At 54.9% G+C, this 115,343-nt stretch carries 106 protein-coding genes (2 of these 106 running past the window's edge); 62 read left to right on the top strand and 44 right to left on the bottom strand.

What is annotated here, in order from left to right; all coding sequences use genetic code 11:
• From TH30_RS05425 to TH30_RS05405, 5 genes are all read left to right on the top strand, one after another.
• Positions 1-98, top strand: partial view of an ABC transporter substrate-binding protein gene (locus tag TH30_RS05425; RefSeq protein ID WP_114097059.1) — the 3' end only. It extends 1,213 nt beyond the left edge of the window; 98 of the gene's 1,311 nt are visible here — the last part of the coding sequence; its start codon lies off the left edge, out of view; its stop codon occupies positions 96-98.
• 154 nt (positions 99-252) lie between these two features.
• On the top strand, positions 253-1,125 hold the full coding sequence (locus tag TH30_RS05420) for a carbohydrate ABC transporter permease (protein ID WP_114097058.1): 873 nt from the start codon (positions 253-255) through the stop codon (positions 1,123-1,125).
• A 10-nt stretch (positions 1,126-1,135) separates the two neighbouring features.
• A complete protein-coding gene (locus TH30_RS05415) occupies positions 1,136-1,966 on the top strand; it encodes a carbohydrate ABC transporter permease (protein ID WP_114097057.1) in 831 nt (276 codons plus the stop codon).
• A 39-nt stretch (positions 1,967-2,005) separates the two neighbouring features.
• Entirely contained in the window at positions 2,006-3,013 is a 1,008-nt protein-coding gene (locus tag TH30_RS05410) for an ABC transporter ATP-binding protein (RefSeq protein ID WP_114097056.1), read from the top strand.
• Positions 3,014-3,091: 78 nt separating this feature from the next.
• Positions 3,092-3,862: an SDR family NAD(P)-dependent oxidoreductase gene (locus TH30_RS05405; protein ID WP_068519864.1), complete on the top strand. Its 771-nt coding sequence runs from the start codon at positions 3,092-3,094 to the stop codon at positions 3,860-3,862.
• 106 nt (positions 3,863-3,968) lie between these two features.
• Here the strand turns inward: TH30_RS05405 and TH30_RS05400 are convergent, their stop codons facing one another.
• Positions 3,969-5,210: a winged helix-turn-helix domain-containing protein gene (locus TH30_RS05400; protein ID WP_114097055.1), complete on the bottom strand. Its 1,242-nt coding sequence runs from the start codon at positions 5,208-5,210 to the stop codon at positions 3,969-3,971.
• A 203-nt stretch (positions 5,211-5,413) separates the two neighbouring features.
• On the opposite strand from TH30_RS05400, the gene TH30_RS05395 reads away from it, so the two are divergent.
• On the top strand, positions 5,414-7,408 hold the full coding sequence (locus TH30_RS05395) for an SLC13 family permease (protein ID WP_114097201.1): 1,995 nt from the start codon (positions 5,414-5,416) through the stop codon (positions 7,406-7,408).
• Positions 7,409-7,419: 11 nt separating this feature from the next.
• On the opposite strand, the gene TH30_RS05390 is transcribed toward TH30_RS05395, so the two are convergent.
• From TH30_RS05390 to TH30_RS05375, 4 genes are read right to left on the bottom strand one after another with little or no spacing between them, the layout of a single operon-like run.
• Positions 7,420-7,971 carry a hypothetical protein gene (locus tag TH30_RS05390; protein ID WP_114097054.1) on the bottom strand — a complete coding sequence of 184 codons (552 nt, stop codon included), beginning with the start codon at positions 7,969-7,971 and terminating at the stop codon, positions 7,420-7,422.
• A gap of 60 nt (positions 7,972-8,031) precedes the next feature.
• A complete protein-coding gene (folD, locus tag TH30_RS05385) occupies positions 8,032-8,931 on the bottom strand; it encodes a bifunctional methylenetetrahydrofolate dehydrogenase/methenyltetrahydrofolate cyclohydrolase FolD (RefSeq protein WP_114097053.1) in 900 nt (299 codons plus the stop codon).
• Positions 8,924-9,259, bottom strand: coding sequence for a DUF167 family protein (locus TH30_RS05380; RefSeq protein WP_114097052.1), 336 nt, complete (start codon positions 9,257-9,259; stop codon positions 8,924-8,926). Before TH30_RS05380 ends, folD begins: the two co-directional genes overlap by 8 nt.
• A 16-nt stretch (positions 9,260-9,275) precedes the next feature.
• Positions 9,276-9,572, bottom strand: coding sequence for a YggT family protein (locus tag TH30_RS05375; protein ID WP_114097051.1), 297 nt, complete (start codon positions 9,570-9,572; stop codon positions 9,276-9,278).
• A gap of 327 nt (positions 9,573-9,899) precedes the next feature.
• Between TH30_RS05375 and TH30_RS05370 the strand changes: the two genes are divergently transcribed.
• The gene (locus TH30_RS05370; protein WP_114097050.1) at positions 9,900-10,487 is read left to right on the top strand and encodes a DNA-3-methyladenine glycosylase I; all 588 of its coding nucleotides are present in this window, start codon (positions 9,900-9,902) and stop codon (positions 10,485-10,487) included.
• 52 nt (positions 10,488-10,539) lie between these two features.
• On the top strand, positions 10,540-11,700 hold the full coding sequence (locus TH30_RS05365; RefSeq protein ID WP_181850156.1) for a glycosyltransferase: 1,161 nt from the start codon (positions 10,540-10,542) through the stop codon (positions 11,698-11,700).
• Positions 11,701-11,703: 3 nt separating this feature from the next.
• Here TH30_RS05365 and TH30_RS05360 read toward each other — a convergent pair whose 3' ends face one another.
• The 6 genes from TH30_RS05360 to TH30_RS05335 all read right to left on the bottom strand — a co-directional run bounded on the left by TH30_RS05360 (position 11,704) and on the right by TH30_RS05335 (position 21,846).
• The gene (locus tag TH30_RS05360; RefSeq protein ID WP_114097048.1) at positions 11,704-12,750 is read right to left on the bottom strand and encodes a LacI family DNA-binding transcriptional regulator; all 1,047 of its coding nucleotides are present in this window, start codon (positions 12,748-12,750) and stop codon (positions 11,704-11,706) included.
• A 110-nt stretch (positions 12,751-12,860) separates the two neighbouring features.
• Complete coding sequence (locus TH30_RS05355; protein ID WP_114097200.1) at positions 12,861-13,472, bottom strand: alpha-ketoglutarate-dependent dioxygenase AlkB family protein; 612 nt, start codon at positions 13,470-13,472, stop codon at positions 12,861-12,863.
• Positions 13,473-13,575: 103 nt separating this feature from the next.
• On the bottom strand, positions 13,576-15,027 hold the full coding sequence (locus TH30_RS05350; RefSeq protein WP_114097047.1) for an efflux transporter outer membrane subunit: 1,452 nt from the start codon (positions 15,025-15,027) through the stop codon (positions 13,576-13,578).
• A gap of 1 nt (position 15,028) precedes the next feature.
• The gene (locus TH30_RS05345) at positions 15,029-18,223 is read right to left on the bottom strand and encodes an efflux RND transporter permease subunit (RefSeq protein WP_114097046.1); all 3,195 of its coding nucleotides are present in this window, start codon (positions 18,221-18,223) and stop codon (positions 15,029-15,031) included.
• A 2-nt stretch (positions 18,224-18,225) separates the two neighbouring features.
• Positions 18,226-19,386 (bottom strand): efflux RND transporter periplasmic adaptor subunit, encoded by a 1,161-nt coding sequence (locus TH30_RS05340; protein ID WP_114097045.1) that lies wholly within the window; start codon positions 19,384-19,386, stop codon positions 18,226-18,228.
• Between the two features lie 339 nt (positions 19,387-19,725).
• A complete protein-coding gene (locus tag TH30_RS05335) occupies positions 19,726-21,846 on the bottom strand; it encodes a methyl-accepting chemotaxis protein (protein WP_114097044.1) in 2,121 nt (706 codons plus the stop codon).
• Between the two features lie 359 nt (positions 21,847-22,205).
• Here TH30_RS05335 and TH30_RS05330 point away from each other — a divergent pair, with 359 nt between their 5' ends.
• The gene (locus TH30_RS05330) at positions 22,206-23,099 is read left to right on the top strand and encodes an AraC family transcriptional regulator (protein WP_114097043.1); all 894 of its coding nucleotides are present in this window, start codon (positions 22,206-22,208) and stop codon (positions 23,097-23,099) included.
• A 71-nt stretch (positions 23,100-23,170) separates the two neighbouring features.
• Here the strand turns inward: TH30_RS05330 and speB are convergent, their stop codons facing one another.
• Positions 23,171-24,223 carry an agmatinase gene (speB, locus tag TH30_RS05325; RefSeq protein ID WP_114097042.1) on the bottom strand — a complete coding sequence of 351 codons (1,053 nt, stop codon included), beginning with the start codon at positions 24,221-24,223 and terminating at the stop codon, positions 23,171-23,173.
• A 288-nt stretch (positions 24,224-24,511) separates the two neighbouring features.
• On the opposite strand from speB, the gene TH30_RS05315 reads away from it, so the two are divergent.
• From TH30_RS05315 to TH30_RS05305, 3 genes are all read left to right on the top strand, one after another.
• Complete coding sequence (locus TH30_RS05315; protein WP_114097040.1) at positions 24,512-25,420, top strand: LysR family transcriptional regulator; 909 nt, start codon at positions 24,512-24,514, stop codon at positions 25,418-25,420.
• A 143-nt stretch (positions 25,421-25,563) separates the two neighbouring features.
• Positions 25,564-26,376, top strand: coding sequence for an AzlC family ABC transporter permease (locus tag TH30_RS05310; RefSeq protein ID WP_114097199.1), 813 nt, complete (start codon positions 25,564-25,566; stop codon positions 26,374-26,376).
• Positions 26,373-26,699, top strand: coding sequence for an AzlD family protein (locus TH30_RS05305; protein WP_114097039.1), 327 nt, complete (start codon positions 26,373-26,375; stop codon positions 26,697-26,699). The genes TH30_RS05310 and TH30_RS05305 overlap by 4 nt, the downstream gene beginning before the upstream one ends.
• Before the next feature lie 12 nt (positions 26,700-26,711).
• On the opposite strand, the gene TH30_RS05300 is transcribed toward TH30_RS05305, so the two are convergent.
• From TH30_RS05300 to TH30_RS05285, 4 genes are all read right to left on the bottom strand, one after another.
• A complete protein-coding gene (locus TH30_RS05300) occupies positions 26,712-27,749 on the bottom strand; it encodes an acyltransferase family protein (RefSeq protein ID WP_181850155.1) in 1,038 nt (345 codons plus the stop codon).
• An 8-nt stretch (positions 27,750-27,757) separates the two neighbouring features.
• Complete coding sequence (locus TH30_RS05295) at positions 27,758-29,353, bottom strand: peptide chain release factor 3 (protein WP_114097037.1); 1,596 nt, start codon at positions 29,351-29,353, stop codon at positions 27,758-27,760.
• 102 nt (positions 29,354-29,455) lie between these two features.
• The gene (locus TH30_RS05290) at positions 29,456-30,493 is read right to left on the bottom strand and encodes a permease (protein ID WP_114097036.1); all 1,038 of its coding nucleotides are present in this window, start codon (positions 30,491-30,493) and stop codon (positions 29,456-29,458) included.
• 77 nt (positions 30,494-30,570) lie between these two features.
• A complete protein-coding gene (locus tag TH30_RS05285) occupies positions 30,571-30,894 on the bottom strand; it encodes an ArsR/SmtB family transcription factor (protein ID WP_114097035.1) in 324 nt (107 codons plus the stop codon).
• Positions 30,895-31,054: 160 nt separating this feature from the next.
• Between TH30_RS05285 and TH30_RS05280 the strand changes: the two genes are divergently transcribed.
• The 6 genes from TH30_RS05280 (at position 31,055) to TH30_RS05255 (ending at position 36,383) form a co-directional block, all read left to right on the top strand.
• Positions 31,055-31,387 (top strand): ArsR/SmtB family transcription factor, encoded by a 333-nt coding sequence (locus TH30_RS05280; RefSeq protein WP_114097034.1) that lies wholly within the window; start codon positions 31,055-31,057, stop codon positions 31,385-31,387.
• A 29-nt stretch (positions 31,388-31,416) separates the two neighbouring features.
• Entirely contained in the window at positions 31,417-31,929 is a 513-nt protein-coding gene (locus TH30_RS05275) for an arsenate reductase ArsC (protein ID WP_114097033.1), read from the top strand.
• A gap of 23 nt (positions 31,930-31,952) precedes the next feature.
• The gene (arsB, locus tag TH30_RS05270; RefSeq protein WP_114097198.1) at positions 31,953-32,990 is read left to right on the top strand and encodes an ACR3 family arsenite efflux transporter; all 1,038 of its coding nucleotides are present in this window, start codon (positions 31,953-31,955) and stop codon (positions 32,988-32,990) included.
• Positions 32,991-33,028: 38 nt separating this feature from the next.
• A complete protein-coding gene (locus TH30_RS05265; RefSeq protein ID WP_114097032.1) occupies positions 33,029-34,045 on the top strand; it encodes an ArsJ-associated glyceraldehyde-3-phosphate dehydrogenase in 1,017 nt (338 codons plus the stop codon).
• An 11-nt stretch (positions 34,046-34,056) separates the two neighbouring features.
• The gene (gene arsJ / locus TH30_RS05260; RefSeq protein ID WP_114097031.1) at positions 34,057-35,283 is read left to right on the top strand and encodes an organoarsenical effux MFS transporter ArsJ; all 1,227 of its coding nucleotides are present in this window, start codon (positions 34,057-34,059) and stop codon (positions 35,281-35,283) included.
• A gap of 338 nt (positions 35,284-35,621) precedes the next feature.
• Positions 35,622-36,383: a PhoH family protein gene (locus tag TH30_RS05255; RefSeq protein ID WP_114097030.1), complete on the top strand. Its 762-nt coding sequence runs from the start codon at positions 35,622-35,624 to the stop codon at positions 36,381-36,383.
• Positions 36,384-36,490: 107 nt separating this feature from the next.
• Here the strand turns inward: TH30_RS05255 and TH30_RS05250 are convergent, their stop codons facing one another.
• Positions 36,491-37,510 (bottom strand): cation diffusion facilitator family transporter, encoded by a 1,020-nt coding sequence (locus TH30_RS05250; protein ID WP_114097029.1) that lies wholly within the window; start codon positions 37,508-37,510, stop codon positions 36,491-36,493.
• 196 nt (positions 37,511-37,706) lie between these two features.
• Here TH30_RS05250 and TH30_RS05245 point away from each other — a divergent pair, with 196 nt between their 5' ends.
• From TH30_RS05245 to TH30_RS05230, 4 genes are all read left to right on the top strand, one after another.
• The gene (locus tag TH30_RS05245; RefSeq protein ID WP_114097028.1) at positions 37,707-39,689 is read left to right on the top strand and encodes a heme lyase CcmF/NrfE family subunit; all 1,983 of its coding nucleotides are present in this window, start codon (positions 37,707-37,709) and stop codon (positions 39,687-39,689) included.
• A gap of 20 nt (positions 39,690-39,709) precedes the next feature.
• Positions 39,710-40,942, top strand: a complete 1,233-nt coding sequence (gene ccmI / locus TH30_RS05240; RefSeq protein ID WP_114097027.1) for a c-type cytochrome biogenesis protein CcmI — start codon at positions 39,710-39,712, stop codon at positions 40,940-40,942.
• 463 nt (positions 40,943-41,405) lie between these two features.
• The gene (locus TH30_RS05235; protein WP_114097197.1) at positions 41,406-41,852 is read left to right on the top strand and encodes a response regulator; all 447 of its coding nucleotides are present in this window, start codon (positions 41,406-41,408) and stop codon (positions 41,850-41,852) included.
• A 22-nt stretch (positions 41,853-41,874) separates the two neighbouring features.
• The gene (locus TH30_RS05230) at positions 41,875-44,478 is read left to right on the top strand and encodes an ABC transporter permease (protein ID WP_147251937.1); all 2,604 of its coding nucleotides are present in this window, start codon (positions 41,875-41,877) and stop codon (positions 44,476-44,478) included.
• 133 nt (positions 44,479-44,611) lie between these two features.
• On the opposite strand, the gene atpC is transcribed toward TH30_RS05230, so the two are convergent.
• The 6 genes from atpC to TH30_RS05200 form a co-directional block, all read right to left on the bottom strand.
• On the bottom strand, positions 44,612-45,016 hold the full coding sequence (atpC, locus tag TH30_RS05225) for an ATP synthase F1 subunit epsilon (RefSeq protein ID WP_114097025.1): 405 nt from the start codon (positions 45,014-45,016) through the stop codon (positions 44,612-44,614).
• A gap of 41 nt (positions 45,017-45,057) precedes the next feature.
• On the bottom strand, positions 45,058-46,476 hold the full coding sequence (gene atpD / locus TH30_RS05220; protein ID WP_114097024.1) for a F0F1 ATP synthase subunit beta: 1,419 nt from the start codon (positions 46,474-46,476) through the stop codon (positions 45,058-45,060).
• Between the two features lie 52 nt (positions 46,477-46,528).
• Positions 46,529-47,419, bottom strand: coding sequence for a F0F1 ATP synthase subunit gamma (locus TH30_RS05215; protein WP_114097023.1), 891 nt, complete (start codon positions 47,417-47,419; stop codon positions 46,529-46,531).
• 30 nt (positions 47,420-47,449) lie between these two features.
• Positions 47,450-48,982 carry a F0F1 ATP synthase subunit alpha gene (gene atpA / locus TH30_RS05210; protein ID WP_114097022.1) on the bottom strand — a complete coding sequence of 511 codons (1,533 nt, stop codon included), beginning with the start codon at positions 48,980-48,982 and terminating at the stop codon, positions 47,450-47,452.
• Positions 48,982-49,539 carry a F0F1 ATP synthase subunit delta gene (locus TH30_RS05205; RefSeq protein WP_114097021.1) on the bottom strand — a complete coding sequence of 186 codons (558 nt, stop codon included), beginning with the start codon at positions 49,537-49,539 and terminating at the stop codon, positions 48,982-48,984. The genes atpA and TH30_RS05205 overlap by 1 nt, the downstream gene beginning before the upstream one ends.
• 477 nt (positions 49,540-50,016) lie before the next feature.
• Complete coding sequence (locus TH30_RS05200; protein ID WP_114097196.1) at positions 50,017-50,289, bottom strand: MazG nucleotide pyrophosphohydrolase domain-containing protein; 273 nt, start codon at positions 50,287-50,289, stop codon at positions 50,017-50,019.
• A 114-nt stretch (positions 50,290-50,403) separates the two neighbouring features.
• On the opposite strand from TH30_RS05200, the gene TH30_RS05195 reads away from it, so the two are divergent.
• A complete protein-coding gene (locus tag TH30_RS05195) occupies positions 50,404-51,237 on the top strand; it encodes a substrate-binding periplasmic protein (protein WP_114097020.1) in 834 nt (277 codons plus the stop codon).
• A gap of 16 nt (positions 51,238-51,253) precedes the next feature.
• Here the strand turns inward: TH30_RS05195 and TH30_RS05190 are convergent, their stop codons facing one another.
• On the bottom strand, positions 51,254-53,485 hold the full coding sequence (locus TH30_RS05190) for a primosomal protein N' (protein WP_114097019.1): 2,232 nt from the start codon (positions 53,483-53,485) through the stop codon (positions 51,254-51,256).
• A 172-nt stretch (positions 53,486-53,657) separates the two neighbouring features.
• Between TH30_RS05190 and fsa the strand changes: the two genes are divergently transcribed.
• The 6 genes from fsa (at position 53,658) to TH30_RS05160 (ending at position 58,805) form a co-directional block, all read left to right on the top strand.
• A complete protein-coding gene (fsa, locus tag TH30_RS05185) occupies positions 53,658-54,314 on the top strand; it encodes a fructose-6-phosphate aldolase (protein WP_114097018.1) in 657 nt (218 codons plus the stop codon).
• 125 nt (positions 54,315-54,439) lie between these two features.
• A complete protein-coding gene (locus TH30_RS05180) occupies positions 54,440-55,129 on the top strand; it encodes a DUF484 family protein (protein ID WP_114097017.1) in 690 nt (229 codons plus the stop codon).
• Positions 55,108-56,058 carry a tyrosine recombinase XerC gene (locus TH30_RS05175; RefSeq protein ID WP_114097016.1) on the top strand — a complete coding sequence of 317 codons (951 nt, stop codon included), beginning with the start codon at positions 55,108-55,110 and terminating at the stop codon, positions 56,056-56,058. Before TH30_RS05180 ends, TH30_RS05175 begins: the two co-directional genes overlap by 22 nt.
• Before the next feature lie 119 nt (positions 56,059-56,177).
• Entirely contained in the window at positions 56,178-56,783 is a 606-nt protein-coding gene (locus TH30_RS05170) for a glutathione S-transferase (protein WP_114097015.1), read from the top strand.
• A 91-nt stretch (positions 56,784-56,874) separates the two neighbouring features.
• Positions 56,875-57,366 (top strand): class I SAM-dependent methyltransferase, encoded by a 492-nt coding sequence (locus TH30_RS05165; RefSeq protein ID WP_114097014.1) that lies wholly within the window; start codon positions 56,875-56,877, stop codon positions 57,364-57,366.
• A 50-nt stretch (positions 57,367-57,416) separates the two neighbouring features.
• A complete protein-coding gene (locus TH30_RS05160; RefSeq protein ID WP_114097013.1) occupies positions 57,417-58,805 on the top strand; it encodes a glutamine synthetase family protein in 1,389 nt (462 codons plus the stop codon).
• Positions 58,806-58,856: 51 nt separating this feature from the next.
• Here TH30_RS05160 and TH30_RS05155 read toward each other — a convergent pair whose 3' ends face one another.
• Complete coding sequence (locus tag TH30_RS05155) at positions 58,857-59,183, bottom strand: hypothetical protein (protein ID WP_114097195.1); 327 nt, start codon at positions 59,181-59,183, stop codon at positions 58,857-58,859.
• A 562-nt stretch (positions 59,184-59,745) separates the two neighbouring features.
• Entirely contained in the window at positions 59,746-59,970 is a 225-nt protein-coding gene (locus tag TH30_RS05150) for a hypothetical protein (protein ID WP_114097012.1), read from the bottom strand.
• 420 nt (positions 59,971-60,390) lie between these two features.
• Here TH30_RS05150 and nadA point away from each other — a divergent pair, with 420 nt between their 5' ends.
• The 3 genes from nadA to TH30_RS05135 all read left to right on the top strand — a co-directional run bounded on the left by nadA (position 60,391) and on the right by TH30_RS05135 (position 62,762).
• A complete protein-coding gene (nadA, locus tag TH30_RS05145) occupies positions 60,391-61,413 on the top strand; it encodes a quinolinate synthase NadA (protein ID WP_220150277.1) in 1,023 nt (340 codons plus the stop codon).
• A gap of 75 nt (positions 61,414-61,488) precedes the next feature.
• Positions 61,489-62,328, top strand: coding sequence for a carboxylating nicotinate-nucleotide diphosphorylase (gene nadC, locus TH30_RS05140; protein WP_114097011.1), 840 nt, complete (start codon positions 61,489-61,491; stop codon positions 62,326-62,328).
• 17 nt (positions 62,329-62,345) lie between these two features.
• Positions 62,346-62,762 carry an NUDIX hydrolase gene (locus TH30_RS05135; RefSeq protein ID WP_114097010.1) on the top strand — a complete coding sequence of 139 codons (417 nt, stop codon included), beginning with the start codon at positions 62,346-62,348 and terminating at the stop codon, positions 62,760-62,762.
• 12 nt (positions 62,763-62,774) lie between these two features.
• On the opposite strand, the gene TH30_RS05130 is transcribed toward TH30_RS05135, so the two are convergent.
• Positions 62,775-65,378 (bottom strand): mechanosensitive ion channel family protein, encoded by a 2,604-nt coding sequence (locus TH30_RS05130; protein WP_114097009.1) that lies wholly within the window; start codon positions 65,376-65,378, stop codon positions 62,775-62,777.
• 176 nt (positions 65,379-65,554) lie between these two features.
• On the opposite strand from TH30_RS05130, the gene TH30_RS05125 reads away from it, so the two are divergent.
• The 10 genes from TH30_RS05125 (at position 65,555) to TH30_RS05080 (ending at position 79,003) form a co-directional block, all read left to right on the top strand.
• A complete protein-coding gene (locus TH30_RS05125) occupies positions 65,555-66,544 on the top strand; it encodes a CorA family divalent cation transporter (RefSeq protein ID WP_114097008.1) in 990 nt (329 codons plus the stop codon).
• A gap of 130 nt (positions 66,545-66,674) precedes the next feature.
• Positions 66,675-67,802, top strand: coding sequence for a cell division protein ZapE (gene zapE, locus TH30_RS05120; protein ID WP_114097007.1), 1,128 nt, complete (start codon positions 66,675-66,677; stop codon positions 67,800-67,802).
• Between the two features lie 578 nt (positions 67,803-68,380).
• The gene (gene mdh / locus TH30_RS05115; RefSeq protein WP_114097006.1) at positions 68,381-69,331 is read left to right on the top strand and encodes a malate dehydrogenase; all 951 of its coding nucleotides are present in this window, start codon (positions 68,381-68,383) and stop codon (positions 69,329-69,331) included.
• A gap of 140 nt (positions 69,332-69,471) precedes the next feature.
• Positions 69,472-70,701, top strand: a complete 1,230-nt coding sequence (sucC, locus tag TH30_RS05110) for an ADP-forming succinate--CoA ligase subunit beta (protein WP_258548629.1) — start codon at positions 69,472-69,474, stop codon at positions 70,699-70,701.
• Positions 70,702-70,703: 2 nt separating this feature from the next.
• Entirely contained in the window at positions 70,704-71,579 is an 876-nt protein-coding gene (gene sucD / locus TH30_RS05105; protein ID WP_114097004.1) for a succinate--CoA ligase subunit alpha, read from the top strand.
• A gap of 69 nt (positions 71,580-71,648) precedes the next feature.
• A complete protein-coding gene (locus TH30_RS05100) occupies positions 71,649-74,561 on the top strand; it encodes a 2-oxoglutarate dehydrogenase E1 component (protein WP_114097003.1) in 2,913 nt (970 codons plus the stop codon).
• Positions 74,562-74,665: 104 nt separating this feature from the next.
• Positions 74,666-75,934, top strand: a complete 1,269-nt coding sequence (odhB, locus tag TH30_RS05095; protein WP_114097193.1) for a 2-oxoglutarate dehydrogenase complex dihydrolipoyllysine-residue succinyltransferase — start codon at positions 74,666-74,668, stop codon at positions 75,932-75,934.
• A gap of 24 nt (positions 75,935-75,958) precedes the next feature.
• Positions 75,959-77,365: a dihydrolipoyl dehydrogenase gene (gene lpdA / locus TH30_RS05090; RefSeq protein ID WP_114097002.1), complete on the top strand. Its 1,407-nt coding sequence runs from the start codon at positions 75,959-75,961 to the stop codon at positions 77,363-77,365.
• A gap of 204 nt (positions 77,366-77,569) precedes the next feature.
• The gene (locus TH30_RS05085) at positions 77,570-78,016 is read left to right on the top strand and encodes a methylglyoxal synthase (RefSeq protein WP_114097001.1); all 447 of its coding nucleotides are present in this window, start codon (positions 77,570-77,572) and stop codon (positions 78,014-78,016) included.
• Positions 78,017-78,076: 60 nt separating this feature from the next.
• Entirely contained in the window at positions 78,077-79,003 is a 927-nt protein-coding gene (locus TH30_RS05080) for an AEC family transporter (protein ID WP_114097000.1), read from the top strand.
• On the opposite strand, the gene TH30_RS05075 is transcribed toward TH30_RS05080, so the two are convergent.
• Complete coding sequence (locus TH30_RS05075) at positions 78,950-79,753, bottom strand: RluA family pseudouridine synthase (protein ID WP_114096999.1); 804 nt, start codon at positions 79,751-79,753, stop codon at positions 78,950-78,952. The genes TH30_RS05080 and TH30_RS05075 overlap by 54 nt on opposite strands.
• 136 nt (positions 79,754-79,889) lie before the next feature.
• On the opposite strand from TH30_RS05075, the gene TH30_RS05070 reads away from it, so the two are divergent.
• From TH30_RS05070 to TH30_RS05060, 3 genes are read left to right on the top strand one after another with little or no spacing between them, the layout of a single operon-like run.
• On the top strand, positions 79,890-80,738 hold the full coding sequence (locus TH30_RS05070) for a DUF6134 family protein (RefSeq protein ID WP_258548617.1): 849 nt from the start codon (positions 79,890-79,892) through the stop codon (positions 80,736-80,738).
• The gene (locus TH30_RS05065; protein ID WP_114096998.1) at positions 80,735-81,502 is read left to right on the top strand and encodes an SDR family NAD(P)-dependent oxidoreductase; all 768 of its coding nucleotides are present in this window, start codon (positions 80,735-80,737) and stop codon (positions 81,500-81,502) included. The genes TH30_RS05070 and TH30_RS05065 overlap by 4 nt, the downstream gene beginning before the upstream one ends.
• Positions 81,499-81,945: a nuclear transport factor 2 family protein gene (locus tag TH30_RS05060; protein ID WP_114096997.1), complete on the top strand. Its 447-nt coding sequence runs from the start codon at positions 81,499-81,501 to the stop codon at positions 81,943-81,945. Before TH30_RS05065 ends, TH30_RS05060 begins: the two co-directional genes overlap by 4 nt.
• Here TH30_RS05060 and TH30_RS05055 read toward each other — a convergent pair.
• The 5 genes from TH30_RS05055 to TH30_RS05035 form a co-directional block, all read right to left on the bottom strand.
• The gene (locus TH30_RS05055; RefSeq protein ID WP_258548616.1) at positions 81,908-82,399 is read right to left on the bottom strand and encodes a DUF3833 domain-containing protein; all 492 of its coding nucleotides are present in this window, start codon (positions 82,397-82,399) and stop codon (positions 81,908-81,910) included. The two genes, TH30_RS05060 and TH30_RS05055, sit on opposite strands and share 38 nt — an antisense overlap.
• 87 nt (positions 82,400-82,486) lie before the next feature.
• Positions 82,487-83,821 (bottom strand): MFS transporter, encoded by a 1,335-nt coding sequence (locus tag TH30_RS05050; RefSeq protein WP_114096995.1) that lies wholly within the window; start codon positions 83,819-83,821, stop codon positions 82,487-82,489.
• Complete coding sequence (locus TH30_RS05045; protein ID WP_258548615.1) at positions 83,808-85,043, bottom strand: SAM-dependent methyltransferase; 1,236 nt, start codon at positions 85,041-85,043, stop codon at positions 83,808-83,810. Before TH30_RS05045 ends, TH30_RS05050 begins: the two co-directional genes overlap by 14 nt.
• 47 nt (positions 85,044-85,090) lie before the next feature.
• The gene (locus TH30_RS05040) at positions 85,091-85,927 is read right to left on the bottom strand and encodes a DUF1365 domain-containing protein (RefSeq protein ID WP_114096993.1); all 837 of its coding nucleotides are present in this window, start codon (positions 85,925-85,927) and stop codon (positions 85,091-85,093) included.
• Positions 85,924-87,267: an NAD(P)/FAD-dependent oxidoreductase gene (locus TH30_RS05035; protein WP_114096992.1), complete on the bottom strand. Its 1,344-nt coding sequence runs from the start codon at positions 87,265-87,267 to the stop codon at positions 85,924-85,926. The genes TH30_RS05040 and TH30_RS05035 overlap by 4 nt, the downstream gene beginning before the upstream one ends.
• A 213-nt stretch (positions 87,268-87,480) precedes the next feature.
• Here TH30_RS05035 and TH30_RS05030 point away from each other — a divergent pair, with 213 nt between their 5' ends.
• Together TH30_RS05030 and TH30_RS05025 are read left to right on the top strand one after the other, a co-directional pair.
• Positions 87,481-88,071 carry a sigma-70 family RNA polymerase sigma factor gene (locus TH30_RS05030; RefSeq protein WP_258548614.1) on the top strand — a complete coding sequence of 197 codons (591 nt, stop codon included), beginning with the start codon at positions 87,481-87,483 and terminating at the stop codon, positions 88,069-88,071.
• Complete coding sequence (locus TH30_RS05025; protein ID WP_114096991.1) at positions 88,068-88,772, top strand: ChrR family anti-sigma-E factor; 705 nt, start codon at positions 88,068-88,070, stop codon at positions 88,770-88,772. Before TH30_RS05030 ends, TH30_RS05025 begins: the two co-directional genes overlap by 4 nt.
• A gap of 71 nt (positions 88,773-88,843) precedes the next feature.
• Here TH30_RS05025 and TH30_RS05020 read toward each other — a convergent pair whose 3' ends face one another.
• The 3 genes from TH30_RS05020 to TH30_RS05010 are packed head-to-tail and all read right to left on the bottom strand — an operon-like array spanning position 88,844 to position 91,471.
• Positions 88,844-89,731, bottom strand: a complete 888-nt coding sequence (locus tag TH30_RS05020; protein ID WP_114096990.1) for a 23S rRNA (adenine(2030)-N(6))-methyltransferase RlmJ — start codon at positions 89,729-89,731, stop codon at positions 88,844-88,846.
• Positions 89,732-89,737: 6 nt separating this feature from the next.
• Complete coding sequence (locus tag TH30_RS22620; protein WP_309471197.1) at positions 89,738-90,709, bottom strand: rRNA large subunit pseudouridine synthase E; 972 nt, start codon at positions 90,707-90,709, stop codon at positions 89,738-89,740.
• 27 nt (positions 90,710-90,736) lie between these two features.
• Positions 90,737-91,471, bottom strand: a complete 735-nt coding sequence (locus TH30_RS05010; protein WP_114096989.1) for an SIMPL domain-containing protein — start codon at positions 91,469-91,471, stop codon at positions 90,737-90,739.
• Positions 91,472-91,742: 271 nt separating this feature from the next.
• Here TH30_RS05010 and TH30_RS05005 point away from each other — a divergent pair, with 271 nt between their 5' ends.
• Positions 91,743-92,420, top strand: coding sequence for a D-lyxose/D-mannose family sugar isomerase (locus TH30_RS05005; protein ID WP_114096988.1), 678 nt, complete (start codon positions 91,743-91,745; stop codon positions 92,418-92,420).
• Positions 92,421-92,520: 100 nt separating this feature from the next.
• Here the strand turns inward: TH30_RS05005 and TH30_RS05000 are convergent, their stop codons facing one another.
• Positions 92,521-93,477, bottom strand: coding sequence for a TPR end-of-group domain-containing protein (locus TH30_RS05000; RefSeq protein ID WP_258548613.1), 957 nt, complete (start codon positions 93,475-93,477; stop codon positions 92,521-92,523).
• 177 nt (positions 93,478-93,654) lie between these two features.
• Here TH30_RS05000 and TH30_RS04995 point away from each other — a divergent pair, with 177 nt between their 5' ends.
• The 3 genes from TH30_RS04995 to TH30_RS04985 all read left to right on the top strand — a co-directional run bounded on the left by TH30_RS04995 (position 93,655) and on the right by TH30_RS04985 (position 96,350).
• Entirely contained in the window at positions 93,655-94,767 is a 1,113-nt protein-coding gene (locus TH30_RS04995) for a GGDEF domain-containing protein (protein ID WP_258548628.1), read from the top strand.
• A 72-nt stretch (positions 94,768-94,839) separates the two neighbouring features.
• Positions 94,840-96,024: a BaiN/RdsA family NAD(P)/FAD-dependent oxidoreductase gene (locus TH30_RS04990; RefSeq protein WP_114096987.1), complete on the top strand. Its 1,185-nt coding sequence runs from the start codon at positions 94,840-94,842 to the stop codon at positions 96,022-96,024.
• A 134-nt stretch (positions 96,025-96,158) separates the two neighbouring features.
• Positions 96,159-96,350, top strand: a complete 192-nt coding sequence (locus TH30_RS04985; protein WP_114096986.1) for a PLD nuclease N-terminal domain-containing protein — start codon at positions 96,159-96,161, stop codon at positions 96,348-96,350.
• Positions 96,351-96,416: 66 nt separating this feature from the next.
• Here TH30_RS04985 and TH30_RS04980 read toward each other — a convergent pair whose 3' ends face one another.
• Together TH30_RS04980 and TH30_RS04975 are read right to left on the bottom strand one after the other, a co-directional pair.
• Positions 96,417-98,183, bottom strand: coding sequence for a TRAP transporter permease (locus tag TH30_RS04980; RefSeq protein WP_114096985.1), 1,767 nt, complete (start codon positions 98,181-98,183; stop codon positions 96,417-96,419).
• A 73-nt stretch (positions 98,184-98,256) separates the two neighbouring features.
• Entirely contained in the window at positions 98,257-99,213 is a 957-nt protein-coding gene (locus TH30_RS04975) for a TAXI family TRAP transporter solute-binding subunit (protein ID WP_114097189.1), read from the bottom strand.
• 437 nt (positions 99,214-99,650) lie between these two features.
• On the opposite strand from TH30_RS04975, the gene TH30_RS04970 reads away from it, so the two are divergent.
• A complete protein-coding gene (locus TH30_RS04970) occupies positions 99,651-101,087 on the top strand; it encodes an MFS transporter (protein ID WP_258548612.1) in 1,437 nt (478 codons plus the stop codon).
• Positions 101,088-101,317: 230 nt separating this feature from the next.
• Positions 101,318-103,510, top strand: a complete 2,193-nt coding sequence (locus tag TH30_RS04965) for a malate synthase G (protein ID WP_114096984.1) — start codon at positions 101,318-101,320, stop codon at positions 103,508-103,510.
• 107 nt (positions 103,511-103,617) lie between these two features.
• Here the strand turns inward: TH30_RS04965 and map are convergent, their stop codons facing one another.
• The 4 genes from map to pcaH form a co-directional block, all read right to left on the bottom strand.
• Entirely contained in the window at positions 103,618-104,367 is a 750-nt protein-coding gene (gene map, locus TH30_RS04960) for a type I methionyl aminopeptidase (protein WP_114096983.1), read from the bottom strand.
• A gap of 98 nt (positions 104,368-104,465) precedes the next feature.
• Entirely contained in the window at positions 104,466-106,136 is a 1,671-nt protein-coding gene (locus tag TH30_RS04955; RefSeq protein ID WP_114096982.1) for a GGDEF domain-containing protein, read from the bottom strand.
• Positions 106,137-106,342: 206 nt separating this feature from the next.
• Positions 106,343-106,972 (bottom strand): protocatechuate 3,4-dioxygenase subunit alpha, encoded by a 630-nt coding sequence (gene pcaG, locus TH30_RS04950; protein ID WP_114096981.1) that lies wholly within the window; start codon positions 106,970-106,972, stop codon positions 106,343-106,345.
• Positions 106,973-106,975: 3 nt separating this feature from the next.
• Positions 106,976-107,689 carry a protocatechuate 3,4-dioxygenase subunit beta gene (gene pcaH / locus TH30_RS04945; RefSeq protein ID WP_114096980.1) on the bottom strand — a complete coding sequence of 238 codons (714 nt, stop codon included), beginning with the start codon at positions 107,687-107,689 and terminating at the stop codon, positions 106,976-106,978.
• Between the two features lie 101 nt (positions 107,690-107,790).
• Here pcaH and TH30_RS04940 point away from each other — a divergent pair, with 101 nt between their 5' ends.
• Complete coding sequence (locus tag TH30_RS04940) at positions 107,791-108,744, top strand: LysR family transcriptional regulator (protein WP_114096979.1); 954 nt, start codon at positions 107,791-107,793, stop codon at positions 108,742-108,744.
• A gap of 10 nt (positions 108,745-108,754) precedes the next feature.
• Positions 108,755-109,390 carry a trimeric intracellular cation channel family protein gene (locus TH30_RS04935; RefSeq protein ID WP_114096978.1) on the top strand — a complete coding sequence of 212 codons (636 nt, stop codon included), beginning with the start codon at positions 108,755-108,757 and terminating at the stop codon, positions 109,388-109,390.
• 104 nt (positions 109,391-109,494) lie between these two features.
• Here TH30_RS04935 and phnF read toward each other — a convergent pair whose 3' ends face one another.
• A complete protein-coding gene (phnF, locus tag TH30_RS04930) occupies positions 109,495-110,208 on the bottom strand; it encodes a phosphonate metabolism transcriptional regulator PhnF (RefSeq protein WP_258548611.1) in 714 nt (237 codons plus the stop codon).
• 132 nt (positions 110,209-110,340) lie between these two features.
• Here phnF and phnG point away from each other — a divergent pair, with 132 nt between their 5' ends.
• The 7 genes in view from phnG to TH30_RS04895 are tightly spaced (at most 13 nt apart) and all read left to right on the top strand, a layout consistent with a single transcriptional unit that may run on beyond the window.
• Positions 110,341-110,856, top strand: a complete 516-nt coding sequence (gene phnG / locus TH30_RS04925; RefSeq protein ID WP_114096976.1) for a phosphonate C-P lyase system protein PhnG — start codon at positions 110,341-110,343, stop codon at positions 110,854-110,856.
• Entirely contained in the window at positions 110,853-111,461 is a 609-nt protein-coding gene (gene phnH, locus TH30_RS04920; protein ID WP_114096975.1) for a phosphonate C-P lyase system protein PhnH, read from the top strand. Before phnG ends, phnH begins: the two co-directional genes overlap by 4 nt.
• A 2-nt stretch (positions 111,462-111,463) precedes the next feature.
• Positions 111,464-112,597: a carbon-phosphorus lyase complex subunit gene (locus TH30_RS04915; RefSeq protein WP_114096974.1), complete on the top strand. Its 1,134-nt coding sequence runs from the start codon at positions 111,464-111,466 to the stop codon at positions 112,595-112,597.
• Between the two features lie 4 nt (positions 112,598-112,601).
• Positions 112,602-113,528, top strand: a complete 927-nt coding sequence (locus TH30_RS04910) for an alpha-D-ribose 1-methylphosphonate 5-phosphate C-P-lyase PhnJ (RefSeq protein ID WP_114096973.1) — start codon at positions 112,602-112,604, stop codon at positions 113,526-113,528.
• Positions 113,528-114,310 (top strand): phosphonate C-P lyase system protein PhnK, encoded by a 783-nt coding sequence (gene phnK, locus TH30_RS04905; RefSeq protein WP_462096338.1) that lies wholly within the window; start codon positions 113,528-113,530, stop codon positions 114,308-114,310. Before TH30_RS04910 ends, phnK begins: the two co-directional genes overlap by 1 nt.
• A gap of 13 nt (positions 114,311-114,323) precedes the next feature.
• Entirely contained in the window at positions 114,324-115,028 is a 705-nt protein-coding gene (gene phnL / locus TH30_RS04900; RefSeq protein WP_220150275.1) for a phosphonate C-P lyase system protein PhnL, read from the top strand.
• Positions 115,021-115,343: the start of an alpha-D-ribose 1-methylphosphonate 5-triphosphate diphosphatase gene (locus TH30_RS04895; protein WP_114096972.1), read on the top strand. Its footprint extends 820 nt past the window's final position; 323 of the gene's 1,143 nt are visible here — the first part of the coding sequence; it begins with the start codon at positions 115,021-115,023; the stop codon falls past the right edge of the window. The genes phnL and TH30_RS04895 overlap by 8 nt, the downstream gene beginning before the upstream one ends.

The following is a 115,343-nucleotide window of genomic DNA, read 5'->3' as shown; positions in this document are numbered from 1 at the left end:
TCTCTGCTGCTCTTGCCGGTCAGATGACTGTCGAACAGGCTCTTGCCGCTGCACAGTCCGGTACCGACCGCACCATGCGTAAGGCTGGTTACTACTGATGCACCTCAGGCCGGATTTCATTTCATCGCACATCTGAAATGATTTCTGGCCTGCGCCTCCTTGACCTGATGAACTTGGGGCGGTGGTTGCAAAACGCACCGCCCTCTTTCCATCTGGAATAGGATCAGCAACATCAATCTCGGGGAGCACATCATGTCGACACGGGCCTCGACCCTTACCGGGCGTATCATGTCCGCGCCGTCGATCATTGTCCTGTTTTTGTGGATGGCCGTCCCGCTGGGCATGACGATTTACTTCTCCTTCCTGCGCTACAATCTTTTGTCGCCAGGAATGGAAGAATGGATCGGTACACTTAATTACGAATTTTTCCTGACAGATCCGGCTTTCTTTGCATCGCTTGCTAACACCCTTTTGCTGGTGGGCTCTGTTCTTGTCATCACCGTGGTTGGCGGCATCCTGCTTGGCCTGATGCTTGATCAGCCGATCTTCGGACGCGGTATTCTGCGTCTGCTGGTGATCGCACCGTTCTTTATTATGCCGACCGTGAATGCACTGGTCTGGAAAAACCTTTTGATGGACCCGGTTTCGGGGATGTTTGCCTGGATCGCCAGTTTGCTTGGCCTGCCCGCGATTGACTGGTTCACCAATGCACCGCTGACCTCGATCATCATCATGGTGTCATGGCAATGGTTGCCTTTTGCGGTTCTGATTTTGCTCACAGCACTGCAATCGCTTGACCGTGACCAGAAAGAAGCCGCCCAGATGGATGGTGCCGGTCCTGTCGCGATCTTTTTCTATATTACCCTGCCCCATCTCAGCCGCGCGATCACAGTTGTAATCTTGATCGAAACCATCTTCCTGCTGACCGTCTTTGCCGAAATCTTTGTGACCACCGGGGGTGGCCCGGGTCTGGCAACGACCAACATCGCCTTCCTCGTCTATACGCAGGCGCTGTTGCAGTTTGATGTTGGTGGTGCTTCGGCTGGCGGCATTGTCGCGGTCATTCTGGCCAATATCGTGGCGATCTTCCTGATCCGCCTTATCGGCAAAAACCTGGACAAGTAAGGGGCGCGACATGGAACATAAACAATCTCCCCTTGGCTATATCAGCTTTTCGGTATTTGCTTGGATCGTCGGGCTTCTGATCTTCTTCCCGATCTTCTGGATGGTCCTGACCAGCTTCAAATCCGAACTCGAAGCGGTTTCGATCCCGCCCAGCTTCATTTCCTTTGACTGGACGCTGGAAAACTACGCCGAAGTTCAGGAACGCTCGAACTATTTCAAGTTCGCCCTGAACTCGATCATCCTGTCTGTCGGGTCGACACTGGTTGGTCTGGTCTTTGCCGTGACCTGCGCATGGGCAATGGCCTTTAACCCGACCAAGCGGACCAAGGACGCGCTTCTGTGGATGCTGTCGACCAAGATGATGCCACCGGTTGGCGTGCTTGTGCCGATCTATCTGGTCTTCCGCGACTGGGGCCTGCTTGATACGCGCTTTGGTCTGATCATGGTGCTGTTCCTGATCAACCTGCCGATCATGGTCTGGATGCTCTACACCTATTTCAAGGAAATCCCGACCGACATTCTGGAAGCCGCGCGGATGGATGGCGCAACCCTGCCCAAGGAAATCATCTTTGTGCTGTTGCCCATGGCTGTTCCCGGCATTGCTTCGACCATGCTGCTCAACATCATCCTGGCCTGGAATGAAGCGTTCTGGACGCTCAATCTCACAACGTCTGATGCCGCCCCGCTGACGGCTTTCATCGCATCCTATTCCAGCCCCGAAGGGCTGTTCTGGGCCAAGCTTTCAGCCGCATCAACCTTGGCGGTTGCCCCAATTCTGGTCATCGGCTGGTTCTCTCAGAAACAGCTGGTACGTGGTCTGACATTCGGCGCGGTCAAGTAACCGCAAGCCCGTGAAAATAGAGAAAGAAGGAACACCAAAATGGGTGCTATCCGACTGGAAAAAGTCAAGAAAAGCTTCGGAACGCTGGATGTTATTCCCGGTGTTGATCTTGATATCAATGATGGTGAATTCGTTGTTTTTGTCGGTCCGTCAGGCTGCGGGAAATCAACCCTGCTGCGTCTGATTGCCGGTCTGGAAGATGTCACAGATGGCAAAATCCTGATCGACGGAACCGATGTTGCCAACGAGGCACCGGCCAAACGCGGCCTGTCGATGGTCTTTCAGTCCTATGCGCTCTATCCGCATATGACGGTCTATAACAATATTGCTTTTGGTCTGAAAATGGCGGGCGAAAGCAAGGATGTCATAGACCAGAAAGTCCAGTCTGCGGCCAAGATCCTCAACCTGACCGACTATCTCGAACGGCGTCCCGGCGCCCTTTCCGGTGGTCAGCGTCAACGTGTCGCCATCGGTCGTGCAATCGTGCGCAACCCGGCGGCTTTCCTGTTTGACGAACCGCTTTCAAACCTTGATGCCGCCCTTCGCGTCAATATGCGTCTTGAAATCACCGGGCTGCATCAGGAACTCAAAACCACCATGATCTATGTGACCCACGATCAGGTCGAAGCCATGACCATGGCCGACAAGATTGTGGTTCTTCAGGCTGGCCGTGTCGAACAGGTCGGCAAGCCGATGGAACTCTATAACAACCCCGCTAATAAATTTGTCGCCGGTTTCATCGGCTCGCCAAAAATGAACTTCCTGGGCGGGGAGCTTGCAGCAAAACACAATTGTCATGAAATCGGCATTCGTCCCGAACATCTCGCGGTCAGCACTGAAAGTGGCGTCATCGCTGCAACAGTCAAAATCGCCGAACATCTCGGAGCCGAGACATATCTCCATGTCGAAGCCGATGGCCTTGGTCCGATGACGGTCCGTGCCACCGGCGAAATGCCGCTTGGTGAACATGACAAGATCTTCCTGACACCTGAACAGGATCGCATCCACCGCTTTGACGCCCATGGTCTGGCGCTTGGCGCATCCTGATACGTGAACAAACCGGATCGCAAAGCCCTTGGCGGCTTGCGATCCCGCCTTACCAATCAAGCTAACTGTGAGTCCAAAATGTATCTTAAAAAGTTCGATCTTTCCGGGCGTCGTGCCTATGTCACCGGTGGCGGTCGCGCCATCGGCCTGTCCTGCTGCGAAGCACTGGCCGAGGCCGGTGCCCATGTCGTCATCGGCGATATCAGCGAAGCTGTTGCCGAAGAAGGCCGTGATTACCTGAAATCCAAAGGGTACACCGCCGATATCGACATCATGGATGTCACCAATACCGATCAGGTCCGTGCCAGTGCTGAAAAAATGGCCAAGCAAGGCGGCATTGATATTCTGGTTAACAATGCCGGTATTGCGCGTTCGGAAACCCCGGCAGAAACCGTGACCGATGAACATTGGCTTAATGTCATTGACGTCAATCTGAACGGGACGTTCTGGTGCTGCCGCGAGTTCGGCAAACAGATGCTGGCCAAGAAAAACGGCGTCATCGTCAATGTCGGCTCGATGTCGGGCTTCATCGTCAACAAGCCGCAGGAACAGGCCTATTACAATGCCTCCAAGGCAGCGGTCCATCACCTGACCAAATCACTGGCTGCTGAATGGGGCGGGCGCGGTGTGCGCGTCAACGCGGTTGCACCGACCTATATTGCGACCCCGCTCAATGAATTCGTGAAATCCAAGCCGGAAATGTACGACGCCTGGATCAATGGCACCCCGATGGCCCGCCTTGGCCTGACCGAAGAAATCGGATCGGTTGTGCTGTTCCTGGCATCCGATGCTTCCAGCCTGATGACCGGATCCATTGTTCTGGCTGATGGGGGTTACACCTGCTGGTAAGGCCAGGTGCAACTGTTGACCATAATGTCCTGAAGCTTTTTATGGTCAAAGTCGGAACAGTGGTAAAACGGGGCGCAGATGTGGGACCTGCGCCCCGTTTACCCTTTCAGGAAACCGGCACACTCGCCAGATAGCGCGAAAACGCATTATTCCCCACGACCTCAACACCATTTTCAAGGCCAAGGAACGTTGCAAGACGCTGCAAATGCGCCATCAACGGGCCTGCAACATTACCTTGGGCAAGCCCGTCTTCAAGATGCGCGCCTTGCACCAGAAGAACGCCTTTCTTGCGCTCGGACTTCAAATCGACACGCGCAACAAATTCGCCATTGAGCATGAATGGCAGGACGTAATAGCCGTATTGGCGTTTTTCGGCCGGAACATATATCTCGATCCGGTAGTTAAACCCGAATATCCGCTCGACCCGGTCACGTTCCCACATCACCGGATCAAATGGCACCATCAGACAGGTCGGCTTTGCCCGCGCACGCGGATTGACGTTCGGGCACAGATATCCTGCCTGTTTCCAGCCTTCGACATCCGCGCGCAGCAACCGTCCCTCTTCGACCAGTTTGACCAGACAGTCCTTCACATCAGCCGTCGGCAAGCGGAAATATTTGCGCAAATCGGCTTCGGTGGCGATACCCATCGCCGCAATCCCCTTGCAGATCAGGTCTGATTGCGCCTCCAACCGGTCCGGTGCCGGATCATGGGCCGCATCCCCGATGATCCGGTGTGGCAAATCGTAAATCCGCTCGAAACTTGACCGGCGCTTTTGCGCCATCACCTGCCCGCTCCAGAACAGATATTCCATGGCGATCTTGGTTTTCGACCATCCCCACCATTGCGAACTGCTTGCACCCTTTTCTTCAAGGTCACTTGAACCGACCGGGCCGTTGCGTTCGATGTGATCAAGGATGCCGGTGACCAGTTCGGGTTTCTCATGCCGGATGCGGGCAATCTGCCCCCAGGTGCCCTTGCCCTGCTCGGCATCCTCCATCCGCCAACGATAGAGCGGATAATCCTCAACCGGGATCATCGATGCTTCATGGCCCCAATATTCGAACAGTTTCCGGTCGCGCGATTTGCCCCAGACAATGTCATCAAGCATCGCCGGGTCATAGACACCCAACCGGCTAAAGATCGGCATGTAATGGGCACGGGTCAGAACATTGACGCTATCGACCTGCAACATATTGGTCTGGCGGATCGCCTTCATGATCCGGCGTTTGGTCACAGGCTTGCTGTCATTCTGATCAAATCCCTGCCCGCAAAGCGCAAGGTTGCGCGCCTGCTTTATCGAAATCGCGACCGGGGCATCGGGCATGGAAATACTGTCAACTGGCATGATCACACGAACAAATTGGTAAATAAAAACAGCGTGATGCTAACACATCCTCCTGACAAATGTGGCAGGAGCCTGCAACAACGTGAAATTCTGTTGATCGGACCCTTTTCAACCCTGACCCCGCGCGACTTCGCTTGACCGATCAGGCCGCCTCCCCCTACGCTTTGGAACAGAAAACCCGTCACAAAACAGGACCGGCACATATGGACAGCCCGCAAATCATGATCCTGACGGTTCTTGTTGGTACAGTCGCCCTGTTTCTGTGGGGGCGTTGGCGTCATGACATGGTTGCGATGGCGTCCCTTCTGGTCTGTGTGGTGCTGGGACTTGTCCCGACCGATGCGGCCTTTGTCGGCTTTGGCCATCCTGCGGTGATCACGGTTGCCTGCATCCTGATCCTGTCATCGGCCCTGCAACAATCGGGCGCGGTCGATACGCTGACCCGCACCGTTCTTCCACAATCGGCGGGACCCTTCATTACGCTTGCCGCACTCAGCCTTTTGGCGGCCCTTCTGTCGGCCTTCATGAACAATGTCGGGGCCTTGGCACTTTTGATGCCGGTTGCCCTTCAGATCGCCAACAAACAGGGCGTGCCACCGGGCAAGATCCTGATGCCGCTTGCCTTTGGGTCTATCCTTGGCGGCATGACGACCCTGATCGGGACGCCCCCCAACCTGATCGTATCGGGGTTCCGTGCCGGACTGACCGGCGATGGCTTTTCGATGTTTGATTACAGTCCCGTCGGCCTTGCCATCGCATTATCGGGTTTGGCCTTTGTCATTATTTTCGGGCGGTTTCTGGTACCGGCCCGCGAACGCGCCGGGGCCGAAGGATTTGAAACCGGCTCCTACCTGACCGAGGCCCGCATCACCGAGGGCAGCAAATCGGTTGGCATGTTGCTGCGCGATCTTAATACCGAGCTCGAAAAATCCGACGCACAGGTTATCGGCCTGATCCGCCATGAACGGCGAATTCCCGCCCCAAGCCCCTATCGCGAACTTCATCAGAACGACATTCTTCTGATCGAAGCCGAACCTGAAAGTCTGGCCTCTGTCCTTTCCGCCCTTGATCTGACCCTTGAGGCCGAATGGCGAAGTGCTGAGGCCGAACGCAAGGCTCAAGAGGCCCTCGAAGCTCAGAAGGAGGCTCAAAAAGAAGCCCAGAAGGAAGCAAAGAAGGAACCTGGCAAGGAAACCGCCAAAGCCCAGAAGGCCAATAATGCCGAGAAGAAAGTTGATCTTCCCGACGACGTAAAAGCCGACAGTAAAAGCACTGCCAAAACAGATCGCAAGAATGACGGATCAGATCAGGATGCAGAACATAAAAAGGCCCTGCAATCTGATGATGTGTCCCTGATCGAAGTTGTCGTTTTGCCCAATGCCGCCTTCATCGGACGGTCTGCTGCCGATATTCGCATCCGAAGCCGCTTTGGCATCAACCTGCTTGCCCTGTCACGTCAGGGACAGCGATCCATGACCCGGCTGCGCACCATGAAGATGCAGGCAGGCGACGTGCTTTTGATGCAAGGTTCGCCTGCCGCCATTGGCGAGTTTGGCAGCCGGATGGGCTGCGCCCCGCTTGCCGAACGTTCCCTGCATCTTGCCGACAAATCCCAGGCATTCCGGGCCAGCGCCATTATGGGGATTGCCATTCTGCTCGCGGCCTTTGGCATCCTGCCTGCCGCCATATCCTTTGCGCTGGGCGTCCTTGCCGCCATGCTGCTCGGGGTAGTGTCACCGCGCACGCTTTATGACGCGGTCGACTGGCCTGTCGTGGTGCTTCTCGCCGCCCTGATACCGGTTGCCAATGCGATGGAAAGTACCGGCAGTGCCGATCTGATTGCGCGCTTCCTGCTTGAAACAATCGCACAGGGCAATGCCGTCATTGCGGTCGGGCTGATCCTTGTCGTCACCATGACGCTATCGGATTTCATGAACAATGCCGCTACCGCGGCTGTCATGTGTCCGATTGCCATTGGCAGTGCCGCCCAGCTCGGTGCCAGCTCCGACCCGTTCCTGATGGCAGTCGCCATCGGCGCATCCTGCGCCTTCCTGACCCCCATCGGCCATCAAAACAACACGCTCATCCTCGGCCCCGGCGGCTTCCGCTTTGGCGACTACTGGAAACTCGGCCTGCCGATTGAATTCATCGTGGTGGCGGTTGGGGTGCCGATGTTGCTGTGGGTTTGGCCGTTATGAGGTTGCAAGAACTAGTTCTTCACCGAAACTTCCGGATCGTCATAGGCACGTTGGCGCATGTACAATTCTGGCGTCATGATGTGTAAGAAATCAGCGTGGCTACCCTCTACCAGATTGATGATTGCACTGCTGTCCTTTATCCGAAGGATCGCTCGACGATGTCCATTGATGTTTTTTTCGTCTCTGAGAAACAGAGTATCATCGGCACTCGCAACGGCATCAACAATATCCATAGCTTCCTTTCCACCGACGAATATTTGGCAATAGCTGCCGTCTTCTGAAGTTTTCAGACGGCCTCCTGATGGAATGCGATAGTCCCGAGTTTGCAGAATAACAGGCCCGCGCATGACATGCCTTGTCAGAGGGGGCCTGTCATACATTTTGTAGCGCCAAAGCACCGCGCTTACAGCATCTTCCATCTCTTCTCCATCACCGATGGCATCAAGACAAACCTGCTGAAAGATTTGATATACGCTTTTGCTTGCGCGAGAATCATAAATTGTCAGACCAACCAGAATGCCTGCAAAAGCAACCCAGCAAACAATTTTCACCCACCGCGACATTGCGCCCCCAAAACAAAAAAAGGCGGCTTAAAGCCGCCTTTTAGTAGATATGATCGAGGCTTAGCTGTCAAAACCAAGGTTCGGCGCTTCAAGGCCGTTGGCGCGGCAGGCCGAAATCAGGGTGTTGTTGAGCAGGCAGGCAATGGTCATCGGGCCGACACCGCCCGGAACCGGGGTGATGGCACCGGCAACCTTGACCGCACTTTCAAACTCGACATCGCCGACCAGCTTCATTTTGCCCTCGGCCCCTTCAACGCGGTTGATACCGACGTCAATCACCGTGGCACCCGGAGCAATCCAGTCACCCTTGACCATTTCCGGGCGGCCAACGGCGGCAACGACGATATCGGCACGACGGACTTCTTCGGGCAAATCGCGGGTACGCGAATGCGCAATGGTAACCGTGCAGCTTTCCTTCAGCAAAAGCTGCGCCATCGGCTTGCCAACGATGTTGGAACGCCCGACAACCACCGCACGTTTGCCCGACAGATCACCAAGGGTATCTTTCAGAAGCATCAGGCAGCCATAGGGGGTGCAAGGGGCAAAGCCCTCTCCGCCCGTGGCCAGCGCGCCGGCATTGACGACATGGAAGCCGTCCACATCCTTGGCCGGGTCAATCGCAGCAAGGATCGCCTGTTCGTCGATATGTTTGGGCACCGGAAGCTGGCAGAGGATGCCATGAACGTTTTCGTCGGCATTGAGCTTGGCGATCAGGGCCAGAAGGTCTTCCTGGCTGGTATCGGCCGAGAGCTTGTGCTCATAGGAATTCATGCCGCATTCAAGGGTCTGTTTACCCTTGTTGCGCACATAGACCTGACTGGCCGGGTCTTCGCCCACCAGAATGACGGCAAGACCGGGGGTCACACCGTGGTCCGCTTTCAGCTTGGAAACTTCTGCGGTGATGTCTTCGCGCAGTTTGGCAGCGAATGCCTTGCCATCGATGATTTTTGCGTCACTCATGTGTCTGTCCGCCCGTAAGTTGGGTAATTTGCGCCGTCAGCTCTTCGGGATTGCCGGAAATCACCAGCACCTTGTTGCGGTCTGTATGCCCGGCAACGATCCCGACCGAGGATTTAGGCCATTTGGCCGCTTTTGCCAAAAGTTTTATCAGGGCCTGATTGGCTTTGCCGTTTTCCGGCACTGCGGTGACCGACACTTTAAGCTGTGTGCGGCCAGTCGCATCATTCAACAGACCATTGATCGCATTGCGCGAGGCTTTTGGCGTTAAACGCACAAACAGACGGATCCCGGTTTGGTCAGAGAGTATCTCGCAAACGGGATCAGTCATTGTCTAAATGAGACATCTAGTAACCTAAAAGAGCCATCCGCACATCGGTCTGGATCAGCATATTGGCAAATTGCAGAACCAGGATCAGAACAATCGGCGAAAGATCAATGCCGCCAAGGTCCGGCATGACGCGCCGGATCGGGCGCAGGGCCGGTTCGGTCACACGATAGAGGAAATCACCGACCATATAGACGAATCGGTTGCTGGTATTGATGACGTTGAATGCCACAAGCCATGACAGGATTGCAGAAGCAATCAGCATGAAAATGTAGATACCAACTACAGTATCAATAAGCCAAAAAATCGCCAGCATCGCCGCTCCTTACTATCGCCGGGGCATATTCGATTTTTGCCCGGTAAGATGTTTGCACGCTGCAAAACCTAGTCGGCAATGGCCGGTAACGCAAGCGCAGAGCGTTGATTTCACCCGTTACCGGGCCAAGTTTTCATCGTTTTGTGATCCCTGTCACCTGACAAGGTGGCGCGATTGACATCACCATACGCCGCCTGGTTGCATTGTGCCCTTGCCAGAAACTGTCAGGAGATGTCAGTCAGATCTGCTTATCGACTTGCGGGCATGATCGCTTCTTGCCAACAATGCGCCTCGCGCCAACACGCCGAGCCATTGAAAGGAACCAGCATGTCCCACCACGATCATCCGCGCTGCGGCTGGGCAAACATCCATCTCGACAAGCCGTTTTACATTGATTACCACGACACGGAATGGGGTGTTCCGGTCCATGATGACCGGCTGTTCTTCGAGATGCTGATCCTTGAAGGGGCGCAGGCGGGGTTAAGCTGGCTGACGGTTCTGGCACGGCGCGATACCTATCGCGCGGCATTTGACAATTTCGATGTCCACAAGGTCGCGGCCTATGACGAAGCCAGGCAGGAAGCGCTGATGGCCGATCCCGGGATTATTAGAAATAAATTAAAAATCGCCGCGACTATTAAAAACGCCCAAACATTCATCGCCATCCAGAATGAGTTCGGAAGCTTTGATGCCTATATCTGGAACTTCGTTGATGGCAAGCCGGTGATCAATCACTGGAAAACCATGGGTGACTGCCCGGTTTCGACCGACCTTTCCGACCGGATTTCCAAGGATCTGAAAAGGCGCGGCATGAAGTTTGTCGGCACCACCATCATCTATGCCTTCCTTCAGGCCACCGGCCTTGTGATGGATCACACCACCGATTGTTACCGCTACCCGCAGCTGGCAAAATAGCCATCTGTTCTGATGGGCAAAGGCCTGCTATAGCCTTGGTATGGCAACCGTAATGCATATCATCAACGAACTCGACGCCGGGGGCGCTGAACGCGTCCTGACCCGGATTGCGTGTCATAACGCGCAAAATCCGGGGCCTGATATCCCGCGCCAGATCGTTGTTTCACTGATGGATAAAGGGGTATACGGCCCCGACCTGATGGCGGCCGGTGTTGAATTGCATTGCCTTGGCATGGCATCGGGCATGCGCGATTTGCCCGGCGCAATCATCCGGCTTTCACGGCTGATGCGCCGCACGCAGCCCGACACCATCATGTCATGGCTGTATCATTCCGATTTCATCTCCACCCTTGCTGCCATCCTGTCAGGACGCGGGACCAAAAGGCTGGTCTGGAATATCCGCTGTGCGGAAATGGATCTTGCACAATACGGACGTTCGACCCGCATTGTTCTGGGATTGCTGGCGAAACTGTCCGGTCGTCCAGCCGTGATTGCCGCGAATTCGCATGCCGGTCAGCGTCATCACATCAAATGCGGCTATCACCCCAAAAGATGGGCCTATCTGCCCAACGGTTTTGACACCGATGAATGGCACCCCGATCCCGGTGCTCGGAAAAGACTGTGCGCCGAACTTGGCATTGAACCGGCCAAACATTTGATTGGCATGGTCGCGCGCAAGGACCCGGCCAAGGATCACGATACCCTGTTTGAAGCGATCAGGCTGCTTCGCGCCAAAACCCATGATGCGCATCTGATCCTGATTGGTCACGATACCGAAAGCCTTGCCGTACCCGCGGAGCTCGCCCCACATGTTTCAGCCCTTGGACTAAGGCGCGATGTTGCCAAGATCGTGCCTGCCCTCGACATTGCGGTTCTGTCGTCAAGCTTTGGCGAAGGGTTTCCCAATGTCATCGGCGAGGCCATGGCATGTGGTGTACCGGCAATCGGCAATGATGTTGGTGATGTTGCAGAAATTCTGGGCGGTACCGGCAAGACAGTCCCGCTGCGTGCACCAGATAAACTTGCCAACGCCATCGAGGAACTTCTGACCGAAGATCGCGATAGCCGGACCTGTCGCAAGACCGCTGCGCGCAAACGGATCATTGATCATTACAGTCTGACAGCAATGAATGATCGTTATCTTGCCCTTTGGAACGGACTGGCAGGCAATCGCGCAATGCCGGATTTCGATTTCCCGAAGGATGGGAACTAGACGCTAGGCGGGTTTACTGGAACCGCGCAGCAACAGGGTGGTTTCAAGGGTGATGATTTTACCACCGCCGTCTGACAGGGCCATTTCTGCAGCCAGACGTCCCTTTTCAACTGAGTCCTGATACATGGTGGTTAGGGGCGGGTCGGTGCGTTCACCCGCAGCAATACCGTCAATCCCGATCACCTTGAGATCGTCGGGCACCTTGCGGCCAGACGTGCGCGCGGCATCAATCGCCCCGATCGCAATCACATCCGACATGCCGAGAATGCCGTCGATTTCCGGATGCTGTGCCAGCAATTCCGTGGTCATTTTTGCGCTATGGCCTGACTGGTTGTCGCATTCGACATGGATAATGTCGGAGGCAGAAATCCCGGCTGCCTGCAGGGCATCGTGGTAGCCCGCCAGACGTTCACGGACGACCCGGTGGCTGGCCGCCCCGATCCGGTTGGCATTCATCGGGCCGAAATGATCATGCTCGGTCGCCTGAAGCGACAGGATGCCAAAACGTTTTGCCCCGCAATCAAGAAGATGCCGGGCGGCATTTCTGGCCGCCCCGAAATCATCAAGCACCACAGATCCAGCTGCACCGGTAATGTCGGTATCGATGCTGATCAGCGGCTGGTTACGGCGCTGAATGGCGGCGATGATGTCATTATTGTCGGAATAGCAATGGACCAGAAAGGCATCAACAGCGGCATTATTGACCGCCTCGATTGCCTGTTGCTGATTTTGCGCAGAAATGATCATGACATTGACGCCATGCTGCGCACATTCGCGCCCGATCCCGCGCAACAACTCAATCGCTGCCGGATCGCTAAAGGCATATTCAAGGTTATCGGGAAACACCACACCAAGCGCACCGGCCTTGCCCGTGCGCAGCATCCGGGCCATGACATGCGGCCCGCGATAGCCAAGTTCCCTGGCGGCAGCAAAAATGCGCTCGCGTACTTCGGGGCGGACCAGATCGGGTTTGCCAAAGGCATTTGACGCTGTTCCTTGCGAAACCCCGGCCGCCTTTGCGACATCCAGAAGTTTTACGCGTTTTGCCATGCGCCTGTTTTCCCCGAGCCCGTGTGTTTCACACTGATAGTGATTTGAAGCGGTTACACTATAGCCAAAAGCAATGTTTCGCTACCAGAAGACATTGAAGTTCATAAGCCTTATCTGGTTTCCGGCTGGGTATGGCGGAACGTCAGATTGATCCGCTCATTTACCTGACGGGCGGTTTTGGGAATTTGATGCAACCAGAAATGCTGGGTTTGCCCGGCCATGATCAGGGCCGAGTTATGCGGCAAATCGATGCTGATACGATCACCGGTTTTTTTATGCCGTAAATGAAAGCGCCGTTCCTCGCCAAAGGACAGGCTGGCAATGACCGGATTTTCACCCAGCACGTCTTCGTCATCGGCATGCCAGGAAACACTGTCACGACCATCCCGGTAATAGTTCAGAAGAACAGTATTAAACGATGCACCGGAAAGGTCTTCGGCAAGTTTGCGCAAGGGTGCAATTACGGATGGAAACGGTGCAGCCGGATGATAGACGCCGCTATAGCGATAGGCGACCTCGCCATACCATGCGGTCAATCGGGGAACGGGGATTTCCTTGCCATGGATTTTGGCGATTTCCTGCTGCCAGACGATCCCGCTTTTCAGGCGCGAGAATGTCCGGTCTGCAACATCCGGGTCCATGATCTCGCGCAGCAGCAAAACTTCCCCGTCAAAGGGCAAAAGATTGCGTGGTGGTTCATTGGCAAACAGATCGCCGGTCATGATCATCCCCGGAAGTCATTCTGCCAAACACCTATGACGAACGGTTGCGAAACTCAAGCCACAGTTCGCTGATATATTTGTTTTCACAGAAAACCCGGGCCCGTTAGCCATTCACCAGAGTGACACCTTCCTGGGATGCATATCGTTCGACATCCTCGACACTTAGTCCCGCAGCGCTATAGAGATTGATGGTTTCAAGTTCGAGATCGGTTTCGGCATCGGCAAGCGATTGCAGGGAACCGGTCAGGCTGCGCTGGGAATCAAGCACGTCGAGAAAATCCGAAAGCCCCTGCACATAGCGGACCCTGGATTGTTCAAACGCATCACGGTGATATTGCACCGATGCAATCAGGGAGTCCCGTTGCTGCATGGCACCGACATAGCCGTAAATCGCACTTTCGACTTCTTCAATCGCCGCGAGCAGGGTCTGGCGATAGGTCAGGAAAGCCTGTTCGGCCTCTTCTTCGGCCACGGTGATGTTCGCACGACGTTCACCACCATCATACAGCGTCGCGTCCAGAAGTGCTCCGATGGCCGCCATGGCTGTGCGGACAATCGGCCCGGTGCCATATCCGGTCGCCCCCAGGGCCAAAGACCCCCTGAGCGTCAGTTCCGGATAAAGTGTGGCGGTTTCCACCCCGATCTGCGAGGTCGCAGAAATCAGTGCCAGTTCCGCCGCGCGGACATCCGGTCTGCGACGGAGCAAGTCAGCAGGAATGCCAATCGGCGGACTGCTTTGGAATTCCGGCAAGGGCGAGACGTCAAGCAACAGGTCGCGATGGGAGCCGGGCTGTGCACCGACAAGGATCGAGATTGCATTGATCGACCGGTCGATACTTGTCTGCAAGGTCGGGACGGTGGCCTCAAGATCGGCGACCTCGGCCCGCGCACGCGAAAGATCAAGCTCCGATCCCAGACCGGTCTGAAGCCGAACCTGCACGATGTTGCTGGTCTGGCGTTGCAGATCAAGGGAGTCCTGCAACAGGGCCAGCCGTTTCTGCGCGCCGCGCAGTTCGATATAGTTGCCGATAATGTCGGCTATCATGGTGCGATAGACATCTTCGCGCAGATAGACCTGACGCAGATAATCGGCCTTGGCGACTTCTTCCTCGCGGGTCTGTCCGCCCCAAAGATCCGCTGTCCATGACAGGTCAATCCCCGCACCAAAGCCAAGATCATCGACATGATCGCCACTGGCCCGGCTTGAGGTTGACCGATCCGCCGAACTGTCCAGGGTTGCACCAATCGTCGGACCATTGGCCCCTTCGACACCGCGTGCGGTTGCAGCGGCGGCACGAATACGGCTGATCGCAATTCTGAGATCAATATTGTTGGTGACACCCTCGTTGATCAGTCCCTGCAAGACCGGATCGGTTGTGCTTTCCCACCAGCGGCCGTGATCGGCCTGTGATGCGGTGATTACGGGGATTTCAGGGGTGTAGGCCCCCACCAGGTCAAAACTCGGTGCCGTGTAATCAGGTCCGACAGACTGGCAGCCGCCAAGTGCGCCGAGCAAAGCGATTCCCGAAACTGCAAAAAGACGACGCGTATTCATGTTATTTCGCACTTCCTTCAATACCGCCCTTGGCATCTGATCCATGGGGGAGTTCGTCGGGAATCTCGCCCGTGTCGGGAATGGATTCTGCGGCACGCAACTGGGTTTGCAGTTTCAAACTACCATCGGCACGTGCCGATACCAGTGGTGCCAGCAACAGATACAGTACCGGGGTCAGGAACAATGTAAATACGGTGGCAAAGCCAAGCCCGCCAAACACAACCCAACCGATTGCAGCACGGGCCTCTGCCCCGGCGCCGGAACCAAGCACCAGCGGCAAACCGCCCAGCACCGTCGAGATCATTGTCATCATGATCGGACGCAAACGCACCATCGCCGCATCATGAACGGCCTCACGCACGGATCGGCCGGCATCGCGCAGCTGGTCGGCGAATTCGACAACCAGAATGCCGTTTTTGGCCATAAGCCCCACCAGCATCACAAGCCCGATCTGGCTATATATATTGATCGAGGTACCACTGAGACTAAGTGCAAAGATCGCTGCAGCCAGACCAAATGGCACGGTCAGCACCACCACAAGGGCGGACATGAAGCTTTCGAACTGGGCTGCCAGAACAAGAAGCACGACCAGAACCGCAATCAGGAAAGTGATCTGAACATCGTTTGATGTTTCACCCAAGGCCGCGGCATCGCCCAGGAACAAGACACCGACACCCGGCGGCAGGACCTTGTCGGCCGCAGCCGTGACGTCATTAACCGCATCGTCAAGCGTGTAGCCCGGCGCAAGGTTGGCAGAAATACCCACCGCACGTTGCTGACCTTCGCGTTCGAGTTCGGAAGCAACGGCTTCTTCGCTGAGCGTGATGACCGATGACAGTGGAAGAATGCGGCCATTGGTTCCGGTGACAAACAGGTTCTCAAGATCGGACGGGTCATTGATGCTGCCAACTGCACTGCGCAGTTTGACCGGGATGCTTTGGTCATCGACATTGATGTCGGTGACTTCATATCCCTCGATCATCGCACGCAGCGTCGTATCAAGTTCGTCAATCTCGATGCCAAGATCAAAGGCGCGCTTGCGGTCGATATTGACCAGAAGCTGTGGCTGGGTGGTCTGGTAGGACACCCGGATACCGGTCAGTTTCGGATTGTTTGCTTCAAGCTCGGCCTGAAGGGCACGTGCATTGGCCGCAAGATTGCGATAGTTCGTTCCTGTCAGGGCAAATTGCAACCCTTCGCCGGTTCCGCCACGCAGACCAAGGCTGTTCGGCTGCCAGACAAAGGCCTGTACGCCCGGCAAGGCATTCAGCTTTCCCCGGATGCTGTTGGTGATTTCCTGCTGGCTGCGATCACGTTCATCCCACGGCACCAGCGGTGCGATCACCAATGCACGGTTGGGGTCCCAAAGACCAACGATGGTATAGATGTTATAGGCATCCCCGGCATCGACCACCGGTCGCAGAATGTTTTCGACCGCTTCGACCTGACGGTCCATATAATCGATACCAACCCCGTCCGGACCACGCAGGGATACCAGGATGCGTCCGCGATCCTCGTTGGGCAGCAATTCCTTGGTCACCGCGTTATAGGCACCGAACGCCAGACCACCGGCAACAATACAGATCATCAATGTGACGACCGGGTTGCGCAGCACCCATTCCAGAATGACGCGGTAAATCCCCGCAAAGAAAATGCCGACCCGTTCAAGCATATTGGGTTCGACATTTACATCACCGTCATGGGGATCAATATGTTTGAGACGCGATGCCAGCATCGGACACAATGTCAGTGCAACAAAGGATGACACCGCCACCGAGAAGGCCAGAACAAAACCGAATTCACGGAACAGACGACCGGCCGTACTGGGCAGGAAAGAAATCGGCACGAACACCGAAATCAGGGTCAGCGTGGTCGCAATTACGGCAAAGAACACCTGCCGGGTACCAAGCACCGCAGCCGCCATTGAGCCAAGCCCCTGATGACGGCGACGCTGAATGTTTTCAAGCACCACAATCGCATCATCAACGATCATCCCGGTCGCCAGAACCAGCGCCAGCAAGGTCAGGATATTGATCGAGAACCCCATCGCCCAGACAGCAGCAACTGTGCCGATCAGGGCAATCGGAATGGTTACCGTCGGGATCAGGGTTGCAGTAAAGGAGCGCAGGAAAAGATACAGCACACCAATCACGATGATGATCGCAAGTGCGAGGCTAAAGATCACTTCCCACAATGCACCTTCGATAAATACCGCATCGTCGGAGTTAACAAAGATTTCGATGCCATCGAACTGTTTGTTCAGACGGTCGACCGCTTCGCGCACACCATTGGAAATCGCAATGGTGTTTGATTGGGCCTGTCGCACAACGCCAAGCCCGATTACGGCCCGGCCATCAAGGCGAACATAGGACGTCGCATCATCGGGGCCGTAATAGATATCGGCAACATCGCCAAGCAGAATACCGTCACGTACCAGCATCTGATTGAGCTTTTCGACTTCCCAAACCGATGCATCGGCACGCACAAACAGTTTCTGATCGGCTGATTCAAAGCTGCCTGCCGGGATGTCGAACTGTGCTGTTCGCAAAACATCGGCAATATCCTTTACCGACAGTCCGTAACTTGCGATACGCAGCGGATCAACGCGGACATGAAGAACCTTTTCGCGATCACCGTTGACCGTGATTTCCGCAACACCCGGAACGGCAAGCAAGGCCGGGGTGATCTGGTCATCGACAATATTGGCGAGTTCTTCCTCGGTCAGGCGGGTGGTGACAACCGCCATGCGCATGATCGCACTGGCATCTGCATCGGCCTTGACCACACGGACTTCCTCGACCTCGTCCGGAAGACTTCTGGTCGCGCGGCTGACGGCTTCGCGGATGTCACTGGCAGCATCATTGATTTCAACATCCGGATAGAATTCGATGCGAACCCGCGAGCTGCCTTCCTCGCTTTGGGAATTGATATTCTTGACGCCACTGACGCGCGAAGCAGCACTTTCAAGAACCGAGGTGACTTCGGCGTCAACGGTTTCCGGAGATGCGCCGCGATAGGTTGCGCTGATCGTCACAGTCGGCCGATCCACGTTCGGCAATTCGCGGATTTCCACGCCAAGCATCGCAGCCAGACCGGCCAGAATGATCAGCAGGGCGACAACACAGACCAGCACCGGGCGACGGATACTAAGGGATGCAAGATCATTCTGATCCTGATTGCCGGAATGATCGGTCATGGTCAGGATCCCTCACCTGTACCCTCGCGGGCGGCGACACCGGGTTCGTCAATGGTGTTACGAATGGTTGCGTCAACCTTGCGGCCCGGACGCAGGCGCAAGACACCCTCGACAACAATAAGATCCCCCTTGGCGACCGGACCATCAATCAGGATACGACCGTTGGTGCGTTTGACGACACGAACGGGAACACGCGATACCTCTTCATCGGCGATCCGCCAGACATAGGTGCCACCATCCCCCCAAAGGACGGAAATCTCGGGAACGGAGGGATATTGTTTACCTTCAATATCGACGTAAACGGCAAAGGACATCCCGGCAAGCAAGCGACCATTCGGGTTGGGCACGCGCGCACGCACATTAAAGGTCCGGCTTTCCGGATCAATGCGGCTTCCGATTGATTCAACAACCCCGGTGAAAAGTTCGCCCGGAAGGCTCCATGTTTCAACGCGCAGCGACTGTCCGGGTTTGACATTGTCAAACCGGGTTTCGGCAACTTCGAAATCGACCAGAATGCTGTCGATATTATCAAGGGTCACAAGCATGGTGGAGCTGTCTACACGGTCACCGGCCTCGATCTGGGGAATGCCGATGATGCCGTCAAATGGCGCAAGAATGGTCCGATCCGCCAGATCAACCTCGGCCTGATCGAGTTGAATTCTTGCTTCGGCCAGCGCGGTCCGGGCGCTGTCGACCTCGCTTTCCGCAACCGCACCAAGCGGGCGGGCCTGCTCATAGCGGGCAAGAAGCTGTTCGGCATCCTTGACCTGAACGGCTGCAAGATTGCGGGCAAGGCGTTCGCGTTCGGAATTGAGAATGACAAGAACCTGACCCTTGGTGACCTTGTCGCCAGCACGGACCAGAACGTCTGCAACTTCGCCGGAAACTGCGGGATAAATCGAAACTCCAAGGGCGGATTTGCCCGTCCCCACGGACTCAACGACGGTTGTTTCATCCATCAGGCTGGCATATTCGGCAATCACCGGAAGCGCACGATCACTACCCCCGCCTGAGCCACCACCGCCACTGCGTTGCTGGCCCTGTTCGGATTGACCGCCCGACGATACGAGCGCGACAATTTCGTCTTTGGCAAAGATATAGGCAGATGCGGCGACTGCAATGAGTGCGACACCTGCGATCAGAAGCGTTGATTTACGCGCCATCACATTGATACTTCCAAGTCGGGCAGATCACGTGACCTGCCCCAAGAGAGCCCTGTTCCCTACCGGGAGAATTTCTGTATTTCAGTTTCTTGCCCGCATCGGGAGATTGTTGTTTTTTGAAACACTTATACCGGGAAAGATATTGCAACCGGTTGGTCAGAACCACAGAAAAAGTGTATCAGAAACGTCGCAGTTTGTATCTTGATCCCGACAAGAACCGTGGTTTTATACGCACCCGGATCAGAAACAGACCGGCCCGCACATCTGTCATGATGCACGGGCCAGCAGAATGGCTATCGGGTCTGGTTGAAAAGCAGTCCTGCCGTCTGGTATCCCAGATCAGGCTGCCCCCAACATCGTGTTTTGCGGAAAGGCGACAAGATTATCCTTGCGCCAGTCTTCGATGACTTCCTCTGCGCCCGGCTCATCGGACAGGTCAGCCTTTTCGCCATCATCCGCAGCCGAGGCCACCGCACGATCAAGTGATGCCGTCAGTTCGGTAACATTGCGTTCAACCTCGTCCGCACGACGGTTCAGATCAAGGCTAAGCTTGCGGGTGACTTCGATATCGTTGGAAACCTCGACAATCGCCACACCGACATGGCGGACCGCATCACCCGCGAGCGAGATGGCGCCGGTGATTTCCTCGGTCTCGCGGCGCTGGTGTTCGACGTCACCGGCGACCTCGTCAGAAATCGACATCATGGAACGAACCGTCACACCGACTTCCTCCATCGAGGCGACACAACGATCGGTTACAGCCCCCATCGCATTGACATGCTCGGTGATCTGTTCGGTTGCACGTTCAGTCTGACCGGCAAGGTTTTTGACCTCGGCAGCGACCACTGCAAAGCCCTTGCCGGCTTCGCCTGCACGCGCGGCCTCGATCGTGGCATTCAGGGCCAGAAGGTTGGTTTGACCGGCAATACCACGGATCAGATCAACAATCTGTTCGATGCTTTGAGCGACTTCGCGCAGATCATCAACCGCCTTGGCCGACTGTTCGGTCGAGCCGACGGCATTCTGGGCGATTTCGCGCTGATGTTCGACGCGGTTGGCAATCGAACCGATGGCATCCGTCAGGCGGATGGCGGCATCGCTGATGGCATTTGAATGTGACTGGCTGTCATGGGCGGCACTGGTTGCAGCCTGTGTCTGGGTGGTGACACGTTCGGCGGCGGCGGCAACTTCGACCACAGCTTCACGCATGCGGGTAACCTGATGATTGACCGATTTGACAAGCCCCGTGGTCTCGCCTTCGATGGTTTCGGCCATGGCTCCAAGGGATGCGCGGCGTTTTTCTTCCTCGATCCGCTGCAGGGTGATGCGTTCCTCGGCCATTTGTTCGATCTTCAGCGCATTTTCGCGGAAGATCGCAACCGTGCGTGCCATCGCACCAAATTCGTCGCGGCGATCAGTATCGACCAGATCAATCTCGGTGTCATTTTCGCTCAGTCGCGTCATGTCACCATTCACCCGTCCGAGCGGACGCAGGATGCTCATGGCGATCCCCAATGCCAGGGCAAGGGCGACCACAACACCAATGGCGGCAACCAGAATATTGGTCAGTGCCGAGCTTTCAGATTCTGCATGTGCAGCATCCACCAGAAGGGTCTGGTTTTCCATGGCCTCGGCGCGGATATTCTGTGTGATGGTCTGGACTTCGCGGACGGCCGCCTTGAAGTCATCCATCGACTGACGGAAACCGCCAATCGATCCTTCAAGCTGGTTTGCCCCCTGTTTCAACAGATCATTGTCGCGCACGGCATAGGCAAACAGCTTTTTGTCATTACGCGACAATTTGCCAACCGCGTTTTTGATTTCATCTTGCAGATCGGTCAGCGCAGATGTGTTGGAGCGCGCCTGATCAAGGGATTCCGGTGTGCGCAGGATTGAATATTGCAGGCTGTTGACGATGGCGGCCAGATTGGCCTCGCCCAGCTTGTCTGCATATTTGCTGGCGATCCCGGGATCGCGCTTGCCGATGAATTGTTCAAGCTTTGCAGCAGACTGGCCAAGCTGATTGGCACCAAGCAACATGGTATCGGATGCGGCAGTCAGGTTTTCCGCACGCAAGACAAGCGGTTCCAGCGTTGCGATATAATCGGCACTCAGGCTTTCGAGGGTATCAGCACGACCGGCATCACCCGATGCGCGCAGCGCCTCGACCAGGGTGGCACCGCTTTGCTCGGCCGACGCACGAATGGTTGCAATACCCTCGCGATCAAGCGGATCGACGGTTTGTGCAAACAACAGCACCTGATTTGAAAGACGTTCAAGCTTAAGCGCATAGTCATTGGCAAGCCCGACAAGGCCGGTACTTTTGGCGATGCGATCAGCATGCGCGCCAAAACCAAGCAGATAGGTCGAAGACAATGCGCTAAGCCCGACCAGCAGGACAACCAGCACAAAGAAGCCTGAGAAAATGCGCGAACCGATGCGAATTCGATCAAGAAACATGTAAGTTCCAAACAGAAAATGGGACGTTTGGCGCGATCCTTACAGCAGCGCAGGGCTCAGTTTTGTAACACTTAGATGAAATCCGCATTTGTCTAGATAAGCGTGACCGTTCCTTTTAATTTGCGCGCTCGAAACAACAACAATGACAGGATTAAATGTTCATATGAACATCAACCTATACATCTGTTGAGGATGATCTATGCCATCTGGAAAGACGTCTTTTCCGCGATTTTCAGCCAGGCGCCGTCGAATCGTCTGTTTCTGTCACTTCTGACGTCACAGCTGTTGCAGCCATCGCGAAAATGTCACCATGACAATATTGTACAAGCCGGGTGCATTTTTGGCGCTATACTTGGGTTATGGGATCAGCATCGCCTCATAACACTGCGCCACGGCACCGAACATCTGCGGTCCGGCGCCCCCGCGAGATTGCCCGCCACTGGCGCGCAGCCGACGGGATTGATCTGTTTGAAGCCGATTACAAGAATTTCAGCTTTCCCAAGCACAGCCACGACTATTACGCGTTTGGCACCATCCTGAACGGCGCCGAACAATTCATGACGCGTGGCACCAATTATGTCGCCGCACGCGGACAAATTTTGATGATGAACCCGATGCAGGTTCATGACGGTCGTTCGGCATCCGATGATGGCTATCACTACCAGATCATGTTCATTGCGCCGGAAATCTTTGGCAATCTGGTCACCGAGCTGTCGCCCAACAGCACCGGTCTGCCATTCTTTGGCAATTGCGTGGTTGATGATCGGGCATTGCATCTGCAATTACAGCAGCTTCACCACATGTTCCGGCCCGATTGTGCGGCCTCTACCAGCTTGCTCGAACGCGACAGTACACTGCTTTACAGTGCGGCCCGTCTGGCCTTGCGCCATGCGGATGCCCCGCCCTTTATCTATCGTCCGGGGTCAGAGGACAAACGCGTGCAAGCCGTGATTGATTACATGGCGGCCCATCTGGACGAAAATATCGCGCTTGAAGATCTTGCGACGATTACCGGGCTTAGCCGGTTTCACTTGCTGCGCGTGTTTCGCGAGGCCACCGGTCTACCCCCGCATACCTATTTCAACCATATGCGGCTGCGCCGGGCCAAACGCATGCTGTTTGACGGGGCCAGTATTGCCGATGCGGCAGCCGCCACCGGCTTTGCCGATCAAAGCCACCTGCACCGGCATTTCAAAGCCATGTGGGGTGTCAGCCCCGGTGCCTTTATCGCAAGCCTTGATCACAAAGCCTGATCGAAACCAAGAAGACAGCCAGCCTGTCAGGAACAGATATTTCTCCCGCCCCGACAGGCCGGCAGTTCGTCCTATGCGGCCCCTTTGCGACGTTTAAGCGCGTCGGTCACCAGGCACAATTCTTCAAACAGTATCTGTGCGCCAACATGGGCAGTATTGGTTGTTGCGTCATATTGCGGAGCAACTTCGACGACATCCGCCCCCACAAAGTCCAGCCCCTTAAGCCCGCGCAAAATAGCCAGTGCCTCGCGCGAGGTCAGGCCACCGATTTCCGGCGTGCCAGTTCCCGGCGCAAAGGACGGATCAAGGCAATCAACATCAAAGGACAGATAGACCGGACCATCGCCAACCACTTCGCGGGCTTTGGCGATTACGGCTTCAACACCAATCTGCGGGACTTCTTCGGCATGAATAACGGTCATGCCGCTGTCATAGGAAAATTCCCACAAATATTCAGCCCCCCCGCGAATGCCGATCTGAATGGTGCGTTCCGGATCCAGAACCCCATCCATCACCGCTTGGCGGAACGGACCACCATGATGGAATTTGGCCCCTTCATATTCACCACTGGTATCGCAATGGGCATCAAGATGGATCATGCCGACCGGGCGATCCTTGCCAACCGCGCGCTGGATCGAATAGCTGATCGAGTGATCCCCACCAACAGCAATCGGGATGACACCGGCATCAACGATTTTGGTGAAGTAGTCGACGATATCTTCGTGACAGCTTTCAAGCGAGAAGCGACTGCGGAACGGAACATCCCCGATATCGGCAACATTGCAATGGGCACCGGGCACCATGCGCAGGACATGTTCATAGGGACCGATACGTTCAATATTGCGTACAGCGCGCGGTCCAAGGCGCGCCCCGGCCCGGTTGGTCACACCCAGATCCATCGGCACACCGACAAGGGCAACATCAAGGCCGTCAAAATTGGTTTTTGCAGCATCCGGCGCAAATGGTGCATCAAGGAATGTCGGCACCCCGGCAAATGGCCATTTGCGTTCACCACTTGATGAAAACTGGGTTTCGGCCACTTCCCTGAAATGCGGATCGAACATATCGCCGCCTTTGGCGTTGCCGTATTTTTCGCGCAGTTTTGCAAGCTTTTCACTATTCACGATGCTGGCCTCCTTGGACCCTTTTGGATATCGCTGATATCGGGGACGTCCGTGACGTTTCTGATTATTTGAACTATCGGGTTCAGGATGCTGTATCTGTCCACATGGCAGGTGTGAAAGCAGGAAACTGCCCCAAACCCGGCCAATCCAGTCACAAATCTGCTGCCATGATACATGCAGGCCTGAAACCACCTGCACAGCAGATCAAATTGCACGGGCTGGAAAAATCACGTAATGCTGAACTTTACTTTGGCATTTTCCAAAGTAAACAATACGGACCCCCGTGACATGGCGATTGAACAAACCGATCTGAAGCTTTTGCGCATCTTCCTGACCATTGTCGAAGCTGGCGGATTTGCTGCGGCACAAAGCGATCTCAACCTGTCACTTTCCACGATTTCAAGTTATGTCACCGCCCTTGAGACAAGACTTGGATTTAGCCTGTGCAAACGCGGGCGCAGCGGATTTTCCCTTACCCGTGAAGGACAGGTCGTCTTTGAAGAAGCCCACCGCCTTTTTAAATCGGTCGCGCATTACGAGACCAAAATGCGGTCGCTTCGCGATAAGCTCAATGGCACATTGACCATTGGCCTGACCGACAACACCATCACCGATCCCGGCGCACGCCAGATCGAACGAACCATCGCGCGCTTTGTCCAAAAGGCCCCGGATGTAACATTGAATGTTGTCACCTATCCGCCCAATGATTTGCTGCGCGAAGTCGTGACCGGCGCCATTCAGGTCGGTATCTGTGCCTTTCCCAAAACGGTACTGGGGCTGAGCTACATTTCGCTTTATCCGGAAATGCACCGGTTTTATTGCGGGGTTGATCATCCGCTTTACACCCAGCCTGACAGCGAGATCGATATTGACGAAATCCGCCGGTTCCGGATTGTCGGACGGAAATTCTGGCTTGGTCGTGACCTTAAGGATTTCGCGATTGCCCGGCCCCATGCCATGGTTTCGGATATGGAAGCCGAAGCACGGCTGATCCTTTCGGGCGCCTTTTTGGGCTATTTGCCCGAACATTATGCAAAGCAGTTTGTCGAGGCCGGTCGCATGCGCCCGATCCGTCCCGATCAGTTTTTTGTCGAGGCACTGTTTCAGGCAAGCTTTGATTCCAACAAGCAGCTTGATCCGGTCGCAGAGCTGTTTCTTGATCTTTTGATCGAGGATTTTGGCGCCAAACGCGACTAGGAAATCACCAATAGCAATATCGTCCAATACGCCCTATTTCCTGTGCACCATATTGGAGCCTGTATGATCTGGCTCCTCGCCCACCACCAAAATTGCCGGTCGCCCCGAATGAACCGGCAAACAACCAACAGGAAACGTCGGAAATGTCACGCCCCGGACCTGCCCAAATCGGGCATTTCGACTCTGATACCATCAGACGCGGCGCACTTGCCTGTCTGCCGCTTTTGCCCAGCACCATCATCTTTGGTGCGGTGCTTGGTGTTCTTGCGTCCCAGCGCGGCCTGTCGCTGGGCGAACTTTTATTCATGAGCCTGACGGTCTTTGCCGGATCAGCGCAATTTGTGTCGGTTGATCTGTGGCGCGAAACCATCCCGGCCGCGACCATCATCGTCGCAACCGCCGTGATCAATATGCGCTATATCCTGATTGGCGCATCGCTTCGTCCGGTTTTTAAAGGCCGTCCGCTTTGGGTCAAGATTTGCGGCATGCATATGGTTGCCGATGAAAACTGGGCCGTCTCCATGACCCAGGAAAATCTCGCCAATCCGGGATTTCTGCTCGGTGGCGGTATCTTCCTTGGTGTGGTCTGGGCAGCAGGCAACATGATCGGATATCTTCTGGGTGGCGGCATTCCCGATCCGGAAGTCTATGCACTTGATTTCGCCTTTACCGCTGTTTTCGCGGCCCTGACCATTGGCATGTGGAAGGGCAAGGTTGACCTTCTGCCATGGGTGGCTGCCGCCATCGGATCGATCATCGGACATTACACCTTGCCCGGCACCTGGTCGATTTTGGCCGGTGCCGGTGCCGGTGTTGTCACCGCCGCCCTGACCTGGCGTCCGGATATGGATGACGACAGCCTTGAAGCCGAGATTGCGGTTGAAGGTCGCGATGCCTATGGCGCGCCAGAAGGTACTGGCACCACAGCTACGCTCAGCCCGGAGGCCGGCAAATGAACCAGTTCCCTGATCTGACAAGTTTCAGCCTTGAAGCCGTTCTGACCATCCTTGGCATGGCCGCCGTGACCTATGGCATGCGCCTTGGCGGGCTTTTGATGGCGGATCGTTTGCCGCAACATGGTCGCTGGGCGCATGTGCTTGAACGTCTTCCCGGTGCGGTTCTGATTTCGGTCTGGGTGCCAAGTGCGCTTTCGGCCGGTGCCATCGGTATTGCCGGGGCAGCAGCCACAGTCATCACAATGGCCCTTGCACGTAACCTGTTTGCCGCAATGGCAGTCGGGATGGTTCTGGTGGGACTTGGCCGATATTTCATCAGTTGATGGTCGTAGCCGTTACGCAGGCTGTTTGGCCAACCGGTTTAGCTTGAGGATAGAGAATATCTTTTCAAACAGCTGGTTGGCCCGTTTGCGCATGGTGCGATTTTCAAAGACGAAATACAGCATCATCGACAGAGCAAGCGTTCCGGTCACGGCACTGGCAACGGCAAGTGCATCGCCAAACCCCGCATTGGTCGCCGCACGAATGATCAGCAGACCAATATTCTGATGAAGCAGATACCAGCTGTAAGAAATCAGACCAACCGGCCACAAGATGCTCAAAACCGGTAACCGTCGCGTTGCAATGACGATGATACCGACCAGCAACGTCACGGCGGCATATGGCACCACAGCGTCATAAGCCCCGGTCGTAAAACTTGCGAGATACGCACAAACGGCAAGCAGGTAATAGGGGCGTTGTTGCGCACCTGAATTCTGCGTATGGGCAAAGAACAGCGCCGCCCCAATCAGGAACAGGATGATATGTTCCGGCCGGATAATCCGGTCGAAATGATCAATCCCGACCAAGCGCAATCCAAGTCCAAGCAAGAACAAGCCAACCATTCCGCCCAGAATGATCGATGGACGACGGCTGATGCAAAGCAGGAAGCCATAGATAAAGTAGAATTTGAGTTCGACGATCAGGCTCCAATAGACACCATCGACTGGTGGCATGGCGACAGCATTGAGAAAGAGCAGATTTCCCAAGGCCTGAAGAACGGTTACTTCCTTGCCGGGCAGACCGAAATAGCTGACCAGTGCAAAGGTCAGAAATACACCGGCGACATATGCCGGGTACAACCGCCCGAAACGCCGCCCCCAGAATGTCGCAAGTGATCCGGTCCGTTCGGCGGTCATGGCAATGCAATAGCCGCTGATCACAAAAAACAAATCAACGCCGAGCCAACCAAACTCGAACATCGGCGCGAATGACAATCCGGTATAGTCATTGGGCCAGCGACCCAGATAGTGGAATGCGACGACCATCAAAACAGCGATGGCGCGCAACCCGTCGATTGCCGCCATCCTGTTTTGGTGTGTCTGAACCGGCATGTTCATGCCTAGGCAGCGACCATATTCTGTTCGCGGGTGGCTTCGAATTTCAGGTTCGGCCAGTCGCGTTGCGTGGTTTCAAGATGCCAGGCGTTCCGCGCGATGAAGACAAGCGTCTGATCATGATCTTCAAAAAGGGCCGACTGGTTTGAATCGCGGAACTTTTTGATTTCAAGGGGATCATCACCGACGACCCAGCGTGCCGCATAGGCCGGGGTCTGTTCGAAATGCACCTTGATGCCATATTCGGCCGAGATGCGTTCTTTCAGAACTTCAAACTGAAGCTGACCGACCACGCCGACGATCCAGTCTGCCCCCATCATCGGTTTAAAGACCTGTGAGGCGCCTTCTTCGGCAAGCTGTTCAAGCGCGCGCTGAAGATGCTTGCCCTTGAGTGGATCATCAAGACGGACTTTCTGCAGCAATTCCGGGGCAAAGGCCGGAACACCGCGGAAGCGAAGATCTTCGCCCTCGGTCAGGGTATCGCCGATACGAAGCGTCCCGTGGTTTGGGATGCCGATAATGTCACCCGGCCATGCTTCTTCGGCAATGTCACGTTCATTGGCAAAGAACAGCATCGGGTTATGCACCGCCATCTGTTTGCCTGCACGCACATGTTTAAGCTTCATGCCGCGCTTGAAATGACCGGAACACAGACGAATGAAGGCAATGCGGTCGCGATGGTTCGGGTCAATATTTGCCTGCACCTTGAACACAAAGCCCGCAACCTTTGGCTCGACCGCGTCAACCAGACGCGTTGCCGCTTCCTGCGGGCGCGGTGTCGGTGCGATTTCGCCAATGCCGCGCAACAGTTCACGCACGCCAAAGTTATTGACAGCCGAACCAAAGAAGACCGGCGTCAGATGCCCCTCGCGATAGCTTTGCAAATCAAATGGCGGGCAAATTTCGCGCACCATTTCGACTTCTTCGCGCAGCTTTTCCAGAAGGTAATCCGGGATCAGTTCATCAAGCTTCGGATCATCAAGCCCCTTGATCGGAATGGCTTCCTTGACGACATTGCCGCCTTTTTCCATGAACAGAAGCTGATCATTGACCAGATCGTAACAGCCATGGAAATCACGGCCCGAGCCAATCGGCCAGGTCACCGGCGACACATCAAGTGCCAGATCCTGTTCGATCTGGTCAATCAGTTCGAACGAATCACGGGCTTCACGGTCAAGCTTGTTTACAAATGTCGTGATCGGCACGTCACGCAGACGGCAGACCTCAAACAGCTTGCGCGTCTGGGCCTCGATGCCCTTCGCACCGTCAATCACCATGACGGCAGAATCAACTGCGGTCAGAACGCGATAGGTATCTTCGGAAAAGTCTTCGTGGCCCGGCGTATCAAGCAGGTTGAAGATGTTTTTTTCAAACTCGAAGGTCATCACAGCCGAAGACACGGAAATACCGCGATCCTGTTCGATCTTCATGAAGTCCGAACGTGCGCCACGCTGTTCCTTTTTCGCCTTCACCGCACCGGCCATCTGAATGGCACCCCCGAACAGCAACAGCTTTTCGGTCAGGGTGGTTTTACCCGCATCCGGATGGGCAATGATGGCGAAGGTACGGCGACGCGATACCTGCTGGTCAATCATCGACATGGTTATCAACTTTAATCCGATATGAAATCTTGGCGCGCAATGTAGCGATTTTTACCGCTATTGCCACCGTGAATTCGTCATATCGGGCATGTATTGCCATGTTCAGGCCAGCCAAACCTGCGAAACAACCCCGATTGCAAACGATCCAGCCAGCGCATATGCCAGATAAAGGGCGAAAACCGGCTTCTTGACCAGTGCAAAGACCGCAATCGCCGCCGGGATCGACGAAACCCCGCCCGCCACCAGAAAGGCCATTGCGGCCCCTGATTGCATACCCTGTGAAATCAGGCCCTGCATCACCGGAAGGGCGGCATAACCATTCAAATAGGCAGGAACACCAACAAGGGTTGCAATGGCAATCGGCCCGACACCTTCGCCACCAAGCAAACCGCTGACGCTTTCTGCCGGGATATAGGCAACCATCATGCTTTCAAGCAAAAAGGCAAAGGCCATCCATTTCCCCAGAAAGATTACATTGGCGATGGCCGATTTGCGGAACTTCATCACCCGTTCGCCATCCTGCCAGAATTTCCAGACGACATCCCTGGGGGCACGGACCTTCGCCCCGCCGCATCCGCCATTACCGACCCCGTCACGCAAGGGATCAGACAGGAAACCGCGCCCGACCAGCCACATGGTGACAAAGCCCCCCATCAGACCAAGGAAAATGGCAGAAACCAGTTTGATCACCGCAAAGTCGGTGCCCAATGTACCAGCGGTCAGAACGAACATCGCCGGGTCGATCACAGGCGACGCCAGCCAGAACGCCATCACCGGAGCAAGCGGAACCCCCATGGCCAACAGGGCAGCAATCAGCGGGATCACACCACACGAACAGAATGGCGACAAAGCCCCGAAGGCCGCAGCGGTAAAGACCATCCGCACCGGATGCCCGGCAAAGGCGCGCGAAATCAGGTTATCCGCCCCGCTTGCCGTCGCATAGGCGGCGATCCCGATGGACAGCAGCAAATAGGGCGCGGTCCCGATAAAGGCATCAAGGGTAAAGGTGATACTGGGCACAAGCCGGGCGGGATCAAACAAATAGACCGCCAGCAATATGGCCAAGGCCGCCAACAGAACCCGGTCAATTTGACGGGCCGATACACCAATTCGGCGAAGTTGCATGGTCAGGGCAGTCATATCTATATCCCTAGAAAATTGGTTATATTATCGCAAATGAAAGACCCGCGTCTGCAAGCCCCTGAATTACTGCTGGTTTATTCCGCCTCAGCGGCGGATGTCAGAACGGAAAGATCAACACCACTGCAACATTCATCAGCAATGAAGCCGACAATATTTTGCATCACATCAAAATCGGCGCGGTTGCGGGTTTCGCGGCCCTGCTTTTCCTGTGTCACCAGACCGGCCTGAACCAGCGTGCCCAGATGATGGGCCAAGGTCGATGCCGGAAGTCCGAGCAAACGACCGATTTCGCCAATATTCAATCCATCCCGCCCGGCCTTGACCAGTTGACGATAGATTTTCAGTCGGGCTTCATGACCCAGTGCGGCAAAGGCAGGTGCGATGTCTTTTTCTTTCATGCATTCATTATAACTATATTTCTAGTTATTTAAAGATATTTTCCAACATCCCTTAATGCACTGTACATATTGAATAATCTCCATACCTGTCTGTCGAGGACGGCGGATGACACAGAATTGTCACTTGTCTTTTCCCAGATATGTCGATATTTCCCGACATATGGACACAAATAACGCAATTACCGCGCTTGCCGCCTTGGCACAGGAACACAGACTGGCTGCTTTTCGACTGCTTGCCACGACCGGAGACACCGGCATGGCAGCAGGTGAACTGGCGCGCCAGATCGGTATCCCGCACAACACAATGTCTTCGCATCTGGCGACATTGAGCAATGCCGGGCTGATCAGGGCGACACGTGACGGACGATCAATGATTTACCGGATCGTGCCCGAAGAAATGCGCGATCTGCTTGGTTTTCTGACAGATGACTGCTGTCAGGGGCGACCTGAACTGTGTGGGCTTTCTCCTGCGACCAAGGGCGATTGCTGTTAATCCAACCTGTCTTTGCAAAGGACGGAAACATGTCTGGCGGTACCTATAATGTGCTTTTCCTGTGCCGGGCCAATTCGGCACGCAGCATTCTGGCCGAAGCCATCCTGAAGAAGGAAGGGCACGACCACTTCTTTGGCTATAGCGCCGGATCCTATCCGCGTGGCGAGGTGCATCCCTATGCAAAGGAACTGCTGACAAGTCTTGGCCATGACACGAATGCCTTTTCCTCCAAGGCGATGGAGGTCTATTCCGAACAGGACATCATCAAGTTTGATTTCGTGTTCACGGTCTGTGACGCCACCGCCAATGAGGATTGCCCGATCTTTCCGGGATCACCGATGACAGCCCATTGGGGCGTGCCCGACCCGGCCGACGCCACCGGCAGCGAAGCCGAAAAACGTCTGGCCTTTGCCGATACCTATCGCATGCTGCGCAACCGGATTTCGGTCTTTACCAACCTGCCATTCAAATCACTGGACCGGATGTCCTTGCAGCAGGAAATCGATAAAATTGGCCAGATATCAGATCATGAGGACGCATGAACAGCGCATCAGAGAAAAGCACCATGGGATTATTTGAACGCTATCTGACGGTCTGGGTCGCGGCCAGCATTGTGGTTGGCATTATTCTGGGTCAGCTTTTGCCAGATCAGTTTCAGGCGATTGGTAATCTGACAGCCTATGAGATCAACCTTCCCGTCACGATCCTGATCTGGTTGATGATCGTGCCAATGTTGATGAAGGTTGATTTCGGCGCCCTGCACGAAGTCCGCCAGCAATGGCGCGGCATTGGTGTGACGCTTGGCGTGAACTGGCTGATCAAGCCGTTCACGATGGCCGCTCTTGGCTGGTTGTTCATCGGGTTTCTGTTCCGCCCGCTTTTGCCCGAAGCCCAGATTGAAAGCTATATCGCAGGATTGATCTTGCTTGGTGCAGCACCCTGTACGGCAATGGTGTTTGTCTGGTCGCATCTGACCAAGGGGGATGCCAATTTCACCCTGACGCAGGTGGCATTGAATGACACGATCATGATCTTTGCCTTTGCCCCGATTGTTGCGCTTTTGCTGGGCATCTCGGCGATTACCATTCCGTGGGAAACACTTACGATATCGGTCATCGCCTTTATCGTAATCCCTGTGATTTTCGGGCAGGCAATTCGCCGTCATCTGATGAAGGGCGGGATTGATCACTTCAACGCCTTTGATGCAAAGCTCAAACCGCTTTCGATGATTGCGCTGCTCAGCACGCTGGTCCTGCTGTTTGCCTTTCAGGGCCAGCAGATCATTGCACAGCCGATGATCATTGCCCTTCTGGCCGTGCCGATCATTTTGCAGACCTATTTCATTGCCGCAATCGCCTATGTCGCCAACAAGTTTCTGGGCGTTGAACACAGGATCGCCGCCCCGTCTGCGATGATTGGTGCATCGAACTTCTTTGAACTTGCTGTTGCCACCGCCATTGGACTTTTCGGGTTTTCATCGGGTGCGGCCCTTGCGACCGTGGTTGGTGTTCTGGTCGAGGTGCCGGTGATGCTGTCACTTGTCGCCATTGCCAACCGGTCACGTGGCTGGTTCGCCCCGGCCAACCAGACCCCGAACATGTAACGGGCCATCAACAGCCTTGGAAATTTCAGGATAGTGATATGACCAGAAAAATTCGCGTTGGCATTAACGGTTTCGGGCGCATGGGACGGCTGGTTCTGCGTGCCGGATGGGGACACCCGAACCTTGATTTCGTTCATATCAATGAAATCAAGGGCGGCGCCAAAACGGCGGCCCATCTTATGGAATTTGATTCCGTTCACGGGCGCTGGACCAACCGGGTTGATTGTATCGATGATCAGGTGGTGATTGACCAGACCCACAGAATTTCATTTAGCGACAATCCGACACCGGGTAATACCGACTGGGCCGGAATGGGCTGCGATATCGTTCTGGAATGCAGCGGCAAGTTCAAAACACCCGAAACACTTCAGCCCTATTTTGATCAGGGAGTGAAGAAGGTGATTGTCGCCGCCCCGGTCAAGGAAGGCGCACTTAATATCGTCTATGGGATCAATGATGATCTTTATGATCCGGCGACCCATCATCTTTTGACGGCGGCAAGCTGCACGACCAACTGTCTGGCACCTGTCGTCAAGGTCATGCATGAAAAGCTTGGCATCGTGCATGGATCGATTACCACCATTCATGATGTGACCAACACCCAGACCATTGTCGATTTGCCACATAATGACCTGCGCCGGGCGCGCTCATGCCTGCAATCGCTGATCCCGACCAGCACCGGTTCAGCCACCGCAATCACCATGATCTATCCGGAGCTTGCGGGCAAACTGAACGGGATTGCCGTGCGTGTGCCGCTTTTGAACGCATCGCTGACCGATTGCGTGTTCGAGGTTGCGCGCGATACCGATGTTGAAACCGTCAATCGCCTGATGCGCGAGGCATCTGAAACCTATCTGGCCGGGATCCTTGGTTACGAGGAACGCCCGCTGGTCAGTGTTGATTACCTGAACGATTCCCGCTCATCGATCATTGATGCCGGATCAACCATGGTGATCGACAAACGGCAGGTCAAAATACTGGCCTGGTATGACAATGAGTGGGGATATGTCTGCCGGATGGCTGATCTCGCTGCCAAAGTCGCACAACGCCTGTAAGGGGACAATTGATGTCGGCTGCAATCCGCAATTACGCGCTGGTGACCGGGGCCTATTGGGGCTTTACCCTGACCGACGGGGCGCTTCGGATGCTTGTCCTGCTGCATTTCCATGCGCTGGGCTATTCCGCGTTCGAGATCGCGCTTTTATTCATTCTTTATGAAGTCGCCGGGGTCGTTACCAATCTGGTCGGCGGTTGGGTAGCACAGGCACGCGGATTGCGCTTTACGCTTTATTGCGGTCTGGTTCTTCAGATCGCATCGCTTGCAGCCCTGTCACTGACCAGTCCGGACTGGCTTCCGGCAGTTTCGGTCGCCTATGTCATGGGGCTTCAGGCCGCATCAGGTGTCGCCAAGGACCTGACAAAGATGTCGAGCAAATCGGCAATCAAGGTTCTGGTGCCTGCCAATGCCGAGGGGGCACTTTTCAAATGGGTTGCGCTTCTGACCGGATCGAAAAATGCCCTTAAGGGTGTCGGGTTTTTCATGGGTGGCGCCCTTTTATCCGGGCTTGGCTTTTCCGGTGCATTACTTGCCATGGCCGGTGGCCTTGCCATTACACTGATCGCGGTTGCGCTTTCGCTTGGCGATGCGATGGCAGGTCCGGCAGGCAAGATAAAGCCCAAATTCCGCGATGTTTTTTCCCGCGACCGCAAGATCAATGTCCTGTCAGCGGCACGGCTGTTCCTGTTCGGGTCACGCGATATCTGGTTTGTGGTCGGCCTTCCGGTCTTTCTGGCAGCCGAACTTGGCTGGAGCCACATCGAAGTCGGCAGTTACATGGCGCTTTGGGTTATCGGATATGGCTTCATTCAGGCCATCGCCCCAAAGATGCTGCGCGCGCAATCCCATGAACCCGATGGCAGAACCGCCCGGTTCTGGATTGCCGCCCTGATCGCGGTGACAACCGCAATTGCCGCCGCCATCGTTCAGGACTTCGCCCCGGAACTTGCCGTTCTTGGCGGCTTGCTGGTGTTCGGGATTGTCTTTGCGGTCAATTCGTCACTGCATTCCTATCTGATCCTTGCCTATGCCGAGGGGGACAAGGTCGCGATGAATGTCGGCTTCTATTATATGTCCAACGCCATCGGACGCCTGAGCGGCACCATTCTTTCGGGTATTGCCTATTACTATGGCGGGCTGGTCGGGTGTCTTGTGACATCGATTGCGTTTTTGACCATCAGCTGGATCATCAGCGCGGCTCTTCCGACCAGAATGACCGCCACACCGCAGAGTTGAACAAAAAAGTTCCTTCGCATATGCGGGATAAATATATGAAAAGACTCATTTTCCAGATTCACGAAAATTTAATCGCGCAAAAAATCGTGACAAGACACTGCATATAGGGGTACGATTCCAATTAACGGTCAATCACTGGACCGCAGGAGGAGTTCCCGAGTGCCGCGAAAAAGCGTCTTACAACGAGAATTTTCGCCCCCCGGATCGCACATGCAACATGCTGTGACCGGCGGAAACTCCTACCGCCACTTCCATCGCAAGATGAAAATTGAATGCGCGCCTTTCCATGACGGAATGGCGCGTTTTGCTTTTTTGGCACATTTGATGAGGTGATCGTCATGGGTAAGCGCGCAGCACGCCGTCGTAACCGTCCGCAACAGTCCGACAACAATGTCCATGAACTGTTCGATGAAAAGAACGCTGACTGGCACCCGCTTCAGGGGGAAGCCGCAGAACCGAAAGGACAACGCGATCAAAGCTACCGCCGCAACATCCGCCCGAAAAGTGAAAACCAGGCCGCACTGATGGAGGCCATTGATGCCTTCAACCTTGTTCTTGCCCTTGGCCCGGCCGGAACAGGTAAAACCTATATCGCAGTCTCCAAAGCTGTCGAAGCCCTTGATAAAGGCGATATCGGCCGCATCGTTCTGGCCCGCCCGGCTGTTGAAGCAGGTGAAAATATCGGCTTCCTGCCCGGTGACGTCGAAGCCAAGATGGCCCCGTATCTTCGCCCGCTTTATGACGCACTTAATGATCGCCTCGGAACCAAACGTCTGCGCACCTATCTTTCCGATGGCACCATCGAAATTGCACCAATCGGATATATGCGCGGCCGTACTCTTAACAATGCCTTCGTCGTCATCGACGAAGCCCAGAACTGCACATACGGACAGCTCAAGATGCTGGTCACGCGTCTTGGCTGGAATTCAACCATGATCCTGACCGGTGATCCCGATCAGACCGACCTTCTGCCGGAAATGTCGGGTCTTTCGGAAATGTCCGAACGACTTGAAAATGTTGAAGATGTCGCCTGCGTCCAGTTGCGTGACAAAGACATTGTTCGCCATCCGCTGGTTGCAAGCATGCTTACGGTTCTCTGAGTTCCGACACAGCAAACCAAAGAAGAAAAGGCGGGCCCGAAAGGGTCCGCCACTTTTTTGCGCCAGTGAAACTGCTATCGCCAACAAGGCAAACTCTTTGGCGCGTCCTAGCGCCCCATCGCGGCAATCTCGCCGCCCGAATTGGAAACGGGTATGTCATGCTGACCGGCACGCTTGGCGCGCCCGGTATGCCAGAATTCCGGATCCTCGGTATAGCCGCTGAATTCATCAAGATGGATGTCTTCGGGCGGTTCCGGGTGGATGGTGATATCAAGGTCAGGATATTCGGAACGGATGCTGTCCATCACCTGATGACAAATGGTGTGGGCTTCGCGCATCAACATGCCGCCATCCATGATCAGTTCGATCTCGGCAAAGCGATGCACGCCTGATGAACGGGTCCGCAGACGATGAATGCCAATCACCGATGCATTTTTCATGGTCAGCTCAATGATGCGCTGGCTGTCGGAATCGGGCAATTCGGCATCCATCAGGACCTTGACCGAATTCCTCCCGACCTTGATCGCAGCATAAAGCAGGAAACTTGCCACCAGCGCGCCAATCGCCGGATCGGCCCAGGCAAAGCCCGATACTCCGGCAAAAAGTGCAATAATGACCGCAAGGTTTGCCAATATATCACTGCTATAATGCATGGAATCGGCATCGACCGCGACGGAGCCCGACATACGGACAGCCTTGCGCTGCAACAGCACCAGACCGACGGTCATCACCAGTGAAACCGCCATGATCCACATGCCTTCAACGGCAAAGGAAATCGGTTTTGGCGCGCTCAGACGCGATGCAGCTTCGGCCAGAACCAGAACAGCCGCCCCGATCATGAAGGCAGACTGGAAAAGACCGGCAAGCGGTTCGGCCTTGCCATGCCCGAAACGATGGTCATGATCGGCAGGACGCCATGCAGAACGTACGGCCATGAAGTTGATCACAGACGTACCAACATCAAGCATACTATCAATCATGGACGAAAGGAGGCTTACTGAGTCGGTCAGGAACCAGCCAACAGCCTTGATCAGGATCAGAGTCGCAGCAATGACAATGGAAGCCGTCGTCGCGCGACGCGCCCAGGTTTCCTTCTGCGCTATGTCAATGACAGGACATTGACTCATACGTTGTTGACCTCTGGCCTACCAATCTGCCACCTGACAGCGGTTTTATAGCCTGTTTGAGCATAATATGTAATGACTATTGCCACATTTTTGCCCTGCGTTGTGCAGCAAATAGCGCATATTTGATATTCCGCAAGGTTTCAAAGCCTGTTTTCAGAGATTATATCTCGCAATCGGGCGCATGAGAGAGAACCTAATGATTGTAGAAATCGGACATTACGCATTGATCTTGTCACTGGTCATCGGACTTGCTCAGGCGACCTTGCCATTTTTGGCCGCCTCGCGCCGGGACCCTGTGCTTCTTGCGGTTGCGCCACGTTTGGCCATCACCTGTTTTGCTTTGGTCGCCACAAGTTTTCTGGCGCTGACCTATGCCTATGTCGCATCCGATTTCTCGGTTCTCAATGTGCTGTCAAACAGCCACACATCCAAGCCGATGATCTACAAGATCACCGGTGTCTGGGCCAATCACGAAGGGTCCATGCTGCTTTGGGTGCTGATCCTGACCCTGTTTGGCGGGGCGGTTGCCGCCTTTGGGCGGAATCTTCCGCCGCCGCTTCTGGCGCGTGTGATTGGTGTCATGGGACTGATCGGGGTTGGCTTTATCCTGTTCATCGTTCTGACATCCAACCCGTTTGAACGGGTGATCAACCCGCCCCTTGATGGCGAAGGGATGAACCCGTTGCTTCAGGATCCGGGCATCGCCATTCATCCGCCCTTCCTGTATCTGGGCTATGTCGGCTTTTCGGTTGCCTTTGCCTTTGCAGTCGCTGCCCTGATTGAGGGCCGGGTTGATCCGGCATGGGCACGCTGGGTACGTCCATGGACGCTGGCGGCGTGGGTCTTTTTGACTGCGGGGATCGGGCTGGGGTCCTGGTGGGCCTATTATGAACTCGGCTGGGGCGGCTGGTGGTTCTGGGATCCGGTTGAGAACGCATCCTTCATGCCCTGGCTTGCCGGCACAGCGTTGCTGCATTCGGCCATCGTGGTTGAAAAGCGCGATGCGCTGAAAAGCTGGACCATCTTCCTGGCCATCCTTGCCTTTTCCTTCTCGCTTTTGGGAACCTTCCTTGTGCGGTCGGGCGCGCTGACATCTGTGCATGCCTTTGCCACCGATCCGACCCGCGGGGTCTTTATCCTGTTCCTGTTGTTCATTACGGTTGGCGGGTCGCTTTGCCTTTATGCATGGCGTGCACCCAGCCTTAAGGGCGGCGGATTGTTCCAGCCGATTTCGCGCGAAGGCGCGCTTGTTTTCAACAATGTGCTTCTGTCGATTGCCGCAGCCATGGTGTTGCTCGGAACGCTTTATCCGCTGTTGCTTGAAACCCTGAATGGCGAAAAGATTTCTGTTGGCGCACCATTCTTTAATTCGACCTTTGTGCCGATCATGACCCCGGTCATCATTGCCATGGCCTTTGGTCCGTTGATGCCATGGAAACGCGCCGACCTTCTGGGCGTTTTCAACAAGCTCAAAATCGCATTGGCTGCCACAGTGGTCATCGTCCTGATTACGATGTGGCTGTCAGGCGGTCCGGCCTTTGCCCTGTTCGGGATGGGGCTTGCAGCATGGCTGTTTGTCGGATCAATCCTTGAATGGGCCGGACGGATCAAGCTTATGCGTGAGCCGCTTGGTGTCAGTTTGCGCCGGATGCGCAATCTTCCGCGCTCGGCGCATGGTACGATGCTGGCCCATGCCGGTGTTGCCATTGTGGTTGCCGGGATTACCGGGTCACAGGCGTGGACAAACGAAGCCGTTCAGTCCCTTGCCGTGGGTGAAAGTGCGCATGTCGCAGACCATACCTTTACCCTTTCTGATATCCGTGAATATCAGGGACCAAACTTTGTTGCCCGTCAGGCAACCGTCACCATTACCACCCCGGGCGAACGCACCCTTGTCCTGACACCTGAAAAACGTGTCTATACGGTCGAAGGGATGCCCACCACGGAGGCAGGCATTCATTCAAGTTTCACCGGCGATATCTATGCCGTGATTGGTGATCAGGATGAAAGCGGCAAATGGATCACGCGTTTCTATGTCAAACCGATGATCCCCTGGATGTGGGCAGGCGGACTTATCATGGTGTTTGGTGGCCTGATGTCACTGTCTGACCGACGCTACCGGATTGGCGCCCCCACCAGTTCCCCCAAAGCAGCGGCCAAGGCCGTTCCTGCAGAATAAGCGATACGACAGGAAACCTTATGACCATCTGGATTGTTCTTGCCGCCATTACGCTTCTTGTTGCGGGTTTTGTTCTCTGGCCTGTCTTGCGACAGCACCAATCAGCAACCGGGACTTCTGGTTCCGAAGAAACCGGCAACATCGAGCTTGATCACGACCTTGCAGTCTATCGCGATCAGCTGGCCGAAATTGACCGCGATATCGAACGCGGTGTTTTAAGTACCGAGCAGGCCAATGCTGCGCGCATCGAAGTACAGCGCCGCATCCTCAATGCCGATCAGCGCATCAAGACCAGAACCGAAAATGTAACGTCGGGACTGGTCGGGTCACCAATCCGGATTGTTTCCGTCATTGCCATTCTGGTGTTCCTGACCGGCGGTTTGGGAATTTATCTTGATCTTGGTCGGCCTGACCTGCCCGATCGCCCGATTGCCAGTCGTGCCGATGAAATCGACGCCATTCGTCATGCACAGGCAACCAACAGCGAACGCACCGATGTCCTGAACCGCGCGGTCAGCGACCTTTCGCAGAAGCTGATCAATGATCCGAAAAACCTTAAGGGCTGGGAACTTCTGGGGGCCAGCCTGATGGCGCTTGGGCGCCCGGTTGAAGCCCAGACCGCCTTCCTTGAAACCGTCAAGCTTTCGGATCGGGATGGCGATTATCTTGCCATGTATGCCGAAAGCCTGATCCGCGGGGACAATGGCCAGATCAATGCCACAGCACGTGGTGTTCTGAAAGAAGCTGCCACCACCGACAGCCGGGACCCACGCATCGGATATTATCTGGGCCTTGCCGATGCACAGGATGGCAACATCGCCCTTGCCGTTGATCGCTGGATTGAACTGGTCAATGCTGCACCTGGCGATGCCAACTGGGTTCCGATGGTGGTTGAGCGCATCAATGATGCAGCCCTCGCGCAGGGTATTGATATCGAGGGCCGTCTGAAAGTTGCCACAGCCCCGCAAATGGCTGGTCCCAGTCAGGACGACGTGGCAGCTGCCCAGGAAATGACCCCCGAAGATCGGCAGGAAATGATTAACGGGATGGTTGACCGTCTTGCCGAACGCCTCGAAAGCGAACCAAATGACCCGGATGGCTGGGCGCGTCTGATGCAGGCCTATATGGTTCTGGGCAAGACAGACGAAGCACAAACCACCTATCACAAGGCTGCCGAATTCTTTGCCGACCAGCCTGAAATGGTTTTACGGTTTGATACTCTTGCCAGGGAAATCGGAATCGCAACCAACTAGTCGCCAGGCGGGACCAGACAACAGTCTTGCTTGTTGAAGATCCCTGCACATATCCTGTTGCACGGCAAATCTCCTGTGATGGCTGCGTCAAAATGACGCAGCCATTGCCATATCCGGACTTTATCGCGAACCGTTTGCACGTAAAAACCCGGAATCATCCCCTTTTTGCATGAAAATTTTCTACCATTTACCCTTTCACCACCCCTTATGAGACATTATGTTTCATACGTAAGGATAATGATTTCTACTTTAATACGGCCTTATTGCATTGATTTTCGTGCCAAAGTATGAGAACCAGTCTTAAGGGTAGCTAAATTAGAAAAATGCTATTCGTTAATATGGGGTGTTAGCGGTGGTTGGGGAACCACTTCTATATTTTCTTATTATAATTCAAGCGTCTCACAAAGCAGGGAACAGGGACAGGGTATAAGATAAATGCCCACCCGATTGGATAATGGGTGCAATGTCGGCTCACGCAAATGGCATAACGAATAATCTGTTGTTGATTGAAGACAATCCGGGTGACGCACGCCTTGTGCGCGAAGCATTGCGGGAATTCAAACGCCCCGTCGAGCTTCACCATGTCAAGGATGCCATGTCAGCATTACAGTTCCTTCAACAGGATGGTCCATATCGCAACGCGCCACGACCGCGTCTGATCCTTCTGGATCTGAACATGCCGCGTAAGGATGGCCGCGAAATGCTGCGCGATATTCGCAACGATCCCAATTCGGCTTCAATCCCGGTTATCGTCCTGACTACTTCGGGGGCGGATCACGATGTCGATCTTTGCTATGCCGCCGGGGCAAACTGTTATTTGCGCAAGCCCGTGGATGTGACAGAATTCATCGACCTGATGAAAATGATCGAATCCTTCTGGCTGGGGTTGGCACTTACCCCGACGCCGTAACCCACCTGCCCGCGAGACTGCCGTGTCCCGCCTGACATCACCCTCTTTCCAAATCCGGCTTTATGCTGCGGGATTGTATTTCGCGCTTCGTCAATTGCGACGCCCGGGTATTGGCATTGGTGCGTTATTTGGTACCCTGATCTTCGCAATCACCACGCTGTCGCTGACAGTCAATCTGACCCATTCTGTACGCGATGCAATGCGTCAGTCTGCCCAGCAGACCATTGGTGGCGATATTTCACTGCGTCTGTTTCATCGCCCACCAACCGATCAGGAAAAAGTCTTTCTGACAAAGTTTGGCACAGTTGCCATCACGGCCGAACAGCGCGTCATGATCCGGTCTTCGTCACAATCACCCGCTATTCTTTCGGAATTAAAGGCCATTGACCGGTCATATCCGCTTTATGGTGACCTTCTGCTATCCCCCGGCATCACAGCACAGAACGCGCTGGAAATCCGCGACGGAGTCAGCGGCGCGATTGTTGATCCGGGCTTTCTGGAACAATCCGGCCTGGCATTGAATGATGAAATCACTATCGGTGATCAGACCTATCAGATCCGCGCGACCTTGCTGGCAGAACCCGAACGCAAGTTTCGTCTTTTTTCGCTGGGGCCGCGTGTTCTGGTGTCTCTTGATGCCTATGGGTTAAACGAACTTCTGTCATCAGATAAACAGATTTACTGGTATAGCCGCCTGAAACGGGCGCCCGACAGCAGCATGTCTAATGCCCGGATCATTACCGAAATCGAAGAGCAGTTTCCCGACAGCGGCTGGCGTATTGTGAATGCCGATGACGGTATTCCCGGCATTGAGCGTATTGGCGATTTTGCCTCTGCCTTTGCCAGCCTGATCGGAATTGCGATTTTTGCCATCACAATGACGGCAATCGGCAATGCCCTTCGCGCGGACCTGAGCGCGCGCAGCAGTGAATTTACCCTGATGCGCGCCGTTGGTGTCAGGCCCTCTCAGCTGATTTTTGCCATCGGCTGCATGGTGGGCCTTGTCACCGTTGCCGCCGTGATCACGGCATTTGCCCTTAGCCATGTCGTCACCATCGCCCTTGCCCCGATGGTCGCAACCCGGTTCGGGATTGTCATTGCACCGGGCCCCGGAAATGCACTGCTGATCTTTGGTTTTGTGGTCTGTTTTGTCACCCTGATCGCACTTGGGCCGATCCGCAAGGCATGTCAGGTCAATGCCGCATCGCTGTTTCGCGACCAGTCCTCACAATCTGCGCCTTCCTTTGCGATATCGGGTCCACTTCGTTCGCCGCACTTCCTTTTGCCGGCACTGCTGATACTTGCGACAACCGGCTTTGCGGTTCGGCTGATTGATCTTGGATGGTTTTCCGTTCTTTTGATCGCAGTACTTGGTTTGTGTCTGGCATGTTTTGTTGGATTGGGCTGGCTGGTGCGCAAAGGGTCCTCCATATTGGCCCGTGGAACCAATGGTTCAGCGGCATGGCGACTTGCCTTGCGCAATATTGCCCGCCCGTCGGCGCCGACCATCACCATTGCCGCATCTTTCGGACTGGCTGTCACATGCCTGCTTGCGGTGGTCCTGTTTGGAACCATTGCCGGTCATCACCTTAAATCCGTTTTGCCAGGTCAAACACCCGATCTGGTCTTCTTTGATCTGCCACCAGAGCAAAGCGATGCTTTCCGCGCCGTCGCATCCGGTGATCCGGCGATTTCATCCCTTGCCCGGATGCCATTCCTGCACGGTCGGGTTACCCGTATTAACGGACGTCCGGTCAGTCTGTCCGAGATACCCAGACGCTATCACTGGTTCATACGCGGTGATCGCGGATTGTCCTGGACCAATGCGCCAACATCATCGATGGCGCAAAGCCGGCTAATCGCCGGGGACTGGTGGACGCGCGATAGTGTGAATGAAAGACTGGCATCGCTTGATGCCGACATCGCCGCTGCCCTTGGCATTACTATCGGCGATCAGATTACGGTAAATATCCTGGGCGAACCGATCACAGTCAAAATCGCCAATCTGCGCAAGATTGACTGGACCCGGCTTGCGCTTGATTTTCCGATTGTCCTGTCCCCCATGGACCCGCCACCCCCGCATGGTGTGATCGCGGCCCTGAGCCTGCATGAACCCGACCTTATGGCCCACCAAACGGTCACAAAGGTCGCAGACCGTTTGCAGGGTCAGTTCCCCCATGTTCCGATGATCCGGGTGGCAGGGGTCCTTGAACGATTATCCGGAATGTTTGATCAGGTGCGCGCCATCCTGATTGCCCAGACCGTGCTTGCCACGGTTGGTGCGGTGCTGGTGATTGTGACCGGCCTGATCGCCTTGCGCCAGCACGCGGCGGGGGAACTTGCGATGTTGCGCGCCCTTGGCATCCAGCCCCGACAGATCATCCAGACCGGCGCACTTGAAACCGGCATCTTGGTAACGGTCAGCGGGATGCTTGGCATCGTCATGGGAACCGGCATTGCACTTGCCGCAAGCTTTGCGATTGGCTCTATCAATATCAGTCAGGTTGCGCCGCTTTTTACGTCAACGGGACTGGTTGCACTTGGCGTGATTGCGCTGCTTGGCTTTGGCGGCGGCTGGATCTTGCAAATGGCATCCTTGCGGTCCCAACCCGGCTGGCGCGGATAATCTCGAGATCAAACAGGAAGGCCCCGGCACAATGGTGGCAGAATCCGGTTACACCCCAATCTGTCCGCCGCGTGAGCAGACAACGAAAAAGGCCGCCCCGAAGGACGGCCTTTTTAAAATTTCCAACTGACGATTAGTTGGTCAGGGCAGCAATCTGTGCACGGGCAATGTCAAGCGCGCGCTCGGCATTTGCCTTGTCGTGGGCAGTGCTGGCTTCCTTGAGATCGGCAGTTGCCTTCTCAAGACGTGCCTGTGCTTCGTCAGCTTTCAGATCGGCAACCGGTACCGCTTCTTCTGCCAGAATGGTGCAACGTTCGGGATTAACCTCTGCAACACCGCCAGCAACGAAGATACGTTCGGAAACCTTACCACCTGCATAGATGTCGATGACACCCGGACGAATGGTCGAGATCATCGGCGAATGCTTGGGCAGCACACCAAAATTCCCGTCCGTGCCCGGAACAACGACCATCTCGACCGGCTCGGATTTGAGCAGGGCAGACGGCGAAACAAGTTCCAGTACAGTCGTATCAGTCATGACAATCCTCGCTCCTTAGCCGGAGGGGGACCGAAACTGCCTTAGGCAGCTTCGGCCATCTTCTTGGCTTTTTCGATGGCTTCTTCGATGGTGCCGACCATGTAGAATGCCTGTTCCGGCATGTGGTCATATTCACCAGCGCAGATCGCTTTGAAAGCCTTGATGGTGTCTTCGAGCTGAACGAACACGCCCGGAGTACCGGTGAAGACTTCTGCAACGTGGAACGGCTGCGAAAGGAAACGCTGGATCTTACGGGCACGTGCCACAACCAGTTTGTCGTCTTCCGAAAGCTCGTCCATGCCGAGGATGGCGATGATGTCCTGAAGACCTTTGTAGGTCTGAAGGATACGCTGAACTTCACGAGCGGTCTCGTAGTGTTCCTTGCCAATCACGCCCGGATCGAGAGCACGCGAGGTGGAATCGAGCGGGTCAACTGCCGGATAGATGCCGAGCTCGGCGATCTGACGGTTCAGCGTGGTGGTTGCATCAAGGTGAGCAAACGAGGTTGCCGGTGCCGGGTCAGTCAAGTCATCGGCCGGGACGTAAATTGCCTGAACCGAGGTAATGGAACCTTTTTTGGTCGAGGTAATACGTTCCTGCAGCGCACCCATGTCGGTTGCCAGCGTCGGCTGATAACCCACAGCAGACGGGATACGACCGAGAAGTGCGGACACTTCCGAACCAGCCTGGGTGAAGCGGAAGATGTTATCGACGAAGAACAGAACGTCCTGGCCTTCTTCATCACGGAAGTATTCCGCAAGGGTCAGACCGGTCAGAGCAACACGTGCACGTGCTCCCGGGGGTTCGTTCATCTGGCCATAGACCAGTGCGGCTTTGGATTCGCCTTCCGGATTGATAACGCCCGATTCCATCATCTCGTGATAGAGGTCGTTACCTTCACGGGTACGTTCACCAACACCAGCGAAAACAGAGTAACCGCCGTGGCCTTTGGCAACGTTGTTGATCAGTTCCATGATCAGAACGGTTTTACCAACGCCGGCACCACCGAACAGACCAATTTTACCACCTTTGGTGTACGGAGCGATAAGGTCGATAACCTTAATGCCGGTAACCAGAATTTCGGTGTCGGTTGCCTGATCGATGAAGTCAGGTGCTTCACGGTGGATCGGAGCGGTTCTGGTTGCGTTAACCGGACCACGTTCGTCAACCGGCTCACCGATAACGTTCAGAATACGACCAAGGGTTTCCGGACCAACCGGAACCGAGATCGCATCACCGGTATCGAGAACTTCCTGACCACGCTGCAGACCTTCGGTGGTGTCCATTGCGATCGTACGGACCGCATTTTCACCAAGGTGCTGTGCAACTTCGAGAACCAGACGCTGACCGTTGTTGTCAACATGCAGCGCGTTCAGAATGGGAGGCAGTTCGCCGTCGAATTTAACGTCGACGACGGCGCCCATTACCTGGGAAATTTTCCCCGCCTTCTTGTTCGCCATAGGTATTGTCTCCTGCTCGGACAAAGCTATCCGTTAACTTCCTGCGACCCGCTTACAAAGCCTCGGCGCCGGAAATGATTTCAATCAGTTCATTGGTGATCTGAGCCTGACGTGAGCGGTTGTACTGGATGCTCAGTCGGTCGATCATGTCGCCGGCATTGCGGGTTGCGTTATCCATTGCGGACATACGCGCACCGTGCTCGGATGCGCTGCTTTCAAGCATCGCACCGAAAATCTGGACACCAACGTTACGCGGCAGCAAATCAGCCAGAATGGCTTCTTCGGACGGTTCGTAATCATAAACCGCAGAAGTAGCAGCAGCTTCTTCCTGTTCAGCAGCTTCTTCACCGACAAACGGGATCAGCTGCTGTGCCGTTGCAACCTGCGAAATCGCGGACACGAACTTGTTATAGAAGATCGTGCAGACGTCGAATTCGCCTTCTTCATACAGTGCCAGAACTTTATCGCCAACGTCGGAAGCAGAAGAGAAATCAATGCCCTTCTTGCCTTCGATGCCGGTATACCGGGCGACAATATTGTCACCAAATTCACGCTTGAGCGCATCTGCGCCTTTGCGGCCAACACAGATCAGCTTCACCGTCTTACCTTCGGCAACAAGTGCCTTGGCTTTCAGACGGGTTGCTTTAACGATCGACGCGTTGAAACCACCGCAAAGGCCACGGTCTGCGGTGAAGACGACGAGCAGATGCACGTTGTCCTTACCGGTACCGGCCAGAAGCTTTGGAGCGCCTTCATTGCTACCGACGGCAGTTGCAAGACGACCGAGCATCGTCCCCATGCGTTCAGCATAGGGACGGGCTGCTTCGGCTGCATCCTGTGCACGACGGAGCTTGGAGGCTGCCACCATCTTCATCGCCGAGGTAATCTTCCTCGTCGATTTGACGCTGGCAATGCGCGAGCGCAGATCCTTCAAACTAGCCATTGCGTTTCCTCCTTCGCCTAAGTTTCAGTCTTACGCGAAGGTTTTCGCGAACTTGTCGAGGAACGCTTTAAGCTTGGTTTCGCTGTCATCCGACAGAACCTTCTCGGTGCGGATCGCATCGAGGATGTCAGCACCAGCGGAACGAATTTCCGACAGGAACTGATCTTCGAAGGCGCGAACTTTGTTCACTGCGATAGCGTCGAGATAACCTTTAACACCAGCATAAATCACAACGACCTGCTCTTCGACTTTGAGCGGCGAGTACTGCGGCTGCTTGAGCAGCTCGGTCAGACGTGCGCCACGTGCCAGAAGTTTCTGGGTCGCCGGATCAAGATCCGATGCGAACTGTGCGAATGCTTCCATCTCACGATACTGAGCGAGTTCCAGCTTGATCGAGCCGGCAACCTGCTTCATCGCTTTGATCTGTGCGGCAGAACCAACACGCGAAACCGACAGACCAACGTTCACAGCCGGGCGTACGCCTTTGTAGAACAGGTCGGTTTCAAGGAAGATCTGGCCGTCGGTGATCGAGATCACGTTGGTCGGAATAAACGCGGAAACGTCGTTACCCTGGGTTTCGATAACCGGCAGAGCGGTCAGCGAGCCAGCGCCGTTTTCGTCATTCATCTTCGCAGCGCGTTCCAGCAGACGGGAGTGCAGATAGAAAACGTCACCCGGGAATGCTTCACGTCCCGGCGGGCGGCGAAGCAGAAGGGACATCTGACGATATGCAACTGCCTGCTTGGACAGATCATCATAGAAGATGGTTGCGTGCATGCCGTTGTCACGGAAGTACTCGCCCATTGCGCAAGCAACGAACGGAGCCAGGAACTGCATCGGCGCCGGGTCGGACGCAGTAGCTGCAACGACGATGGTGTTTTCCATCGCGCCGCGCTCTTCGAGAACCTTAACAACCTGAGCAACGGTTGAACGTTTCTGACCAACTGCAACATAGATGGAGAACATCTTGTCGCTGTCGGTTTTCGCTGCGTCGTTCACCGGCTTCTGGTTCAGAATGGTGTCAACGATGATAGCGGTTTTACCGGTCTGACGGTCACCAATGATCAGCTCGCGCTGGCCACGGCCAATCGGGATCAGGGAGTCGATCGACTTGATACCGGTCTGTACCGGCTCATGAACCGATTTACGCGGGATGATGCCCGGAGCCTTGACGTCAGCAAGGCGACGTTCTTTGGCACCAAGGTCGCCTTTGCCGTCGATCGGGTTACCCAGCGCGTCGACAACGCGACCGAGAAGTTCTTTACCAACCGGAACGTCAACGATGGAGCCAGTACGTTTAACCTGGTCACCTTCCTTGATCGAACGGTCAGAACCGAAGATCACGACACCAACGTTGTCTTCTTCGAGGTTAAGGGCCATGCCCTTAATACCACCCGGGAAGTCAACGAGTTCACCAGCCTGAACATTGTCCAGACCGTAAACACGGGCAATACCATCACCGACGGACAGAACCTGACCGACTTCGGCAACTTCGGCTTCAGCGCCAAAATTGGCAATCTGATCCTTAAGAATAGCGGAGATTTCCGCGGCGCGGATTTCCATCACGCAACCCCTTTCATAGCGAGCTCGAGCTTCTGAAGTTTGGTACGAAGCGAGGCATCAAAAACCCGGGAACCGACCTTGACGACAAGACCGCCAAGAACCGCCGGATCAACTTTAAGGTCCACTTTGACAGTGGCGCCAACAACTTCTTTGAGAGCGCCGGTAACGGCTTCGATTTGCTCTTGTTTCAGCTCGGATGCCGAGGTGACCTGTGCGGTTACTTCGCCATTGTGAGCCGAGAGCATGGAAAGGTAGGAATCGATAACACCCGGCAGGGCAAACAGACGACGCTTCTGAGACAGAAGTCCAACGGTCTTCTTGGTCAACTCGGAAACGCCAAGCTTGTCCAGAAGAGCCGCCATCGCCTTGGCCTGCACGTCCCGGGAAATCACGGGACTGCGGAGTACATTCCGGAGGTCATCGCTGGTTGCGATGGCCTGGTCGAGCAATTCAAGATCGCTTTTGACAACATCAAGCTGCTTGGCCGATTTGGCCAAGTCAAACAGTGCTGTGGCGTAGCGCCCTTGGAGCCCGGTCGCGGCAGTATTTTGGGACACCGGTGAAAGCCCTCAATTCTGGTTATGAGAACGACTCGGATACGTATAAAAAAATGGTCTCCCGAAAGGGTCTCCTTCCGGGAAGCGAGCGTTTGGTATCACATGTCCATGGCATGGGCAACCCCCGCGCAAGCGCATTTGGGTGCTCTTTTTCATTCTTTGGCAAAGAAGGGCCAAAACACCGCAAAAACACCCTGTTTTCAGGAGGTCGTACGACTATTTTATAAGTCGCCCTTTATCAGCAGCCGGGTTCAGATCTGCCCGGTCACGGTATTTTTGCTACGAATCCCCCGATTTCGGCAGACATTCTTTTCACCCTTCCAACCGAAATCAGACAAAAAACCCGTAAAAATGTAATCAAGTTCACAGCAGATTGTTTTTTCAGGACGCCTCTGCGACAGACGCATCCCCATTCGACACATCTTTTTTTTTCAGTGGCAATTCGCACCCGGGTGTTTGTGACACCCTATATATATGTCAAATGTGTGATCCCGTTCCGTCCCCTTTTGAAGACCATGTCCGGGACCGGTTGATCGCCATTTTCGCATCAAGCTCGGCATCAAGATCGAGATCAAACTGACTCGCCAGACGATACAGCAGGATCATGACGTCGGCGGCTTCCTTGCCGATTTCTGAAAGATCTTGGTGGTCTACAGCTTCGCCAAGCTCCTGCATTTCGAGCAAGGCCCGGTTCCAAAGCGCCTTTGGATCTTGCACCGGACCAAAAGTTGCCTCTGCCCAGTCAGACATTGTTTGCTGGGTTTCCACTCTGACGTTATTGTTTTCGCAACGGTTTTTCACTTTAAATCCCTGAAGACATCAAGTTGATTGCCGAGACTGACGCCCCACAACCGGACGGCAGAAATGATTAAGCCGAACGACACAAGCCTGCAAAGACATGCCATTTATCAAATGGGCGGCGTCTTTTTTGCGCTTTGTGTCCTGCTATTTTCCTATCACACGGCTGCGGCAAGGACACTCATCATAGAATGCCTGAACGAACCGCCCCTGAAATGGTCTTCGAACAACAAGCCGCTTGGCATTGATGTCGACATCATGACCGAAGTCCTTCGCGAGATGGGTATTACGGACTTCACATTCCGCTTCGTCGATACGGGCCGCCGGTTGCTGCACAACGCCAAACAGGGCGATTCCGATATTGTCCTTACCCTGTCACTGAATGACGAACGGGCGCGCTACCTTCTTTATCCCGACGAAGCGCATTTGTTGCTCGACTGGCGTTTTGCCATTCGCAAGGAAGACAAGAATCACATCCGTTTTTCCGATTTTTCCGACCTTGCCAATCTCAGAATCGGGGCGGCTGCCGGTTATTCCTACACGCAGGCCTTCTGGAATTCCGGACTTGATATTGAAACCGTTGCGCGGAACGACCTTTTGATCCCGATGCTGTTGCAACAACGCTTTGACGCCGTTCCGGTCAATTATCTCAGCACCGTCTTTGAAACCATCCAGTCCGGCGAGCGTTCCAGAATAGCGTTTCTGTATCCACCCCTGCGCCGGGCTGCCTATTACAACCCGTTTTCAAAAGCGTCCGACTACCCGGACAAAAAGCAGTTCCTGAACGAATATGACAGGGTCATTCGCGAAATGCGTTCTGATGGTCGGTTGCTTGCTATTTTTGAACGCTACCTTGGCCCGGATGGTCTGGACTGGTGGCAATCCCAATACTCCCAATAGGCATTCGGTAACAGGTCTACATGAAGCTGTAGGGATCAATGTCGACCTGGATCCGGACACTGCCCGGTGTCTTGACCTTGGACAGCCAGTCATGGATCAGGGCCTGCATCTTTACCCCCTTGTCCGCACGGATCAGAAAACGACGGCGATAGCGCCCGCGCAGCAATGAAAGAGGGGCCGGGGCCGGTCCCAAAACCATCAATCCGTCACCCCGTGGGGCCACGCGACCGATCCGCCATGCGGCTTCATCGACTTCGTTTTCCTTTTTGCCACTTATTATAAGTGCAGCAAGTCGACCATGCGGCGGCATCCCGTGCGTCATACGCTGGGACAGTTCCACCTCGTTAAAGGCATCCCGATCCCCCGCCGCAATTGCCTTGATAACCCGGTTTGCCGGATCCGCCGTTTGCAGGATCACCGTGCCCGGTCGATCTCCACGCCCGGCACGCCCGGCAACCTGGGTCAGCAACTGATAGCTGCGCTCTGCTGCCCGCAAATCACCACCTGCCAGACCAAGATCGGCATCAACCACCCCGACAAGGGTCAGCATGGGAAAGTGATACCCCTTGGCGAGAATCTGGGTACCGATCAGAAGATCGACTTCATGATTATGAACGCGCCTGACCAATTCGGTTGCGGCCTTGGGTCCCATGATGTTGTCAGATGTCGCCACCTCGATCCGGATATCGGGAAAAGTTTCCACCGCCTCTTCAAACAGCCGCTCGACTCCCGGCCCGCACGGGGCAAGTTTGCCCTCTGCCCCGCATTCCGGGCAGGTATCAGGTGCCTTGGCCTGATATCCGCAATGGTGACATTGAAGCTTGCCCCAGGCGCGATGTTCCACCAGCCAGGCCGTGCAGTTCGGGCACTGGAACCGGTGCCCGCAGGCCCGACACAACGTTAGCGGCGCATAACCGCGCCGGTTCAGGAACAGCATCGCCTGTTCGCCATTGGCAAAGGTTTCCACCAGCCGCTTTTTCAGGGTCGGTGTGATCCAGCGATTGCGTTCGGGTTTGTCCGAACGGATGTCGATGATTTCGACACTTGGCAGAACAGCCACGCCATGACGATTGCCAAGTTCCACGCGCTGATAGCGGCCTGCCTCGACATTGGCCAGTGTTTCAAGAGACGGGGTCGCCGATGCCAGCACCACCGGAATGCCGCCAAGATGGGCCCGCGTCACTGCCATGTCACGCGCATGATAAATCACGCCATCTTCCTGTTTGAAAGCATGTTCATGTTCCTCATCAACCACGATCAGACCAAGATCATGATAGGGCAGGAACAAGGCTGATCGCGCCCCGACCACAAGGCGTGCCGAACCATCCGCCACCGCACGCCAGGTATCACGACGGCGCGCCTGTCCGACTTCGGAATGCCACAAGGCGGGCTCCACACCGAACCGGTCACGGAAACGCTGCAGCCATTGCGCGGAAAGGGCAATCTCGGGCAACAGAACCACCACCTGTTTGCCTTGCGCAAGTGCGGCACGGATCGGTTCAAAGTAAACCTCCGTCTTGCCCGATCCGGTAATACCATCAAGAAGCGTGCAGGAAAAACTGCCCTCCTCGACCCGCGCGCACAGCGCATCGGCGGCTTCGGTCTGTTCATCAGACAGATCGGGACGCGGGATCGAAAGATCGGGCAAGTCAAACGGGGATGGCGGCGTCACCATCAGGCGCTGCACCGCACCGGCTTCGACCAGTCCCTTGACCACGCTGGCCCCGGCCCCGGTTTCACGCAGGATATCGCCCTGTTCCATCGGGGGATGGGTGCCCAAGAATTCCAGAACGCGTTTGCGCGGCGGCGTCATGCGCAGCGACGCTGCGTCAAAATCTCGGTTCAGGGTGAATCTGAAAATCGGTTTTGGGGCTTCGAGTGCGTCGGGGACGCTCATCGCCATGCGTAACACCGCGCCTTGCGGGGCCATGGTATAGGCCGACACCCAGTCGACGAACCGGCGCGTGACATCGGCCATCGGTTCGGTCGGCAGGACACCATAAATCTCGCGCAGCTTCGACGACTCGACATCGCCCTTTGCCTGTCCCCAGACCACACCGCGCTGTGTTTGACGCCCCAAAGGGATTTCAACGAAATCTCCGGGAGCAACAGACAGACCTTCGGGCACCAGATAATCATACGGCCCCGCCAAAGGCAGAGGCGGCAGCACGGAAATGGTCTGTGCAGTTACCTGAAAGGCCGGATCATCAGCAAACAGATTTCCAGATGTGGCCTTTGCGGCACTCATATATTATAAACCCCGTGAGATTGCCTGTTGCGCCGAACCGGAATTGCCGGTTTCGAGCCGTCAGGCAAAGACAAAACGGTCCCACAGCAAAGGGTCTGGTCCCGTCATCAGATGGCTCTGACCCTAGCAGCTAACCGCATCATTGAACAACAGGTCCTAAACAGGAAATCCAATGAAGTTTTTCATCGATACCGCTGACATCGACGCAATCCGCGAACTCGCCATGTCCGGCCTCGTGGACGGTGTCACCACCAACCCGTCGCTGGTAGCAAAGTCTGGCCGACCGTTTCTCGAACTGATCAAGGAAATTTGTGACGTCGTCGACGGCCCGGTCAGCGCAGAAGTTGCAGCGACCGACTACGAGACCATGGTCGCAGAAGGCCGCAAGCTGGCAAAGATTGCTGACAATGTCGTCGTCAAGCTGCCGCTGACCGCCGATGGCCTCAAGGCTTGCCGCACCTTCACCGACGAAGGCATCCAGACCAACGTCACCCTTTGCTTCTCGGTTGGTCAGGCGATCCTCGCTGCCAAGGCCGGTGCGACTTATGTTTCGCCGTTCGTTGGCCGTCTTGATGACATTTCGTCTGATGGCATGCAGCTGATTGCCGACATCGTTGAGGTTTACAACAACTATCCGAACTGGACGACCGAGATCCTCGTTGCTTCGGCACGTGGTCCGCAGCACGTTGTCGATTCGGCCCGCCTGGGTGCAGATGTTGTCACCATCCCGCCGCAGGTTCTTGGCCAGCTGACCAAACATCCGCTGACCGACAAGGGTCTTGAGACCTTCCTTGCTGACTGGGAAAAAACCGGCCAGTCCATTCTGTAATCAGGCCCAAAGCCCGAGAAACAGATAAAAACCGGACACAGCGCCGGTTTTTAACATGCATTTAACCCGGCTGCCCGCATTGTGGCAGCCGGGTTTTTTGTTTCTCATTTTTCAAGCCGGAACCGATGGAAAAGACAGCTTTGCGCGCCGACGATGTGATGGCCTACCTTACCGAACATCCTGATTTCTTCACAACGCGCCCCGACTTGCTTGAAAGTCTTGAATTGCCGGTTCGTGAACTGGGCAATGGTGTTGCCGACATGCAGCAATACGTCGTTGCCCGTCTGCGCGACGAACGCGAAAAGCTGCGCGGTGCGACCAGCGAGCTGATCAATATTTCGAAATCCAACCTCGAAACCCAAAGCCGTATTCACCGTGCGGTGCTGGCCTTGCTCAATGCACGCGGCTTTGAAACCTTTGTCGAGGCCTTGCAGGATCTTGTGCCGGAATTGCTTGATCTTGATGCGATTGCACTGTGCTTTGAAGAATGTGACGAGGCCCCGGTGCCAAGCTGTGACGGGCGTGTGCGCCGTCTGGTCGTTGGTGCGGTTGATCAGGTTCTGGGTGAAGAACAGGATGTCTGGCTGTTGCCCGATGATGCTGGTGACGAGGCCATTTTTGGCCCGCGCGCCGAAGATATCCGCTCAGCCGCCATCGTCCGGCTTGCACCATTTTATGGCGATCCGGTCGGACTTGTGGCCTTTGGCGTCAAGGAACCGGGTTATTTCAGCCCGGCACAGGCCAATGACCTGATCATGTTCCTGGCATCAGTGATCGAATTTGGTGTGCGCAGATGGCTGACCCAAACGGTCTGACCGCCCTTACATTGCCCAATGACCTGCGCGAAGCCATTGCCGACTGGCGGGGATGGCTTTGCAACGAACGACGGGCATCGGATCACACCACGGAAAACTATCAGGCCGACCTTTATGCCTTTCTGGGTTTTGTCACAGGCCACCTTGGCGCAGTTCCCGATCTGAAAGATTTGCTGCGCCTGAACCCGCGCGATTTTCGAAGCTGGCTGGCCCGGCGCAGCATGGATGGCATGGCCAAAACCTCGACGGCGCGCGCCTTATCGTCGCTACGCAATTTTTACCGTTTTCTCGAACGATCCGGGCGCGGGCAAAATGCCGCTGTGCAGTCGATCCGCAACCCGCGTCTGCCACAATCAACGCCAAAACCACTGGCACCCGATGATGCGATGGCGGTGCTTGATAATGCCGGTGTCTGGCAAGATGAACCGTGGCTCGCCAAGCGCAATCTGGCCCTTTTCACCCTGCTTTATGGTTGTGGACTTCGTATTTCCGAGGCACTCGACCTTAACGCCAATCAGCGCCCGAGCGGCGATTCAATGGTAATTACGGGCAAAGGCAACAAGCAGCGACTTGTGCCGGTTCTCCCCATCGTGCGTGACGCGATCGAGGACTATGTGCGCGCGTGCCCCTTTGCCCCGGATGGCAAGGAACCGCTTTTTGTCGGCGCACGCGGCAAGCGGCTGGTTGCCCAGGTTGCACAACGCGAAATGCGCAAGGTACGTGAACTGCTGAACCTTCCCGATACCGCCACCCCGCATGCGCTGCGCCATTCCTTTGCGACCCATCTTCTGGCAGGTGGCGGGGATTTGCGCACCATTCAGGACTTGCTGGGGCACGCGTCTCTTTCGACCACCCAGCGCTATACCGCCGTCGATACGGAACAATTGATGGCGGTTTATAATGGCACCCACCCGCGGGCCCGACGCTAGGGCCCTGTTACGCCGGGTGGTTTTGCTCCCGGATCGGTCATTTGAGAAAATTTCAGTTCCTCCGGCTTGCAGTTCCCCCTTACACTGCGCGCAACCAGTTGCCCCCATGGAGGAAAATCATGATTCTGCGTTCCAGTGCCCCATCGCCGTTTGGCCGGAAAGTCAAAATCGCTGCCAAGATTCTCGGTGTCTATGATCTGCTGACCGTCGAGATGTCCAACACCAATGATCCGGCTGATACCCTGCGTCAGCAAAATCCTCTGGGCAAAATCCCGATCCTGATCCTTGATGATGGTCGCAAGATTTTTGATTCGCGCGTGATCTGTGAATATCTTGATGCACAGGCTGATGGCGTATCCCTGCATCCGACCGAAAGCGATGCCCGCTGGGAAGCCCTGACCCTTCAGGCACTGGGCGATGGCATCGTCGATGCTTCGATCCTTCAGGTATATGAAGCCCGGATGCGCCCGGAAGACAAACGCCACGATGACTGGCTGTCCTACCAGTCCGACAAGGTCAAACGATCCCTTGATCATCTGAGTGCAAACGCACCGTCGCTTGAGGGTGACCTTACCATCGGTCATGTCGCGATTGCCTGTGCGCTTGGTTATCTTGATCTGCGCTTTGACGGTAAATGGCGCGAAACGTACCCGACGCTGGTCAGCTGGCTTGATGCGTTCCGTGCGCGTGTTCCGGCCTTTGATGAAACCAAGTTTGAAGGCTGATTTTCAGCGCCTTGCGCATGATGACGTGTGCAAGACGTCAATCCGATCCAAATAGCATTCCAGATTTTCAAAACCCGGAGCTTCACCCGTTATGTCACGTCTGAACAGCGTTATCCGCCGCCTGCAAGCCCAACGCGACTGCCTGAATGCCGCCGCCGACATGATCAAGGATTACGACGGTATCGTACTTGAAGTCGGGCTTGGCAATGGCCGGACGTTCGACCACCTGCGTGAAATCATGCCGGATCGCGAAATCTTTGTGTTTGACCGCCAGATCGCCGCCCATCCGAAATGCATTCCCGATGACGATCATCTTTTCCTTGGTGATATTTTCGAAACCCTGCCGATGGCCGTTGAACGGTTCAAGGGCAAGGTTGCCCTTGTGCATTCCGATGTCGGCACCGGGGATGAAGCCCTGAATGCCAGGATCGCAACCTTCATCGGTCAAACCCTGCCACCGGCCCTGATGAAGGGCGCAATCGTCGCATCGGATCAGAAAATTGACGTGCCCGGCACCATTGCCGAACCGTTGCCCGAAGGCGTTCCGCAAGATCGTTATTTCTTCCGGCGCTATCAGGGGTAATAATCCCCCCGTAATTGACCAACGCCATACCACCATCAGGATGCCAAGTCGTGACCACCCATAACGCCACCTCGCCCAGCGGATCGCAGCTTTCCGAAGCACAGGAATTCCTGGCCAAATATCCGGATGTCGAGGCCATCGACATTATCCTGACCGATTTCCACGGCATTGGTCGCGGCAAGATGATCCGCCGTCACGAACTCGAAGGCGTTTATAAATCCGGGCGTGGCTTGCCAAGTTCCCTGTTCGGACAGGATGTGACAGGCGAGGATGTCGATGATTGCGGTCTGGTCCAAACCGGCGGCGGCGGCGATTGCCGGTGTTGGCCGGTTCCCGGCACGCTGGGCTATCTGCCCCATACCGGACGCGGGCAGCTTCTGATTTCCATGTATGAAGAAGACGGCACGCCCCATGACGTCGACCCGCGCAATGTCTTTGGCGCACAGGTCAAGCGCGCCGAAAAGCTTGGCTACCATCCGATGGGCGCGTTCGAGCTGGAATTTTATCTGGTGGATCGCACACCGGATGCATCAGGCCTTTATCAGCCTGCATCCTATGCGATGACCAAGCGTCGTAGTGCGCTTCGCAATACCATGTCGGTTGACGAGATTGACGAAATGTCGCCGCTGTTTGATGCGGTTTATGAAGGGGCCAAGCATCTTGATCTGACGCTTGAAACCCTGATTTCGGAATATGGTCCGGGCCAATATGAAATGACCATCCGCTATCGCGATCTGATGCGTGCTGCCGACGATGTGATTATTGCCAAACGCCTGATCCGCACCTGCGCCCGGCGCTTCGGGATGGAGGCCGTGTTTATGCCAAAACCATTCGGCAACGAAGCCGGATCAGGGATGCATTTGCACCTGTCGCTTGCCGACCCGAATGGCAATAACCTGTTTGCCGATCAGGCGGACGGATCGCTCAGCCCGCTGATGCTTCATGCCATTGGCGGCATTCGTGGCACGATTGGCGAAACCATGTTGTTGCTGGCCCCGTTCATGAATTCATGGCGTCGCTTTGCCTCGGCCATGTATTCACCGGCCTCGGATGACTGGGGTGTTGAAAATCGCACTGTGGCGCTGCGCGTTCCGGGCACACCGGGTAAAACCCGACATTTCGAACACCGTATTGCCGGCGTTGACGCCAACCCGTATCTGGTCGCAGCCGTCACCCTGGGTGCTGCCCTTGACGGAATTGAGGGCAAAATTGATCCGGGCAAGCCCAGCGAAGATGAAATCGGCCACGCCAAGACCCCGAATGACCTTCCGCGTCACTGGCTTGAAGCCATCGACCGGTTCGGGGCATCGGATTTCAACAAACGTACCCTAGGTGCCCGGTTCCACACCGCATTCACCAAAATCAAGCAGGCCGAATACGAGCATATGGCACTTAAGGTCAGCGCCGCCGAGTGGGAATATTACGGATTTTCGGTTTAAGGTGCCGTCCGGTCAGATCGCACTGACCGGAGTCACTTCAAGAGCGGGAATCTAGAAAACCCGCTTGGCACGATTGTTCGATTTGCGCGCCGAAAACGCGACTTGCGGGCGTGCATCCATTGTTTTCTGATCGCGCAGATATGCGACTTCAAGATCGCGCGGATCGACGCTCAGCACGCGTGAGGATTCCGGGCGGTCCGAATTCGTATAAAGGTGAATCTGCGTCGACACCCATTGCCAGGTGGGATAGGTCAGTTTTTCATCCTGCGTTTCCTCGGTAATGACCTTGTAAGAGCCAGCAGGAAGAACTTCTGCAAGGCCGCGCATACTGAACGGGCGTGCAAAATTCAGAACTTTCGAAGTGGTACGATTTGTCAAAAAAGGCTCCTTGCGCGGAAACGCACGTTGGGCAGGCCAAACGAGCAGGAACATTCCCGCTGTCAAACACTTGGCTTGGATTACAGACACGTCAGAGGTCTCGAATTAACAACGGCCACATGAATTCAGGCCGTCGAAACCTCGAATTATCGAATAAATTTTTAGAATAATTCCGGATATTTTTGAAAAATCAAAAAACACATCCAGTTTTCACTGTATGAATATTTTTCATAAATTTACAAGTTCGTTATTTTTTATTTATTTAGGGAAAATAACTACCGGGTAATTCCCAATATTAAAAAATCATTATTCGGATATTTCTTGATTCTAACACACGAGAGGAAAGGTAAAGTTACATTCCAATCCCACTTTACTGCCTAAAAATCAGTATAGATCCGCATTTCGGCGCCATATTTGCCAGAGTTCAACTATCCGAATACGAACAACGGCCGCTGAATGCTTCAACGGCCGTGAGACGATCTAAAGTTTTACGGTCTGCCCCTGCGAAGCTTTCCGGTTCGTCATTTCAGTCAAACAGGCAATCTCAACGCCGGTTTCAGTTTCAGTAGCTCAAGTCCAGACCGAGCATCCTGCTAAGAACCAGAACGAGGAGCCCCACGCCCGTCAACGCGAAAACGAAGCCTGCTGTAATCTTGATTCCGGCACGCAGTACCGCCTGCCGACCCAGCTTCTCCCCTTGATCGTAATGCCACTTGATGGCGAAGAACATGGCCGTGACCAAGGCAACAACCTTAAATGTACCAAAGGCTATAGGAACCCAATCCATATCTAAAGACTCTCATGTGCATTCGTTACGGGTGTTATGATCGCATCTTGGGCAGACGCACACTTCTGATTGTGCAACGCTGATATGTAAAAGCTGATAGCGGTTTTTCACCCCGTGAATGGGCCAGCACATCAGCACCCGATCAGACCAAAATACCGCTAAAGCATTTTGGCCCTTAAAGGACGTCATGCCCCGCCCATTTTAATAAACTGCCCCCGACATAGAATGGCACAGCCACCCCTTCACTGAGATTTATCAATCAGCTGTATCATTTCTGATGCATGGCCGCTCTTTCTTGCCGCCCTATTCCTTGCCATCCCGGTCTAATGGCGATATTCAGGTTCCAAACTGTCATTAACTTGCAATGCCGGGCCCCGCGACTTATCTCCGGCTTGCAAACAGGCGAGATGAGACGACGCCATGAATGAAATGATCACCATTGCCGAAGCCTCGGCTGACGCAATGTCGGAAATGCAGATTGATCCGACCCTTGATCTGGAAGCTGAGATTCAGCGTCTGAAAAAGGAAAAGAACGCGATCATTCTGGCCCATTATTATCAGGATGGGGAAATTCAGGACCTTGCCGACTTTGTTGGCGATAGTCTGGACCTGTCGCGCAAGGCTGCCGAAACCGATGCCGATGTTATCGTGTTCTGCGGCGTGCGTTTCATGGCCGAGGTTGCCAAAATCCTCAGCCCGAACAAAACCGTTCTGCTGCCGGATTCGAAAGCGGGTTGCTCGCTCGAGGATTCGTGCCAGCCAGAACCGTTCCGCAAATTCCGCGAACAGCATCCTGATCACGTATCCATCACCTATATCAACTGCTCCGCAGAGGTGAAGGCCGCGTCCGATATTATTGTGACCTCGTCCAATGCGGCCGAGATCATTGACCAGATCCCGGCAGACAAACCGATCCTGTGGGCCCCTGACCGCCATCTTGGCACCTATCTTGCCAAGAAAACCGGTCGTGACATGACGCTTTGGAACGGCTCGTGCATCGTGCATGAACAGTTTTCCGAACGCGAACTGATCCGTCTGAAGACCCAGAACCCGGATGCCAAGATCGCAGCTCACCCGGAATGTCATGACGGTATTCTGAAACATGCCGATCATATCGGTTCGACCCGCGCGATCCTGGAATATGTGATCAATGGCCCGGATCAGAAATACCTGATCGCGACCGAACCTCACATCATCCACCAGATGGAAAAGGCCGCCCCGCACAAGGAATTCATTCCGGTGCCCGGTGCCGACGGATCATGCGCATGCAACAACTGCCCGTTCATGGAGCTCAATACGCTTGAGAAGCTCTATCTGTGTCTGGTCAATAACGGTCCGCAGATCGTGATGCCCGAAGACCTGCGTGTTGCAGCGGTCAAACCGCTTGAACGCATGCTCGAAATGTCAAAAAACATTCCGGTCAAAAAAGACACGGCAGCCTAGGCCAACTCACCTCACAGCCCCGCAAGATTTGCGGGGCTGTTTGCCATTCCCAACGCATTGAAAACGGCCCCCACCATGACCGTCCTGACCCAGGCTGAAATTTCCGAATTCATCGACCGCGCCTTTGCCGAAGACATCGGAACCGGCGACATCACATCTGATAACGTCGTACCCGCCGATGCGCGCCTTCGTGTCGCGCTTGAAACCCGCGAAGACATCGTGGTTGCGGGACTTGATATTGCGCTGGAATGTTTCCGCAAGCTGGTTCCTGATGCCAAAATCGAAAAGCATTGCGAAGATGGCGACGCTATTGCGGCCAAGGACGTTCTGGCCGTGGTCGAGGGTAATGCACGCGGCATCCTGACCGCCGAACGCACAGCCCTTAACACCCTTCAGCATCTTTCGGGCATCGCCACCACTACGCGGACCTATGTAGCGGCCATGGGCGAAACATCGGCAAAGCTTCTTGATACCCGCAAGACATTGCCGGGTTGGCGCAAGATGGAAAAATATGCAACCCGTATGGGCGGCGCACAAAACCATCGCATGGGCCTGTATGACGGGGTGATGATCAAGGACAACCATATCGGTGTTGTCGGATCGATCACCAGATGCGTCGAGGCCGCCCGTGCAGCCAATCTGCCCAAGATCGAAGTCGAATGCGACACCCTTGATCAGGTGGCAGAGGCTGCAATGGCCGGTGCTGATATCATCCTGCTGGATAACATGGGCCCGGACATGCTGCGCGAAGCCGTTGCCATTGTTGATGGCCGCTGCAAGACCGAGGCATCTGGCGGTGTAAACCTTCAGACCATTGGTGCAATTGCGGCAACCGGCGTTGATTACGTCTCGGTCGGGCGCATCACCCAGTCGGCCCCGGCGGTCGATATCGGACTGGATGTGGCGATCCTGTAATCGCCCCTGATTGCCAAATGGAAGATCGCGATACAGACATCCCGACCCTCAAGGTCATTGAAACCGCCAACTGGATTTTGCGCGATGGCGACAAAATCCTGTCGGTGCGCAGTCGTGGTCGTGACCGGTTTTATCTGCCCGGTGGCAAGATTGATCCGGGCGAAACCGCCCGAGATGCCATCATCCGCGAAGTTGCCGAGGAACTTGGCGTCACACTGATTGACGACAGCATCCGTGAGATTGGTACCTTTAGCGGACGTGGGCACAATCAACCTGACGGGGCAATTGTCCGCATGACCTGTTTTAGTGCCGATTATCACGGCACCCTTGCCCCGGCACGCGAAATCGCCGAGCTGCGCTGGCTGACCCAGCGCGAGCGCGATCTGATGGCCCCGATGGGCCAAAAGATCACAGCTGCACTTTTTGATATCTAGGACATTCCCCGCCTAGCGCGGCGCATCCCCGTCTGGATCACCACCAGCATCAGGAATGTCACGCCCGGACGCATCGCGATCACGCGAAATGTCCTTGGCCGATGACGACGGTGCGGCCTTTTGGTCCGCGCCATGCTCGATCTCGTCATCCGAGGTCGGTGTTTCGTCAGGGACCGAGGGCGCTGGCACCGGTTTGGATCGCACAGCCCCTTTACCGGCATCGCGAATGGCATCCGTCAGCTTGTCAATATCGCGCAGATTAAGATCACGCTGCGGGAACGGAATTTCGATGCCCTCATCGCGGAAGCGCTGCACAAGCTCAAAGCGGATCGAGCTTGCCACTGCAATCACATCGCCAATATCGCGCAGGAAATAGCGCAGTTCAAAATCAAGCGAACTGGCACCGAAATCCATAAAGATAACCTGCGGGGCCGGATAACTCAGAATTTCGCGACGCTTGTCGGCCATTTCGAGCAGGATTTCGCGAACCTTGTCGACATCGGCCCCATAAGATACCCCGATCCGGATGATGCCGCGGCCCGACCGTTCCTTGAGCGTCCAGTTCAGAACCCGGTTGGAAATCAGCTCCGAGTTCGGAATGACGATGGATGAACGGTCAAAGGTTTCGATTTCGGTTGCGCGCACGCGGATGTCCTTGACCAAACCCTGATCGGCGCCGACCACAATCCAGTCACCAACCTTGATCGGACGTTCCACCAAAAGGATCAGACCCGATACAAAGTTGTTGACGATACTTTGCATGCCAAAACCGATACCAACCGAAATCGCACCGGCGATGATCGCAAGGTTGGACAAGTCCATCCCGGCCGCCGAAATGGCCAGAAGCACGGCAAGACAGATCCCCGCATAGCCAAAGATCGCCGAAACAGAATGCTGCAATCCCTGATCAAGCTTGGTGTTGGGCAGGACACGGGTGCTGAGCATCCGCTGGAAAAACCGCATCAGGCCCAGCACGATCACAAACATCAAAGCCGCAAGCAGGATCGAGCGCAGCGAGAAATGAATGCCACCAACCTGAATGCCGACAAAGGCCTGCTGAACCGCAAGGATCAGATCCGTCCAGGCAATGTCGGTAAAGATCATCACTGCGACGGGCACGGCAATCGTCACCATCACCACATCGATCAGAACCCGGAGCCAGAAATACAGCGTGCCATGTACCGCATCCGTGGTTTTGCTGTCTTCACTGGGTTCCGGACGCACCAGATAGGTATGCATCAAGGCCCGGAAATAACCGCGCAGCAGCCAGTAACAGGTCAGAAATGCCAGCCCCATCATCAGGTTTTCAAGAATGAACCGCGCCAGCGCGACATATCCCAGCACCATCAGAACCGGCATCAGGATCGCAACGGCCTTAAGAACCCGGCGGCTGCGACGCTCCAGCTTGGGCCAGAATTCATGACGGTCTTTCTCGTCATGGACCCAGAACGCCCCAAGTGACGAGATGAACAGCAGGACCGAAATCACCAGAACATTCGAGATGCTTTGCACAAGGGCGATTTCAAGTGACGTTCCAAGGGTGGTCGCCCCCTGAAGCAACACCATGTCCCAGGCAAAGATCACCGCAACGACAAGCGAAGAAATCCCGACAATTCGCGCCCCACGCGGCGTTGTGCCCGCGCGGCGCAGTGCAGGTGAAAACGGGGAATGAACACTGCGGATCGCCGCCCCGACAAACAACAGGAAAAGGGCCGCGGCAAAACATTGATGGATGAAGTCACCCATCGCCCCCTTTAACAGGGCCTGACGGGAATCAAGAATGCCGTACGCGATCAAAAGGGCAATACCGGGCACCATCGCCGTAAACAGAAAACGGGTTCCCGAAATCAACGCCACCCGGTCTTCCTGTGGCACGGTTTTCCAGCCACCGGGCATATAGCGCAAGACAATGACTTCGCCACCAATCAGCGCAGCAATCACGATCACGGTCATAAGAACGAGACCCGGCGCAATTTCGGCCAGCTCGTCAGCAGCCTGTCCGTCGACCTCAAGATTGGCATACCGGGCCTGAACCATACTGGGCAGGCGCACAATTTCACTCCACGCCGTCAGCCAGACACCCGGATCAAGCGGCACATCAACACGCCCGAGAATGCGTCGTGTAAAGCGTTCGCGCGCCAGTCCGGCCAGTTGATCAGAAAGCTCTGTCGCACGGAAATCAACAAGTTCCAGTTGCTTGATCACGCCGGTTACGCGCGCGATATCCTGACCTATGCGTTCACGTTCACGCGCTACAGCCGGGACTTCTTCCTGTCCCTCGGCCGGGGGATCCCCCAGTTTGCCAAGGGCCGTCTTGAAACGTTTCAGGCGTTCTTCGGCACGGTCCCGAAGGGTCACGATGCCAAGATGGATTGCTTCAAGTTCATCACGCCCGTCATTGATAAAGCGATTGGTGACTTCGTCCCTGGTGATGGTCTGTTCAAGGTCATCAAGGGCCCCGTCCCATTCCGATATGCGGTTCTGGGCATTTTCCAGTTCGATTTTCTGAACGGCATCCGGCCCGTTATCGTTGCTTTGCGCCGTCACATTCTGTGCCGCCATTATCGCAAACAAACAGATAACAAAACCTGCGAACACGCGACGAAGTGAAGTCATGCCTGATGATCCATAATGATATCCAAAGACCGGTATTTGAACGTTTTTCGCGATTTGTAAACAGGTTACACTGAAGACTGTAACGAATCATCTAACGTTTCGTTCCCATGGATTGATGAAAACGTCATCAGCTCTTTGCCCGGACGATGTCAGGCAAGACAATCAAGGAGCCCCCAATGAGCAAACCGGCCCTGATCAACGCATTTGAGATCAGCCACACTGGCACTGCCAAACCGGTAGAATGGGCAAACCTGCAAGACAGCCTGCCGACCCCGGACGAGAATGCCTATTTGTGGGTGCATCTTGACTGGATGGGCGACGGGGTGCGTGACTGGCTGATTAATATTGTCGGAATTGATCCCACCATTGCCGATACGCTGGCCACCCGCGGGACGCGCCCGGCGGTGTTCTTCTATGATCCCGGATATTCGCTGAACCTGCGCGGGGTGAACCTGAATGCCGAAAATGATCCGGCCGATATGATTTCGGTACGCTTCTGGGTGACGGCAAACATGGTGATAACACTGCGCAACCAGTCCCTTAAGGCCTTTGATGATATCCGGACGGCAATTGCGGAAAACAACGCACCGCGCAGCATTGATGACTTCGTTCTGACCGTTGCCGAACGGCTGGTTTTCCGGCTTGAGAATCTTGTGCGCGGCATAGAGGAAGATGTCGATGCCGTCGAGGATGATCAGGAAACCGTAGCCGAGGGTAAAACGCTTCCGCTGCGCCGTCGCGGATCGGATATCCGCAACACGGTATCGCGTTTGCGTCGGCATATGGCGCCGCAGCGCGATGCACTTTCAAACTATGTCGAACAGAAACCGGCATGGTCGGACAAACGGTTCAAGCGGCGCGCCCGCGCGCTTACCGATAAAACTGTGCGACTGGTCGAGGAATTTGACTCCCTTCGCGAACGTCTTCAGATCGTCAATGAAAACCTGATGGCGATCGAAACCGAACAGATGAACCGCACCATGTACTGGCTGACCGTGATCGCCGGACTGTTTCTTCCGATCAGTTTCGTGACCGGGCTTCTCGGGATCAATGTCGGCGGCATTCCCGCCGCAGACAGTCCGTTTGGCTTTATCGGGGTGGTGGTTCTGCTCGCTGCCTTTACGGCGTTCGAGATCTGGCTGTTCAGGAAAATGCGCCTGATCTGACAACCCTTTTGTCAAAGTCTGCGCAATCCAGGGGGCTGAAATGCAAAGCCCCTTGTTGCATTGCAATGCGTCTTGGCGCTATGACAGTTCCCGTTCTGAAGATTCCTTTCACTGCATCCGAGATTTGTTGATGACCGACGGCCCGCTTTCCCGTTATCGCGCGAAAATCACCAATGGTGAGCTGTCTCATGATCCGATGCAGGAACTCTGCGCTGAAAAGCTGCAAAGTCTGAAAAACGCATTGTCGCATTATGAACCGGCAACCGGAACGGGTGGCTGGCGTGAACGGTTTGGTCTGACGCGCCGTCGCGATGAACCGACCCCGCCGCTTGGGCTTTATATTTACGGCGAAGTGGGCCGTGGCAAATCCATGCTGATGGATTTGTTCTATGAAACCATCGACATTGAAAAAAAGCGCCGGGTGCATTTTCACGACTTCATGCAGGATGTGCATGAACGCATGCACCGGTATCGCCAGACCAAGAAAAAGGATGATGCCGACCCGATCCCGCCCATCGCCAGGGACCTGGCCGATGGTGCCTGGTTGCTGTGCTTTGACGAAATGCAGGTCACCGATATCACCGATGCAATGATTCTCGGCCGCCTGTTCGAGCAACTGTTTGAACACGGCGTGGTCATTGTCACCACATCGAACCGTGTGCCCGATGATCTTTACAAGGACGGTCTGCAACGCCAGAACTTCCTGCCCTTCATTGACATGATCAAGCGCAAGCTCGACGTCCTTGAACTGGCCAGCCCGACCGATTACCGCATGCGCAATCTGACGGCAGCAGACGTGTTTGTTTATCCTGTGGCACGCGATGAGGCCGCTGGCAAAATTGACGAAATGTTTGCGACCCTGACGCATGGGGCGCGGGTCGCCCCAGACAGCCTGACCATCAAGGGCCGCAAGATCGAAATTTCCGCAGCCGGTGCCGGTGTTGCCAAATTCACCTTTGATGAATTATGCACCCGCCCGCTGGGTCCGGGGGACTACATTGCCCTTGCCACCCATTTCCATACGATCGTGATCGATTTCATTCCGAAACTACCGGACTCGCGTCGCGACTGGGCCAAGCGTTTCGGCACGCTGGTCGATGCCATGTATGAACATAAGGCCAAACTGATCTGTGCCATCGAATGCGACCCGAAAGAGATTTACACTGACGGGGATTATTCATTCGAATTCCAGCGCACCGTGTCACGACTGACCGAAATGCGCAGTCAGGAATATCTCGATATGGCGCATTTGACGTGATTCTAGCTGTCTAGCAGACGGTCTGTATCCTGTCATTGCGCCATGTCAAAAACGACTCCACCCACCAGAGTTTAAAACCGTTGCAATAATTCGCCGCATGGTCGCACTTCATCAGGCGATTCTTGCGTGAGGCATGTCACAAACGCAAAATCACGCAAAATTCGTCGTATTAGCGTTTTTTCGAATACGTGTGCATCGCATGGCTGATGGCAGTTTCATGCAATGCTGGGGTGGCATAATCATGATCGCACGCCCGAATTCGCAGCAAACGCCCAGACTGCCTTTCCTTTAGGCAGCCCGCAATCGCAAACAGGCTTTGGTTTTGCTGCGCATTCATGCGCGTTCGCAATCGCAACATGAACGGTTTTTAAGCGTTTAGACCATAGTTGCAATAAACCGCGAACCGGCGGTTTTCCTCGTAAAAACAGCGGGGTTTCCCCTTGTAAATCGGAGCGATTCAGTTTACGACACTCGATGTTTACGAACGATTATTTCGCGTTCGCAGGTTTAAATTTTCAATCGCGCTCCCAAGTTGAGTTTCGACCCCCAGGAAGCGTAATAGGGAAGAAGGTAACGGAATGGCCCGCAACAAGATCGCGCTCGTCGGTGCTGGCAATATTGGTGGTACGCTTGCTCACCTCGTCGGCCTGAAAGAGCTTGGCGACGTCGTCCTTTTCGACATCGTTGATGGCATGCCACAGGGCAAGTCGCTTGACATTGCTGAATCCTCCCCCGTCGACATGTTTGATGCCGACCTCAAGGGTACCAGTGACTATAAAGACATCGCAGGCGCTGATGTCGTCATCGTCACCGCAGGTGTTGCTCGTAAACCGGGCATGAGCCGTGATGATCTCATCGGCATCAACACCAAAGTCATGACCCAGGTTGGTCAGGGCATCAAGGAACATGCACCGAATGCATTCGTCATTGTAATCACCAACCCGCTTGATGCGATGGTCTGGGTGATGCAGCAGGCAACCGGCTTCGACCCGAAGAAAGTTGTCGGCATGGCAGGCGTTCTGGACTCGGCACGTTTCCGTTACTTCCTCGCAGAAGAATTCAAAGTATCGGTCAAAGACGTTACCGCATTCGTTCTTGGCGGCCACGGCGACACCATGGTCCCGTCCATCCGTTACTCGACCGTTGCCGGTATCCCGGTTCCTGACCTGATCAAAATGGGTTGGACCACGCAGGAGAAAATCGACGAGATCGTTCAGCGTACCCGCGATGGTGGTGCCGAGATCGTTGCCCTGCTCAAAACCGGTTCTGCTTTCTATGCCCCGGCAGCTTCGGCTGTTGCGATGGCAGAAAGCTATCTGAAAGACCAGAAACGCGTCATGCCGGTTGCTGCTTATCTGAGCGGTGAATACGGCGTTGATGGTATTTACGTCGGCGTCCCGGTTGTTCTGGGTGCTGGCGGTGTTGAGCGCATCGTCGAGATCAATCTTGACGAGTCCGAAAAAGCAAACTTCGACAATTCTGTGAACGCAGTTCGCGGTCTCGTTGAAGCTGCCAAGGGCATGCTCTAAGAACGCGAAGCGGGCTGGTCAGTGACCGGCCCGTTTTTCAATCATTGTTGTTTTTATAACTTCAGTGATCGCGGGCCTCGCAACAAAGTCCCTCCCGCATATACGGGGACATTGAAATCCCGATTTCTGACCCACCGGAAATCGTACGGAAGGCAAGAAAGCGACCGAACATGAATATTCATGAGTACCAGGCGAAAGAAATTCTTCGCAAATACGGTGTGACCGTGCCGAATGGCAAAGTTGCATATACCGCTCAGGAAGCCATCGAAGCTGCCCAGTCCCAGGCTGGTCCGGTTTACGTGGTGAAGTCCCAGATCCATGCAGGTGGCCGCGGTAAAGGCACCTTCAAGGAAGCCAAAGCAGGCGATAAAGGCGGCGTTCGCGTTGTCAAAAGCGTCGAAGAAGTTGGCGTTAACGCCGAACAGATGCTCGGTTCGACCCTGGTTACCCACCAGACCGGTCCGGAAGGCAAAGAAGTCAAACGCGTTTATATCGAAGAAGGCTGCGACATCGCACGCGAACTGTATCTTTCGGTTCTCGTCGACCGCGCTTGCTCGCGCGTGATCTTCATGGCGTCGACCGAAGGCGGTATGGACATTGAAGAAGTTGCAGAAGCAACCCCGGAAAAGATCGTCACCGTTGACATCGATCCGGCAGCTGGCTTCTCGGGCTTCCATGGCCGTAAACTGGCATTCGCCCTTGGCCTCGAAGGCAAGCAGGTTTCCAAAGCTGTCAAATTCATGTCGGCAATGTACCAGTGCTTCCTCGACACCGATGCTGCCATGGTTGAGATCAACCCGCTGGTCGTGACCGGCGAAGGCGATATCATCGCTCTCGATTGCAAAATGAACTTCGACGACAACGCGCTGTTCCGTCATCCGGACATCGAAAACCTGCGCGACGAAGACGAAGAGAACCCGGCCGAACTTGAAGCTGCAAAACACAGCCTCAACTACATCAAGCTCGATGGCACCATCGGCTGCATGGTTAACGGCGCAGGACTTGCCATGGCAACCATGGACATCATCAAGCTTTATGGTGGCGCACCGGCCAACTTCCTTGACGTTGGTGGCGGCGCAACCAAAGAACGCGTTACCACGGCCTTCAAGCTGATCCTGTCTGACCCGAATGTCGAAGGCATCCTGGTCAACATCTTTGGTGGCATCATGCGTTGTGACGTGATTGCAGACGGCGTTGTGGCAGCAGCCCGCGAAGTCAGCCTGAACGTTCCGCTGGTCGTTCGCCTCGAAGGTACCAATGTCGAACTTGGCAAGAAGATCCTCGAAGAATCGGGTCTGCCGATTGTTTCGGCTGACAACCTTGCCGATGCCGCCGAGAAGGTGGTCAAAGCTGTGAAGGAGGCCGCGTAACTATGGCTGTTCTCGTCGATAAAAACACCAAAGTTATCTGCCAGGGTTTCACCGGTTCGCAGGGCACCTTCCACAGCGAACAGGCAATTGCCTATGGCACCAAGATGGTTGGTGGCGTAACCCCGGGTAAAGGCGGCACCAAGCACCTTGACCTGCCGGTCTTCAACACCGTTGAAGAAGCTGTTCATGTAACCGGTGCGAATGCTTCGGTTATCTATGTTCCGCCGCCCTTCGCAGCCGATGCAATCCTCGAAGCCATCGACGCCAAAGTCGAACTGGCTGTCTGCATCACCGAAGGTATTCCGGTTGCTGACATGGTTCGCGTCAAGCGCGCGCTCGAAGGTTCTTCGACCCGCCTGATCGGTCCGAACTGCCCGGGTATCATTACCCCGGACGAATGCAAAATCGGCATCATGCCGGGTCACATTCACCGTCGCGGTAAAATCGGTATCGTTTCGCGTTCCGGTACGCTCACCTACGAAGCAGTTGCACAGACCACGGCCGCCGGCCTCGGTCAGTCGACCTGTATCGGTATCGGTGGTGACCCGGTCAACGGCACCAACTTCATCGACTGCCTCGACCTGTTCCTTAAGGATCCGGAAACCGAAGGCATCATCATGATCGGTGAGATCGGTGGTTCGGCTGAAGAAGAAGCATGTGAATTCCTGCAGGTTTCCAAAGTCAAGAAACCGGTTGCCGGCTTCATCGCCGGTGTTACTGCGCCTCCGGGTAAACGCATGGGCCATGCCGGTGCGATCATCTCGGGCGGCAAAGGCACCGCGGATGCGAAAATGGAAGCCATGCGTAGTGCTGGCGTTCTTGTTGCCGATTCCCCGGCAAGCCTCGGCTCGACGATGCTGAAGGCTTTGAAGGGCTAATCTGGGTAGTCAGAGGAAAGGCAAGGGGGGGCGTGGTCCTGTCTTGAGGACCATGCCTTCCGACCACAAATGAAACCTCAAGATCTCGACACGATTCTTAACGAGTCGAACGCAACCTACATCGCTCAAATCTATGCCCGGTATCTGGAGAACCCGTCTGCGGTAGACCAGAGCTGGGCAGAGTTTTTTGACGGGTTGCAGGACGACGCCTCCGAACTTCTCGCAGAAATGCGCGGGCCGAGCTGGCAACCACGGGAAACCAAGGTTGTTGGCGGCATGGAGGGATACGACGTCTCACAGGGACATGCCGAACGCCCGGCCCAGGTGGCCTATGCTCCGGCAGCCCTCGCAGCACCTGCGGCTGGTACGGTAAATTCCGACGCCATTCGCGCTGCGGCCAATGATTCCATTCGCGCACTTATGCTGATCCGTTCGTTCCGTGTGCGCGGCCATCTGGAAGCAAATCTGGATCCGCTGGGCCTTGCCCCGCGTGAACCGCACCCGGAACTTGATCCCAAGACCTATGGCTTCACCGAAGCCGATCTTGATCGTCCGATTTTCATCGCGAACGTTCTGGGTCTTGAAACCGCGACCATCCGCCAGATCGTTTCGCTGGCACGCAAAACCTATTGCGGGTCGATCGGTATCGAATTCATGCACATTCAGGAACCTGAACAGAAGTCATGGATTCAGCAGCGGATCGAAAGCATCGGCAACCAGACGCAGTTTACTGCACGCGGCAAGGAAGCCATCCTTGAGCGCCTGGTCGAAGCCGAAGGCTTTGAAAACTATCTGCATACCAAATATGTCGGCACCAAACGTTTCGGCGTTGACGGTGGCGAAGCCCTGATTCCGGCGCTCGAACAGATCCTCAAACGCGGCAGCCAGCTTGGTATCCGCGAGGTTGTCTTCGGGATGCCGCACCGTGGTCGTCTGAACGTTCTTGCCAACGTCATGAGCAAGCCGTTCCGTGCGATCTTCTCGGAATTCATGGGCAACCCGTCCAAGCCGGACGACGTGATGGGCTCGGGTGACGTTAAGTATCACCTTGGCACTTCTGCCGACCGCGAATTTGATGGCAATGTTGTTCACCTTTCGCTGACGGCAAACCCGTCGCATCTGGAAGCTGTGAACACCGTTGTCCTTGGTAAGGTCCGTGCAAAACAGTCCCAGCGCAAAGACGTTAATCGCGAGCAGGTTATGGGTATCCTCCTGCATGGTGATGCGGCCTTTGCCGGTCAGGGTCTTGTTGCAGAAACCTTCGATCTGTCGCACCTCAAAGGCTATCGTACCGGCGGTACGATCCACTTTGTTGTGAACAACCAGATCGGTTTCACGACCAAACCGACCGACTCCCGTTCTTCGCCGTATTGCTCGGACATTGCCAAAGTCGTTCAGGCTCCGATCCTGCACGTCAATGGTGACGATCCCGAAGCAGTGGTTCATGCCGCGCGCATCGCGACCGAATTCCGTCAGGAATTCAAACAGGATGTCGTTATCGACATGTTCTGCTATCGCCGCTTTGGCCACAACGAAAGCGACGAACCGGCCTTCACCCAGCCGATAATGTATGATGTGATCGGTAAACATCCGACCACCAAAGACATCTATGCACAGCAGCTGATCAAAGAAGGCCTTCTGACCGAAGAACGCGCCAAGGAACTGGACAAGTCGTTCCAGGATTACCTTGACGAAGAGTTCAAGGCGTCAGAAAGCTATCGTCCGAACAAGGCAGACTGGCTTGAAGGTAAATGGTCTGGTCTTGCATCCTCGCATGGCGAAGATGCCGACTGGATCGGTCAGACCGGCGTTGACAATGACCTGTTGCAGGAAGTCGGCCGCGCACTGTCCACCCCGCCAAGTGACTTTGACATCAACCGCAAAATCCTTCGTCAGTTGAAGGCCAAAGCGAAGATGTTCGAAACCGGCGAGGGCCTTGACTGGGCGACCGCCGAGGCATTGGCGTTCGGAACCCTGATGTGCGAAGGCACCCCGGTCCGTCTTTCGGGTCAGGATTGCCAGCGCGGTACCTTCTCGCAGCGTCATGCAAAGCTGGTCGACCAGACCTCCGAGGCAAAATACACCCCGCTCAACAACATCCGTACCGGTCAGGCCGAGCTTGAAGTTCTCAACTCGCCGCTGTCCGAAGCCGGTGTTCTGGGCTTTGAATACGGGATCACCCTTGCAGAACCGCATTCGCTGGTTCTCTGGGAAGCCCAGTTCGGTGATTTTGCCAACGGTGCACAGGTCATCATTGACCAGTTCATCAGCTCGGGCGAGGCCAAATGGCTGCGTATGTCGGGTCTGGTGATGCTTCTGCCGCATGGTTACGAAGGCCAGGGTCCGGAACACAGTTCCGCCCGTCTGGAACGTTACCTGCAGCTTTGTGGTGAAAACAACATGCAGGTGGCGAACTGTACGACACCGGCAAACTATTACCACATCCTGCGCCGTCAGATCCGTCGCTCGTTCCGCAAGCCGCTGATTCTGATGACACCGAAGTCGCTTCTGCGTCACAAACAGGCTGTATCGAACCTGTCCGAATTTGCGGCAGGCACGACCTTCAAGCCCGTGATCGAGGAAACCGGCAAGCTGGTGGAAAACAAAAAGGTCAAACGCGTCGTTCTGTCGTCGGGCAAGGTCTATTACGATCTTCTCGCCGAACGCGAAAACCGTGGCATCGAAGATGTTGCGCTTGTGCGTGTCGAACAGCTTTATCCGTGGCCGGAAAAGGAACTGGCAACGGAACTGGCCAAATACCCGAATGCTGATGTCGTCTGGTGTCAGGAAGAGTCCGAGAACATGGGTTCCTGGTTCTTCGTCGATCGTCGTATCGAAGCCACCCTGTCGAACATCTCGCACAAGGCGGGTCGTCCGGTTTATGTCGGTCGCGCAGCATCTGCTTCGCCGGCAACGGGTCTTCTGAAGGCCCACCTGCGTGAGCAGGCTGAACTGGTCGATGCGGCACTAAGCGTCAAATAACTTTACCGGACGGGCGAGAAATCGCCCGTCCGATACGTTCATTAGAATTCATTCGCATCATGGCAGACCCACACTGCCTGATTGAAAAAACGGTCGAGGAAAAAATGGCGACTGAAGTTAAAGTTCCCGCGCTGGGCGAGTCTGTATCTGAAGCCACGGTGGCAAAATGGTACAAAAAAGTCGGTGATGCTGTTGCTGCCGATGAACCGATTGTCGAACTTGAAACCGACAAAGTAACCGTTGAAGTCAACGCACCGGTTGCCGGCGCGATTGCTGAACTGGTTGTTGGTGAAGGCGACGAAGTCGAAGTTGGTGCCCTGATCGCCATGATCAACGAAGGTGCAGAAGGTTCTGCTGCTGCCGCTCCGGCAGAAGAAAAAGCAGAAGCCGCACCGGCCAAGGAAGAAAAGGCAGCCCCGGCTGCTGCGCCGGCACCTGCTGCTGCCCCGGCTGCGGCAACTGCTGCCAATACCGATCATCCGCTGCCGCCGGCAGTTCGCAAACTGGTCGAAGACAACAATCTGAACCCGGCAGCCATCCCGGCAACCGGCAAAGATGGCCGTCTGACCAAGGGCGACGTCATGAACTATCTTGCTGGTGGCGCACCGGCACCGCGTGCAGCTGCACCGGTCGCAAGCGCACCGGCAGCTCCGAAGCCGGAACGCGAACTGCGTGACGGTGAAGAGCGCGTCAAAATGTCCAAGCTGCGCCAGACCATTGCGCGCCGCCTGAAAGAAGCCCAGAACACTGCGGCCATGCTGACCACTTACAACGAAGTGGACATGACCAACCTTCTGGCTTGCCGTAATCAGTACAAAGACGGTTTCGAGAAGAAACACGGCGTGAAGCTTGGCTTCATGTCCTTCTTCATCAAGGCCTGCACCACGGCCCTGAAAGAATGGCCGGCTGTTAACGCCGAAATCGACGGCAACAGCTTTATCTACAAAAACTACTGCGACATCGGCGTTGCCGTTGGCACCCCGCAGGGTCTTGTTGTTCCGGTCATCCGTTCGGCAGAAGAAAAAACCTTTGCCGATCTGGAAAGCACCATTGTCGATTTCGGCAAGCGTGCCCGTGACGGCAAACTCGGCATGGACGAAATGACCGGCGGTTCCTTCACCATCTCCAACGGTGGTGTCTTTGGTTCCCTGCTGTCATCGCCGATCCTGAACGCTCCGCAGTCCGGTATCCTCGGCATGCATAAAACCCAGATGCGCCCGGTCGCAATCGACGGCAAAGTCGAAATCCGTCCGATGATGTATCTGGCACTGTCCTATGACCACCGTATCATTGACGGCCGTGAAGCCGTTTCCTTCCTGGTACGCGTCAAGGAATGCATCGAGAACCCGGAACGCATCCTGCTCGACATCTGATCAGACAAAAGGATCAAAGAACTCATGAGTGAGAACTACGACGTTGTCGTGATCGGTGGCGGTCCTGGCGGTTATGTTTGCGCCATCCGCGCCGCACAGCTTGGTCTTAAAGTTGCCTGCGTTGAAAAACGTGGTGCACTTGGCGGTACCTGCCTGAATGTCGGTTGCATTCCGTCCAAGGCTCTGCTGCATTCCTCGCACCTGTTCGAAGAAGCTTCGGAACATTTCGATACCCACGGCATCGAAGTTTCCAAGCCGAAGGTCAATCTTGAAAAGATGATGGCCCGCAAGGACAAGGTCGTTGACAGCAATGTCAAAGGCATCGAATTCCTGTTCAAAAAGAACAAGGTTACCTATGTCAAAGGTGCCGGCGAGATCACCTCGCCGACCTCGGTCAAGGTTGCCCTTCTTGATGGCGGCGAAGAAACCCTGAATGCCAAGAACATCGTCATTGCGACGGGTTCGGAAGTCACCCCGCTGCCGGGTGTTGAAATTGACGAGAAAAACATCGTCTCTTCGACCGGCGCGCTGACCCTTCCGAAAGTGCCGAAGAAGATGGTTGTCATTGGTGCTGGCGTCATCGGTCTGGAACTTGGTTCCGTCTGGCGTCGTCTGGGTGCCGAAGTCACCGTTGTTGAATTCCTTGACCGCATTCTGCCGGGCATGGATGGCGAGCTGGTCAAACAGACCCAGCGCATCTTTGCCAAGCAGGGTCTGGACTTCAAACTCGGTCACAAGGTTACCTCTGCCAAAACCACCAAGTCCGGTGTGACCCTGACTGTTGAACCGTCCAAGGGCGGTGATGCAGAGGAACTCAAAGCCGACGTGGTTCTGGTTGCCATCGGTCGTCGTCCGTACACCACCGGCCTTGGCCTGGATAAAGTTGGCGTTGAACTCGACGAACGCGGTCGTGTCAAAACCGACGAATACTTCCAGACCAATATCGGCGGCATCTTTGCAATCGGCGATACCATCGTCGGTCCGATGCTGGCCCACAAGGCTGAAGAAGACGGCGTTGCCCTTGCGGAAATGATTGCCGGTGAAGAAGGCCATGTCGATTACGGCAAGGTCCCGGGTGTTGTTTACACCTGGCCGGAAGTTGCTTCTGTTGGCAAAACCGAAGAACAGCTTAAGGAAGAAGGCGTCGAGTACGCTGTCGGTAAATTCCCCTTCACCGCCAATGGCCGCGCGAAGGCAATGGAAAGCACCGATGGTTTCGTCAAGCTGCTTGAAGACCAGAAAACGCACCGTGTCGTCGGCGCGCATATTGTCGGTCCGGCTGCTGGCGATCTGATTGCCGAAGTGGTTCTGGCGATGGAATACGGCGCATCTGCCGAAGACATCGCTCGCACCTGCCACGCCCATCCGGCCCTTGGCGAAACCGTCAAGGAAGCCGCACTGGATGCCGGCAAGCGCGCGATCCACATGTAATTGATCAGTTTTCTGATCTGCAAACGGCCGTCCTATTCACTTGGGGCGGCCGTTTTGTTTTGGGGCATCACCAAGCCGCACAATATGGGCCAAGTTCCATTCCGGCAGGGCAGCTTTGCACATTTGTCCGATGATTGGCGCGTGACGCCAGACGGCATTGCGGATTAGTATGATAAATCAATGCCAAAGGCCGGGAGACCACAAATGACCTTATCCATCGGCGTCGTTGCCCATGATCGTCGCAAACGCGAAATGGCCGACTGGCTGGCCAAGCATCAGGCGAGCTTTGCCAATACCCGTATCTTTGCCACCGGCACCACCGGGCGCGTGTTGCAGGAACGGTTTCCGGACTTTGATATTCACCCGCTTAAAAGCGGGCCGTTTGGCGGTGATCAGCAATTGGGATCAATGATTGCCCATGGCCAGCTACAGGCCATGTTCTTCTTTACCGATCCGATGACACCACACCCCCATGATGTGGATGTGCGTGCCCTGATCCGTCTGGCAAACCTCTATGAGGTTCCGATTGCGTGCAACCAAAGCACGGCTGACCTTCTGATCAGCAATCCCCGGTTCGAGGAAATCTGCGAGCAATATCGCAATCATTCCCCCGAACAGGTCTTTGCCGATTACAACAATCGAAAAGTTTGATGATTGCCGGGGGATATTCCCCCGATATCTGCCCACCCGTTTCAGAGCGCCCCGTCCGTCATGCAACTTGCCTATGAACTGATCGCTGCGATCTTTCCGATTTTTGCTGCCATCCTCGTTGGGGCAGCACTAAAGCGCTATCTGATCAAGGGGTCTGACATCTGGGCGGGGATTGACCGGCTGACCTATTACTTGCTGTTGCCATCCCTTCTGATTGTCGAGATTTACCGGGCAGATTTTTCAAGTGGCAATGCCGGAACGGCTGTGGGTGTCACCCTTGCCGCGACGCTTGGAATGTCGGCAGCTTTGTTGTTGCTGCGCCCGTTGATCACACGTGACACGCCCCTGTTCACATCCATTTTTCAGGGATCGGTTCGCTATAACAGCTATGTCCTGCTTGCGGTTGCCGATGCACTTTACGGGGCCGAGGGACTGGCACTTGCCATTGTCTTTGTTGCGGTCATGGTGATTGCCACCAACATGCTCGGTGTTGTCGTCCTAAGTGCCTTTAGCGGCGGCAAAAGCAGCCTGACCCGGATCATCAACGGGATTGTCAAAAACCCGATCATCATTGCCGCTGGTGCGGGTGCGATCCTGAATGTGAGTAACATTCACGTTCCGCTGCCCATCGAAAATACCGCTGCCCTGTTCAAGACCGCGGCCCTGCCGCTAAGCCTGCTTTCGGTTGGGGCGGGACTTCGATTTATCCTGAGCAAAAAGGCCATCTGGGCCATCACATTGGCCACCACCATCAAGCTTGCCATCCTGCCGCTGATTACCGGCATCTGCCTGCATCTGGCGGGCGTTGATGGCATGGTTCTGGCCATGGGGGTGTTTTATGCCGGAATGCCGTGTGCCGGGAATGCCTATATCCTTGCGCGTCAGCTTAATGGCGATCCCGATGCCATGGCATCGATCATCACGCTTGAGACATTACTCTCCGCCTTCAGCATCGCTATCATCGCCGGTATATTGAGCATCAATTGAGCTCGCATGCGCGGCATAATCCCCGTCATAACCACAGGCTGAAAGCCCGGCCCGCATCAATTCGGGCGGCGGGGCATCAACCACGACCGGGTCGCGATCAGCATGGAACGGCACGATGATCTGACGCGATAACAGCATCAGGGTCGGCGGCGCGCCGAAGATCGGCGGTTCATCCCCGCGCCCATAGAACGGATCCCCGACCACCGGATGCCCGATATGATCAAGATGAACACGCAACTGATGGGTCCGTCCGGTATGCGGGACGAGTTCGAGCCATGTAATGTCCTGACCATCGGCATCCTTGCCGCGTCCCAGTACCTTGTATTCGGTCTTTGAAGGCTGTCCATCTTCGTGGACAACCATTTGCCAGCCGCTTTCATCATTGGTTTTGCCAATCGGCGCATCAATGAAACCGTGATCGTCCTCCATCGCACCACGCACAATCGCCCAATAGGTTTTGCCGATTTTCTTTTCGGTAAACAGGCGGGTGATTTTCTTGGACGATTTCGGATGACGGCACAGCAAAAGGCAGCCCGCCGTATCACGGTCAAGACGATGCGCCAAAGTCGGTTCAGACTGAATGCCGAATTTCAGATCCGGCAGATAGGCATCAACATGAAAATAGGTCTTTGGCCCGCCATGCGACGCCAGTCCCGGCGGCTTGTTCAAAACGATGACATTTGAATCGCGATGCAGGACATGCGCGATGAGGTCTTCGGCAATTGGATGGGGCATGGCTTGGCCTTTCATGTAAGCCCCTGCTTTACCCCATCGGACGGCCCCCGGCAATGCCGATGACGTTTGATCCGGCGATCAGCATTCTTCGTAACAAGAACATACAACCCGTTGTTCAACCCGTATCGATGCAACCCGGAATGCCCAAACAATGGACCAGACAATGGACCAGATTCCCAAGCCTGTTCGATCCGCCCTTTTCGCGGCAAGCCTGATTGGTGCTGCGGGCTTTGCCATGCTGCCTGCATCGCAAGCCAGTCCGCTAACGCAAAAAGATGCGGAAAATCCAGCAGCAACGCCATCTGCGGCACGGGAAAATGATCGGTTGCGTAGTGTCGCACTTTCAGATGCGTTCGAGCGTCCCGATACCTGTCGCGGGTTTGATCCGGTAAAACGGTATGGTCCTGAACTGCAATTCCAGATCCGCCGCAATGATGCCCCAGTCGGGCGCCATAGTGTGACCTTCAATCAGGGCCGTGACGGACTTCAGGTCATTGCCCAAAGCAATATCGATATCAGTTTCCTTGGCTTTAACGCCTATAGCTTTGCCTATCGGTCCGAAAGCATGTGGCAGGGCAATCAATTGACCAGGCTGTCTGTCACTGTTGATGACGATGGCAAGAAAACATCGGTTCGTGCAACCCGTGATCAGGACCGGCTGATTGTCGATGGTCCCGACGGGATACAAACAGTGCCGGCGGGAATTTTCCCGACCGATCACTGGCATTGCGGGGTTCTGGCCGGGAAGTCGGTGCTCAATACCATCACGGGCAAGGCAAACGCGGTCGATATCACACCATATGGCAGCGAAATGCTGCGCACAACAAACGGGACGATTCAGGCAACGGAGTTTACCTATGACGGTGAGCTTGAAACCAATGCCTGGTACGACCATCAGGGTCGCTGGGTCGGATTGCAATTCAAGGCGCGCGATGGTTCAACCATCACCTATCGCTGCATGAATTGCCAGACCCGGACCGCCCGAAAGGATCAGGGATGACCAAGTCGTTCAAGACCATCTGGATTGTCGGGGCATCAGCAGGGATTGGTGCCGCATTGGCCCGTAAATTCCATGATGAACCGACATCAGACGGCCAAAACATCATCATTTCGGCACGAAATTCGGACAAATTGCGTGATTTGGCGACCGAAATGCCCGGCATTACCCCCGTATCGATTGATGTTACCGATCCGAATGCGGTTAAAACCGCCCTTAACACCATCGAACAGCAATTTGGCCTGCCTGATCTGGTTGTTCTGGCGGCCGGGATCTATTCCCCGATGAAGGTTTCGGGGTTCTCAGCAGAAACCATTCGAAGCCATATCGACACCAACTATATGGGAATCGTCAATTGTCTGGAGCCGCTTTTGGCCCGCATGCGGGTGCGCAAGTCGGGTGAAATTGCCGTGGTTGCCTCGGTTGCAGGATATCGCGGATTGCCAAATGCTGCGGCCTATGGCCCGACCAAGGCTGCACTTATCAATCTGTGTGAGACGCTTCATACCGAACTGACAGGAACTGGCGTTTTACTGCGCGTGATCAATCCGGGATTTGTCAAAACGCGCCTTACAGACAAGAATGATTTCGAGATGCCCTATTTGCTAACACCCGAGCAGGCGGCAAACTTCATGTATCGGGATTTGTGCAAAAGCAATGATTTCGAAATTGCCTTTCCACCGCCCTTTGTCCGACAACTGAAACTGACGCGAATTCTACCTTATGGGCTGTTTTTCAAACTGATGCGCAAACTGGTGAAGGCATGAACGAGATCGCAAACAGGAAACGTCATTTGCTGGCTGCCTATGGCGCCTATTTTGAAAACCTGTCGCCTGATACGGTCGATGAATTGTCGAGCATGGTGACGGAGGATTTTACGTTTTCCGATCCCTTCACCACATTGCACGGGCCAGATAATGTGTGTGCCTATCTGGGCAAAACGTTCCGCGAAACCCAACACCCGAATTTTGTGGTTACCCATGAAGCGCTTGACGGTGATCTGGGGTTCCTGCGCTGGCAATTTAGCGCAAAAATCCCGGTCATCGGTTTGTGGGAATTCACCGGCATGACCGAAGTCAGCTTTAATCAGGATGGCAGCCTTCTCGAATCCCATATTGATTACTGGGATTCGGGCCAGCATTTTTATGGCAAGCTGCCTGTCCTTGGATGGATTATTCGGCAGCTTGCGCGACGTGTTGCGGCTTTCTGAAGAACAAAGTCACTTCGCCGATTTCCAAACCCCACTTCTTGACCCGCGCACGATTAACCAGAACCCCGTCCGGTTGCAGGAACATCCAGTCATTGAAACTGACCCGCCAGGTACCATCCCCGACCTTGAGATCCATGTCATATGTCCAGTTCAAGGCATTGCCATACTGGCTTCCGATGGCAGTACCGATAACGTCATCTGCGCGGCCCTCATAGGTGTGATCCGCCAATTTGGTGATCACCCAGACCCGACGATCCGTTTCGCCATCGTCATACAAAAAATCTTCCTGGAGAGTCAGAACACCGTCCGTCACTGTCCCGGTGATATCAACGGTAAACTGACGACGCAATTTGCCAAATCGATCTTCAAATATTCCCCAAGCGCGGCTGCTGCCTTCGAAATAATCGAATACATCGAAGACGGGTTCTTTTTGCGCAAAATCCTGCGGTTTCATTGACCCACATCCGGTTACAAGCAACAACAAACACAACGCGATTGTTTTACGCAGCACGAACTTGCTCCTGACTATCTGGCCCCAAGATCAAACAGTGCGGCGTGACAGGCGCCGACATATTGCAATCTGATGCGATGCCCCCAAAGGAAAGCGCCACATCATCCCGATTGCTCCTGATTTCAGTACGATGGGGATGACCGCATAGATCAAAACAAGCACCACCAATGCGCCGCTTTTTTGCCCCGCGTCATCCGTTAGTCCAAATGCCCCCAGAATTGGCAAAGCAATCCCGGCGGCAAGCGCCATGGCAAGCTTGTTGGTCATGTTCCAAAGGGCAAAAAGCAATGCGGTCCGTCGCGTCCCAAAACGGTAATGATCCCAGTCATCCACATCGGCCTGAATGGCCGGTGGCAGGGCAAGATCAGCCCCCAGTGCCGCACCTGTCACAAGACAGATCACCCCGAACCCGACCGCATCCCCAACCGAAAGGAACGGCACAAAGCCAAAGGCAATGATCGCGATTGCCATCGCAAGGCACCAGACACGATGCTTTCCAAGCCGGGCCGACAGAAAAGCCCAAAGCGGAATGGCGATGATTGCCGCAAGGAAATACAGCAGGATCAGAACGTTTTCCGTGCCTTGATCAAGTTGCAGATAATAGCGCACGAAAAGCGGGAAACACACCGCTGGCAACCCGGCAGCAAGACCATTGATCATCCAGGCTGCAAGCAACCGCACAAAAAGCCGATTATCGCGCAAGCTGCGCAATCCAAGACGGATGGCAACTGTTGGACTTCCCATGGCAATAGATTTTGGACGTTTACGTTGCGCAACAGGATCAGGCACCTGCCAGATCAGAAGTGCGACAAAAACGGCACCCAAAACAAGTGTGACGACCGCAAGCATCCTGATTTCATCAGCGCGATCCGTTGCATGGATCAGAACCGGAATACCACCGGCCAGAACGATACCAATCAACCCCGCCCCTTCACGTAGGGCCGTCAGAGATGTTCGGGTCTTGTAATCGCCAGACAGGTCCGCCCCCCAGGCCAGATAGGGCACCTGAAAAAGGGTCCATCCCAGAAACAGGACACTGGCCCAGACAAAAAGATAAATCGCATCCGGAACGTCGGGTGGCGTGAACAGATACCATAATCCGATACCGGCAAGCACGGCCCCGAAACCGACCCAGATTTTGCGCCTGCCCGTGACATCAGATAACCAGCCGATCAGCGGATCGGTTGCCATATCAATTACCCGCACCAGCAAAAGCACCGCACCCGTGATGGCAAGACCAAGACCGAGATCATCACCATAGTAGCTGGGCAATAATACATAGGCCGGGATGGTCGGCACGGCGGCCGCCATCGCCGGAAGGGCATAAAAGATTGCCGTGTGACGGGAAATATCAGGCTGGGGCATCGTTGGGATGTTCAATAACGAACAGACCCACATCGATCGAGCCGCACTCAAACCCGGTTTCGCAATAGGCGAGATAATATTCCCACATGCGTTTGAAGCGCGGATCAAATCCCTGTTTGGCAATTGTATCCCAGCCATGCTGGAACCGGCGCTGCCATTCGCCCAGCGTACGGGCATAGGATTTGCCGAAGAATTCACTATGCTGCAGCTTGAGCCCCGCGTCACTGACCGCCGCAGCAAGGGCTGTTGGCGATGGCAACATGCCACCGGGGAAGATGTAACGCTGAATGAAATCGGCACCCTTGCGATAGGTTTCAAACCGTTCATCGTCAATGGTGATGATCTGCAATACAGCCCGGCCACCGGGACGCAGACACTTGCGGATTATTTCGAAATAGGTCGGCCAGTGTTCTTCACCGACGGCTTCGAACATCTCGATGGAAACGATCTTGTCAAACTGTCCGTCCTGATGACGGTAATCACGCAGAACAATGTTGGTGCGATCATTAAGCCCCTGCATCAGGAGACGCCGACGGGCATAGGCATGCTGTTCGCCCGACAATGTCAGGCCGGTCACATTGCAGCGATATTTTCCAGCCGACAGTTCGGCAAATCCGCCCCAGCCGCACCCGACCTCAAGAACCGTTTCGCCCGGCTGCAAGTCGGCCAGATCACAGATACGCTGATATTTTGCGGCCTGTGCGGATTCAAGCGTCATGTCAGAATGGCGATAATATCCCGATGAATAGGTCATGCCGGGATCGAGCCAACCAGCATAGAAATCGTTACCGAGATCATAGTGATAGGAAATATTGCGTCTTGATCCTTCGAGCGTGTTGGCATTACGCAAATGCCCGATCCGCGCAATCGTGCGTGACAAAAGCCCCCCGGCAAGACGCGCCCGGACGATATTCTCGTTGAGCATCGCAACCCGCATCAGCCGGGTAATGTCAGGGCTGCTCCAGCTGCCATCCATATAGGCCTCGGCAAAGGCGACGTCACCACCTGTGGCAAGCTTGCGAATGGCTTTCCAGTCATGGATATGGATCGCGGCCTGAAGATCATTTTCGTGGTTACCGACGAAATGAAGATTGTCTCCATCGGGCAGAACAAGGGTCAGCCTGCCGTAATGCAGATGCGACAAAACCCTGCGCAGCATGACTTTCAACAGGCTGCGATTTCCCGTCATGCTGCCCAGCAAGGGCACAAGACGATCGCGCATTGAAACAGACAATTCTGAAGCCGAAGAGTTGCGGTCTGGCATTTTTCTTATCTCTTTCCTGCTTGGGCCGCTGCAGTCCCGGTTTCCAGCACATAGGTTACCGCGTCTTGCGGGGGTGCCGGTCGTTTGTGGAATGTCATCCCCTTGCGCCAAAGATGAAGCGCCTCCCAGTGGATACCCGCGACGACCTTCAGGGTCATAAGCGGGTAGCGAATGAATGCTCCAAACAGTTTACGGTCGGAAAGTGCGTTTCGATCACCGACGAATGCCGCTGTTAGAAATGCGCCCTTGGCATCGGTTTCACGAATGGTCACCGCAACATTTTCACCGGGCACACGGATACGGAAATGATAGTCCGCCACCATGTCGATGAAGGGGGAAACATAAAACCCCTTGGCACAGGACTGGCGCAAAACTCCTTTGTCATCAAGGCCATGCTCCCCAACCGGGATCAGGTAGCTGTGCCGGTCACCAAAGGTGTTCGAGACCTCATAAAGGACTGCACCAATCGTCGCGTCGGCGCGATAACAGAAATAGACCGACAACGGATTGAACACGAAACCAAGCAGCCGCGGATAGCACAGCAACCGGATTTTGTGCGCACAATCACCCAAACCATGACGCCCCAACAATGTTTCCATACGGTGGCGCAAATTTGTATTTGCTCCGTCGGCATGATCGCGATCATGGAAGGAAAACAGATTGAACCGGTTGCGGCTAAACAGCCGAAGCCGGGATGACAAATCATCGATTTCATCAAGATCAAGCAGGAAGGAAAACACCGAATAACGCAGCTTGTGGCGTTTCGGACGCAGCCGATGATGGGTTACAACCCCTTCATACAGGGCCGAAGCCCAGTTTGCGCTGTGCGATGGTTGGCTCATGCGGCCTCGCTCGATTGCGATTTCGCGGAGTTGCGGACATGGATGCGACCGCTTTCATTTTCGACAGTCCAAGGACGGCGAACATTTCCAAGGGCCTCGGCCACTGCCAAGCCCGACTGAAGTCCGTCCTCGTGGAAGCCATATCCGAAATAGCTGCCGCAATACCAAAGATTGTCGACGCCCTGAATTGACCACAGATCCTTTTGGGCCGCCATCGCACCGGCATCAAAGAGCGGATGGTCATACAGGAATGAGCGGATCACGCTGCCGGTTTGGGGATGGCGCGGCGGATTGAGGGTGACAAATAACGGGGTGCTGTCATCGAGATGCTGCAAACGGTTCATCCAGTAGGTAACGCAGACCTTTTGTTCACCATCCTGTTCTTCGGCCAGATAGTTCCAGCTTGACCAGACCTTCGCGTTTTTCGGCATCAGGCTTTGGTCACTATGCAAGATGGCAAGGTTGCGTTCATATTTAAAGGCCGACAGCAATTCTTTGACCCGCGCATCAGGATTTTCCTGAAGGCCAAGTGCCTGGTCACCGTGACAGGCCAGCACAACGTGATCATAAAGATCGCGCTTGCCATACCGGTCTTCGACATAGGCCCCGCCCGCCGGATTGCGTCCGACCTTTGCAAGCGCCCGATCAAGCATCACCCCGCCCGATATGCCCGCCGTCATGCGTTTTACATATTCGCGCGATCCGCCAACCACGGTACGCCATTGCGGGCGATCCTTGATCTGTAACAGGCCGTGGTTCTGACAGAACCGGACAAAGGCAGCCAACGGATAAGCCATCATGGTATCGACCGGCGTCGACCAGATTGCAGCCCCCATCGGCAAAAGATGATCATTGATGAAGGCCCTGGAATAGCGTTTGTCGCGCAAATAATCGCCAAGGCTTATATGTTCGGCGGTTCCGTCTTCGAGTGCGGCGGGTGCCTCGCGGTAGAAGCGCAAGATGTCGCGCACCATCTTCCAGAAGCGCGGACGAAACAGATTGCGTTTCTGTGCAAACAGGGATTTGAGGTCACCCCCACCATATTCAAGCCCGCCTTCATCCATCGACGCGGCAAAGGACATGTCGGTTGGTACGGTTTTGACATCGAGATGGTCAAACAATGCACAAAGGTTCGGGTAACAGCGGGTGTTATAGACAATAAATCCCGTATCGACCGGCGTCTGGTCGGCATCAACCGTGTTGGAATGCCCGCCGGGCCGGTCATCCTTTTCATAAAGCGTCACGTTGTGGGACTGGCTCAATAGCCATGCGGCCGATAAACCGGAAATGCCGGAACCGACGACTGCGATGTTGAGTTTCCCCGATGTGACAACGTTCATATGAGCCCGGCCTGCTTGCAGTTATGATTTCAAAGCTACATATGAGTACGCATCACAACAACATGCGGATCACTGAATATTATTTACCTGCTGACATTGTAAGTATCTGGCAGAAAACGTACAATTTCTTCTGATCCAAATGAACGCGGCCGCCGTAAGATTTATATGATGAACATGATCTTGGCGCGGCCCCAAAGGGGACCCGAAACCAGAATGAACGGCACCAAGCCCAAACGCCCCGGTCCGGTTGACCCGGTGGAGGCAAAAAAATGTGCCGATTGGATCGTTGCTGTTGCGATGACACGTGACCGCGAGGCGTTTGCACAATTGTTTGCGCATTTTGCCCCGCGCGTTAAGGCGTATATGTTCCGGTTTGGCGGAAACGCCGAAACGGCCGAAGAACTCGCACAGGAAGCAATGATGCAGGTGTGGCGCAAGGCGCACCTGTTTGATCCCTCCAAGGCCGCGGCAAGTACATGGATTTTTACGGTTGCCAGAAACCTTCGCATCGACCGGTTCCGGCAACGCAAACATATCGAGGTTGATGATTCCGACCCGACGCTGATTGTTGACGAAGACCCGCTGGCAGACGAAGTCGTCAGCCGCGATCAGGAAGCCGTTCTCGTCAAGGCAGCGATGGAAGAATTGCCAGCCGACCAGAAGGTGGTTGTTGAATTGTCGTTTTTTGAAGATTGCTCACACAGCGAAATTGCCGAGCGTCTGAATATCCCGCTGGGAACCGTGAAATCGCGGTTGCGACTTGCACTTGGCAAGTTACGTGGCGGACTGGAAGGTGTCGCATGAATATCAAACATCATCCAACAGACCAGACCCTGATGGATTATTCCAGCGGCGCATTGTCGCAGGCGATGGAACTTTTGGTGGCAACCCACATGACTGTCTGCCCGCAATGCCGCAGCAAGGTCAACGGGTTTGAAACCATGGGCGGTGCTGTGCTTGAAAATGCCGATAGCATGGAAATGACAGCCCACTCGCTCGATCACGTGATGGCAATGCTTGAACGTGAAGCCACCAACGAGAATATCGTCACGGAAAAACTGCCATCCTTGCGGCGTATTGCGGTTGGCGAAAGCATTACGGGCAGCGCGATGGCGGCTTTGCCCCGCCCCTTGGCCGAATTGCTTCCGGAAAATGTCACGTCACTCGATGACATTCCCTGGAAAACGCTGGCACCGGGTGTAAAGCATTTTCAACTGAAATCGATTGAAAGCAGGGGCACTGTCCGTCTGCTTAAAATCGCGCCGGGAATTTCCATCCCCGATCACGGCCATCATGGTCATGAGATGACGCTTTTGATCAAGGGATCATATATCGACGAGATCGGCCGGTTCCGTGCCGGTGACGTTGCCGATCTTGACGACGATGTCGATCATCAACCGATTGCCGACACCGCCGAGGAATGCATCTGTCTGATCGCAACCGACGCGCCGATGAAATTCAATCGACTGCTGCCCAAATTGCTGCAGCCCTTCTTCGGGATCTGACTTCCCGCAAACGAGTACCACTGCGTCCCAACGCACCAAGCCCCGCTGACATCTTTGTCGCGGGGCTTGTTTTATTCGGCTGCAACCAGCCAGTGCACTGAATGCTTGGCCGGACCGGGGAGCTTGCATGTCTTTGCAAGCCAGTTCCCGATTTCATCAAGCTGCTGATCAAATTGCCAGGGTGGGTTGATCACAAGCAACCCGGTGCCACGCATCCGGCCCTTTGCCCCGCCATCGCGACTTGCAAGTTCCGCACACAGGACGCCCCCCGCTGACCTGATGGCGCCAAATGATCTGCGAAGGTCGACATCAAAGCCGTCCTCAAGGATCGGATACCACAACATGAATGTCCCGGTTGGCCATTTGCCCCATGCGTGCCGGATGGCGATCGCTGCTTTCTGATAGTCCTGTTTGACGTCGTAACTCGGATCCATCAGCACCAGACCGCGACGGATGGCAGGCGGCATCATGCCAACCAGACCTTCATATCCGTCACGTTTATGCAGGTGAATTCGGTCATCGCGCTTTACACGGTGATGCAGCGTTTCAAATTCGCGCGGATGAAGTTCCATCAGGACAAGCTGATCGTCCTCGCGCAGCATTTCGCGCACAATAAACGGCGAACCCGGATAAAACGGACCACGATATTCATCATCTTCGCGCACACCATAATCACGCCCCCTTGTCATCGGGTCAAAACCGGCAACGTGATCAAGATATTGCTGCAACATTTCTGGGGGATTGGCACCGGCCTTGGCCAGCGCATAGCCGTCTTTCCATTCGCCGGTCTTGGCGGCCTGTTCACTGCCAAGATCATACCAGCCGGACCCGGCATGGGTATCAATTACGCAGAACGGCTTTTTCTTTTTGCGCAAATGCGACAGCACAAGCCAAAGAGCGGCATGTTTATGCATGTCCGCAAAGTTCCCGGCATGAAATCCGTGCAGATAACTTAACATGTCGGTCTATCCTTTCTTGGGGCGCGCACCGTTTCGCCCGCCTTTGACAGAATATGATTTTACGCCGGAACGCCCCGACGAACGTTTACCGGGCTTTGCACTTCCGGAACCGCCCGTTTTGCTGCGCCCGGCTGAGGTCGCAGTCGTTGCTGCACGTTTACCTGAGGGGCCCTGATTTGACCGGTCTTGCCCTGACGGGGCCGGATCGGACCGGGCATTTCGGTGACGGGCCGGTTTATACCTGCCCTTTCGGCGCGACAGTCGCGATGACGGTTCATGAGCAATATCCACCGCCGCAATCTTATCAAGCTCGTCACGCCGTGGCGGCTTTGCCGATCCAGGCGACAAGCGCCGGTGGGTTGCGGGTGGTGCTTCGACTTCGATCACTTTCCATTCGCCGGGCGCCAGGCCATCAAGCGTCCAGTCACCGATGGCATGGCGGATCAGACGCAGGGTTGGAAAACCCACCGCCGCCGTCATTCGCCGCACCTGGCGGTTGCGACCTTCGGTAATGCTGAGCTCAATCCAGCTTGTCGGGATTTCCTTGCGATAGCGTACCGGCGGATCACGTTCCCAGAGATTGGCGGGCGCGTCGATCCGGCGCACCCTGGCAGGAAGCGTCATACCGTCTTTCAGCTCAACCCCGTTACGCAGGGCATCAAGGGCCTCGTCCGTCGGTTCGCCATCGACCTGCACCAGATAGGTTTTGGGCTTTTTGTATTTCGGATGAGCAATCTGGGCATTAAGCGGCCCGTGATCGGTGAGTAACAGCAAACCTTCGCTGTCGCGATCAAGTCGGCCAGCGGCATAGACCCCGGGCAGATCAATATAGTCGGCCAAAGTCGCCCGACCGTTTTCACGGTCGGTAAACTGGGTCAGAACGCCATATGGTTTGTTAAACAGGATCAATTGCGCCATGGCGCGCATAAAACCAGCTTTGGGCTGACTGTCAACAGATCGGTGCAGCAACTGGCCCATACAACCTGCATCCGGCCTTCGGGACAATTAGTCCTTGATCAGATATTCCATGGTGGTCACAACCCGGACCGTTTTATTGATCTGACTGGATTCAGTCATGTTGGGTGCGCCATCACCGGCCAGAATTTGAAACAGTCCCTGGGTCGCCCGCCGGATACCGCCCAGCTGACCACCCGAGTCCGTCGCAAATTGCAGGGCGGCCTCGCGGGCATTGGCGGTTGCGGCTGCGATCATTTCGGGTTTGATGGCGTTAAGCCCGGTGAACAGATAACTCGGCCCCGGATTATAGCCCTGCCCGCCCAGAACGATCCCGCCCTGAAGCAGTTTGCCTATATCCTGCGAAGCTGCGATCACCGCATCGACATCATCGGTTCGGACCTGAATGGTTTGATTGACGATATAGCGGCTTTCGACCGGACCCGACCGATAGGCTTGGGCAAGCTGGTCGGTGACTTGCAGATTTTGCAGTTCGGTCTGTTCACGGCTGATGCCATGTGATGCCAGAAAATCAAGAAGGGTTTTGGTATCGGCATCGATCTTGCCCTGGGCATTTTGCAGCACGTCATCGGTGGCAACATAGGTGATCGGCCAGACGGCCTTGTCAGCCTTCACGTCGCGCTCTGCCAATCCCTTGACGGTGACAAAGCGATCAAGCGATCGCATGTTTTCGATCCCCTGACCGATCATCCATCCGGATGCCGCGATGCCGCCTGCAACCAGAATTCCCGCGACCACATTTGCAAAGCCCGAAGATTGCGCCATGTTCTTGTCCCTTGATGCTACAGCCACTGCGTGTGTTTTGTGTCTTGAAGAATACTTCTTATCTCAGTGTATCGACAGAAAAAACGGCAATAGAGAGGCATCGTTTAGCAGACACCGCTCCCTGAAATCTGTTTCCATCCCCGCTTTTGAATGCATTCAAAAACTATCGCTTTCTGATATCCGTCATGTTAAAACCGCGCCAACAGTTTAAGGGCCAGAACATTGTTCCAGTATCTGACCCATACCATCCATAAGCCACAAGAGGTCTTCCATGCTGCGTTCTGAAATCAATGCCTGCATCGAGCACGCCAAAGAGCTGTACGCATCCATCGCATTCAAACTGCCGGAATGGGCACATTACAGCCCGCAACAGTGGGACGCCGAACCTGATCTTGCGAAATGGTGCCGCGGCCATCAGATGGGCTGGGACGTGACCGATTATGGCGAAGGCAATTTTGACAAACGCGGCCTGATTCTTTTCTGCCTGCGCAACGGCATCCTGCGTCAGCCGGGCGAAGTCCCCTATGCCGAAAAGATCATGATTGTTGGCGAAAATCAGGAATGTCCATGGCATTACCACAAGGTCAAAATGGAAGACATCATTGTACGCGGTGGCGGCAATCTGGTGATCGAGCTTTGCAACCTGACCGAAGACGGCCAGATGGATCGCGTCAATGACGTTCATGTCCGCACCGATGGGAAGCTCAACATCCTTCCTGCCGGCGGCAAGGTGGTTCTTGAACCGGGACAGAGTGTCACGCTGCCGCGCACACTTGTTCATCGCTTCTATGGTCAGGAAGGCAAAGGCCCGGTCATTGTCGGCGAAGTATCGCAGGTCAATGACGATCTGACCGATAACTATTTCTTTGATTGCGATGCACGCTTCACCAAGATCGAAGAAGACGTCGCACCGATCCATCCGCTTTGGAACGAGCTGCCTTCCGCATAAGGCATCCGACCTTCAGATTGCAAAAAGCCCCGCAGTTTTGCTGCGGGGCTTTTTCATTTTCGACGCGACCCGTATTACCCCGACACCTTGGGGCGCAAAATCATTCTGCGGGTTTCGCATCATTCTTGTCGCCAAGAATGTCCTCGAATTCCTTCATATCGCGAAGGGGTTCGAATTCTTCTTCGGTCCAGGCTGGTTGTCGCATTGATTCAGAAAGTTCCACCGCACGCTGCAGATCGGCAAGGGCTGCTTCGCGGAAGCCAAGACCGGCATTCGCACAAGCACGCTGATAGTATCCGTTGGCATTTTCGGGTGCCTCGGCCAGCAGCCGGTTGCACAGGCTAAGTGCCCAGTCACGATCACCGAGTTGCAAGGCAGCATCGGCCTTATAGGCCATGACTTCGGGATCGCCCGGTGCCAGTTCGAGAATCTTGTCATAGGTTTCGATTTTTGAGCGCGGGTTTGACAGCTGGTTGGCTTGCAGCCACAGGGCATGAATGGTCTGGGTCCGTTCGATTTCGTGCTGATGTTCGTTAATGACCCTGGATTTCAGGCGCAGCTCATCTTCAAGCGATGACAGGCGCGCTTCGAATTCTTCGGACAGACGATGCAATTCCGTGTCGGCCAGATTTCGCACGCTTGATTTCAGTTCGCGCAAGGATTGCCAGCCCAGCATGGTCAGAAGCGCACCGACCGCTGCGACAAAATAGAAGAAATAGGTCACCGTATTGGACGAATAGGAAATTGCCTTGTCGATGGCTTCCAGCTGACGATTGACGACTTCACGCAAAAGTTCTGCGCGCATGCCCTGCATCTCGGTGCGCAGGTTTTTAAGTTCGTCGAGAACATAACGCTCCATCAATGGCGGCATGTTTGATCGTTCTGCCGGATCAAGTGGTCTGAAATCAATACCATCAGGTGGCAGGGGGCTTTCCGTCTGTGACTTGCTATCGCCATCGGTCTGCGCAAAGGCGTGATGGTTTGCCCCGCCGATGAGCAACACGCCCGTCAGAAGAACAATCCTGATGACATCCCTGAATTTCGACATTGTTTGCATGCCCTTTGTTTCCTGCCCTTTGAATGATCTGAACATAGCTTTCCGGAATGAACAAACCATAAAACGCGGGCTCGACACCTCCATAAGAAATCACTGATCCAAATCAAACCTGCACAACTGGAAAGAGAGTATTCTGCCCGTTCCGACACATAATCAGGAATATCTTCCAGGTTGGCCATGCACACATACGGTCTTCGTCACGAGAATGCCCAGCAACATTCCAAGAGTGCGCTTACCCTGATGGCGCAACTTGGTGTGGTTCCGCATCCTGACAATTTTCTGATCTTCTATTCCTACATCGCGGGTACCAACCCGGATATGAATCAGACTATCGATATTCTGCTTAGCAACAATTGCGAGTTTGACGAACTGCAATGCAAGGCGATCCATGACCGCTTTTTCGGTGCTGAACGTGAACGCAAGATCATTGGCAGGATTACCGAGGACTTACGCCTCCAGATCAATGATACCCTGTCAAACGTGCAGAAAATCGGTATCGATACCAGCAAATATGGCAAGGCACTGGATCACTTCTGCGACTACATCGCCAGCCGAGATTTCAGCAATCTTGAAGACTCCCTTGACAGTCTTTTGGGAGCAACCCGGCAGATGGAAGGCGCAAATCACAGCTTTGAAAACAGCCTTGATCATAGCTCGACGGAGATTTCCCGTCTGCGTCAGGATCTGGCAAATATGAAGCGCGAAGCCATGACCGACGGGCTGACCGGCATTGCCAATCGCAAGGCGTTCGATCAGCAACTGCGTAAAGAAGCGATGTCTGCCATGGAGCATGGCAAGCCCATGAGCTTGCTGTTGCTTGATATTGATCACTTCAAAAACTTCAATGACAATCACGGCCATCAGGCCGGTGATCAGGTCATTCGTCTGATGGCTGAATCGCTTCAGCGCAATGTCAAGGGACAGGACCTTGCCGCTCGTTACGGAGGCGAGGAGTTTGCCATCATCCTTCCGGGAACCGGACTGGGATGCGCCAAACAGTTCGCCAATCTGCTGCGACAAAGTGTTGAAACCCACAAAATCGTCAGTAGAACGACAAACAAGGTAATCGGCAGCGTTACCGTCTCTATCGGTGTTGCCACATTCAAGTTTGGTGAGCCACTTGTCCGCCTGATCGAACGCGCTGATCAGGCCCTTTATCATGCGAAATCAAAGGGCCGTAATCAGGTTGCAAGCGAACGCGATATCGCAACAGACACCGCCGAATGCAGTCCCGACGTAACGCAGAACAAAACCGTCGACGGCAAATCAGCAAATCAGCGTTGCGCCTGAGAACGCTGACAACATCCTTATTTCCACGTATAAGGCTGGCCAACTCATCCAATTCAAACTGGTCTGGTTTACGTGAAAAAAATTGATGTTCTGATCATTGGCGCAGGTGCGGCTGGCCTGATGTGCGCGATCGAAGCTGGCAAGCGCGGGCGTTCTGTCGTCGTCGTTGATCATTCCGCCAAGCCCGCAGAGAAAATTCGTATTTCCGGCGGCGGGCGGTGCAATTTCACCAATGTCCATACCAGCCCGGAAAACTTCATTTCCGAGAACAAGCGGTTCTGTGTATCGGCACTTAAACGCTATACGCAGCATGATTTTCTGGATCTGGTGAACAGCTACAATATCACCTGGCACGAGAAAACGCTGGGGCAGCTGTTCTGCGATGAGTCATCCTTCCAGATCATTGACATGCTGCTTGATGAATGTGATGCGGCAAATGTTGAAATCCGCCTCAATACCGAAATATCAAACATCATGCGGCGTGATGATGAAGGTTTTGACGTCACCACGCGCACCGGTGCGCAATGGACCTGTCAGTCCCTTGTCGTTGCCTGTGGCGGATTATCAATCCCGAAAATCGGTGCGACCGGGTTCGGGTATCAGATTGCCCGCCAGTTCGGGATCAATGTTATCCCGACCCGTGCGGCGCTTGTACCCTTTGTCTTTGACCCGGACCTGCGCGCCAGAACCGGTGAACTTTCAGGCATCTCGGTGGATGCGATTGTTGGCTGCAACAAAAAGCAGTTCCGCGAAGGATTGCTGTTTACTCATCGCGGTCTGTCTGGCCCGTCGATCTTGCAAATTTCGTCCTATTGGAACGAAGGTGACAGCATCTCGGTTAACCTGAACCCGGAAGAAGACGCGTTCGATCTTTTGAAATCGGCCAAGGCCGAAAATCCGAAACAGGCCGTTCATAATGTTCTGTCGCGCATTCTGCCAAACCGGCTCGCACAGATGATTACTGCCCGCCACGGACTTGAACGCCCGATTGGCGAAACCGGGGACAAGGCGCTGCGCAAACTTGCCATGGATGTCAATCAATGGTCGGTTACGCCAAGCGGGACAGAAGGTTACCGCACTGCCGAGGTTACGGTTGGCGGGGTGGATACCAATGCCCTGTCTTCCAAAACCATGGAAGCACGCGATGTGCCGGGCCTTTATTTCATCGGTGAGGTCGTTGATGTGACCGGCCATCTTGGCGGGTTCAATTTCCAGTGGGCCTGGTCATCGGGCTGGTCGGCCGGGCAGGTTGTCTGATCACTAATCTTTGCCCCTGATTGACAGCCAAGTTAAGTCATCAAGTTACCCCGCACGGGAACAACGGCGGTAATCAACCGTTTATCCTTCAGGCGCGGCCATGATCGCCGCAGCAATAGTGATGAGGTTGGAACATGGTTGAGTATGGTGGAATTATTGGCCTGTTGGTTCTGATTGCCGACGTATGGGCCATCGTCAATGTGATGGGCAGCGGTGCCAGCACCGGATCGAAAGTCATCTGGACCGTGCTTATTCTGGTCTTGCCGGTCCTTGGTCTGATTATCTGGCTATTTGCCGGGCCGCGCAGTGGACGCGTGTCGGCATAACGCCGCCGCACCACTCAAATCAAAGAATTCAACAAAAGGCCGACATGTATGTCGGCCTTTTGTCATTCAGATGCCAGCGGCAAAAATCGCAATCCCGCCAACCGCGACCAGTGCAATCCGCACAAATGCAGCACGTGGTGAGATCAAACCAAACGATATGGCTGTCAAACCAACCGCGACCTTAAGCCCCGCGGCAATGGCCCAGACCGGATCATTGGCCAGATCAATCAGCGATGCGTTGGCGATCATCGCCAGAGGCACGATGTAAAGGCCGACACCAAGCGCCATCGCCGTTCCGGCAACCTTGAGCCAGTTTTCCTCGACCATGCCTGCGGCAATGAACACGGCCCCGCAGACCGGCGGCGTGATGGTTGAAAGCAGCGCAAACCAGAACACAAACAAATGTGCCTGAAGCGGTTCAAGCCCAAGCTCGATCAGGGCCGGTCCCGCAACCGACACGCAGATCACATAGGCCGCCGTCGTCGGGACTTCCATCCCAAGGATCAGACAGGCCAGTGCCGTCAGCAACAAGGCCGGCCACAACATGCCGCCTGACCCAGAAAGCAGAAGCGAGGTGATCTTGATCCCAAGCCCGGTCAGTCCCAGAACACCGATGACAATCGAGGCACACAGAATGATCGACCCGATCATTGCAACCTGACGTCCGGCATTCAGGCAAACATCGGTAAACCGGTCTTTTGCACGGTTGAGATCAAAGGTCAGTCCGGCATCAAAGAACAGCAATGCTGCACCCGCCATCAAAGCAAGACATGCAGCATATTGCGGTGTGTAACCCCCGCCAAACATCCCCCACAGCAGGATTGTAAAGGGGACGAGGAAGAAACAGGACGTAATGACAACCGCGCGCATTTGCGGGCGATCTTCCTCGGGAACGCCGGGAAGGTCATAGCGCTGGGCAAAGGCATTAATCCCGACCCAGACGGCCAGAAAATAAAGGATCGCCGGCAGGATCGCCGCCACCATGATATCGACATAGGGGCGTCCGGTCAGCTCGACCATCACAAAGGCACCTGCCCCCATCAGTGGCGGCATGATCTGGCCACCCGATGACGCAACGGCCTCGACCGCAGCTGCAAGACGTTTGGGATAACCAAGCCTGGTCATCGCAGGAAGGGTAATTGCCCCGGTCGATGCCACATTGGCCGATGCCGATCCCGATATGGACCCGAACAATGCCGATGACACCACCGATACCTTGGCCGCACCACCCTTAAGGCGTCCGGCCGCCGCACCGGCAACATTCATGAAGCCCTGCCCGGCTTCACCGGCATTCAGGACGGCACCAAAAATTACAAAGATCGCGACGATGCTGACCGAAACACCGGTCAGGCTGCCCCAAAGACCGCCTTCGGCAATGGTCAGAGTGCCAAGCATGCTTTCGACCGGAAGACCGGCATGACCGAACTCGCCGGGAATGTATTCGCCGTAAAGTGCGTAAATAAGAGCAATCGCAGCAACCAGCGGCAAGGGCCATCCAATCGCCCGGCGCGCCATTTCAAGCACGATAAGAAGAAGTGCCGAAGCCATCGCGATCTGGCCATTGCCCATCAGGAATCCGTACTGATCCCCAAGTGCGGACTGATTGAACACGATCCAGCCACAGCCAATCAATCCGGTCACGGTCAGAATGATGCCCGAAATCTTTTGTGCAGGTGTTTTCGCAACAAAGATCAGCGCCCATGGCAAGGCAAGCGCCATATGGATCGGTCGACTGACAAGGTTGGGAACAAGGCCGGAAAAAATCAGCCAGAGATGAAATGCAATCGAGATTGCACCAAGGGTAATCCAGAAGGGGCGAGAAATGGCCGACATGTTTATTCAGTACGTTTGATAAAGAATGGCCCGGCAAGACTGCCGGGCCTGTCATATGCGATAAGATCAGGTCCTAGCGCTGATCGTCACGGATCGGGAAGCCTGCCTCGGCATAGTAACGCAGGGCACCTGCGTGGATTTTGCCGGTAATATTGGCAAGCATTTCCGGCGCAACACCATTCCACCAGGAAGAGCTTTCACCCATTTTGGCTTTCTGTTCCCAGAAGGTCCGGGTTAGCTGATAGGCAGTATCGTCATCCATCTGGTCGGTTGCAAAGGCAACAACCGAAAGCGACGCCGTGGTGATGTCCTGATCCTGATTGGAATAGGTACCTGCCGGAATAACCGTCTTGTCGCGTTTGGTCAGGGCAAGCTGTTCGTCAGATAGCGACAGAACATTTACATCTGTGCCGGCCGCCGCTTCGATGACGTTCGGTGCAGGCCAGGAGCCCGCCGTGACGAAACCGTCAATCTGACCATTTTTAAGCGCAGCAACGGCGTTCGACAGTTCGGCATCTGCCAGATTGACCTTGCCTTCAAGACCAAACAGCTTGAGGTATTTTTCACCTTCGCTTGCACCGAAGGATCCCTTGCCAAGCAGAATGGTTTTGCCCTCAAGACCCGGGAAATCGGTTACGCCGGAATCTGCGCGCATCACAAAATGCATGGTCAGGGACGGGATCGGGAACAGAGCACGGACACCGGCGAATTTTTCAGCCGGGCGGTCCTTGAACGGGCCTTTGGCAGCCTGTGCCAGACCGACCAGACCGGGCGGGGAGGTAAACACATAATTGCCCGGACGCACCATGGCTTCCATGACGTTCTGGACCGAACCCTGACTTTCTTCGACAGTGACGATCACATCACCGTTGGTGCCGACTTTCATTGCTTCGGCAAACTGGGCAGCCATCTGGTAATAAGACGACGCTGCCTTGGCCGATTTAAGGGTTACACGGGTTTCGGCCTGTGCCGCAGTCGCCATGGACAGTGCCATCACACCGGCGGCAATAGCGCCAAGAGTACGTTTCATTTTCAAGGTTTCCTCCCCTCGTATGGTGATCCACCGGTCGGCTTTGACTGCCGAACTTGAAGGTGAACCGTTTCGCTGGTGACGAAATCGCGCAAAATCCAGCCCGGTTTCGGGATGGTTTTGGCAAAAAGAACCAAATTCCCGGTCATAGAAAGCATCAATCGCGTCAAGGTCAAGCAGCTTGTTGGCATGACCGTCCATTGATTGACCACCAAGCAGTCCGCATTTCACATGCCAGTTGCGCAAAACAGGCACTGTTCGCGGTTAGGCTTCGCGCTTAAAGGATGCGATGAATTTGCACGGGAACTTATTGTGCAAGCCAACGTTAGCTCCAAAATGGATGACAATCCTTTTGCCTCAACGGCTTGTTTGGATTGACATGCTTTGCACCCATACCGCAGGGTATCATTACCCCACAAAACTCAGACGAGGATGCCATGCCGCGCTCGCCGGTCGCACTGATCATTGCACTGTCAGCCACATTATTTGCGGCATTTGCGCTTAATAGTGGTGCGTCACTGCAATCATCACTTTTGGCTCTGCGCGCCTCGTCCGAAGGATTCGCACCGATCTTCACCGGTATCATCATGGCATCCTATTATATCGGGTTTGTTGCCGGAATCGTCTGGGGTGCCAGTCTTGTCAACCGGGTGGGACATATCAGGACATTTGCCGCGCTGGCATCAACCGGTTCAGCTATTACATTGCTGCATGCAGTCATCGTTGATCCGATTACGTGGTCGCTGTTTCGCGCATTAACCGGTCTTTGTGTATCGGGCCTGTATCTGGTGATTGAAAGCTGGCTGAATGCGCAGGCTGATAACACGTCACGCGGCGGCACAATTGCCATATACATGACGGTATCACTTGGCGGGCTTGCGATTGGTCAGTTGTTGCTCAATGTCTCGCCAATTGACAGCTTTGAGCTGTTTACCGTCGCCTCGGTCTTGCTGTCGCTGTCTTTGGTGCCGCTTGCCCTGACCCGTCAACCACCGCCGACCGCAGTCAGTGGCGAGCGCATGACATTCCGTCGCCTTTACAATATTTCCCCGCTTGGCTTTGTTGCCGCGTCGGGTGCTGGCGTCCTGTCGGGCGCGGTTTATGGTGTCGGTCCGGTCTTTGCCGCCGACCTTGGTCTGCCGACACAGGATGTTGCCTATTTCATGTTCTTTGTCATTCTGGGCGGCATGATCATGCAGTTCCCGATTGGCAAGATATCGGACATGGTGCCGCGCCAGTATGTGATGATCGTGGTTTTGCTCGGACTGGCGATTTGTGGTCTTCTGCCACTGGCAGCCCCGGAGATGATCAGAAACAACCTGACACTCTGGGGCGGGATCACCGGCGTCTTCATCATGCCGATCTATGGATTGGCTGTGGCCTATGTGAACGACTATCTCGAACCCGAGGACATCGTCCCGGCATCGGGTGGTCTCCTGATTATTTATGGTGCGTCGGCCGCCACCGGCCCACTTTTGGGTGCCAGTGCCATCGGGCAGATGGGCCCGTGGGCGCTTCCGGTATTCTTTGCAATCATCGGTGTCTGCGTCGCAAGTTTCGCGATCTATCGTGCCGGCTTTGGCCGTCGCATCAGTATCGAGGAACAGGGACAGTTCGTTGCCGTACCACGCACAACGCCGATGGCGTTTGAATTATCCCCGATCACCGATGATCCGGGCCATATCGAACCGGATGGCAGCATACCGGGAAACCAGACGTTGGATGCCGATGAAATCGCCGGGATGATGACACCGGATGGCACCGCGCATCCTGATGACATCGGACAAGTACCGGTTGACGGACAAGTGCAAGCAACTGGTGTTGCAGATAAAAACGAGCAGGATGATACCGGTTCAGACAAACCGCGCGGCTGATGCCATCACCTGATATGATGTCTTTGATCCCGGCATGGATGCACAAATCCGTACCGGGTTTAATTCCATAATACGGAAAACATCCCAAAATAATAAAACCGACTGTGGACCCATCGGGGATTCAACCCATATGTTGTGGCAAATGAAAGCGCGGAGACGTGACGAGGATGTCGCCCATATTCGGACAGACACCCACACCCGCGGCGGTTCCAAGTCTGGTGAGAGAAAACATGACCCAACGTATTCAAAAAGGCGGCCTTCAGATTGCAACGGTTTTGCATGATCTGGTTGCCAATGAAATCATTCCCGGAACCGGGATCAATGCCGATCAGTTCTGGGCATCGTTTGAAAAACTCGTCACCGAGCTTGGCCCGCGCAACAAGGCGCTGCTGGCAAAGCGCGACGAACTTCAGGCAAAGATCGACGAATGGCACCTGTCACGTCAGGATCAGGCCCGCGACCCGGCCGCCTATAAGGAATTCCTGACCGAGATCGGTTATCTGCTTCCGGAAGGTGATGATTTCTATATCGGCACCACCAATGTTGATCCGGAAATTGCCCGCGTTGCCGGACCGCAGCTTGTTGTGCCGGTGATGAATGCACGCTACGCACTCAATGCAGCCAATGCGCGCTGGGGCAGCCTTTATGATGCGCTCTATGGCACCGATGTGATCGATGATGCCGATGGCAAGGAAAAGACCAAGGGCTTTAATCCGAAACGTGGTGCTGCTGTTGTGGCCTATGCGGCGGACTTCCTCGACAAGGCAGTGCCGCTTGCCAGCGGAAAACATGCCGATGCCGCAAAATACGAAGTCCGCGAAGACGGATCGGGTTGGTGGACGCTGGTCGTGACCCTGACTGATGGCAGCGAAAGTGCGCTCGCACAGCCATCACAGTTCATTGGTTATAACGAAAAGAGCGGTGCGCTTGCGGAAATCCTTCTGCGCAATCACGGCCTTCACATCGAAATCCGCATTGATCCGACCCATCCGATTGGCAAGGAACATGCTGCGGGTGTTTGCGATGTCATTCTCGAATCTGCACTGACAACCATTCAGGATTGCGAGGATTCAGTCGCCGCCGTTGATGCCGAAGACAAGACCCTTGTCTATCGCAACTGGCTTGGCCTGATGAAAGGCACGCTTGAAGAAAAATTCGAAAAAGGTGGCAAGACGGTTACCCGTCGCCTGAATGCAGACCGTTCCTATCAGGGATTTGACGGCAACGAAGTCGTTCTTCCGGGACGCAGCCTTATGCTGGTACGTAACGTCGGCCATCTGATGACCTCGGATGCGGTGCTTGATGCCAATGGCAATGAAGTCCCCGAGGGCTTCCTTGATGCCATGATCACCGGCCTGATTTCCAAGCATGATGTGGAAGGCAAGAACGAGCTTTCCAACTCCCGCCATGGCAGCGTCTATATCGTAAAGCCGAAAATGCACGGCCCCGAGGAAGTCGCCCTGACCAATGATCTGTTTGCCTTTGTCGAAGGTGCGATCAATGTTCCGGAAAACACCCTTAAGGTCGGCATCATGGACGAGGAACGCCGCACGACGGTGAACCTCAAGGAATGCATCCGTGCTGCAAAAGACCGCGTTGTCTTCATCAATACCGGCTTCCTTGATCGTACCGGTGATGAAATCCACACCAGCATGGAAGCTGGTCCGGTTGTCCGCAAGGAAGCCATGAAAGACCAGTACTGGATTTCGGCTTATGAAAACTGGAACGTTGATGTCGGTCTGGAATGCGGCATGAAGGGCATTGCCCAGATCGGTAAAGGCATGTGGGCCAAGCCGGACCGTATGGCGGAAATGATGGTTGCCAAAATCGGCCATCCGAAAGCCGGTGCCAACTGTGCATGGGTTCCGTCCCCGACGGCCGCAACCCTGCATGTCATGCATTATCACCAGATTGATGTGCGCGCCGTACAGGACGAGATCGGCAAACGTGAACGCGCAAGCCTTGATGACATTCTGGCGATCCCGCGCATGGGTGACACCAAACCGATGCCAAGCGAAATTCAGGAAGAACTGGATAACAACGCCCAGGGTATCCTCGGTTATGTTGTGCGCTGGATCGATAGCGGCGTGGGTTGCTCCAAGGTGCCCGATATCAATGATGTCGGCCTGATGGAAGACCGCGCGACGCTTCGTATTTCAAGCCAGCATATTGCAAACTGGCTCCATCATGGCCTGTGCACCGAAGAACAGGTGATGGAAACCATGAAGCGCATGGCAGCCGTCGTTGACAAACAGAATGCTGGCGATCCGACCTATCGCAACATGGCCCCGAACTTTGATGACAGTGTTGCCTTTGCAGCGGCCTGTGATCTGGTCTTCAAGGGTCGCGAACAGCCAAACGGCTATACCGAGCCGGTCCTGCATGCCCGCCGCCGCGAAGCCAAGGCGAAATACGGCGCATAAGCAACCAGCTATAGATCAACCAAAAATAAAAGCCGCCCGGATCATTCGGGCGGCTTTTTTTTGCTGCAAAATATGCTGCAACATGAATCGCAGCATTCCTGACTCTCTTATCCGCCCAGCGTCATGATCTCATAACCCTTATCGGTCACGACAAGGGTATGTTCATACTGAACAGTGGCATCGCCGGTATCGGCAAACAATGTCCAGCCGTCATCTCCGTCCAGCGCCCATTTCGCACCATAGGACAGGAACGGTTCGATTGTGATCACCTGCCCTTTTTTAAGCGAGCGGCGTTCCTTGGGATCATCCCAGGTCGGAATGGTATGGGGATGTTCATGCAGGGATTTGCCAATGCCATGGCTGGCAAGGTTACGGATCAGGGTATAGCCGCCCTTGCGGGCAAAGCTCTCGATCTTAAGACCGATTTCGCGGATCGGGGCCTTGTCGCGTACGACCTTGATGCCCGCCCACATTGCCTTTTTGCCATCTTCACACAGCTTGACGATTTCAGGCTTTGGCGTGCCGCAAATGAAGCTGGCACCGGTATCGGAAAAATATCCGTCAAGCGATGCCGATACGTCGATATTAACCAGATCGCCATCAGCCAGAACCTGATCACCGGGAATGCCGTGTGCCACGGCTTCGTTCACACTGATACAGGTCGCCCCCGGAAACTTGTATTCGGCCTCAGGTGCGGAAACAGCGCCCGCATCTTCAAGGATTTTACGACCGATGTGATCAAGTTCCGCGGTTGTAATACCGGGAACAACGGCGGCCCCCATCACGTCGCGGGCGCGCGCGCAAATTCGGCCGATCCGACGCAGATGGTCGAGATCTTTTTCTGATGAAACTGTCATGAAATGCTTATTACGACGCCCTGAACCAAAGTCAAGAAACCTGTTCTAGTTGCATTGGCCGCAACCACCCGCGACCTTTAGACCAAACAGTCACTCGATTATGCGCAGGACGACGAATTGTCTGTCAGGTCTTCGATATCGGAAAACACGATGTATCCGTTCTTGCCCCGCGCCTTGGCGGCATAAAGTGCCGCATCGGCATGTTCCAGAAGCTGCTCAGGTTCGCGGCTGTCATTGGGATATAGTGCAATACCGATGCTCATACTGATCGAAACACGGTTCCCGCCGGTAATGAACGGCATCAGAATTTCATGAAGGATGCGCTCGGCCAGTATGGCGGCTTCCTCCTTGCCATTCTGGTCGATATGGCAAACCAGCACCATCTCGTCACCGCCCAGCCGTGCCACCAGATCACCACCGCGCACACAACGGCGCAGGCGTTTTGCGACCTCGCGCAGGACATCATCGCCTGCGGCGTGACCAAACCGGTCATTGATCGGCTTGAAGTCATCAAGATCAAGCATCAGAACCGCGATCTCGGCCCCCTTGCGGTCCGCACGCGCAACTGCATGCTCGAAATAGACATCAAGTGCCAACCGGTTGCCCAGACCGGTCAGTTTGTCATGGTGTGCAATACGTTTCATTTCACCAAGTGCGGCATCTTTTTCGGTCAGCTTGGTCAATAGTGCCTGCAAGTTTTTTGATAGAATGTTGATTTCCCGTGCCCCGCGCACATCGGGAAGATTGCTGATTTCGCCACGCTTCATGGCTTCGATGCCATCGACCATCTTGCCAATAGGCCCGACCAGAAATCCCGCAGCCCACCATGCAATGGCGCTAAAGACCAAAGCCAGAAGCAATCCCCACAACAGAATATCGCGGCGCAAGTCATAGACTGGCGCCAAAGCGTCCTCGACATGCTGTCGAACAAGAATGGACCAGCTCAGTCCTTTGTAATCGAGATGCCCGTCTGCCGGGGCATAACCGGTCAGATATTCTTTCCCGTCAGACCAAGTGCTTATTTTCCAACCAATATGCTTACTCTGTGCTTCACTCAACGCATCCAGGGAAAGCTTGGAACCAACCAGATTGCCATCACCCCCCAAAAGCACCGTCCCATCCTGCGAGATCACAAAGATATCGACATTCTGATGAATGCCCTGTCCGCTAAACAGGGACTTGCGGACGGCATCGGCCCATTCCCAGCTCAGATGGGTGGCAAGAACACCGGTGAATTCGCCACTGTCATTGACAAGTGGGACGGCGATATCAACGAACTGGATCGGTTCGCCATTATAAAGCGGGAATTTTTCGGCAAGCAGTTTGGCATCGTGAACATCGCCGATGAACTGACCATTTTTGCCATATTGGAAAACCGGGCGCTGGGCGATATTGGCCCCAACCAGCAGATCATTCGTCGCGGCAACTACCGTGCCGTCGCGATCCAGCACACCGATCCAGGTAAATATAGGAATTTCATGGCGTAACCGGTTGATAATAGAACTGATTTCGCGGACGTCCTGCATCTCGCGCAATACGCGTAATGTGCTGAGAACAGAAACCTCGCCACGGTGTGTCCACATCGTACGGTCAAGCTCGTCAGCCATCTGAAGCGCAATATCAGAAACCCCGATGCCAATCTGGTTTTGCAAATCCGCCCCAGAGCGCTTGCTGATGACAAAGCTCATCAGCGCCGCCAAACCAACAACCAAAAGCGCGGTTGCCAGTGCAACTTGCACACGGATTCCGACCTCAAAGACCTTAGCCAAGGCTGATCCTCTCACTCTCCAAAACCGGGGTCTGTTTTTGTTGTCTGTCGGCCCTCGGTGCGACGGGTTGACCCACCACGTCAGCAATGTTGGGAATATAAGAATTGCAGATGCGGTTTTGAAGAAGAAGTTCCAACAAAAAATGGCAGCCACTTAGCATGACTGCCATTCCTTAAAATCAGCCAGAATGCCGGTTTAAACGCCCGTCAGACATCAAAAAACACGGTTTCGTTTTCACCCTGTAAAACAATATCGAACCGATAGACCGGCACAGGACCGCTATCATCACGGTTGGCAATCAGGGTTTTGCGTCGTTCGGTTTGCTCAATCAGGTTCAGGACCGGATCAGTGGCATTCGCTTCCTGCTCATCGGCAAAATACATCCGGGTGTTCAACCCGATATTGATGCCACGTGCGACAATCCAGAAATTGATATGCGGGGCCATATCCAGACCATTGCGCCCCGATACCACGCCGGGCTTGATGGTTTCAAACCGATAGACAGCGGTATCGAAATCGGTCCCTGCACGGCCCCAGCCACGGAAACGCTCGTCGATCTGGCCTTGCTTCTGACGGTCAAGTTCATGGTTATAGCGCCCGTCTGAATTGGCTTGCCAGATTTCCAGAAGCGCATCGCGAAGCGGCGTGCCTGTTCCGTCAATCACCCTGCCTTCGATGATGATCCGTTCACCCCGGGTGTTTTCATCGGCCATGATATTGGTGAAGTTGTTTTCAAAAATATCAAAGCCGGCCTGTTTGGGGATCAGTCCGATATGAACATAGGGCCCCGCCGTCTGGGATGCGGTTTCTTTGAGATAATCAAGTGACTGCACCATGGATCAGTTCCCTTCCAGACGGTTTTCAAACAGGGTCGAACGGCGACCACGCAGAACGATGTCAAATTTGTAGGCAATGGTATCGAGCGGTATTGATCCGTTCAGATCAATCGGCGCGATCAGACGGTTGATCGCATCTTCATCCGGGATAACATGGACAATCGGGCATTCCTTGATCAGCGGATCACCTTCGAAATACATCTGGGTGATCAGACGCTGCGCAAAGCCGGACCCAAAGACCGAGAAATGGATATGGGCCGGACGCCAGCTATTGACGTAGTTGCGCCAGGGGTAAGGGCCCGGCTTGATGGTGCGGAAGAAATAATAGCCGTTCTCGTCGGTTAGCGCGCGACCACATCCGCCGAAATTCGGATCAATCGGGGCAAGATAGGTATCCTTCTTGTGGCGATAACGGCCACCGGCATTTGCCTGCCAGAATTCCACCAGCGTATGGGGAACCGGGCGGTTGTTTTCATCAAGAACACGCCCATGCACAATAATACGCTCGCCAATCGGATCACCATCCTTGGCATAATTGCGGATCAGATCGTTATCAAGCGGCCCCAATTCATTCTGACCGAACACCGGGCCAGTGGTTTCCGACAGGGACCCCTGCAATGACAACATTGCCTGACGCGGGGACCGCGCTACCGATGTCTTGTAAATCGGGGTATAGCCCGCTGGCTGAAGCGTTCTGTCACGCTGATAGAATTCCATAGATCTTCCTCCGCAAAATGAACAAACCGGTTCTTGCCGGTCTTGTGATCATCCTGCGCAGCCGATTGCATAAAATAAATGCATGATTTATCATCTAACTCATGAGTAATTTCGATCATTTGGAACTGGACGGTCATGCTTTGCGACTGTTTCTTGCCGTCCTTGAAGAAGGATCGGTAACAGCCGCCGCCGAGCGGCTTGGCGTCACCCAGTCAGCAGTCAGTCACAATCTGACCAAGCTGCGCCGGATCATGCGTGACCCGCTTTTCACCAAATCCGGGCGCGGAATTGTTGCAACGGCCCATGCCCAAAGCCTGGCCGAACAGGCACGCTTTCTTCTTGATCAGATGCAGGCCTTTGCCAGCGGGGCGGATTTCGATCCCGAAGCAGCCGAGATGACTTTGACGATTGCCGCAAATGATCTGCAGCGAGATCTTTTACTGCCAAGCCTGTTTTCACGCTTGCAAGGCCAGCTTGCCGACATTCGCATGACCGTGGTGCCGTCGCTTTTGCCGGGCCCCGCCTTGTTGCGCGAAAACCGCTGTGATCTTCTGATTTCGCCGCGCCCGCCCGAAGGTGTCGATATTGTTCAGAAACGGCTTCTGACCGACCATTATATGGTCTTTTATGACCCTGACATGCGCGAAGCCCCGACCAGTCAGGATGACTATTTGTCAGCGCGCCATATCACCGTCAGATATGGCAATAACCGCACACTTGAATTCGATGATCTTCTTGAAAATCAGGGGATTGATCGTAACATCGTATTGCGGGTGCCGAATTTCACGGCCATTGCCGAATTTCTGCGGGGCAGTCAGATGATCGCAACATTGCCAAGCCTGCTAAAGCAACATGCCCTGCGCGACTTTGCCCGCAGCCAAGTTCCTTTATCAACACTTCGGGCCGGTACGATTGATCTGCCGATCTATATGTGCTGGCATCAACGCTATCAGCATGATCCGTCGCATCGATGGCTGCGCAACCAGCTTGAAGACGTGGTTGCTGCCAAGTTGCGCACACCGACCAAACGCCCGCTTCCGCAACAGACAAGCTAGACAGGACGTCATGACCATTACCCAGATTATCTATTGGCTTGAATTGGCGGGGGTTGCGGTTTTTGCAATTACCGGCGCGCTGGAAGCATCCCGACGTCAGATGGATGTTGTCGGTTTCATTCTGATTGCGACATTTACAGGGATCGGGGGCGGTACGGTACGCGATGTGATTACCGGGGCAACGCCGGTTTTCTGGATCCGCGATCCGGCCTGGGTGGTGACATGCATCGGGGCTGCGGTGTTTACCTATTTCACTGCACATCTTGTTGAACGACGTTATGTCGCCCTGATCTGGCTTGATGCGCTGGGTCTTGCCATGTTTGGTGTCACCGGTGCAGCAATCGGGCTTAACCTTGGGGTTTCGCCACTTGTCGCGATCATTCTGGGTATGATTTCCGCGACCTTTGGCGGCATGGTTCGCGACGTGGTCTGTAACGAAATCCCGCTGATCTTGCGTCCGGAAATCTATATCAGCTGCGCACTTCTGGGCGCGAGCATCTATGTCGTGGGCACAGCCCTTCTTGATTTGCCACGCGGCCCCGTTGCCTTCATCGCATTTTTCTGTGCGTTCATGCTGCGGGCCTGCGCCATCAAATTCAAGCTCAGCTTCCCGGTCTATAAAGCCCGTCCCGGTCGGGAATATTGACGCGTATATGTATTATCGACGGTCGCTGAATCTAGTACCCCGGAGATAGTTAGTTAACTCACTTTTATTTTCCGCACCTTGCGGGCGGGGACTGAAAGGCTCGATTATTCGACAATCAATTGCACGCGATCACTCGAAAAGGCCGTCACACCATATTCAATCGGCACCCCGGCTGAATCGATATCGACACTTTCGGTCGAGATAACCGGTCGGTTCTTGGCCTGTTTTAGCAGGCTTGCCACACGCGATGATGGCAAGGTTGCAGAAATGCGGGTCGTCTTGCGGCTGTAATCATCAATCCCGAACCGTTTCAGGGCCTCGGTCAGGGATTTGGTCTGGGCGAATATTTCGACAATCCCGTCAAAGCGCGCCGCCGGAAGATAGCTTGTCGCCACCGCAAGCGGCACACCATCGGCCTCCGATACCGAAAACAGCTCGATCACGCGCGTGCCCGGTTTGACATCAAGAAACTGCGCGACCGTGACACTGGCCTTCAGGACTTCTGAAGAGATCAGTCGTTTGTCGGGCAGGCGATGACGCCCCGAGACAATTTGCGAGAAACGGGTTTTTGATCCCAACGGATAATCAAGAATTTGTTCCTGAACGAAGGCACCACGCCCCTGTTCAACGCGGACCACATTGGTATCGACAAGTGCCGCCATTGCCCGGCGCACTGTATGGCGATTCACTCCGAAACGACGGACAAGTTCCATCTCGGTCGGCATCTTGTCCCCCGGTGAAAACACACCTTCCGCGATATCGGCAAGAAGCTGTTTTTCAATTTGCTTCCAGATAGATAGCCCCGGCTCCCAATCCATCTCATTTCCCATTCACAAAACTTTCACCGCAAGACCTTTGCCAAAGTCGATAAATCGTCTTATAACGTGAATATGTATAGACGTCTAAACAAATTTTAAATTTGTCGACATGCTTGAAAAAGGATCAGACAGATGACGGCGCAAACTGCCCAGACCGCTGGGCCCGGCCAGGATCACAATCCATTGAATCCCCCCCAGACAAAGGCCGTTGATGGTGTGACTGCCGCAAGGCAGCGCTGGATGTCGGTTCTTGCCCGCACGCCGCGTACGGTGCTGGAAACAAAATGGGCTGATACCTATAGCGACGTGAAATGGTCCCATTTGCGCGAACCACAAATCGGCATGGTCATGGTACGCGGTCGTGCTGGCGGTGCCGGACAGCGCTTCAATCTGGGTGAAATGACTGTCACGCGCTGTGCCGTGACCCTGTCTGACGGCACTGTCGGCCATTCCTATGTCAAAGGCCGCGACCGGTTGCAGGCACAATATGCCGCCCTGTTTGATGCAATCATGCTGCGCGATGGATCGGCCTGCGATTTCATTGATGATCTTGCCGCCGCACAGGCCAATGCCAAACACGAACATGCGCGCAAGGTCGCGGCCACCAAAGTTGATTTCTTTACCCTTGTCCGCGGAGAAGACGAATGACCCTGCAATCCCAGACAAGCGAGCTGCTGCCGGGCTTTGACCATGCCGCATTTGATTCCAATGCGGTTTTTCGTGTTCTGCTAGATGCCCTGTCCCGTCCGGGGCGCATCTATGATGTGCCCGTTTCGGTGGCGACACCCGATGGCCTGAATGCAACCACCACCGCCACCCTTCTTGCCATGGCCGATATGGACACCACCATATGGTTATCGCCAACCTGCGTGACCAAGGCCGCAACGGATCATCTGAAATTCCATTGCGGTTGCCCGATCAGCGATGACGTAGCCAAGGCCGATTTCGCAGTCGCCCGCATTGATGATGATCTTTCCTTCATCACCCACCTTTCGGTTGGCAATGCTGAATATCCTGATCAATCGGCAACCCTGATCCTGATGGTTGATGAGATTTCCAACGCCCCGGCCATGAAACTGACCGGACCGGGGATCAAGGACAGCCATGATCTTGATATCAAAAAACTGCCCGCAAGCTTCCACGCATGGCGTGCGGAAAACCATCACATGTTCCCGTGCGGGGTTGATGTGATTTTCGCAAGCCCGACCAAGATTGCCGCCCTTTCGCGCACCACCCGGATTGAGGTCATTTAACCATGTATGTTGCCGTTAAAGGTGGCGAACGCGCCATCAACAATGCCCACCGGCTGCTTGCCGAACAGCGCCGTGGCGACAAGAAAATTGCCGAGATCGAAACCGATCAGATCGAACAGCAATTGTCGCTGTCCGTCACCCGGGTCATGGCCGAAGGATCGCTTTATGACCGCGATCTGGCCGCCCTTGCCATCAAGCAGGGACGCGGTGATTTGATCGAGGCGATCTTTTTGATGCGCGCCTATCGCACGACATTGCCGCGCTTTGCCTTTTCCAAACCGATCAGGACCGCGGATATGGATGTGTCCCGCCGCATTTCGGCAACGTTCAAAGACCTCCCGGGCGGTCAGATTTTGGGCCCGACCTTTGACTATACCCATCGCCTTCTCGATTTCACCCTGATGGCAAATAGTGAAGACCCGCTTGATGCACCAAGTGGCGAACATCCGGTCGATGAAAACATGCCGCGCGTTCTGGATGACATCCTGAATTACGAAGGCCTTATTCAGGATGAACCGGTACCGGTCGATGACACCGCGCCGGTCGCCGACCTGACGCGCGAACCGATCAAGTTCCCGGCTGGTCGAGACCTTCGTTTGCAGAACCTGACCCGCGGCGATGAGGGCTTTGTCCTTGCCCTTGGCTATTCAACCCAGCGCGGCTATGCCAACAGCCACGCCTTTGTCGGTGAAATCCGCTATGGCACCGTATCGGTTGAGATCGAGCCCGAAGAACTCGGCTTTGCCATTGATATCGGCGATATCGAACTGACCGAATGTGAAACGGTCAACAAGTTCAAGGGATCGAAGACGAAGCTTCCGCAATTTACCCGTGGCTATGGCCTTGTCTTTGGCCAGAACGAGCGCAAGGCGATTTCCATGGCGCTGGTTGATCGCGCCATGCGCGCCGATGAAATGGGCGAACAGATCATGGGCCCGGCACAGGACAGCGAGTTCGTCATGGAACACAGCGACAATGTCCAGTCGACCGGCTTTGTCGAACATATCAAGCTGCCGCATTACGTCGATTTTCAGGGCGAACTTGAACTTGTCCGTCGCATGCGGGCCGAAGTCGAAGAAAGACTGGCCAAGCTTGAAGCCGATGAAGCGAAATCCCAACCCGAAGCCGCGGAGTAATTCCATGGAACAACTTGCGAATAATCCGGCGGATGGGGCAACGGCCTATAATTTCGCCTATCTTGATGAACAAACCAAACGGATGATCCGGCGTGCCCTTCTTAAGGCCGTCGCAATTCCGGGCTATCAGGTTCCGTTTGCCGGTCGTGAAATGCCGATGCCTTATGGCTGGGGCACGGGCGGCGTGCAGGTGACCGCCGCCGTCATTGGCCCGAATGATACCCTTAAAGTCATTGATCAGGGGGCGGATGACACCACCAATGCAGTTTCGATCCGTCAGTTCTTTGCCAAGACGGCAAATGTCGCGACGACCGAAAAGACCGCCGAGGCATCGATCATTCAAACCCGCCACCGCATCCCGGAAAAGGAACTGCGCGAAGATCAGGTTCTTGTCTATCAGGTACCGATCCCCGAGCCACTTCGTTTCCTTGAACCGCGCGAAACCGAAACACGCAAGATGCATGCGCTTGAAGAATACGGCCTGATGCATGTGAAACTTTATGAAGATATTGCACGCCATGGCCACATCGCCACCACCTATGCCTATCCGGTGATGGTCGATGATCGCTATGTGATGGACCCATCACCAACGCCGAAGTTCGATAATCCGAAAATGAACAATATGGCGGCCCTTCAGCTGTTTGGGGCCGGGCGCGAAAAACGCATCTATGCCCTGCCGCCCTACACCAAGGTCAAAAGCCTCGATTTCGAGGACCACCCGTTCGAAGTCCAGACATGGAAAGACGAATGCGGCATGTGTGGTGCACATGACAGTTACCTTGATGAAGTCATTCTCGATGATCAAGGCAACCGGATGTTTGTCTGTTCGGACACCGATTACTGTGCCGAGCGACAGGAAGCAGGCCATCGCGGCCCGCAACATCACGACCAACCTCTTGGCAATGCATCACGCGAAAAGGCAGCAGAATAATGACCCAGATGACTGATCCGCTTTTGCGCGTTAACAACCTGACCATGATGTATGGCGACCGGGTTGGTTGCAAGGATGTCAGCTTTGAACTGCGCCCCGGTGAAGTACTTGGCATTGTGGGGGAATCCGGTTCGGGAAAATCCACTTTGCTGCGCAGCATTTCCGCCCAGCAGGAACCAACCAAGGGGACAGTGGAATACCACACCCGCATTGATGGCGTGCGCGATGTTTACCAGATGTCCGAAGCCCAGCGTCGTCTGTTGATGCGCACCGACTGGGCATTTGTTCACCAGAACCCGCGTGACGGGTTGCGCATGAATGTCAGTGCCGGGGCCAATATTGGCGAACGCCTGATGGCAATCGGGGATCGTCATTACGCCAATATCCGCAGCAACGCCGACAGCTGGCTTGGCAAGGTCGAAATTGCATCCGAGCGCCTTGATGATCTGCCATCAACCTTTTCGGGCGGCATGCAGCAACGTCTGCAAATTGCCCGTAACCTCGTAACCAGCCCGCGTCTCGTCTTCATGGACGAACCCACGGGTGGCCTTGATGTCTCTGTTCAGGCCAGATTGCTCGATCTGCTGCGCGGGCTGGTTCACGACCTTAATCTTGCGGTGATTATCGTCACCCATGATCTGGCAGTTGCGAGGCTTCTTTCGCACCGGCTGATGGTAATGCAGCAGGGCAAGGTGATTGAACATGGTCTGACCGATCAGGTTCTTGATGACCCGCAGCATCCCTATACGCAGTTGCTTGTTTCTTCCATTCTTCAGAACTGACCGGGGCGAGAAAATGTCTGAAATGCTTCATGCTCAAAACGTTGGCAAAAGCTTTACGCTCCATACCCAGGGCAGCGTGACCATTCCGGTTTTTCAAGGTGTGGAATTCACCCTGTCAGCCGGAGAATGCATTGCGCTGACCGGTGAATCGGGTTCGGGGAAAAGTACCTTTATGCGCATGCTTTATGCCAATTACACATGTTCAGAAGGGTCCATCAAGGTGTTCCATGATGGTGACTGGCTGGACATCACCACGGCCAGCCCGCATTCGATCCTTGAGGTGCGTAAACGCACGATGGGTTATGTCAGCCAGTTCCTGCGCGTGATCCCGCGTGTTCCGACCCTTGAAATCGTCGCCGAACCGCTTGTTGCACTGGGCACCGCCCGCGAGATTGCGATGGACAAGGCGCGCGATCTTTTGACCCGGCTTCGTATTCCTGAACGCCTGTGGCAGCTTTCACCGCTGACCTTTTCCGGGGGCGAGCAACAACGCGTGAATATTGCGCGCGGCTTTATTGCCGATTATCCGGTCATGCTGCTTGATGAACCGACCGCATCGCTTGACGCCCAAAATCGTGCCACTGTTTTGGCGTTGATTGAAGAAGCCAAGGGACGCGGCGCCGCAATTGCCGGTATCTTCCATGACCATGAAACCCGCGATGCGGTCTGCACCGGATCGTTTGATGTGACTTCGTTTAAAGTTGGGGCCAATGACTGAACAGATTTTTACCAATGCCAAACTCGTTCTGGCAAATGAGGTCATTGATGGTGCCATCCAGATAAAGGACGGAATGATTGTTGATGTGTCTGATCGGCCATCAAACATTCCGGGTGCCGAAAACATGGATGGCGATTACCTGATGCCCGGCCTGGTCGAACTTCATACCGACAACCTTGAGAAGCATCTGACCCCGCGCCCGAAAACCCGCTGGCCGGCCACAGCGGCCGTTATCGCCCACGACAATCAGGTTGCCAGTGCCGGGATCACCACGGTTTTTGATGCGATTTCGGTTGGCGATGTGACCGACGGTTC

This window comes from Thalassospira profundimaris, from assembly GCF_003326795.1.
Taxonomy (GTDB): Bacteria; Pseudomonadota; Alphaproteobacteria; order Rhodospirillales; family Thalassospiraceae; genus Thalassospira; species Thalassospira profundimaris_C.
This window is presented reverse-complemented; position numbering and strand designations above follow the sequence as displayed.

Excerpts from the sequence above, each read along its gene's own strand:
- TH30_RS05420 (WP_114097058.1), top strand. The coding sequence starts at position 253 with ATGTCGACACGGGCCTCGACCCTTACCGGGCGTATCATGTCCGCGCCG.
- TH30_RS05415 (WP_114097057.1), top strand. The coding sequence starts at position 1,136 with ATGGAACATAAACAATCTCCCCTTGGCTATATCAGCTTTTCGGTATTT.
- TH30_RS05410 (WP_114097056.1), top strand. The coding sequence starts at position 2,006 with ATGGGTGCTATCCGACTGGAAAAAGTCAAGAAAAGCTTCGGAACGCTG.
- TH30_RS05405 (WP_068519864.1), top strand. The coding sequence starts at position 3,092 with ATGTATCTTAAAAAGTTCGATCTTTCCGGGCGTCGTGCCTATGTCACC.
- TH30_RS05400 (WP_114097055.1), bottom strand. The coding sequence starts at position 5,210 with ATGCCAGTTGACAGTATTTCCATGCCCGATGCCCCGGTCGCGATTTCG.
- TH30_RS05395 (WP_114097201.1), top strand. The coding sequence starts at position 5,414 with ATGGACAGCCCGCAAATCATGATCCTGACGGTTCTTGTTGGTACAGTC.
- TH30_RS05390 (WP_114097054.1), bottom strand. The coding sequence starts at position 7,971 with ATGTCGCGGTGGGTGAAAATTGTTTGCTGGGTTGCTTTTGCAGGCATT.
- folD (WP_114097053.1), bottom strand. The coding sequence starts at position 8,931 with ATGAGTGACGCAAAAATCATCGATGGCAAGGCATTCGCTGCCAAACTG.
- TH30_RS05380 (WP_114097052.1), bottom strand. The coding sequence starts at position 9,259 with ATGACTGATCCCGTTTGCGAGATACTCTCTGACCAAACCGGGATCCGT.
- TH30_RS05375 (WP_114097051.1), bottom strand. The coding sequence starts at position 9,572 with ATGCTGGCGATTTTTTGGCTTATTGATACTGTAGTTGGTATCTACATT.
- TH30_RS05370 (WP_114097050.1), top strand. The coding sequence starts at position 9,900 with ATGTCCCACCACGATCATCCGCGCTGCGGCTGGGCAAACATCCATCTC.
- TH30_RS05365 (WP_181850156.1), top strand. The coding sequence starts at position 10,540 with ATGCATATCATCAACGAACTCGACGCCGGGGGCGCTGAACGCGTCCTG.
- TH30_RS05360 (WP_114097048.1), bottom strand. The coding sequence starts at position 12,750 with ATGGCAAAACGCGTAAAACTTCTGGATGTCGCAAAGGCGGCCGGGGTT.
- TH30_RS05355 (WP_114097200.1), bottom strand. The coding sequence starts at position 13,472 with ATGACCGGCGATCTGTTTGCCAATGAACCACCACGCAATCTTTTGCCC.
- TH30_RS05350 (WP_114097047.1), bottom strand. The coding sequence starts at position 15,027 with ATGAATACGCGTCGTCTTTTTGCAGTTTCGGGAATCGCTTTGCTCGGC.
- TH30_RS05345 (WP_114097046.1), bottom strand. The coding sequence starts at position 18,223 with ATGACCGATCATTCCGGCAATCAGGATCAGAATGATCTTGCATCCCTT.
- TH30_RS05340 (WP_114097045.1), bottom strand. The coding sequence starts at position 19,386 with ATGGCGCGTAAATCAACGCTTCTGATCGCAGGTGTCGCACTCATTGCA.
- TH30_RS05335 (WP_114097044.1), bottom strand. The coding sequence starts at position 21,846 with ATGTTTCTTGATCGAATTCGCATCGGTTCGCGCATTTTCTCAGGCTTC.
- TH30_RS05330 (WP_114097043.1), top strand. The coding sequence starts at position 22,206 with ATGGGATCAGCATCGCCTCATAACACTGCGCCACGGCACCGAACATCT.
- TH30_RS05315 (WP_114097040.1), top strand. The coding sequence starts at position 24,512 with ATGGCGATTGAACAAACCGATCTGAAGCTTTTGCGCATCTTCCTGACC.
- TH30_RS05310 (WP_114097199.1), top strand. The coding sequence starts at position 25,564 with ATGTCACGCCCCGGACCTGCCCAAATCGGGCATTTCGACTCTGATACC.
- TH30_RS05305 (WP_114097039.1), top strand. The coding sequence starts at position 26,373 with ATGAACCAGTTCCCTGATCTGACAAGTTTCAGCCTTGAAGCCGTTCTG.
- TH30_RS05300 (WP_181850155.1), bottom strand. The coding sequence starts at position 27,749 with ATGCCGGTTCAGACACACCAAAACAGGATGGCGGCAATCGACGGGTTG.
- TH30_RS05295 (WP_114097037.1), bottom strand. The coding sequence starts at position 29,353 with ATGTCGATGATTGACCAGCAGGTATCGCGTCGCCGTACCTTCGCCATC.
- TH30_RS05290 (WP_114097036.1), bottom strand. The coding sequence starts at position 30,493 with ATGACTGCCCTGACCATGCAACTTCGCCGAATTGGTGTATCGGCCCGT.
- TH30_RS05285 (WP_114097035.1), bottom strand. The coding sequence starts at position 30,894 with ATGAAAGAAAAAGACATCGCACCTGCCTTTGCCGCACTGGGTCATGAA.
- TH30_RS05280 (WP_114097034.1), top strand. The coding sequence starts at position 31,055 with ATGGACACAAATAACGCAATTACCGCGCTTGCCGCCTTGGCACAGGAA.
- TH30_RS05275 (WP_114097033.1), top strand. The coding sequence starts at position 31,417 with ATGTCTGGCGGTACCTATAATGTGCTTTTCCTGTGCCGGGCCAATTCG.
- arsB (WP_114097198.1), top strand. The coding sequence starts at position 31,953 with ATGGGATTATTTGAACGCTATCTGACGGTCTGGGTCGCGGCCAGCATT.
- TH30_RS05265 (WP_114097032.1), top strand. The coding sequence starts at position 33,029 with ATGACCAGAAAAATTCGCGTTGGCATTAACGGTTTCGGGCGCATGGGA.
- arsJ (WP_114097031.1), top strand. The coding sequence starts at position 34,057 with ATGTCGGCTGCAATCCGCAATTACGCGCTGGTGACCGGGGCCTATTGG.
- TH30_RS05255 (WP_114097030.1), top strand. The coding sequence starts at position 35,622 with ATGGGTAAGCGCGCAGCACGCCGTCGTAACCGTCCGCAACAGTCCGAC.
- TH30_RS05250 (WP_114097029.1), bottom strand. The coding sequence starts at position 37,510 with ATGAGTCAATGTCCTGTCATTGACATAGCGCAGAAGGAAACCTGGGCG.
- TH30_RS05245 (WP_114097028.1), top strand. The coding sequence starts at position 37,707 with ATGATTGTAGAAATCGGACATTACGCATTGATCTTGTCACTGGTCATC.
- ccmI (WP_114097027.1), top strand. The coding sequence starts at position 39,710 with ATGACCATCTGGATTGTTCTTGCCGCCATTACGCTTCTTGTTGCGGGT.
- TH30_RS05235 (WP_114097197.1), top strand. The coding sequence starts at position 41,406 with ATGTCGGCTCACGCAAATGGCATAACGAATAATCTGTTGTTGATTGAA.
- atpC (WP_114097025.1), bottom strand. The coding sequence starts at position 45,016 with ATGACTGATACGACTGTACTGGAACTTGTTTCGCCGTCTGCCCTGCTC.
- atpD (WP_114097024.1), bottom strand. The coding sequence starts at position 46,476 with ATGGCGAACAAGAAGGCGGGGAAAATTTCCCAGGTAATGGGCGCCGTC.
- TH30_RS05215 (WP_114097023.1), bottom strand. The coding sequence starts at position 47,419 with ATGGCTAGTTTGAAGGATCTGCGCTCGCGCATTGCCAGCGTCAAATCG.
- atpA (WP_114097022.1), bottom strand. The coding sequence starts at position 48,982 with ATGGAAATCCGCGCCGCGGAAATCTCCGCTATTCTTAAGGATCAGATT.
- TH30_RS05200 (WP_114097196.1), bottom strand. The coding sequence starts at position 50,289 with ATGTCTGACTGGGCAGAGGCAACTTTTGGTCCGGTGCAAGATCCAAAG.
- TH30_RS05195 (WP_114097020.1), top strand. The coding sequence starts at position 50,404 with ATGATTAAGCCGAACGACACAAGCCTGCAAAGACATGCCATTTATCAA.
- TH30_RS05190 (WP_114097019.1), bottom strand. The coding sequence starts at position 53,485 with ATGAGTGCCGCAAAGGCCACATCTGGAAATCTGTTTGCTGATGATCCG.
- fsa (WP_114097018.1), top strand. The coding sequence starts at position 53,658 with ATGAAGTTTTTCATCGATACCGCTGACATCGACGCAATCCGCGAACTC.
- TH30_RS05180 (WP_114097017.1), top strand. The coding sequence starts at position 54,440 with ATGGAAAAGACAGCTTTGCGCGCCGACGATGTGATGGCCTACCTTACC.
- TH30_RS05175 (WP_114097016.1), top strand. The coding sequence starts at position 55,108 with ATGGCTGACCCAAACGGTCTGACCGCCCTTACATTGCCCAATGACCTG.
- TH30_RS05170 (WP_114097015.1), top strand. The coding sequence starts at position 56,178 with ATGATTCTGCGTTCCAGTGCCCCATCGCCGTTTGGCCGGAAAGTCAAA.
- TH30_RS05165 (WP_114097014.1), top strand. The coding sequence starts at position 56,875 with ATGTCACGTCTGAACAGCGTTATCCGCCGCCTGCAAGCCCAACGCGAC.
- TH30_RS05150 (WP_114097012.1), bottom strand. The coding sequence starts at position 59,970 with ATGGATTGGGTTCCTATAGCCTTTGGTACATTTAAGGTTGTTGCCTTG.
- nadA (WP_220150277.1), top strand. The coding sequence starts at position 60,391 with ATGAATGAAATGATCACCATTGCCGAAGCCTCGGCTGACGCAATGTCG.
- nadC (WP_114097011.1), top strand. The coding sequence starts at position 61,489 with ATGACCGTCCTGACCCAGGCTGAAATTTCCGAATTCATCGACCGCGCC.
- TH30_RS05135 (WP_114097010.1), top strand. The coding sequence starts at position 62,346 with ATGGAAGATCGCGATACAGACATCCCGACCCTCAAGGTCATTGAAACC.
- TH30_RS05130 (WP_114097009.1), bottom strand. The coding sequence starts at position 65,378 with ATGACTTCACTTCGTCGCGTGTTCGCAGGTTTTGTTATCTGTTTGTTT.
- TH30_RS05125 (WP_114097008.1), top strand. The coding sequence starts at position 65,555 with ATGAGCAAACCGGCCCTGATCAACGCATTTGAGATCAGCCACACTGGC.
- zapE (WP_114097007.1), top strand. The coding sequence starts at position 66,675 with ATGACCGACGGCCCGCTTTCCCGTTATCGCGCGAAAATCACCAATGGT.
- mdh (WP_114097006.1), top strand. The coding sequence starts at position 68,381 with ATGGCCCGCAACAAGATCGCGCTCGTCGGTGCTGGCAATATTGGTGGT.
- sucD (WP_114097004.1), top strand. The coding sequence starts at position 70,704 with ATGGCTGTTCTCGTCGATAAAAACACCAAAGTTATCTGCCAGGGTTTC.
- TH30_RS05100 (WP_114097003.1), top strand. The coding sequence starts at position 71,649 with ATGAAACCTCAAGATCTCGACACGATTCTTAACGAGTCGAACGCAACC.
- odhB (WP_114097193.1), top strand. The coding sequence starts at position 74,666 with ATGGCGACTGAAGTTAAAGTTCCCGCGCTGGGCGAGTCTGTATCTGAA.
- lpdA (WP_114097002.1), top strand. The coding sequence starts at position 75,959 with ATGAGTGAGAACTACGACGTTGTCGTGATCGGTGGCGGTCCTGGCGGT.
- TH30_RS05085 (WP_114097001.1), top strand. The coding sequence starts at position 77,570 with ATGACCTTATCCATCGGCGTCGTTGCCCATGATCGTCGCAAACGCGAA.
- TH30_RS05080 (WP_114097000.1), top strand. The coding sequence starts at position 78,077 with ATGCAACTTGCCTATGAACTGATCGCTGCGATCTTTCCGATTTTTGCT.
- TH30_RS05075 (WP_114096999.1), bottom strand. The coding sequence starts at position 79,753 with ATGAAAGGCCAAGCCATGCCCCATCCAATTGCCGAAGACCTCATCGCG.
- TH30_RS05070 (WP_258548617.1), top strand. The coding sequence starts at position 79,890 with ATGGACCAGACAATGGACCAGATTCCCAAGCCTGTTCGATCCGCCCTT.
- TH30_RS05065 (WP_114096998.1), top strand. The coding sequence starts at position 80,735 with ATGACCAAGTCGTTCAAGACCATCTGGATTGTCGGGGCATCAGCAGGG.
- TH30_RS05060 (WP_114096997.1), top strand. The coding sequence starts at position 81,499 with ATGAACGAGATCGCAAACAGGAAACGTCATTTGCTGGCTGCCTATGGC.
- TH30_RS05055 (WP_258548616.1), bottom strand. The coding sequence starts at position 82,399 with ATGAAACCGCAGGATTTTGCGCAAAAAGAACCCGTCTTCGATGTATTC.
- TH30_RS05050 (WP_114096995.1), bottom strand. The coding sequence starts at position 83,821 with ATGCCCCAGCCTGATATTTCCCGTCACACGGCAATCTTTTATGCCCTT.
- TH30_RS05045 (WP_258548615.1), bottom strand. The coding sequence starts at position 85,043 with ATGCGCGATCGTCTTGTGCCCTTGCTGGGCAGCATGACGGGAAATCGC.
- TH30_RS05040 (WP_114096993.1), bottom strand. The coding sequence starts at position 85,927 with ATGAGCCAACCATCGCACAGCGCAAACTGGGCTTCGGCCCTGTATGAA.
- TH30_RS05035 (WP_114096992.1), bottom strand. The coding sequence starts at position 87,267 with ATGAACGTTGTCACATCGGGGAAACTCAACATCGCAGTCGTCGGTTCC.
- TH30_RS05030 (WP_258548614.1), top strand. The coding sequence starts at position 87,481 with ATGAACGGCACCAAGCCCAAACGCCCCGGTCCGGTTGACCCGGTGGAG.
- TH30_RS05025 (WP_114096991.1), top strand. The coding sequence starts at position 88,068 with ATGAATATCAAACATCATCCAACAGACCAGACCCTGATGGATTATTCC.
- TH30_RS05020 (WP_114096990.1), bottom strand. The coding sequence starts at position 89,731 with ATGTTAAGTTATCTGCACGGATTTCATGCCGGGAACTTTGCGGACATG.
- TH30_RS22620 (WP_309471197.1), bottom strand. The coding sequence starts at position 90,709 with ATGGGCCAGTTGCTGCACCGATCTGTTGACAGTCAGCCCAAAGCTGGT.
- TH30_RS05010 (WP_114096989.1), bottom strand. The coding sequence starts at position 91,471 with ATGGCGCAATCTTCGGGCTTTGCAAATGTGGTCGCGGGAATTCTGGTT.
- TH30_RS05005 (WP_114096988.1), top strand. The coding sequence starts at position 91,743 with ATGCTGCGTTCTGAAATCAATGCCTGCATCGAGCACGCCAAAGAGCTG.
- TH30_RS05000 (WP_258548613.1), bottom strand. The coding sequence starts at position 93,477 with ATGCAAACAATGTCGAAATTCAGGGATGTCATCAGGATTGTTCTTCTG.
- TH30_RS04995 (WP_258548628.1), top strand. The coding sequence starts at position 93,655 with ATGCACACATACGGTCTTCGTCACGAGAATGCCCAGCAACATTCCAAG.
- TH30_RS04985 (WP_114096986.1), top strand. The coding sequence starts at position 96,159 with ATGGTTGAGTATGGTGGAATTATTGGCCTGTTGGTTCTGATTGCCGAC.
- TH30_RS04980 (WP_114096985.1), bottom strand. The coding sequence starts at position 98,183 with ATGTCGGCCATTTCTCGCCCCTTCTGGATTACCCTTGGTGCAATCTCG.
- TH30_RS04975 (WP_114097189.1), bottom strand. The coding sequence starts at position 99,213 with ATGAAACGTACTCTTGGCGCTATTGCCGCCGGTGTGATGGCACTGTCC.
- TH30_RS04970 (WP_258548612.1), top strand. The coding sequence starts at position 99,651 with ATGCCGCGCTCGCCGGTCGCACTGATCATTGCACTGTCAGCCACATTA.
- TH30_RS04965 (WP_114096984.1), top strand. The coding sequence starts at position 101,318 with ATGACCCAACGTATTCAAAAAGGCGGCCTTCAGATTGCAACGGTTTTG.
- map (WP_114096983.1), bottom strand. The coding sequence starts at position 104,367 with ATGACAGTTTCATCAGAAAAAGATCTCGACCATCTGCGTCGGATCGGC.
- pcaG (WP_114096981.1), bottom strand. The coding sequence starts at position 106,972 with ATGGTGCAGTCACTTGATTATCTCAAAGAAACCGCATCCCAGACGGCG.
- pcaH (WP_114096980.1), bottom strand. The coding sequence starts at position 107,689 with ATGGAATTCTATCAGCGTGACAGAACGCTTCAGCCAGCGGGCTATACC.
- TH30_RS04940 (WP_114096979.1), top strand. The coding sequence starts at position 107,791 with ATGAGTAATTTCGATCATTTGGAACTGGACGGTCATGCTTTGCGACTG.
- TH30_RS04935 (WP_114096978.1), top strand. The coding sequence starts at position 108,755 with ATGACCATTACCCAGATTATCTATTGGCTTGAATTGGCGGGGGTTGCG.
- phnF (WP_258548611.1), bottom strand. The coding sequence starts at position 110,208 with ATGGATTGGGAGCCGGGGCTATCTATCTGGAAGCAAATTGAAAAACAG.
- phnG (WP_114096976.1), top strand. The coding sequence starts at position 110,341 with ATGACGGCGCAAACTGCCCAGACCGCTGGGCCCGGCCAGGATCACAAT.
- phnH (WP_114096975.1), top strand. The coding sequence starts at position 110,853 with ATGACCCTGCAATCCCAGACAAGCGAGCTGCTGCCGGGCTTTGACCAT.
- TH30_RS04915 (WP_114096974.1), top strand. The coding sequence starts at position 111,464 with ATGTATGTTGCCGTTAAAGGTGGCGAACGCGCCATCAACAATGCCCAC.
- TH30_RS04910 (WP_114096973.1), top strand. The coding sequence starts at position 112,602 with ATGGAACAACTTGCGAATAATCCGGCGGATGGGGCAACGGCCTATAAT.
- phnK (WP_462096338.1), top strand. The coding sequence starts at position 113,528 with ATGACCCAGATGACTGATCCGCTTTTGCGCGTTAACAACCTGACCATG.
- phnL (WP_220150275.1), top strand. The coding sequence starts at position 114,324 with ATGTCTGAAATGCTTCATGCTCAAAACGTTGGCAAAAGCTTTACGCTC.